Origin of the sequence: uncultured Coprobacter sp., assembly GCF_947855755.1 — a bacterium.
Taxonomy (GTDB): Bacteria; Bacteroidota; Bacteroidia; order Bacteroidales; family Coprobacteraceae; genus Coprobacter.
The window spans coordinates 1-115,343 of record NZ_CANUAR010000007.1; the positions used below are offsets into that span (position 1 = coordinate 1).

The 115,343-nt window shown below is 38.3% G+C and carries 85 protein-coding genes and 1 tRNA gene (1 of these 86 running past the window's edge); 45 read left to right on the forward strand and 41 right to left on the reverse strand.

Annotated elements, in window-relative coordinates; all coding sequences use genetic code 11:
• Positions 1-397 precede the first annotated feature (397 nt).
• Both Q0093_RS05570 and Q0093_RS05575 read right to left on the reverse strand, forming a co-directional pair.
• A tRNA-Arg gene (locus Q0093_RS05570) sits at positions 398-471 on the reverse strand.
• A gap of 88 nt (positions 472-559) precedes the next feature.
• On the reverse strand, positions 560-2,881 hold the full coding sequence (locus Q0093_RS05575; protein ID WP_294179214.1) for a BamA/TamA family outer membrane protein: 2,322 nt from the start codon (positions 2,879-2,881) through the stop codon (positions 560-562).
• 748 nt (positions 2,882-3,629) lie between these two features.
• Here Q0093_RS05575 and ilvD point away from each other — a divergent pair.
• From ilvD to Q0093_RS05605, 6 genes are all read left to right on the forward strand, one after another.
• On the forward strand, positions 3,630-5,459 hold the full coding sequence (gene ilvD / locus Q0093_RS05580) for a dihydroxy-acid dehydratase (protein WP_297928874.1): 1,830 nt from the start codon (positions 3,630-3,632) through the stop codon (positions 5,457-5,459).
• Positions 5,460-5,489: 30 nt separating this feature from the next.
• Complete coding sequence (ilvB, locus tag Q0093_RS05585; RefSeq protein ID WP_297304235.1) at positions 5,490-7,199, forward strand: biosynthetic-type acetolactate synthase large subunit; 1,710 nt, start codon at positions 5,490-5,492, stop codon at positions 7,197-7,199.
• Positions 7,200-7,212: 13 nt separating this feature from the next.
• Complete coding sequence (gene ilvN, locus Q0093_RS05590) at positions 7,213-7,761, forward strand: acetolactate synthase small subunit (RefSeq protein WP_297304234.1); 549 nt, start codon at positions 7,213-7,215, stop codon at positions 7,759-7,761.
• A 4-nt stretch (positions 7,762-7,765) separates the two neighbouring features.
• A complete protein-coding gene (locus Q0093_RS05595; protein ID WP_297928876.1) occupies positions 7,766-8,515 on the forward strand; it encodes an acyl-ACP thioesterase domain-containing protein in 750 nt (249 codons plus the stop codon).
• Positions 8,516-8,590: 75 nt separating this feature from the next.
• Positions 8,591-9,637 carry a ketol-acid reductoisomerase gene (gene ilvC / locus Q0093_RS05600; protein ID WP_294179207.1) on the forward strand — a complete coding sequence of 349 codons (1,047 nt, stop codon included), beginning with the start codon at positions 8,591-8,593 and terminating at the stop codon, positions 9,635-9,637.
• A gap of 485 nt (positions 9,638-10,122) precedes the next feature.
• A complete protein-coding gene (locus tag Q0093_RS05605) occupies positions 10,123-11,703 on the forward strand; it encodes a pectate lyase (RefSeq protein WP_297928878.1) in 1,581 nt (526 codons plus the stop codon).
• 246 nt (positions 11,704-11,949) lie between these two features.
• On the opposite strand, the gene Q0093_RS05610 is transcribed toward Q0093_RS05605, so the two are convergent.
• The gene (locus Q0093_RS05610; protein WP_294179204.1) at positions 11,950-12,408 is read right to left on the reverse strand and encodes a PepSY-like domain-containing protein; all 459 of its coding nucleotides are present in this window, start codon (positions 12,406-12,408) and stop codon (positions 11,950-11,952) included.
• 182 nt (positions 12,409-12,590) lie between these two features.
• On the opposite strand from Q0093_RS05610, the gene Q0093_RS05615 reads away from it, so the two are divergent.
• A complete protein-coding gene (locus Q0093_RS05615) occupies positions 12,591-17,312 on the forward strand; it encodes a translocation/assembly module TamB domain-containing protein (RefSeq protein ID WP_297928880.1) in 4,722 nt (1,573 codons plus the stop codon).
• The gene (locus Q0093_RS05620; protein WP_297928882.1) at positions 17,312-19,624 is read left to right on the forward strand and encodes a BamA/TamA family outer membrane protein; all 2,313 of its coding nucleotides are present in this window, start codon (positions 17,312-17,314) and stop codon (positions 19,622-19,624) included. Before Q0093_RS05615 ends, Q0093_RS05620 begins: the two co-directional genes overlap by 1 nt.
• Positions 19,625-19,683: 59 nt before the next feature.
• Here Q0093_RS05620 and Q0093_RS05625 read toward each other — a convergent pair whose 3' ends face one another.
• The 7 genes from Q0093_RS05625 to Q0093_RS05655 form a co-directional block, all read right to left on the reverse strand.
• On the reverse strand, positions 19,684-20,562 hold the full coding sequence (locus tag Q0093_RS05625) for a phosphate ABC transporter ATP-binding protein (RefSeq protein WP_294179200.1): 879 nt from the start codon (positions 20,560-20,562) through the stop codon (positions 19,684-19,686).
• Positions 20,562-21,410 carry a PstA family ABC transporter permease gene (locus Q0093_RS05630; RefSeq protein ID WP_294179198.1) on the reverse strand — a complete coding sequence of 283 codons (849 nt, stop codon included), beginning with the start codon at positions 21,408-21,410 and terminating at the stop codon, positions 20,562-20,564. The genes Q0093_RS05625 and Q0093_RS05630 overlap by 1 nt, the downstream gene beginning before the upstream one ends.
• A 13-nt stretch (positions 21,411-21,423) precedes the next feature.
• Positions 21,424-22,290 (reverse strand): phosphate ABC transporter permease subunit PstC, encoded by an 867-nt coding sequence (gene pstC, locus Q0093_RS05635; protein ID WP_297928883.1) that lies wholly within the window; start codon positions 22,288-22,290, stop codon positions 21,424-21,426.
• Between the two features lie 46 nt (positions 22,291-22,336).
• Positions 22,337-23,287, reverse strand: a complete 951-nt coding sequence (locus tag Q0093_RS05640) for a substrate-binding domain-containing protein (RefSeq protein ID WP_297928884.1) — start codon at positions 23,285-23,287, stop codon at positions 22,337-22,339.
• A 327-nt stretch (positions 23,288-23,614) separates the two neighbouring features.
• Positions 23,615-24,229, reverse strand: coding sequence for a C40 family peptidase (locus Q0093_RS05645; RefSeq protein WP_297928886.1), 615 nt, complete (start codon positions 24,227-24,229; stop codon positions 23,615-23,617).
• A gap of 145 nt (positions 24,230-24,374) precedes the next feature.
• Positions 24,375-26,081, reverse strand: coding sequence for a phosphoethanolamine transferase (locus Q0093_RS05650; protein ID WP_297928888.1), 1,707 nt, complete (start codon positions 26,079-26,081; stop codon positions 24,375-24,377).
• Positions 26,068-27,312, reverse strand: a complete 1,245-nt coding sequence (locus tag Q0093_RS05655) for a BamA/TamA family outer membrane protein (protein WP_297928890.1) — start codon at positions 27,310-27,312, stop codon at positions 26,068-26,070. The genes Q0093_RS05650 and Q0093_RS05655 overlap by 14 nt, the downstream gene beginning before the upstream one ends.
• A 308-nt stretch (positions 27,313-27,620) precedes the next feature.
• On the opposite strand from Q0093_RS05655, the gene Q0093_RS05660 reads away from it, so the two are divergent.
• Together Q0093_RS05660 and rpiB are read left to right on the forward strand one after the other, a co-directional pair.
• Positions 27,621-29,072 (forward strand): ATP-binding cassette domain-containing protein, encoded by a 1,452-nt coding sequence (locus Q0093_RS05660; protein WP_294179184.1) that lies wholly within the window; start codon positions 27,621-27,623, stop codon positions 29,070-29,072.
• 86 nt (positions 29,073-29,158) lie between these two features.
• Positions 29,159-29,611, forward strand: a complete 453-nt coding sequence (gene rpiB / locus Q0093_RS05665; protein WP_122304328.1) for a ribose 5-phosphate isomerase B — start codon at positions 29,159-29,161, stop codon at positions 29,609-29,611.
• 308 nt (positions 29,612-29,919) lie between these two features.
• Here the strand turns inward: rpiB and Q0093_RS05670 are convergent, their stop codons facing one another.
• The 6 genes from Q0093_RS05670 to Q0093_RS05695 form a co-directional block, all read right to left on the reverse strand.
• Positions 29,920-30,279: a hypothetical protein gene (locus tag Q0093_RS05670; protein WP_297928892.1), complete on the reverse strand. Its 360-nt coding sequence runs from the start codon at positions 30,277-30,279 to the stop codon at positions 29,920-29,922.
• A 134-nt stretch (positions 30,280-30,413) separates the two neighbouring features.
• A complete protein-coding gene (locus tag Q0093_RS05675) occupies positions 30,414-30,749 on the reverse strand; it encodes a DUF4491 family protein (RefSeq protein WP_294179178.1) in 336 nt (111 codons plus the stop codon).
• 60 nt (positions 30,750-30,809) lie between these two features.
• Entirely contained in the window at positions 30,810-32,303 is a 1,494-nt protein-coding gene (locus Q0093_RS05680; protein ID WP_297928894.1) for a catalase, read from the reverse strand.
• A gap of 11 nt (positions 32,304-32,314) precedes the next feature.
• Positions 32,315-32,893, reverse strand: coding sequence for a rubrerythrin (rbr, locus tag Q0093_RS05685; protein WP_294179174.1), 579 nt, complete (start codon positions 32,891-32,893; stop codon positions 32,315-32,317).
• Between the two features lie 19 nt (positions 32,894-32,912).
• Positions 32,913-33,329 carry a Fur family transcriptional regulator gene (locus Q0093_RS05690; RefSeq protein WP_294179170.1) on the reverse strand — a complete coding sequence of 139 codons (417 nt, stop codon included), beginning with the start codon at positions 33,327-33,329 and terminating at the stop codon, positions 32,913-32,915.
• A gap of 295 nt (positions 33,330-33,624) precedes the next feature.
• Complete coding sequence (locus Q0093_RS05695) at positions 33,625-34,086, reverse strand: hypothetical protein (RefSeq protein WP_297928897.1); 462 nt, start codon at positions 34,084-34,086, stop codon at positions 33,625-33,627.
• 525 nt (positions 34,087-34,611) lie between these two features.
• On the opposite strand from Q0093_RS05695, the gene Q0093_RS05700 reads away from it, so the two are divergent.
• The gene (locus Q0093_RS05700) at positions 34,612-36,579 is read left to right on the forward strand and encodes a GDSL-type esterase/lipase family protein (RefSeq protein ID WP_297928899.1); all 1,968 of its coding nucleotides are present in this window, start codon (positions 34,612-34,614) and stop codon (positions 36,577-36,579) included.
• Positions 36,580-36,680: 101 nt separating this feature from the next.
• On the opposite strand, the gene galE is transcribed toward Q0093_RS05700, so the two are convergent.
• Positions 36,681-37,715 carry a UDP-glucose 4-epimerase GalE gene (gene galE, locus Q0093_RS05705; RefSeq protein ID WP_294179165.1) on the reverse strand — a complete coding sequence of 345 codons (1,035 nt, stop codon included), beginning with the start codon at positions 37,713-37,715 and terminating at the stop codon, positions 36,681-36,683.
• 266 nt (positions 37,716-37,981) lie between these two features.
• Here galE and Q0093_RS05710 point away from each other — a divergent pair, with 266 nt between their 5' ends.
• From Q0093_RS05710 to corA, 9 genes are all read left to right on the forward strand, one after another.
• A complete protein-coding gene (locus tag Q0093_RS05710) occupies positions 37,982-38,632 on the forward strand; it encodes a 50S ribosomal protein L25/general stress protein Ctc (RefSeq protein WP_294179164.1) in 651 nt (216 codons plus the stop codon).
• A 12-nt stretch (positions 38,633-38,644) separates the two neighbouring features.
• Positions 38,645-39,208 carry an aminoacyl-tRNA hydrolase gene (pth, locus tag Q0093_RS05715; protein ID WP_297928901.1) on the forward strand — a complete coding sequence of 188 codons (564 nt, stop codon included), beginning with the start codon at positions 38,645-38,647 and terminating at the stop codon, positions 39,206-39,208.
• 7 nt (positions 39,209-39,215) lie between these two features.
• Positions 39,216-39,659 (forward strand): RNA-binding S4 domain-containing protein, encoded by a 444-nt coding sequence (locus Q0093_RS05720; RefSeq protein WP_294179159.1) that lies wholly within the window; start codon positions 39,216-39,218, stop codon positions 39,657-39,659.
• A gap of 112 nt (positions 39,660-39,771) precedes the next feature.
• Positions 39,772-40,614 (forward strand): ion transporter, encoded by an 843-nt coding sequence (locus tag Q0093_RS05725; RefSeq protein WP_294179157.1) that lies wholly within the window; start codon positions 39,772-39,774, stop codon positions 40,612-40,614.
• Complete coding sequence (locus tag Q0093_RS05730; protein WP_297928902.1) at positions 40,553-41,758, forward strand: branched-chain amino acid aminotransferase; 1,206 nt, start codon at positions 40,553-40,555, stop codon at positions 41,756-41,758. Before Q0093_RS05725 ends, Q0093_RS05730 begins: the two co-directional genes overlap by 62 nt.
• 148 nt (positions 41,759-41,906) lie before the next feature.
• Positions 41,907-42,833: a bifunctional methionine sulfoxide reductase B/A protein gene (locus tag Q0093_RS05735; protein ID WP_297928904.1), complete on the forward strand. Its 927-nt coding sequence runs from the start codon at positions 41,907-41,909 to the stop codon at positions 42,831-42,833.
• A gap of 291 nt (positions 42,834-43,124) precedes the next feature.
• Complete coding sequence (locus Q0093_RS05740; RefSeq protein WP_297928906.1) at positions 43,125-43,664, forward strand: HDIG domain-containing metalloprotein; 540 nt, start codon at positions 43,125-43,127, stop codon at positions 43,662-43,664.
• Between the two features lie 81 nt (positions 43,665-43,745).
• Entirely contained in the window at positions 43,746-46,559 is a 2,814-nt protein-coding gene (locus tag Q0093_RS05745) for a putative LPS assembly protein LptD (protein WP_297928908.1), read from the forward strand.
• A gap of 243 nt (positions 46,560-46,802) precedes the next feature.
• The gene (gene corA / locus Q0093_RS05750; RefSeq protein ID WP_297928910.1) at positions 46,803-47,879 is read left to right on the forward strand and encodes a magnesium/cobalt transporter CorA; all 1,077 of its coding nucleotides are present in this window, start codon (positions 46,803-46,805) and stop codon (positions 47,877-47,879) included.
• Between the two features lie 234 nt (positions 47,880-48,113).
• Here corA and Q0093_RS05755 read toward each other — a convergent pair whose 3' ends face one another.
• A complete protein-coding gene (locus Q0093_RS05755; RefSeq protein ID WP_297928912.1) occupies positions 48,114-50,561 on the reverse strand; it encodes a fibronectin type III domain-containing protein in 2,448 nt (815 codons plus the stop codon).
• A 651-nt stretch (positions 50,562-51,212) separates the two neighbouring features.
• Here Q0093_RS05755 and rpsA point away from each other — a divergent pair.
• Positions 51,213-53,012: a 30S ribosomal protein S1 gene (gene rpsA / locus Q0093_RS05760; protein ID WP_294179141.1), complete on the forward strand. Its 1,800-nt coding sequence runs from the start codon at positions 51,213-51,215 to the stop codon at positions 53,010-53,012.
• A 577-nt stretch (positions 53,013-53,589) separates the two neighbouring features.
• Complete coding sequence (locus tag Q0093_RS05765; RefSeq protein WP_297928914.1) at positions 53,590-54,501, forward strand: ribonuclease Z; 912 nt, start codon at positions 53,590-53,592, stop codon at positions 54,499-54,501.
• A gap of 189 nt (positions 54,502-54,690) precedes the next feature.
• On the opposite strand, the gene Q0093_RS05770 is transcribed toward Q0093_RS05765, so the two are convergent.
• The 5 genes from Q0093_RS05770 to Q0093_RS05790 form a co-directional block, all read right to left on the reverse strand.
• On the reverse strand, positions 54,691-56,019 hold the full coding sequence (locus Q0093_RS05770; protein WP_297928916.1) for a glycoside hydrolase family 71/99-like protein: 1,329 nt from the start codon (positions 56,017-56,019) through the stop codon (positions 54,691-54,693).
• A gap of 225 nt (positions 56,020-56,244) precedes the next feature.
• Positions 56,245-56,523 carry a hypothetical protein gene (locus Q0093_RS05775; RefSeq protein ID WP_294179134.1) on the reverse strand — a complete coding sequence of 93 codons (279 nt, stop codon included), beginning with the start codon at positions 56,521-56,523 and terminating at the stop codon, positions 56,245-56,247.
• A 32-nt stretch (positions 56,524-56,555) separates the two neighbouring features.
• Complete coding sequence (locus Q0093_RS05780; protein ID WP_297928918.1) at positions 56,556-57,272, reverse strand: hypothetical protein; 717 nt, start codon at positions 57,270-57,272, stop codon at positions 56,556-56,558.
• 6 nt (positions 57,273-57,278) lie between these two features.
• Positions 57,279-57,719 carry a nucleoside deaminase gene (locus tag Q0093_RS05785; protein WP_294179127.1) on the reverse strand — a complete coding sequence of 147 codons (441 nt, stop codon included), beginning with the start codon at positions 57,717-57,719 and terminating at the stop codon, positions 57,279-57,281.
• A 7-nt stretch (positions 57,720-57,726) separates the two neighbouring features.
• Complete coding sequence (locus Q0093_RS05790) at positions 57,727-58,440, reverse strand: SIMPL domain-containing protein (protein ID WP_297928920.1); 714 nt, start codon at positions 58,438-58,440, stop codon at positions 57,727-57,729.
• Positions 58,441-58,617: 177 nt separating this feature from the next.
• On the opposite strand from Q0093_RS05790, the gene Q0093_RS05795 reads away from it, so the two are divergent.
• The 3 genes from Q0093_RS05795 to Q0093_RS05805 are packed head-to-tail and all read left to right on the forward strand — an operon-like array spanning position 58,618 to position 60,143.
• Complete coding sequence (locus Q0093_RS05795; RefSeq protein WP_294179122.1) at positions 58,618-58,983, forward strand: YraN family protein; 366 nt, start codon at positions 58,618-58,620, stop codon at positions 58,981-58,983.
• A gap of 13 nt (positions 58,984-58,996) precedes the next feature.
• The gene (locus tag Q0093_RS05800; RefSeq protein WP_297928922.1) at positions 58,997-59,368 is read left to right on the forward strand and encodes an MmcQ/YjbR family DNA-binding protein; all 372 of its coding nucleotides are present in this window, start codon (positions 58,997-58,999) and stop codon (positions 59,366-59,368) included.
• Positions 59,369-59,405: 37 nt separating this feature from the next.
• Positions 59,406-60,143, forward strand: a complete 738-nt coding sequence (locus Q0093_RS05805; protein WP_297928924.1) for a biotin--[acetyl-CoA-carboxylase] ligase — start codon at positions 59,406-59,408, stop codon at positions 60,141-60,143.
• Here the strand turns inward: Q0093_RS05805 and Q0093_RS05810 are convergent.
• Positions 60,118-61,002, reverse strand: coding sequence for a hypothetical protein (locus Q0093_RS05810; protein WP_297928926.1), 885 nt, complete (start codon positions 61,000-61,002; stop codon positions 60,118-60,120). The genes Q0093_RS05805 and Q0093_RS05810 overlap by 26 nt on opposite strands.
• A 167-nt stretch (positions 61,003-61,169) precedes the next feature.
• Between Q0093_RS05810 and pyrH the strand changes: the two genes are divergently transcribed.
• The 3 genes from pyrH (at position 61,170) to rsgA (ending at position 63,681) form a co-directional block, all read left to right on the forward strand.
• Positions 61,170-61,880 carry a UMP kinase gene (pyrH, locus tag Q0093_RS05815; RefSeq protein ID WP_297928928.1) on the forward strand — a complete coding sequence of 237 codons (711 nt, stop codon included), beginning with the start codon at positions 61,170-61,172 and terminating at the stop codon, positions 61,878-61,880.
• Between the two features lie 142 nt (positions 61,881-62,022).
• A complete protein-coding gene (frr, locus tag Q0093_RS05820) occupies positions 62,023-62,583 on the forward strand; it encodes a ribosome recycling factor (RefSeq protein WP_294179114.1) in 561 nt (186 codons plus the stop codon).
• A gap of 162 nt (positions 62,584-62,745) precedes the next feature.
• Positions 62,746-63,681 carry a ribosome small subunit-dependent GTPase A gene (rsgA, locus tag Q0093_RS05825; RefSeq protein ID WP_294179112.1) on the forward strand — a complete coding sequence of 312 codons (936 nt, stop codon included), beginning with the start codon at positions 62,746-62,748 and terminating at the stop codon, positions 63,679-63,681.
• A gap of 79 nt (positions 63,682-63,760) precedes the next feature.
• On the opposite strand, the gene Q0093_RS05830 is transcribed toward rsgA, so the two are convergent.
• The 5 genes from Q0093_RS05830 to Q0093_RS05850 are packed head-to-tail and all read right to left on the reverse strand — an operon-like array spanning position 63,761 to position 69,435.
• A complete protein-coding gene (locus tag Q0093_RS05830; protein ID WP_294179110.1) occupies positions 63,761-65,107 on the reverse strand; it encodes a TolC family protein in 1,347 nt (448 codons plus the stop codon).
• Position 65,108: 1 nt separating this feature from the next.
• Positions 65,109-66,212, reverse strand: coding sequence for an efflux RND transporter periplasmic adaptor subunit (locus Q0093_RS05835; RefSeq protein ID WP_297928930.1), 1,104 nt, complete (start codon positions 66,210-66,212; stop codon positions 65,109-65,111).
• 24 nt (positions 66,213-66,236) lie between these two features.
• Positions 66,237-67,493 carry an ABC transporter permease gene (locus Q0093_RS05840; protein WP_294179107.1) on the reverse strand — a complete coding sequence of 419 codons (1,257 nt, stop codon included), beginning with the start codon at positions 67,491-67,493 and terminating at the stop codon, positions 66,237-66,239.
• 15 nt (positions 67,494-67,508) lie between these two features.
• On the reverse strand, positions 67,509-68,753 hold the full coding sequence (locus tag Q0093_RS05845) for an ABC transporter permease (RefSeq protein WP_297928932.1): 1,245 nt from the start codon (positions 68,751-68,753) through the stop codon (positions 67,509-67,511).
• Between the two features lie 7 nt (positions 68,754-68,760).
• Positions 68,761-69,435 (reverse strand): ABC transporter ATP-binding protein, encoded by a 675-nt coding sequence (locus tag Q0093_RS05850; RefSeq protein ID WP_297928933.1) that lies wholly within the window; start codon positions 69,433-69,435, stop codon positions 68,761-68,763.
• A gap of 425 nt (positions 69,436-69,860) precedes the next feature.
• Here Q0093_RS05850 and Q0093_RS05855 point away from each other — a divergent pair, with 425 nt between their 5' ends.
• Both Q0093_RS05855 and Q0093_RS05860 read left to right on the forward strand, forming a co-directional pair.
• Positions 69,861-70,655, forward strand: a complete 795-nt coding sequence (locus Q0093_RS05855; protein ID WP_297928934.1) for a thymidylate synthase — start codon at positions 69,861-69,863, stop codon at positions 70,653-70,655.
• Between the two features lie 45 nt (positions 70,656-70,700).
• Positions 70,701-71,195 (forward strand): dihydrofolate reductase, encoded by a 495-nt coding sequence (locus Q0093_RS05860; protein WP_297928936.1) that lies wholly within the window; start codon positions 70,701-70,703, stop codon positions 71,193-71,195.
• Between the two features lie 59 nt (positions 71,196-71,254).
• Here the strand turns inward: Q0093_RS05860 and Q0093_RS05865 are convergent, their stop codons facing one another.
• Complete coding sequence (locus Q0093_RS05865) at positions 71,255-71,719, reverse strand: PepSY-like domain-containing protein (RefSeq protein WP_294179096.1); 465 nt, start codon at positions 71,717-71,719, stop codon at positions 71,255-71,257.
• Positions 71,720-72,051: 332 nt separating this feature from the next.
• A complete protein-coding gene (locus tag Q0093_RS05870) occupies positions 72,052-74,100 on the reverse strand; it encodes a cytochrome c biogenesis protein CcdA (RefSeq protein ID WP_297928938.1) in 2,049 nt (682 codons plus the stop codon).
• A 372-nt stretch (positions 74,101-74,472) separates the two neighbouring features.
• Between Q0093_RS05870 and Q0093_RS05875 the strand changes: the two genes are divergently transcribed.
• The 4 genes from Q0093_RS05875 to Q0093_RS05890 all read left to right on the forward strand — a co-directional run bounded on the left by Q0093_RS05875 (position 74,473) and on the right by Q0093_RS05890 (position 81,064).
• Complete coding sequence (locus Q0093_RS05875; RefSeq protein ID WP_297928940.1) at positions 74,473-75,726, forward strand: exonuclease SbcCD subunit D; 1,254 nt, start codon at positions 74,473-74,475, stop codon at positions 75,724-75,726.
• A gap of 4 nt (positions 75,727-75,730) precedes the next feature.
• Positions 75,731-78,829, forward strand: a complete 3,099-nt coding sequence (locus tag Q0093_RS05880; protein WP_297928942.1) for an AAA family ATPase — start codon at positions 75,731-75,733, stop codon at positions 78,827-78,829.
• A 68-nt stretch (positions 78,830-78,897) separates the two neighbouring features.
• Entirely contained in the window at positions 78,898-79,149 is a 252-nt protein-coding gene (locus Q0093_RS05885) for a GlsB/YeaQ/YmgE family stress response membrane protein (RefSeq protein WP_009317809.1), read from the forward strand.
• 376 nt (positions 79,150-79,525) lie between these two features.
• Complete coding sequence (locus Q0093_RS05890; protein WP_297928944.1) at positions 79,526-81,064, forward strand: hypothetical protein; 1,539 nt, start codon at positions 79,526-79,528, stop codon at positions 81,062-81,064.
• 123 nt (positions 81,065-81,187) lie between these two features.
• On the opposite strand, the gene Q0093_RS05895 is transcribed toward Q0093_RS05890, so the two are convergent.
• The 5 genes from Q0093_RS05895 to Q0093_RS05915 all read right to left on the reverse strand — a co-directional run bounded on the left by Q0093_RS05895 (position 81,188) and on the right by Q0093_RS05915 (position 85,469).
• Complete coding sequence (locus tag Q0093_RS05895; protein ID WP_297928946.1) at positions 81,188-82,210, reverse strand: alpha/beta hydrolase; 1,023 nt, start codon at positions 82,208-82,210, stop codon at positions 81,188-81,190.
• Between the two features lie 203 nt (positions 82,211-82,413).
• A complete protein-coding gene (locus tag Q0093_RS05900; protein WP_297928948.1) occupies positions 82,414-83,433 on the reverse strand; it encodes an alpha/beta hydrolase in 1,020 nt (339 codons plus the stop codon).
• A gap of 19 nt (positions 83,434-83,452) precedes the next feature.
• A complete protein-coding gene (locus tag Q0093_RS05905; protein WP_294179078.1) occupies positions 83,453-83,989 on the reverse strand; it encodes a flavodoxin family protein in 537 nt (178 codons plus the stop codon).
• Between the two features lie 192 nt (positions 83,990-84,181).
• On the reverse strand, positions 84,182-84,811 hold the full coding sequence (locus Q0093_RS05910) for an outer membrane beta-barrel protein (protein WP_294179076.1): 630 nt from the start codon (positions 84,809-84,811) through the stop codon (positions 84,182-84,184).
• A 13-nt stretch (positions 84,812-84,824) separates the two neighbouring features.
• Entirely contained in the window at positions 84,825-85,469 is a 645-nt protein-coding gene (locus tag Q0093_RS05915) for a DUF4136 domain-containing protein (RefSeq protein ID WP_294179074.1), read from the reverse strand.
• 239 nt (positions 85,470-85,708) lie between these two features.
• Here Q0093_RS05915 and Q0093_RS05920 point away from each other — a divergent pair, with 239 nt between their 5' ends.
• The 4 genes from Q0093_RS05920 (at position 85,709) to carB (ending at position 93,174) form a co-directional block, all read left to right on the forward strand.
• A complete protein-coding gene (locus tag Q0093_RS05920) occupies positions 85,709-86,404 on the forward strand; it encodes a 2-C-methyl-D-erythritol 4-phosphate cytidylyltransferase (protein ID WP_294179072.1) in 696 nt (231 codons plus the stop codon).
• On the forward strand, positions 86,397-88,493 hold the full coding sequence (recG, locus tag Q0093_RS05925) for an ATP-dependent DNA helicase RecG (RefSeq protein ID WP_297928952.1): 2,097 nt from the start codon (positions 86,397-86,399) through the stop codon (positions 88,491-88,493). Before Q0093_RS05920 ends, recG begins: the two co-directional genes overlap by 8 nt.
• A gap of 278 nt (positions 88,494-88,771) precedes the next feature.
• Positions 88,772-89,707 (forward strand): M23 family metallopeptidase, encoded by a 936-nt coding sequence (locus tag Q0093_RS05930; protein WP_294179067.1) that lies wholly within the window; start codon positions 88,772-88,774, stop codon positions 89,705-89,707.
• A 248-nt stretch (positions 89,708-89,955) separates the two neighbouring features.
• Entirely contained in the window at positions 89,956-93,174 is a 3,219-nt protein-coding gene (carB, locus tag Q0093_RS05935) for a carbamoyl-phosphate synthase (glutamine-hydrolyzing) large subunit (protein WP_297928954.1), read from the forward strand.
• Between the two features lie 119 nt (positions 93,175-93,293).
• Here carB and Q0093_RS05940 read toward each other — a convergent pair whose 3' ends face one another.
• A complete protein-coding gene (locus Q0093_RS05940) occupies positions 93,294-94,628 on the reverse strand; it encodes an NADP-specific glutamate dehydrogenase (RefSeq protein ID WP_009317819.1) in 1,335 nt (444 codons plus the stop codon).
• Positions 94,629-95,103: 475 nt separating this feature from the next.
• Here Q0093_RS05940 and Q0093_RS05945 point away from each other — a divergent pair, with 475 nt between their 5' ends.
• Positions 95,104-98,373: an alpha-mannosidase gene (locus Q0093_RS05945; RefSeq protein WP_297928956.1), complete on the forward strand. Its 3,270-nt coding sequence runs from the start codon at positions 95,104-95,106 to the stop codon at positions 98,371-98,373.
• Between the two features lie 605 nt (positions 98,374-98,978).
• Here the strand turns inward: Q0093_RS05945 and Q0093_RS05950 are convergent.
• Complete coding sequence (locus Q0093_RS05950) at positions 98,979-99,155, reverse strand: hypothetical protein (protein WP_294179060.1); 177 nt, start codon at positions 99,153-99,155, stop codon at positions 98,979-98,981.
• Between the two features lie 67 nt (positions 99,156-99,222).
• On the opposite strand from Q0093_RS05950, the gene Q0093_RS05955 reads away from it, so the two are divergent.
• Positions 99,223-100,728, forward strand: coding sequence for an LTA synthase family protein (locus Q0093_RS05955; RefSeq protein ID WP_297928958.1), 1,506 nt, complete (start codon positions 99,223-99,225; stop codon positions 100,726-100,728).
• Positions 100,729-100,990: 262 nt separating this feature from the next.
• Here the strand turns inward: Q0093_RS05955 and nifJ are convergent, their stop codons facing one another.
• Together nifJ and Q0093_RS05965 are read right to left on the reverse strand one after the other, a co-directional pair.
• Positions 100,991-104,539 (reverse strand): pyruvate:ferredoxin (flavodoxin) oxidoreductase, encoded by a 3,549-nt coding sequence (gene nifJ / locus Q0093_RS05960; RefSeq protein WP_297928960.1) that lies wholly within the window; start codon positions 104,537-104,539, stop codon positions 100,991-100,993.
• Between the two features lie 52 nt (positions 104,540-104,591).
• Positions 104,592-105,770, reverse strand: coding sequence for an AAA family ATPase (locus Q0093_RS05965; RefSeq protein WP_294179053.1), 1,179 nt, complete (start codon positions 105,768-105,770; stop codon positions 104,592-104,594).
• 441 nt (positions 105,771-106,211) lie between these two features.
• Between Q0093_RS05965 and Q0093_RS05970 the strand changes: the two genes are divergently transcribed.
• The 4 genes from Q0093_RS05970 to Q0093_RS05985 all read left to right on the forward strand — a co-directional run bounded on the left by Q0093_RS05970 (position 106,212) and on the right by Q0093_RS05985 (position 113,101).
• Positions 106,212-107,669 (forward strand): hypothetical protein, encoded by a 1,458-nt coding sequence (locus tag Q0093_RS05970; protein ID WP_297928962.1) that lies wholly within the window; start codon positions 106,212-106,214, stop codon positions 107,667-107,669.
• Positions 107,670-108,047: 378 nt separating this feature from the next.
• Positions 108,048-109,358 carry an NAD(P)-dependent oxidoreductase gene (locus tag Q0093_RS05975; protein WP_294179049.1) on the forward strand — a complete coding sequence of 437 codons (1,311 nt, stop codon included), beginning with the start codon at positions 108,048-108,050 and terminating at the stop codon, positions 109,356-109,358.
• A gap of 616 nt (positions 109,359-109,974) precedes the next feature.
• On the forward strand, positions 109,975-110,928 hold the full coding sequence (locus tag Q0093_RS05980) for an AraC family transcriptional regulator (RefSeq protein ID WP_297928963.1): 954 nt from the start codon (positions 109,975-109,977) through the stop codon (positions 110,926-110,928).
• A 358-nt stretch (positions 110,929-111,286) separates the two neighbouring features.
• Positions 111,287-113,101 (forward strand): DNA/RNA non-specific endonuclease, encoded by a 1,815-nt coding sequence (locus tag Q0093_RS05985; protein ID WP_297928964.1) that lies wholly within the window; start codon positions 111,287-111,289, stop codon positions 113,099-113,101.
• Positions 113,102-114,249: 1,148 nt separating this feature from the next.
• On the opposite strand, the gene Q0093_RS05990 is transcribed toward Q0093_RS05985, so the two are convergent.
• On the reverse strand, positions 114,250-114,906 hold the full coding sequence (locus Q0093_RS05990) for an HAD family hydrolase (protein WP_297928966.1): 657 nt from the start codon (positions 114,904-114,906) through the stop codon (positions 114,250-114,252).
• Between the two features lie 245 nt (positions 114,907-115,151).
• On the opposite strand from Q0093_RS05990, the gene Q0093_RS05995 reads away from it, so the two are divergent.
• Positions 115,152-115,343, forward strand: partial view of a substrate-binding domain-containing protein gene (locus Q0093_RS05995; RefSeq protein ID WP_297928968.1) — the 5' portion only. It continues 879 nt past the right edge of the window; 192 of the gene's 1,071 nt are visible here — the first part of the coding sequence; it begins with the start codon at positions 115,152-115,154; the stop codon falls past the right edge of the window.

Below are 115,343 nucleotides of genomic sequence, written 5' to 3' on the forward strand. Positions count from 1 at the left end.
TCTTCCGGTCTTTTTTCCCGTTTTCACTCGTCAGATAGCCCGCTATCCTCCTCCTGAAAACAGAAAAACATACTCGGAAGAAATTCTCAAATCTGACCCGAGTAAAATTTAAACAGGCTCTAAGTATTTTTCGAAACAAAAAATACGGCAAAATTTAATGATAACCCTCAAAAAGTTACCCATTTAACCTTTTGAGAGTCATTATTTTTCGTACATTTTTCAATTTTATTTTATTCTGTAACAAACAGTATTCAAAGACTCAGTATCTTTATTTCTTAACTGTCCGTAGAATACGGTAATCGCAGAGTACATATAAAGAATAACTCAAATAAAACAAATCGAAAGAAATCATATAAACAATAAGCAGATAACCATAGATTATCTGCTTACTGTTCGGTGATCGGGCTGGGATTCGAACCCAGGACCCACAGCTTAGAAGGCTGTTGCTCTATCCAGCTGAGCTACCCGACCGGCCTTTACTTTTTGTTCAAAAGCGATGCAAAGGTAATGTTTTTTATCATATTTCCAAAATATGATAACTGTATTTTTTACGTATCCATCAGAACGGATATCCCACGGCAAAATGCAAAGTCGCATCCCGACCGAAGTTTTGATATGTAATCACCCATTTACTTTTATCGACAACAGACGGATCATATAATTTCATACCCAAATCAAGGCGTAAAATAAAATAATTGAAATCTAATCTCATTCCCAGACCATAAGCCATTGCAATCTCTTTATAAAACGACTTCAATTGGAATTTACCTCCGGGTTGTGATGGATAATTCCGTATAGTCCAGATATTTCCTGCGTCTAAAAATGCCGCAAGTTCAAGTTTCCAAATTAACTTACTACGATACTCCGCATTCATATCTAATCGAATATCCCCACACTGATTCATAAAATCAGTCATAGGGTTTGTTCCTTTATAACGTCCCGGACCGAGACCTCTGACCGACCAACCTCTTACACTATTAGCACCACCTGAAAAATAACGTTTTTCAAAAGGCAACATTTCAGAATTTCCGTACGGTACTGCAATCCCCGCTCCTACATGTAAGGCTAACGAATTGCGCTCATTAAACAAAATAGTATAAGCGTAGTCCAAATCCGCTTTTGCATACTGTGCATAACGAATTCCCAATATGCTATATTCACCATATTCGCCCGGCTTATGTCCGGTGAGTTTAGATATACCATATAGCAAGTTTCCCGCTATTTCTCCTGCTGCTCGTAAAGTATAAATATTTCCGGATATTTTTTTTATCCCCGGCCTCAAGTTCGATTGATAAAAAACATAAGAAGATCGCATAATAAAATGGTTTTCATAGCTATACCTCAACAAAGGGTTACTCGAAGCAATACTGTCAAGATTACTGATAAACCGTTCGGTCGTCTTCGGCAAATAAATATAGCTAATATCTACCAAGTCGAGATGATGCCGATACATATTATTATGGCTATACCATTTATAATTCCATCCGCCTCCTGCAATCACTCTAGTGTATTCGGGGCGTTGCTGATAATTGAAATTTAATGTGAATTCGGTTGTCGCACGCATACGCCGACGCACCGCCGGACTGACAAAGGGAAAAAGAAATTTCGGAAATGATATTCCGACCTCCGCACCCAACTCAAGATAATTATCATTTAAAAGTCCGCCCAAATCTCCCGAAAGACTTTCATAAGCCGCTCTTAATTTGGTCGTAAATGTTTCCGATCCATGAAACATGTTCCGGTGCTGATGCGTCAAACCGAGAGCAAAACCCAAATCACCCGCCGAATTAGTGCCTTCAACATCTACAGAAATCGTCTGAGGCTTGCCTTCAGTCAACAAAATATAACAATCCAAAACAGGTTTTCCGTCAATATTCAGAGGATAAAATTGTATATTGACATATTTAACCACCCGAAGACGACCGAATGCGGAAAATGTATTATCCACCGCTCTATTACTATAACGCATTCCGGGACGTATATAACAATTTTCCACCAAAGTAGCCGGTTTCAGATATTTCTTATTCCCGTAAAATATCCTAAAACCTTTATAATCGACCGTATCTTTTACATTAAAACGCAAATCCTGCTCAATATTCATCGGATTATAATCGGTCATAAAATAAACATTCCGGATATGATATACTTCATGTCTGCTAAATACCATATCCGAACGCCCGGTATCTTGTACCAAAGGAGGCATTAAATTAAGTTCCAAATCTACTTCATGATTCCGTAACGTCGTATCGGCCGTATAAGTTATATACTCTTTATTAAAAGCATAATACCCCCTATTCCTTAATAAATTAGAAATACGCTGACGTTCCTGTTCCAATAAGTTCCGATCAAAAACAGCCCCCTTCTTCAATAAAAAAGCCGAAGTATCAGCTAATATAATACGAGCAATACTGTCATTAGGAATATTATAAGTTATATTTTCAATATGGTATGGTTTTCCCGGCTTAACTCGATAACGAACTTTCATCTTTTTTTTCCGGGCAACAGTATCTACCGTCACCACAGCATTTTCATATCCCCGATTGCGTAAAGCTTTCGTAATCTCCAAGCGGGACTTTTCTGTCAAATCCGGATCATAAATCACCGGCGGCGTCCCAACCTTTCTCAACCATCTATTCCAGCGTGTATCTTTATCTCCCGAAAGATTATAGAAAAACAAAGGAAGCCCTACTAAACCGAAAGTTTTATGATTCGGTTCTTGCCTTATATACGATTTCAGTTCCGATGATTTCACATCCTTGTTATCAGAAGTAACATTTACCTTATTCAAAAGATACTGTCCCTCTCCTACATGCCGAGTCGTATTGCAAGACGCAACAAGCAATAATCCGAACAAATAAAACAAAAGGCGGAAATATCTCATATTTTTACTCTATCCGAAAACAGATATAACTCCGAAATTTTCTTACAAACGTACAGAAATATTGTCTTACACACAAAAGTAACAACTCAAAAATATGTCGCCAACGACAAAACACAACCTCTTTAACACGTAGAGTCGATTTAAATTTTCCAATATAAGGATCATTATCCGGACTTTTTGAGGTTCTTCTCGGTCTGTTTTCTCATTTCTGCACGCCACGTAGCCCATTATGTTCCTTATCGAAACAGAAAAACTTCCTCAAAAGCATCATTCAAAACCGTTCGTACAAAATTCAAACAGGCTCTTAAAATACAGATAAAAACCAAGAACCGATTTGAGAACTCAAATCTCCTGAAAACCATTCTTATCCATACCGGATAAAATCCCCAACAAGATTTAAAATTAAGAATGATTCATTTTATAATAATTTATCATCAAAACAGACTTATATATAATATTTTTTCACTATCAATGTTTTTTTTCTACTATTTTATTTGGAATATAAAATGAAACCTATACCTTTGCACCGTAATACAAAATGAAAATGCAATACAGATAACGATTATGATTAGTATTATTCTACATATCATTAACCTTCTTGGTTTATCTCTACTCGATGTCGTCGTGAGGGAGTAAAAGAAGAAAGGTATGTAGTTACTTTATGTGTACAACATAAATTAAGAAATAAAGTAAAAGGCCTTTCTTCATATAACAGAAAGGTCTTTTTGTATATAAAACAATAAGAGAGATGAAGCACCTATTACATAGTGCAACCAGCACACAAGGACGCAGAATGGCCGGAGCAAGAGCTTTGTGGCGAGCCAACGGAATGAAAGAAGATCAGATAGGAAAACCGATCATCGCTATTGTCAACTCGTTTACGCAATTTGTTCCGGGACATGTACACTTGCACGAAATCGGACAAAAAGTCAAAAACGAAATTGAGAAATTGGGATGTTTTGCAGCCGAATTCAATACAATAGCGATCGATGACGGTATTGCAATGGGACATGACGGTATGCTATACTCTCTCCCTTCGAGAGATCTCATTGCCGACAGTGTTGAATATATGGTAAATGCTCATAAAGCGGACGCAATGGTTTGCATCAGCAATTGCGATAAAATTACCCCGGGCATGCTGATGGCAAGCATGCGGCTTAATATCCCGACAATATTCGTATCCGGAGGCCCTATGGAAGCCGGTAACCTAAACGGTCGTTCTCTCGACCTCATCGATGCGATGATAGAATCGGCTGACGAAACCATAAACGATAAACAAGTCGCAGAAGTAGAACGTACAGCTTGCCCGACTTGCGGTTCATGTTCAGGCATGTTCACGGCAAATTCCATGAACAGCCTGAACGAAGCCATAGGTCTGGCACTTCCCGGTAACGGCACTATTGTGGCTACCCATGTCAACAGAGAAAAATTATTTATCAAAGCTGCAGCGCAAATCGTTGAGAACTGTTATAAATATTACCGAGATGGAGACGAATCGGTGCTGCCCCGCAACATAGCCACCCGCAATGCATTCCTTAATGCTATGACTCTCGATATTGCTATGGGAGGATCTACCAATACAGTACTGCATCTATTGGCGATAGCTCAGGAAGCCGGTGTCGATTTTACAATGGACGATATAGATCGTCTATCTCGCAAATCACCCGTACTTTGCAAAGTCGCTCCCAACTCACATTATCATATTCAGGATGTAAATCGTGCCGGCGGCATTTTATCCATTATGAGTTTATTAGCAAAACAGGGATTATTGGACACACATGTACACCGAGTCGATGGTCTGACTTTGGAACAGGCAATAGCCCGATATGCCATCGACGGATCAGAATACACAGAAGAAGCTGCTGAATTGTGGAAAAGTGCACCCGGCAACACATATAATCTCAAAATGGGTTCTCAAAATAATCGGTATGATTCTTTAGATAATGACCGCATCAATGGATGTATTCGGGATTTTGAACACGCATACGTAAAAGATGGCGGACTTGCCGTACTCAAAGGGAATATTGCAATTGACGGATGCGTTGTAAAAACAGCCGGAGTGGATGAAAGTATCTTTCACTTTACCGGTAAAGCCAAAGTATTCGAATCACAGGAAGAAGCTTGCAAAGGAATCTTGAGGGGCGATGTCGAAAAAGGAGACGTTGTCGTCATTATCTACGAAGGTCCGAAAGGAGGTCCCGGCATGCAAGAGATGTTATATCCGACCTCTTATATAAAATCAAGACATTTAGGAAAAGAATGTGCCTTGATCACCGACGGACGTTTTTCTGGAGGGACATCAGGGTTATCAATAGGACACATTTCCCCAGAAGCGGCAGCCGGAGGAAATATCGGACTTGTCAAGGATGGAGATATTATCGAAATCGATATTCCGAAACGTACGATCAATGTCAAACTCAGTGACGAGCAATTAGCCGAACGCCGTTCTGCAGAAGAAGGTCGAGGGAAAAAAGCATTTACTCCGACAAAACGGGAACGGAATATCTCTAAAGCGTTAAAAGCATACGCCGCTATGGTCAGTTCTGCCGATAAAGGAGCGGTACGTATTATAGAATAAAAGCAATATTGTTTTGCAGAAAATATTTATATGGCAACAGATAAAATATCAGGATCAGAAGCTTTGATCCGTTCTTTATTAGAAGAAAATGTAAAATTGATCTACGGCTATCCCGGAGGAGCTATCATGCCGGTTTTTGATTGTATGCACAATTACAAAGACAGGCTAAAACATGTCTTGGTAAGACATGAACAAGGAGCAACTCATGCTGCACAAGGCTTTGCCAGAGTATCCGGTGAAACGGGAGTAGTATTGGTAACTTCAGGTCCGGCAGCTACAAATATCATTACAGGAGTAGCTGACGCCATGGTGGACAGTACTCCTTTGGTTGTTATTACCGGACAAATCAATTCCTCATTATTAGGTACTGACGCTTTTCAGGAAACCGATGTCGTAGGAATTACTCAACCGGTCACCAAATGGAGCTATCAAATACGCCGTACCGAAGATATTACTTGGGCTGTAGCAAGAGCTTTTTACATTGCCCGTTCGGGACGCCCAGGCCCTGTAGTGCTGGACTTCACCAAAGATGCACAAGTAGGGACAGCAGAATTTCATTATCAAAAATGCAATTTCATACGAAGCTACAATCCCTATCCCAAAATTAATGAGGATGAAATAAACCGTGCGGCAACATTAATCAATCAGTCAAAAAAGCCACTGCTTCTGATAGGACAAGGTGTTATTTTGAGCCATGCAGAAAATGAAATATTAAGATTAATGGAAAAAGCAGACATTCCTGCAGGCTGCACATTATTAGGATTATCGGCAATACCGACAGCCCATCGCCTAAATAAAGGGATGTTGGGAATGCATGGAAATATCGGTCCGAATATAAAGACCAATGAATGTGATCTTCTCATTGCAGTAGGTATGCGTTTTGACGACCGAGTAACCGGAGGATTAAACACATACGCCAAACAAGCTAAGGTGATCCATTTCGATATAGATCCGTCAGAATTCAACAAAAATGTTCATGCAGATGTCACTGTCTTAGGAGATGCAAAAGAGTCACTTTCAATACTAATTGACAAAGTCTGTGCAAACAAACACGCTGAATGGTTATCGGAATTTGAAATCTGTGAGAAAACCGAATATGAAAAAGTTATTCGCCCGGAAGTATATCCAGAAAACGGAGCTTTAAAAATGGGGGAAGTAGTCCGGAAAGTTTCTGAAGCAACAGGTAACAATGCTATTTTGGTTACTGATGTCGGACAAAACCAAATGATGGGAGCACGATATTTCAATTATACTCGTACACGAAGCATTGTCACATCCGGAGGTTTAGGAACTATGGGATTCGGTCTACCTGCCGCCATCGGAGCTAAAATGGGAGCACCTGACCGTACCGTTTGTTTCTTTACCGGAGACGGAGGTATTCAAATGACTATTCAGGAGTTAGGAACAGTCATGCAAACAGGCACAGATATAAAGATCATTATCTTAAATAACAATTTCTTAGGCATGGTACGCCAATGGCAAGAGTTATTTTTCGAAAAAAGATATTCCGAAACACACATGCTTAATCCCGATTTTGCGGCAATAGCAGCCGCATACGGTATCAAAGGACGCGATATCACAGACCGTTCTCAATTGGACGAAGCCATTGCCGAAATGATCGCCCACAAAGGAGCATACTTATTAAATGTCGCTGTGGAAGAAGAAGGCATGGTATTCCCCATGATTCCCGCAGGCGGATGTGTTACCGACATTTTATTAAACAGTACTGAAAAATATTAATTGAACGAAGCATATGGAATCTATATTATATACAGTAACGGTGTATACAGAAAATCAAGTCGGTCTCCTAAATCAGATATCGATTATTTTCGGTCGCCGTCGTCTGAATATCGAAAGTCTTTCTGTTTCTGCTTCGGCAATCGAAGGGATACATAAATTTATCATTACGACAAACAGCGACCGGGATACTATTCAAAAAGTCGTACAACAAATAGAAAAACGGGTCGATGTACTTCGGGCATTTTTTTATACAGAAGACGAAATATTCTACCAAGAGGTAGCTCTTTACAAAGTCGCAACAGAAAAACTATTGGACGATAGCGGAATAGAAGAACTTATTCGTCGCCATAACGCCCGAATTCTGGAAGTAAACCGTACTTATACGGTAATAGAAAAGTCTGGTCATACGGAAGAAACTCAACAATTATTTGAAGAATTGAGTAAATTCGGAGTTATGCAATTTGTCCGTTCAGGACGTGTTGCAATCACCAAATCGACCGTAGAACATGTAAGTTTGTTTCTCGAAGCACAAGAGTGTCGACGTCTCTCTACCAAAGAATAACATTATGGAGAATGAACAGAAAAAGATAGCGGCATATATTTATGATTTAGAGCCTGCCGAAGGAAATGCTCAACAAGAAATTCCATTGACCTTATTGGTCAAACGAATACTCGAAACAGCAACATACCATGCAGAAAATTGGGGAGTAGGATATAGTACCCTAATCAAGGAAAACCGGGCATGGGTACTGGCCAGACTGGCAATAGAGATGTCTTCCTATCCGGGTATTTACGATAAATACAAAATAGAAACATGGATAGAAGGCTACAACAAACATTTTTCTGCGCGAAATTTTTGTTTCAGCAGTCCCGACGGAAAACTATACGGATATGCCCGTTCTATCTGGTCAGTTATAGATATACAAAATCGTACTTCGGTAGATATTACTACATTCCGACACATCGAGAACAATGTAGGGGACAAAGATTGTCCGATTGCCCCGCAATCAAAAATAAAACCGGTAAACGACGAAAACCCGATCATCTATCCTATTCGATACAGCGATATAGACATCAATCGTCACATAAACAGCGTAAAATATATCGAACATATACTCGATATGTTCTCGATGGATATGTATGACAAAAATTTTATCCGTAGGTTTGAGATCAATTATATCAATGAAGCCCGTTATGGTGACAAGTTGAGCTTTTATCGTGAACAACTTTCAAAAAATGTCTATACATCGGAAATACGAAACAGCAACGGAGAGACCGTATGTAGAGGAAAAATAGAATTTTCAGAGCGCAATTAAAAAGAGAATATATATACGGACTTTTTTTTGGATTGTATAAATATATTTTTTAACTACTTTATAAATTAAAACATTATGGCAATCATGAATTTTGGCGGTGTTGAAGAAAATGTTGTAACCCGCGAAGAATTTCCTTTGGAAAAAGCGAGAGAAGTTTTAAAAAATGAAACCATAGCTGTTATCGGATACGGCGTTCAAGGTCCGGGACAAAGTCTTAACCTTCGAGACAACGGATTTAACGTAATTGTGGGACAGCGCAAAGATTCCAAAACTTGGGATAAAGCTGTTGCGGACGGATGGGTTCCCGGAGAAACATTGTTCGATATTGAAGAAGCCTGTGAAAAAGCGACCATTATCCAATATTTGCTTTCTGATGCGGCACAAATCGAAGTATGGCCTAAAGTAAAAAAACATCTTACCGCAGGCAAAACACTCTACTTTTCACACGGATTCGCCATCACATACAAAGAACGTACAGGAATCATTCCTCCTGCCGATATAGATGTAATCCTCATTGCTCCGAAAGGCTCTGGAACCAGCTTACGTCGTATGTTCCTTCAAGGACGTGGTCTTAATTCAAGCTATGCCGTATTTCAAGATGCAAGCGGAAAAGCTAAAGAAAAAGTCATTGCATTAGGAATCGGAGTCGGTTCAGGTTACCTATTTGAAACAACTTTCAAACGCGAAGTATATTCCGACTTAACCGGAGAACGCGGTACTCTGATGGGAGCTATTCAAGGTATCTTTGCAGCACAGTATGATGTATTGCGGGCAAACGGGCATACCCCATCAGAAGCTTTCAATGAAACGATAGAAGAACTTACACAGTCTTTGATGCCGTTAATCGCAGAAAACGGAATGGACTGGATGTATGCCAACTGCTCTACCACAGCCCAACGAGGAGCTCTTGATTGGTGGAAAAAATTCCGAGATGCAACTAAACCTGTTTTTGAAGAATTATATAGCGAAGTTGCTAAAGGGAATGAAGCTCAACGCTCTATCGATACCAATAGTAAACCGAACTATCGCGAAGGATTAAATCAAGAATTGAAAGAACTTCGTGAAAGTGAGATGTGGCAAGCCGGTATGGTAGTGCGTAAATTACGTCCCGAAAATAACTAATTCAATATTTCATAATAATACAAGAGGCTGAATTCTCAAAACAGATTTTAGAGTTCAGCTTCTTGTATTTTTTATATAATAATTCCTATTTCCCCTCTCCATATCGAGAAAGGAAGATATCAAATTTGCATATTACTATACCCCACATATTATCTGGCAAGTAGCATGTCCTATATCGTATTTTTCTTTTCCATTCTTCTCTCTCCAGTAATTTCATGAAAAACAAATAATATCCTCAAAAAGAACTCTCAGCACCGTTCCAAGGAAAATTAAGACAAACTACAAAACATACAACCTTTAACTGACTGTCTTATAATTCGTTCAACATAACAACCTTTCTTATATAAAAACAAAAAATCCGCTTATGTGGAAAAAATGGGCACAATTATGTCAATTAATCCTCTCATCACAAAAAACTCCGGACTAAATTTGTAGTGTTTCAAAATATAATATAGCAATAAAAATATTACACCATACAAAAAACTATGAAAACAAGAAAAATGACTTTATCCGGAATTTTGCTGTGTGCATCGATATGTTTCATTTCCTGCGGAAAAGATAACGAAACATTTTCCGCCGGAGGTAATATGGGCACATCGGGGAATGGCAACGGCAATACACAAATACAAGAAACAGCATACGCTTTTCCCGGTGCAGAAGGAGCTGGACGTAACACGACAGGAGGAAGAGGAGGAAAAATATACTATGTCACTTCGCTTAATGATGAACTCAGCGACAACACTACCTTAAGGTATGCTTTGTCTCGAAACGAACCTCGCATTATCATTTTCAAAGTATCGGGAACAATCAAACTTAAAAAAGAACTATCTATCGAAAACGGAGACGTAACCATAGCCGGACAAACAGCTCCGGGTGATGGAATATGCCTTGCCGGATATCCGGTAATGATAAAAGCCGATAATGTAATTATCCGTTACATGAGATTCAGATTAGGTGATGCCCAAATGAAAGAGGATATTGCAGCAGGGAAAATAGACCCTACTTATGCCGACGGGGCGGATGCTTTCGGGGGAACGAAAAGAAAAAACATCATGATAGACCATTGTTCTGTCAGTTGGTGCGTAGATGAATGCGCCTCATTTTATGACAATACCAACTTCACAATGCAATGGTGTTTGATTTCGGAAAGCCTCAGACTTTCACTACACAGCAAGGAAGCTCATGGATACGGAGGAATATGGGGAGGTAAAAACGCATCGTTTCATCATAACTTGTTAGCGCACCATGACAGCCGTAATCCTCGTTTCAACGGTAGCCGGATGTCTGCCCTCCCCGATCTTGAAAAGGTCGATTTCAGAAATAACGTTATTTATAACTGGAGAGGGAACAGCAGTTATGCCGGAGAAGGCGGATCTTATAATCTGGTAAACAATTATTATAAACCAGGACCTGCTACCGAAAAAAGTTCTACGACCGTAAAATACCGAATATTTGCACCGAATGCTGATTTAGGGGAATACAGTAACGGGCAAATGAGCGGTCAATGGGGTACATTTTACATCAACGGGAACTACATGGGAGCAACTACATCGACGGCTCAAGAAGCGAATAACGTATGCAATGACAACTGGATCGGCGTACATCCCGATGAAAGAAACCATCCGCTTCCGGGTGGAACAATTTCCTCTATCAAATCCTCTGTCATGTTTACCGATATGGGAGATGCCACCGAAGTCACTACTCATTCGGCAGAAAATGCATACACCCGTGTATGCGAATATGCCGGATGTTCTTTAGTTCGTGACGCTGTCGACAAAAGAATTGTCAACGAAGTAAAGAATGGAACAGCTACTTATAGCGGAGCTAATTATCCGGGTATAATAGATTCACAAGAAACGGTAGGTGGCTGGCCGACACTAAACAGTACCGAGCCTCCAGTTGATACAGACGGTGACGGTATGCCCGATGAATGGGAAAAGAAAGTAGGCCTGAATCCGAATAGTTACAATAACCCTAATGCTCACACTTTAAGTTCGGGATATACCGATATAGAAGTTTACCTCAATAGCTTAGTAGAAACCATTACAGAAGCTCAGAATAAATAATAAAAAGGAATTGTCGAAAATATTAATTTCGAAAATCCAGATAAATTTTAAAATAAAAAGAACAGCCGATATATAACTTTCCGGCTGTTCTTCTCTTTTTCTAAGGACCTAAATTTTCCGATACAGGAAATTCAACTATATCTTGTGTCCTCTTTCGATCTGTTTTTATTATTGATAACCCGCTATCATACTATAAAAACAAGAAAACATCTTCGAATGAAATCCTTAAATCTTCATATACAAAAATCAATCAACCTTTTTACTCAAAAATCTCCCATCCTTACTAAAATGTATCTCTGTCTCTTCGGGTTGTGTATTAAGGCTTACTTTAAAACCTTTTTTCTGACGTTCAATCTTCTCCACAGAAACACCTGAATAATTCGATTGCAAATAACTGTAAGAACGCTGAGGTAGAATTCCTAATATCGATAAAGAAATACCACCTTTTTCTTTCTGAACTTCAATCCAGTTCCCAGCCCGGTCAAATTCCAGTTCATAACCGTTAGCCATTCGCACATCGAATTGCGTCCAAGGAGATTCAACTTCACATTTAACAACCTTTACCCCTTTAAAATGGGTATGAATAAACTCTTGAGCCATTTTCGGCAACTTTTCAAAAGGAATCGGTTTTTCCGAACCTTTCGTAGCTGAAAAGGTCAACACTGCACTTGCCAGAAAAACCATGAGCATCATCAATTTTTTCATATCTATCGTATTTTATGTTTCAACGTTTATTAAAAACAAAATAAAGGATAGAATGTTTATATCTTATAAACAAAAGAGAGGTGTTTTTTGAATAATCACAGTAAATATAACCGCTTTTTAAGCAATAATATTTATTTTTATAGCATGATTCATTTTAAACGACCTGAATCCGAAAATACGAAATGAAGAAAATTCTTAAATATTGCTTTATATCCATAGGAATATTATTCCTGACTTTACTAATATTGCCTTTTACACTATATATTCCGGCAATACAAAGCTGGGCGAAAGATCTGGCAACAACGTATGCTTCGGAACAACTAAACATGAGTATCGCTGTCGAACGCATACGTCTCAAATTTCCGTTAAATTTGGTTCTGGACAACAGCAAAATTATCACGGCCGAAGGTGATACCATGTTATATTGCGATAATCTGCAACTTGATGTAAATTTCCGGCATTTATTACAAAAAAAAATCCAAATAGAAAGATTTTCATTCCAAAATACTCACTTTCATTATAATGACTCGACTTCACAGCTCGACTTGAAAGGCGATCTCGGATTATTAGCACTCAATGCAAAACCGGTAGATCTTGGAAATGAACGGGTTGAAATTCCGAATATAGAACTTCGAAACGGAACTGTATCATTAGATTTAGGAGAAAGCGAACCCGATACTACAAACAGCGAATCGAATCCTATTCTATGGATACTCGATATAAAACAACTGCAATTAGAAAATATTGCTTTCGGCATGACTACATCGCCTCAAACAAGCGATTTGCAAGTTAAAGTCGCATCAGCTTTACTAAAAAAAGGCATCGTTGATTTAGGAAAACAGTTTGTAGGAGTAGAATCGGTCATAATATCTGAAGCCGGGTTCAGCTATCTGAACGATACGACATCAGTATCTACCCTCCAACCCCAAACGGCAGAAACAGATACAACCACATCGCTCCCGTGGACAATCGATGTGCAATCTTTAAAATTACAAAATAGCTCAGGTATATACGGTCTCATGCATCATATTCCCCAACAAGGATTAGACCCCGACTATATTCAATTATCGGAACTAAACCTTGCTGTAAACTCTTTTTATAATAAGGGAAGTGAAATAAAACTCAAATTACAACAGTTGGCATTTACCGAACGTTCCGGATTATCGGTTTTACGAACGCAGGGAGACTTCGAGATGAATTCTGAACAAATCTCATTAACAGGATTCAATTTGAAAACTCTTCTTTCCCAAATAGATGCCGATATAAAAGTAGGAAGCGATATAATCGAACAAAAAAACGAAAGTCCTATTTCCGCATTGCTTTCTTTACGAGTTGCCATGCAAGATATTTATGCCTTGTATCCCGATTTACAAAAAGAAATAGCTTTATTACCGATAGAAACCTTAAAAGCCAACACCCATATAACAGGATCATTAGGGGAATTAGATATAAAACAATTTATTTTAACATTACCCGATCGATTCCTCTTTTCCGGAAAAGGTACAATGAATGAAATTATAAATTCTGACAAGTTAAATGGAATATTTTCTTGGCAAAGTACTCTTGTACATAGCTCTTTTGTTAAAAACATCTTACCAAAAGAACTGAACGATCAGATAGATATCCCTAACGGAATAACATGCAACGGATCGATACGCATGAATGGGAAACAATATTCTCCATCTATTTTATTGAAAGTCGGAGATGGGAATCTTTCTGCTAACGGGCAAGTCAATCTTGCTTCAGAAGCATACAAAATAGACATGGACGTGTCTCAATTCCCCATAAATTCATTTTTACCGAAAGATTCTTTGGGATGTTTAAGTATGCATTTAAAAGGGGAAGGAAAGGGCTTCGATCCTCTATCTGCTAAAACCTATACAGACATAGCTCTCACGATAGATCGGTTCGATTATAAAAAATATGATTATACCGACCTTACCACGACGTTACATCTAAAAGACGGTATTCTAAAAGGTGTTCTATCCAGTAGCTCCGAAGCTTTAAATCTCCACATGGACATATCTGGGAACTTATCTCCCGAAGAATACAAAGCTTATATCATCGGAGAAATAGAAAACATCAATACATGGCAAATGGGATTTACCGATACTCCTCTCTGCGTCTCGACACAATTAAATATCTCCGGTAGCGGAAATTCCAAAGGTGAATATACTTTAGATACCGAACTTCACAATCTGCAAATAAAGACAGATCAAATAAACGGAGAATTTAAAAGTCTCGCATTACAAGGTGAATTGTTAAATGACAAAATGCAAGTTAATTTCAAAACTCCCGATATTTATATTTCTTTCTCATCTCCTTCTGGTTTAGACGAATTTTTAAAACGGATAGATGAAACAAGCCAGCTTATTTCAAAACAGATCGAAAGACAAAGTATAGATATAGAAACCTTACAAAAAAATCTTCCTCGATTGGAATTAAAGGCCGATATCAAATCTGATAAAATTCTCAATAATTATTTAGAAAGATATGGTATTCAAATGAATTCTGCAAATATGAATATTTCTATTCTCGAAGATAAACCGTTCAGTCTGTCGGCATTCATCGATAAACTAACTACCGGAGGTATCAATTTAGATACGATTTCATTTAAAGCTCGACAGGACAGTGCACGGTTATTGTACGGATTGCATATCGGAAACAAACCGGGAAATCTGGATCAGGTCGCATCTTTGGGATTCAATGGATATATAACCGACAATCATCTGCGTTTAAGATGTTTGCAACGGAACCGACAATCAGAACAAGGATTCCGTTTCGGATGCGATGCCTACATGCAAGATTCTTTAGTGCACATTACATTTACCCCGACCGATCCCATATTGGGATTTTCGACATGGACGCTAAATGAAAATAACTATTTCGATTATTACTTCGATAAACACATGGCTGCCAATATCAACATGGAGAACGGAGAACAACGCATTTCTTTACAATCTGCAACTACCCGTCGTGGCAGACCGGGAGCATTAAATATCAATATGAAAGGACTTGATATAGCGTCATTGCTCAGCTCTTGGCCTTTAGCTCCACCGGTTGCCGGAACTCTATCGACCGACTTGGTTCTCGATTTTCCGAAAGAGCAAGTTAACGTATCCGGAGATATCTCCATTGCAGAATTATTATATGACAAACAGCGAGTCGGCAACATCGATCTGAACATGCGATACAGGCTCAACGACGAAAACAGGCAACAAGTACGATTAGGTCTATTGGTAGATCAAAAAGAAGCGCTTGCCGTCAAAGGATATTACCAACCGGATAGTACAAACGCCATACAACTAAAACTACAGCTATTATCATTACCTCTTGCAATAGCCAATCCTTTTTTACCTGCAGATGTATCAAAGATCGATGGAGCACTTAACGGAGAAGTAGATATCTCTGGAAAAACAGATGCTCCTATAGCATCCGGATATCTGCAATTTGCAAACACATCTATATCTGTTCCGATGATCGGAACTTCATTCGGACTATCCGACAAAAAAATAGAAATTATAGAGAACGATGTCATATTGAATAATTATGCTATAAACGGACCGAATAAACAACCACTTACGATAAACGGAGATTTAAATTTACGGGACTTTTCAAAGATAATGACGGATATTACAATAAAAGGTTCTGATTTTCAAATGATCAATGTTCCCAAGAATAACAAAACAATGTTATACGGTAAGGCAAATGCTGATTTGGATATTTCTGTCAAAGGTGCTATCGATGAGCTGAAATTACGAGGAAACATAGGATTATTAAACGGAACGGAGGTGACTTATGTCATGAGAGATTCTCCATTGGAACTTAAACAACAAGCTAATACCAACATGGTCACATTCGTATCTTTCAATGATAGCACGGCTTTAGCCGACACACTTTCTGTAACTGCTGCTAAAATAAGCGGGATGGACATTCTCATGAATGTAGATATCGCCAACGAAGTAAAAATGGCAGTAAATCTCTCTGCCGACGGAAAGAATCGCATCGATCTCAAAGGCGGAGGAAATCTTACTTATACAATGAATACTCTCGGAGACAGTCGTTTTACAGGAAAATACGAATTGACAGGGGGTACTGTCAGATACAATCCACCGATTATTTCGGAAAAGTTATTCAATATACAGCAAGGCAGCTTCGTCTCATGGAGCGGAGATATAGCCGACCCCAGCATGAATATCACAGCAATAGAGCCTCTGAGGATTTCAGTCACAGAAAACGACAACAATAGTCGTCCGGTTACCTTTAATGTCATTATCAATATCAAAAATACGCTCGAAAATCTCGCTATCACATTCAATGTTTCCGCTCCGGAAGACCTGACTATTCAAAACGAACTCACTGCTATGACTGCAGAACAAAGAGCTACTCAAGCCATGAATCTGCTTATCTACAATACATATAGCGGACCCGGTACATCGACATCATCAAGCCTGACATCGGGTAATCCTCTAAATTCATTCATACAGAAAGAACTGAATCAATGGGCTCAAAACAATCTGAAAAATATCGATGTAAGTTTCGGAATCGATAGCTACGATGATACGATGAACGGAGGACAAGGGACACGAACCGACTATTCGTATAAAGTTTCTAAAACTCTATTCAACGATCGTTTCAAAGTAATTATCGGTGGAAGTTTCAGTCCGGATGCCGCAGCAGACGAAAATCTGAAAGAAAATCTTGTCGATGATATTTCCTTAGAATACAGACTCGACAAAAGAGATAACATGCTTATCAAAATTTTCAGACATACAGGTTATGAAAGCATTTTAGAGGGTGAAGTGACACAAACCGGCGTCGGGTTCGTTGTCAGGAAAAAATTACTCAAACTGTCGGAACTTTTCCGATTAAGCAGCCGTAAAGAGAAAAAAGTGACAAAATAATGAAAAAATATATAGCGAACATAATTATTATATTATCGGGAATAGTCTTCATAACCGGTTGCTCTACGACGAAACGATTGGGAGAAGGAGAGATTCTTTATACCGGAGTAAAAAAAATGAAAATAGAACCGATAGAGGGCGTCAAAGTCGATGGAGATGTAATTTCTGCCGTAAAAGACCCTTTATCCGTACCTCCCAACAATCCGTTATACAGTCCTTATTACCGTACCCCGTTTCCTTTCGGATTATGGGTTTATAACAATTTTGTCCCTAAAAAAAATAAAGGATTCAAGCATTGGTTTTATAATAAATTCGCTAAAGAACCGGTACTCATATCCGGAGTACAGCCCGAATTGCGCGTTAAAGTAGTCGAAGACATCTTAGCAAATTACGGATATTTCGGAGCTGAAGCCAGTTATTCTTTACTTTATAATAAAAAAAACAAGAAAAAAGCGAAAATCAACTATTTTGTAAAAATTCCGCAAGCATGGACCTATGACAGTATTTCATATCCGAAGCCGACAGATGGAATTACACAATTGATTGACAGTACCAAAGCCCAATCTTTACTACGAGTCGGAGCTCAGTATAATGCCGACTCCCTGTCGGCAGAACGAACGAGAATCGCTACTCTCGCACGAAACAACGGATACTACTATTTTCGTCCCGAATACATAGAGTATCTGGCAGATACGACACAAGAACATTTGAAAGTCAACCTTCGAATGATTATAAAAAAGGGTATTCCGGCAATGGCTCTAAAAGCTTATACCGTAGGCAATATAGATATTTCATTACAAAATTCTACCGGGAAAGGCATCTGGGACACCATATATTATAAAGATATGAAAATGGCATATCAGAAACCGTTAAGAGTCAAGCAATCTATCATGCCGTCAAATATAACTTTACGTCCGGGACAGATATATTCTGTAAACGAACAAGACCAATCTCAAACCAACTTGAGCAGGCTGGGTATATTCCGGTATATAAATCTAAATGTTACGCCCATAGATTCCTTACGAGGAGCAGACTCTCTCAATGTACAAATAGACGGAGCTATGGACATACCTCTCGAATCGGAATTCGAAATAGACGTTTCTTCTAAATCGAACAGTTTCATCGGTCCGGGAATGACTTTCGGAGTAAACCATAAAAATATCTTCAGAGGCGGAGAAATTTTAAGTGTAAAATTGAACGGATCATACGAATGGCAAACCGGGAAAAAACAAAGCGGATCTAAATCGTCTCTTTTAAACTCCTATGAAATAGGTCTGAATGCAAACCTATCATTTCCCCGATTATTAGTTCCTAAATTTATTCCTCGTCCCCGTAAATACGGTGCACGTACCAATTTCCTATTAGGTACAGATTTGATGAACAGACCTCATTTTTTCCGAATGATTTCATTCAATGCATCGAGCGGATATGAATTTCAGACGTCTGACGTCAGTTATCATAATCTGACTATTTTAAAACTAACCTATAACAAGTTGCTGAATACTACTAAGAACTTTGATGAAACCATGGACAAAAATCCGGCAATAGCCATGAGTTTCAGAAATCAATTTATCCCGACAATAAGTTATACCTACACATTCAATAAATCGTTCGGAAGAAAAGGCAATAATCGTATCTTATGGCAAACAAGCGGAACACAGGCCGGAAATATACTTGCCGGAGTAATGGGGTTATTAGGAGACAAAGGTGAAAAACATCTGTTCGGCAACCAATTTTCTCAATTCGTAAAAGGAAGTACCGAATTGAAATATTATCGCCGCCTATGGGGAGATAACTGGCTGGCATCCCGTTTCCTTGTAGGAGCAGGACATGCTTATGGGAACTCAAAAGTAATGCCGTACAGCGAACAGTTCTATATCGGCGGAGCAAATAGTATCAGGGCTTTCACAATACGAACATTAGGACCGGGTAGTTATCGACCGCCACAGGATAATCCCAATGCTTATTTCGACCAAACCGGAGATTTTAAGTTAGAAGCCAATATAGAATTTCGGTTTAAGATTATAGGTGATCTGCATGGAGCTATATTCATGGACGCAGGAAATATCTGGTTATTAAAAGAAGATCCGCAACGTCCCGGAGGAAAACTAACATTAAAAAGTTTCGGAAAAGATATTGCTTTAGGTACTGGATTCGGACTCCGTTATGACATCAGTTATATCGTATTACGGGCCGATCTCGGTATAGGATTGCATACTCCTTATCCCAATCCCGATAAAAAAGGATACTACAATTTATCCAGTTTCAAAAACAGCCTGGGATTCCATTTGGCTATCGGATATCCGTTCTGACATCAAATGCAAATAAATATCACAATAACCGATATGGGTAAATAAGGCTATATCGGTTTTTAACTGAACACTCCACTTAAATATTGTTTGGTCAAATCATGTTTTGGATGATTGAACAATTCATCTGCAGTTCCTTGTTCTATCATTTCTCCCATATACATAAATATTACATAATCAGCAATACGCAAAGCTTGACGCAATGTATGCGTTACCATAATAATTCCATAACGCTCACGTAATTTCATAAACAGATCTTCTATATTTTTACTGGAAATAGGATCAAGGGCGGACGTCGATTCATCTGCTAAAATAAATTGTGGTTCGACAGCCAAACCTCTTGCCAGACACAAACGCTGTTGCTGTCCGATAGAAAGAGCAGAAGCAGGAGTATGTAAACGATCTTTTACTTCATCCCACAAGCCGGTAGCACGAAGGTATTTTTCTACGGTCTTATCCAAAGTTTTCTTATTTCTTATGCCATGTATCCGACAACCGAACGTAATATTATCATAAATAGACATAGGCAACGGCGTAGGACGCTGAGAAAGTAAACCTATCTTTTTACGAATATGCGTAATCTCAGCTTTTTTATCATAAATATCCTCTCCATCTACCAGAACACGTCCTTCCACGCGCACATGTTCGGTCGTATCTATCATTCTGTTAATACTTTTCAACAATGTCGTTTTTCCACAACCCGAAGGACCTATAATACAAGTAATCTTTTTATCATGTAGCTGTAAACTTATATCTTTCAGAATATGATTATTCTGGATATAAATATTCAATTTTTCTATATCGATCGTAGCATCTTTTTTCGTATCCGATCCTAAATCCAACTCTTCATCGATTTTTCCAGAAACGGTTTTACTAACATTATTGCGCCACTCTTCAAAACGATTAAAAGCATTTGTAAACTTAGAACTGTCTTTCTCCATTATTTTATTTTATTTTTTGAGAATCTATAAGTAATCATCCGACCTATAATACTTAATATCAATACGATAATAGTTAACAAAAGAGCTGCAGCATAAGCCCGTTCCCGCACTTCCGGAGTAGGGCTGCTCAATTGAAAAAATATAGAAAGCGGAAGAGTTGCTGCCGGTTGATTCAACGAAGTAGGTATGCTATCGGTAAAACCTGCAGTAAACATGACTCCGGCAGCATCACCGATAGCTCGACCGACAGAAAGCAATGTCGCTGTCGCAATTCCCGGAGCAATTTGTCGTATGGCGACTTTAATAGCTTCTAACCGAGTCGCACCAAGCGAATATGTAGCATCAAGCAATTCTTTAGGCAACTGTCTGGCAACTTCATCCATCGACCGGACAAATATAGGGATAATCAACAACGTTATTACAATAATACCTCCTAATAAAGAAGTTCGTAATCCGAAAAAAATCATAATCGTAAATGCAAATGCACCATACACAATGGACGGAATTCCATATAATACATCAAAGGATAAACGTGTCAAATTTGCCAACTTCGAATCTTTCTTCAAATAAATATTGACAAAAAATACTATCGGAATACTGATGCACAAGCCTAATACAGTAGAAGCCCCGACAATATACACAGAACCCGCAATAGCATTCAAGACTCCTCCTTCTTTCCCTATATAAAAACCTCCACCCGGCAATTTCGTCACCATATCCCAAGACATAGCCGGCCATCCGTTCTTAATAATCGTTATCAGAATACTCCCTAAAAATGCAAAAACCAATAATAAAGAGAGCACCATCAAAACATAAAATATCTTCTCTACAACAAATTTCATTTTCATTTTAGTCCTCCCCTTACAACTTAAATTTTTTCTCGACATGCTGCAACATCATTCGTGACGCTAAATTGAATACCAAAATGATAAAAAACAAAATAAATGCAGCGAACATCAATGCCGACTCATACAAAGGCAACGACAACATCTCTCCATAATTATTAGCGATAAGAGCCGGAAGAGGGTAACACGGATCAAAAAGGGAATGCGGAATCTCTGCATAATTCCCACAAACCATCAATACTGCGATCGTCTCACCAAATGCCTTTGAAATAGCCAATACGACAGCTGCAATTATTCCCGGCATCGACTTTCGGAGAATTACTTTAGTCGATATTTGCCACTTTGTCGCACCTAAAGATGCTGCCGCATCCCTATAATCCTGAGGGACAATAGTAAATATCTCGATGAAAAGACTTACCAAAATGGGCAATATCATCACCCCAAGCACTATCCCGCTGGCCAATACGGTATAACCGCTGGTATATTCTACAAAATGAGGTCCTAACTTATCTGCAATCCAAGGTACGATAATCAATGTGCCCCACACACCAAATACCACAGAGGGAATCCCCGCTAAAATATCCAATACAGGAAAAACGACCCGTTTTGTCCAAGAATGAGCATATTCGGAAAGATAAATTGCCGATAGTAAAGAAATAGGCAATGCAATGAGTATAGAAAGTGCCGTCACGGCTAAAGTACCTATAATGAATGGAAGAAAACCGAATTCTCCGCTTAAAGGTTTCCAATCGGCATTGGTTAATAAATCCCATAAAGAATGTTCATTCAATATCATCCGAGACTTCATATAAAGCCCCACTCCCATAAAGACTAATACAAGCAATGACAAAATCGTCAATATAAACATAAACGATTTTGTCATTTTATCTTTAAATAATCTTTTTCTCAATAAAGAAATAGCCATCATTCTATTTTTTCAGTTTAGCGAGCTCCTGATTAATCGTCGTTTTAGACAAGCCTATATATCCAGTAGCATTAGCATACTTCTGACCTTCAGACAATATATATTTTATAAATTCAACAACCTCAGGCTTTTTTGGTACTCCGTTAGAAACCAAAAACAGATTTCGTGCAGGAGGAGAAGGATATTTTCCGCTAACTATAGCTTTAATCAGCGACAAACTGTTATCATAAAAATTTTCTTCCGGATCTATTTTCCCGTTCCCATTGACATCCAACGGAATAATGGCAAGTCCGGCATAAGGTCGCCTCGTTTTCTGGTCGTAAGCATAAGCTATATTATTGAATCCTATTCCAACCTTATCTTTTTGTACGGCCGAAGCCACGCCCGGATCTCCAAACACTGCCGTCCCCTCAAGGTCTTCTTGTCTTTTTCCAAACCAAGCAGCCCAAGTCTCCGCTGCTCCGCAAGCATCAGAACGAGTATAAACATGCACAGGTACTTTGGAAACAGTACCCAACACATTTCCCCATGTCTTATATTTTCCACTCCACAAATTCAAGGCCGCATCACGTTTAAGTCCTTTAGCTTTAATATCCCGAATTAAAGGATTAGCCGCATTGACGGTAGGTACTACCGCATCTTTAACAACAGCAAAAGCTACCGCCCCTTTTTTTAATTCGACATCATGAACATCTCTGGAAACCATTCCGAGATCGACGACTTTAGCTAAAGCATCCGTCATTCCTTTTCCAGCACCACCTCCAGAAATATCAATACGCACATTCGGGTGTATTTTTTTAAATTCTTCTGCCCATTTAACCACCATAGGATATAAAGCAAAAGCTCCGGATAAGGATATTTCACCTTTCAAATTATCTTTTGTCTGAGCTTTTACCGGTTGCACCAAACCTCCTATATATACAGCTAACAATAATCCTACAAAGGTTCTTTTCATACATATATGTTATTTAATTATCATTCTATTTTCCGAAAACGATACAATCGTTCTTTATGGGCATCCGATACTATTTAGAATCAAGAAAATTTATATGCTTCGCTGGATGAACAATTATAAAAAATTGTATCAATTCAACACAAAATCAAGGATATAAATATTAATATATCGATCACAAATGTATATAATTAAATTGAAAACGAAATAATTGTTTATAGTTTTTTAGATAATAACATGAAATAAGAAAAAACTATTTTTAAAACAAACAGGACAAACCTTTCAAACAAGGTCTGTCCTGCTTCTATCTTCATATATATAGTCGTTAGTCTATTCTTTTAATAAAACCGAAGAATGGTCACTTTCAATCACTCTCTTCGCTCCTACATAACGTTTGGCATAATAAAGGGCATCACTCGATTCTTCACAGATTCCTTTCGAACAAGAAGCGTGTATAAATTTAAATTTCCCTCCGGGTAGAACTTCTGATACCAAGCCCACATGTCCTACTCGTGAAGAAGTGCTATTGCGCCCCTTAAAAAACACAAGATCTCCCCGCCGGATATCCTCCTTATCAACAGATGTCCCTTGCAAATACTGGGCTGCCGAAGACGCATTCAATTTTAACGCGATTTTTTTAAACACATAATGCGTAAAACCCGAACAATCAAAACTCGACGGACCTTTACTTCCTCTGCAATAAGGACGTCCCTTAAATTGAAAAGCATACTCAAGTAAATGATCCACAACAGACTGTCCCGAATCTACAGAAAGCGAAGGCAATAACTCCTGCATATCCTTTGAAAGCCAAGTTTGCGTCAGCTTACCTTTTGATATATCAGATACTTCTTTCTGCGACTGGGCATAAACAGGTATTACAGAAAGAGAAAGCACCGTAATGAATAAAATGGCCAGCGTGTTGATCTTCCGACAAAAATAATTCATTCTTTACAGTTTCTTTTGTTTTTCAATGATTCAAATTTAAGATAAAAATTTTAAAAGGACAACTATTTCTAAGCCTAATCACTCTTTTTTAAAGAAACAAAACAGAAAATGCCCTTATTGTTAAACTGCTTTTTATTTAACAAAACTACGGAAAAACCATCCCCCGTTTTTTAAACATTGCTTCATCTTCTTTTTTAAGTCCACAATTATCAAGTGATTCCGGAAGATTATGATCATTCAAATAACTTCTCCTACGAGGAGAGAAACCGTTACTCACAACTGAAAATACCGAATCGAGATAAACAGTAGTAATACCTCCTAAATCGAGCATCGTATGAAATGCGGCTCTTGTAGATATAGGAGCTGAACGATGCAAAGCAGCATTTCTCATTGCTTCGGGATAACGATCGTTATACTCATCCGAAAACCAGATCAATAAAGGAATATGCAATTGATAATATGTCGGACACGGAGAAGCATGAAGAAAGCGATGCCGGTCATCATCCATAATATCTTCACCATGATCGGGAAGATAAAACATACATGTCACAGCTCCGGTATTTCTCAGCTTATCGATAACAGATGCCAAAAAGTCATCGGTACTCAAAATCGAATTATCATAGGAATTAATTAACAAATCACGATGACGATATTCAAGATTTGCACTATTATCAGGAACAAATACTCTGAACTTGCCAGAATAACGATCGCGATAATTAAAATGTGACCCATAAGTATGCAATACGATAAATTGTTTACTGCCACTTTTCGCTATAAAATTATCTAACAAAGGCAGCAAATCATGATCCAAAGGATTATCGCTGATAGCTAAAGGATCACCTCTCAAAAGTTCTACGACATCAGCTTCTCGTGAAAAAAAATCGGTAAATGTATTATTCGGTACTTGATTTGACAAAAATGCCGTTTTAAAACCGGCTTCCTTAAAAGCCGTAATAATACTTTTCTGACTGTATATTATTTCAAAATTATCGGCCGATGCTGCCGACAAGATCAATGGTACACTTTTATGTGTTGCATTACATTGCGTAACTACATCGGTAAAACAAACTAACGATTTTTCTTTCGACAACCGAGGATTGGTTTCTCTTTCATATCCATATAAACTCCAATTATCCGAACGAGAAGTCTCCCCGATTACCAAAACATAAATTTCTTTATCGCTCGAGGGATGCAAAGATTTAGCCTGAAATGAAAATGCCTCTGAAGTTTTTCTATAATTTTTACTTTTATGCCAACTTTCTCTGGCAAATTTCATATTATAAAACACATTAACCGGATATATATTCAATAATACGTTCTCGTCCGGTTCTTGAACTTTTGCCGTCACTCCCCCTATAGAACCGATCAGCAAACTGCAAGCTGCTATAATAATAGATTTTTTCCGGACGTTTGCATTCAAACGGTCTTCTATACGAACAGAATGAAATGCTAAATAAATCGCACCGAAAAATACAAAAAAGACCAATATCAACGCTGGTATAAGATTACCCAATAATTCGGAAGCTTCGCCAGTACTGGTTGTAAACAAATTTAAAAACATATCGGAAGCAATGATAGAGTTTCCGAATAAATAAAGCAACACTTCCTGGAAAGCTCCGAGCAGCAAAAGTAATGAAAGCCATAGCAACACGATTCCCGGCTTCTGCCGCATAGCAAGCAATCCCATATAGACCGACAAAGGCAGAAAAAAGTATGCTACTCGCATTGCTATACTCATTTCTTCTGTATATAAAAGAAGGCAAGTCGGTATCATCAATATGATCGTAAACAGTATATATAAATTTTGCTGTTTACTTAACCAATCCGATATTTTTTTCTTAAAATGCTTCATTTATATTAAACAAAAAACCCGTCTGTCCTTTTCCAAAACCATAATCTAAACGGACATTAACCCGTTTTTTAAATTCCCAACGATATCCAAGACCATAATTCGGTAATGTATGAGACCATCTGAAAGAGTCGAAGTTATGGAATACGTTTCCCGCTCCGACCCAAAAGACGACTCCATTCCGTTTCCAAATATGTTGCCTGAGCTCTACTTGAATTTCTCCGATATTTCTGTCTCGGTACTGACCTTCATAATATCCTCTCATACGGAATGAACCTCCCAGTTTAGGCATCATGGTCCAAGGGGTATCTCCGAATGTGAATTTAGCATGAATATCAATCGCCAAAATCCCTCCTTTCCATACTTTCTGATAAATATCTGCTAATAAATCGGTCGTATAGAAAACATTTTTATTCCCAAGAAAACAGGGAGATAAGCTCTGCTCTAATTTCAAATAAACTCCTTTATACGAATTAGTCTGAAAATCTCTCGTATCATAGGAAACCGAACCACCTACTCCAACCGATAGCGTCGATTTAGCAGCCCCATTCAATGTTTCGGGCTTTTTAAAATTCGACCCTGCAACATAGTCGAAACTTGCCAAAGGTCCTGCATAAAGGTTATTGGCCAAGCGAAAAAGGAAATCTATTTTGACCTGATTCTGAATACGCTTATAACTTCCTTTATTATCATCATTACTTCCGGCTTCATATCCCGTCCCCCAAAAATATCCGGGGAAAGAGAAGAAATACAAATTATATAACAAACGGTACTTATCTTTTGGAAAAAAATGAGTTCCTTTTACTCCTAAAAGATAAAATCCTGTCGTAGATACATCCCCATACAAAGACACCATCGAAGGCTGCATCAAAGAGTCTTTACCCTGATAAAGCCCGGCAGCAACCAATCCGAGTCCGAGTTTAGTATCGCTCGAATAATGAGGACCTCCAATTATACTGAAATCAAACTTTTTACGGGGTTTCGGTTTATTGGCATCATTAAAATAATTCAAAAAACGACGAAAAAAAGAAGGTTTCTTTTTAACCCCAGCCGTATCTGAACTCAAAGACAAAGACGAGCTGATAACAGTATCTGCATTAAAAGGTTCTGCAATGACAACTGATGTCTGTTCCACAGAATCGGTAGCTGACAAGAAAAACGATTCGGAAGCCGAACAAGCAGATGCCGAAACTATAACTCCTTCTGACCATATCAGAATAATACATATAAACATCCGAACCTCTTTCATACATTCGATAAATACCTATTCTTAATAACAAGCAAAGTCTCAATGTGTTTGACAGTAAACCTAAATATATTCGATTCATAAGTCATAAACGGGACAAATTTATAACAAAACGTTTTAACACACGATAGTTTTCTTAAAATTATAATCTTACATTATGCTTTTTTATATAAAGTACAGAAACTTAGCAATATCGTAGATTTTAAGAGCCTGTTTAAATAATTATCTTCAATTCTCATTTGTAAAAACATACCGTTTTTTCATACCTTTGTATTACAATATAACCAGAATTTTAAATGAAAGAAACAAGCATCGTTTTTAACAATCCTATTCCCCGTTTACCGGAAATACGATTAAAAAAAGCACTAAACTGGTGTATAAAACCAAACGAACAATGGGCGATTATAGGTCCTAACGGTGCAGGAAAAAGTATAATAGCCGGACTTTTACAAGGGAAATATGCTCTGAAAGAGGGAGAAATTATCAATAATTATCCCGGCAAAACATCTGACGTAATAAAAACTATTACTTTCAAAGACATTCATTCTATTACAGACAGCCGTACAACCTTCTATCAACAACGGTGGCATTCCTCCGAGAGTGAAGGAATACAGACGATAAGAGAACTATTATCGAACAATTTTGATGAAATATCTATCCGGGAATTATTTACTCAATTCCGAATAGAAGAAATGTTAGATAAGAAAGTTATCTATCTATCAAGTGGAGAATTACGTAAATTTCTAATCATAAGAACATTGCTTACTCATCCACAAATACTGATTCTTGACAATCCTTTCATCGGATTAGATGCGGCTTCCAGAATTTTGTTAACAGAAATGTTAGCACAAATGTCCGAAATGAAAGAACTTCAAGTCATTCTGCTTCTATCCAATCCGGACGACATTCCAGAAATGATCACTCATATTCTTCCTGTCCGAAATCGTATTTGCTATGATCCTATGTCCCGCAATGATTTTTTACAAAATAAAGATTTGAGAAATTACCTCTTTCCTGAAGTTCACAACCAAATACGACTTCCTGATCCTACTCGTAAAAAGTCAGAACACAATGTAACATTTCGAATGGAGAAAATCAATATCTCTTACGGATCACACCCAATACTTAAGGGATTAGACTGGGAAGTAAAAAACGGCGAAAAATGGGTACTACTGGGAGAAAACGGGGCAGGAAAATCTACACTCTTGAGTCTTATTTATGCAGATAATCCTCAATCTTATGCAAATACACTTTTTTTGTTCGATCGGAAACGTGGCTCTGGAGAAAGCATCTGGGAAATAAAAAACAGGATCGGATATGTATCGCCAGAAATGCATTTATACTACACAGAAAATGTTCCTGCTATACAAATCGTAGGTTCTGGATTTTTCGATTCTATCGGACTATATCGAAAATGTTCCCCAGAACAAGAAAATATTGCACTGGCCTGGATGCACACTTTTGGAATCGACGCTTTATATAACAGACCTTTTCTTACTCTATCTTCGGGAGAACAGCGATTGATATTGTTAGCCCGAGCTTTCGTAAAAGACCCGGATCTATTAATTTTAGATGAGCCTTTACACGGTCTGGACATCAGTAACAAATGCCGTGTCAGAAAAATTATAGAAAATTTTTGTGAACGACCGGGAAAAACCTTAGTGTATGTAACGCATTATAGTCACGAAATACCTTCCTGTATCCAATACCGATTTAAACTAATAAAAAATCGGGAAAAGAGCTTGTAACCTCTATAAATATTTTCATTTTAGGCCAACATAAAGCTCATTTTTTTGTTTACATTTGTAACAGAAATATATACTTATTATTCGCTATGAGCATCCTCAAAAAAAATATTCCGGTAGGTCTTGCAAGTGATCATGCAGGTTTTGAAATGAAACAATTTATCAAACAGTTTTTAATCGAAAAAGGAATCGAAATTAAAGATTTCGGTACATTTTCTTGTGAAAGTGTCGATTATCCAGATTTTGCTCATCCTCTTGCTAATGCAGTAGAATCAGGAGAGTGTTACCCGGGATTTGCATTCTGTGGGAGTGGAAACGGCATTAACATGACATTAAATAAACACCAAAAAATCAGAGCTGCCCTTTGCTGGAATGAAGAAATAGGAAAGCTTGCCCGTCTTCATAATGATGCAAATATTTGCGTAATGCCGGGTAGATTTATAAAAAACGAAGAAGCCGAAAAAATCGCTGAAACATTCTTAAATACAGAATTTGAAGGAGGAAGACATCAAAGACGTATAGATAAGATTCCTGTAAAATAAGTAAATAGTAAAGTCTCTCTCTTGTCGATTTGACAAAAGAGAGACTTCTGAATTTTTAAAACCTTCTGAAACTTAAGAACCTGTTTCAATTTTCCGACAAAAATATTATTAGGTCACGTTTATGTTTTTTTCCCCGGTTTCACTTGTCAAATAGTCCGCTATCATCCTTATAAAATCAGAAAAACATTCTCGAAAGAAACTCTCAAATCTAACTCGAATAAAATTTAGACAGCCTCTAAAATTTGCAAAAACTCTATTTTTACTTATTAAGAAGCAAGCAATAAATACTAAAAAAACAGAAGTTAAAATCAGACTGTCACTCTTTGAGTAACACCTCCGGCACTTACCAAATAAAGTCCTCTTGATTTAGGCTGAAGTTCAGACAATCCAGGACCAGCATACGTCTCCATTACCAGACTACCTACAATAGTATAAACTTTGACTTTGACTTTTTTGGAAGAGCGAACATAAATAGAACCATTACTGGCATATATTTGAACAGAATCTTCGGGTAAATCATTTTGCACCATATTGACTTCAGCAGACATAGGCATATAATTTGTCGTCCGGAAAAAATCTTGCCCATAAACAGACTCCTGACGAGCAGATACCTGAACTACAGCCCAAGATACCAACAACGTAAAAACGAGTAGTTTTATAGCTTTCATATTTTCCTCTCCCTGAACAGATTTCTTAATTAACGCCTAAAGATACATCTTTTTTGCCATCTTGAAAAAATTTCTGATGTTAATTATAAAAAAAATAATCGGTTTAGGGATATTCGAATATAATAAAAAGGCAATTACTCCGTTTTATTCGGTTCATTATCCCAAGAATACACTCTATTCGGATTTTTAGGAAACCATCCTTTCCGTACCCGTTCTTCCTGTTCAAATATCTCTTTTATAGTCCAAAATGATGAAAAAGAAAAAACTCCGAGCAAAGCAGCGAACAACACATTATCCGTTATCAAAGAACCTGCCACACCCAAAATTCCTAACAGTAAAAATACCCACCAATAACGAGTTCCCCAATAATATTCAACTTTCACTACTATAGGATGAAACAAACCTATAATTAAAAAAGTAGAAACCCCGATAACCAATCCCAATAAATGATACTCTTCTAAAAACTCCATTTCAAAAAATATTAAAAAAAGAGTGTCCGGATTTAATCGCAAACACTCTTAATTATATCATCAATAACCTAACTCTTTTTGCCGTTTAACTTCATCCAAAACCGAATCAAGACAAATGGCGAGCTGTTCGGCTATACCTTTGCCACAATTTTCATCAGCTTGATAAAAACGAGCTACAGCCCGTATCTGTATCTCTTCTGGAACTCCTTGCATAGCCGCCGCTACATTAGAATGAATCCGTAACTTTTCATCATCAGGCACAAGCCTGTATAATGCTCCGGGCTGAGAATAATAATCCTTATCCGTCCGGTTATCATAATTCCATGCATCTCCATCTAAAGTCAAAGGAGGTTCATTGAATTTTCTGTCATCCGTCGGTCCTCCGAAACTATTCGGTTCATAATTAACCCGAGCACCATTATTTCCATCAACACGCATATAACCGTCACGATGATAATTATGAACAGGACATATAGGTTTATTTACCGGTATCGTATCCGAATTCACTCCTAAACGATAACGTGCTGCATCAGCATAAGCGAACAAACGTCCTTGCAACATTTTATCCGGAGAAAACGAAATTCCCGGAACGACGCTTGCCGGATTGAATGCTGCTTGCTCAACTTCTGCAAAATAGTTTTCCGGATTCCGGTTCAACTCAAGAATTCCGACATCAATCAAAGGATACTCTTTTTGACTCCACACTTTCGTCAAATCAAACGGATTTTCTTTTCGGTTACGAGCCTCATCTTCTGTCATTATCTGAATGCAAAAACGCCATTTTGGGAAATTCCCTTTTGCAATATTTTCAAATAGGTCTCGCTGCGAGTGTTCACGATCCTTTGCAACAATAGAGGCAGCTTCCGAATCGGTGAAATTAGCAATGCCCTGTAAACTTTTAAAATGGAATTTCACCCAAAAACGCTCTCCTTCAGCATTAATAAAACTATAAGTATGGCTTCCGAAACCATGCATGTGACGATAATCTTGAGGAATACCCCGATCGCTCATCAAAATCATCACCTGATGCAAAGTTTCAGGAGAAAGACTCCAAAAATCCCACATGGCAGTATTGCTACGCAGATTAGTTTTCGGATCTCTCTTCTGTGTATGGATAAAATCAGGGAACTTTAACGGGTCTCTGATAAAAAATACAGGAGTATTGTTTCCTACCAAATCCCAATTCCCTTCCTCCGTATAAAACTTAACAGCAAATCCGCGCACATCCCGTTCGGTATCTGCTGCGCCTCGTTCTCCGGCCACAGTAGAAAAGCGAAGGAAAAGATCTGTTTTTTTACCTACCTCAGAAAATAGAGCAGCTTTCGTATATCGGGTTATATCTTCGGTAACGGTCAAATTTCCGTACGCACCTGAACCTTTTGCATGTACTACCCGTTCTGGAATACGTTCTCGGTTAAAATGCCCTAACTTCTCCATATACCAGACATTTTGCAACAAAGCAGGACCTCTTTCTCCAGCAGTCAGAATATTCTGATTATCCGCAACAGGAACACCTGCTTGAGTAGTTAATTGAATCTTTTCCTTTTCTTTCATACTTTACATAATTAATAATTATTTTTTTTCCGCTCGAAATAGGCTTGCGGATGAGTACATGCCGGACATTTTTCCGGAGCTTTCTTGCCTTTATGTACATACCCGCAATTGCGGCATTGCCATTCTATTTCTTCATCTTCTTCAAAGAATTTTCCGGCTTCCACTCTCGCCAACAGTTTACGATAACGAGCTTCATGTTCGGCTTCTACTTTAGCAACCATCTTAAATGTTACCGCAATAGCAGGAAAACCTTCTTCTTCGGCAACCCGAGCGAATTCAGGATACAAGTCTGCCCATTCTTCATTTTCTCCGTCGGCTGCAGCCTTCAGATTTTCAACCGTAGTAGAAATAACGCCGGCCGGATAAGATGCAGTAATCTCGACCATACCTCCTTCAAGATATTTGAAGAATTTTTTTGCATGCTCTTTTTCCTGTTCTGCCGTTTCCATAAATACTCCGGCAATTTGTTCATAACCTTCTTTTTTTGCCACACTTGCAAAGAACGTATATCGGCTTCTTGCCTGAGATTCTCCTGCAAATGACTTTAACAAATTTTGTTCTGTTTTTGTTCCCTTAATACTCTTTTCCATAATCTTGTTTTTAATTTAATTAGTAATTCTCTATATTTCCTATTAATTGTACTTTCACATCCTTCAACTCAAATCCGGGAATTTTTCTATTTTGGATAAACGTTCGAATCAATTCGGACAACTCATTATCATAAAAATCCCGTATCTCATGAGTTTCTTCACTATATAAATGATAATGCCGGCTTAGATTCGTATCGAAGTACATTTTATTGTCAACAGTCAATACTCTTTCTATCACTCCAGCTTTTGCAAAACAATCTAACGTATTATAAACCGTAGCGACAGTTACAGTCGGTAAGATACTTCTTACCCTCTCAAGCACTGCTTCTGCAGAAGGATGCTTAAGAGATAACAAAGCTTCATACACAGATATACGCTGAGGTGTCGCCTTTACCCCTTTTGATTGAAACAATTCTATGATTTCATTTACCCTCATCAACAACACTTATTTTTAAACTGCGGTACAAATATAATTAGAATATTTCTAATATTAGAATAATTCTAAAATTATTTTCAGAAAAAATAACCGATACGAAATTTATCCTTTATATACAACTTAGAGCCTATCTAAATTTTCCAATAAAAAAACACAATCAGGTCATCTTTGCGTTTTCACTCGTCAGACAACTTGCTATCGTCCTCATGAAATCAGACAAACATCCTAGAAAGAAACTCTTAAATCTGACTCGAGCAAAATTCAAACAGACTCTCAGCAAATGAAACTCACACCCTTATTTTTTATCTTCTTGATAAACCGGATTTATTTTTACACAAACTATATAATCCATATCTTCCGGAAGCCCATTGTGTGTACCGGGAGTCCATTTTGGCATGTTTTTAACCAACCAATATGCTTTATCCAAAATTTCTTTAGAAATATGTCCTTTCAACTTAAATATCGGAGTTTTCAATTTTACATCGGAAATTTCTCCGGAAGCAGTCACCACTATCGAATAAAGAATACGATCGACTAACCATTCGGGTGTATTTCCTTCAGGCATCAATACATCGATAACCAAATATTTTTTCATAGCATCCTCTCCTCCCGGAAATTGAGGAAGGACAATAACATCTTCATCTTCGATTATGCCAGACCTATATTCTACCAATTCCGATTCCGGGAAAGGGAATAAAGATAGCGGAACAAAAAGAAAAAAACACACCCAAAACAGATTTCTCAGCAATATGGACATAATACCCTCCTTTCCTTTTAGAGTCTGTTTATTTTTTCATCATTATATATACTCTGACTTTTTGAATTTCTTCTCGGACTATTCTCCCGCTTTAATATATCATGCAGCTCGTACTCCCCTCCTTAAATAGGAATAGAAAAACATCTTTCAAAAATATCTGAACAAAATTTAAACAAACTCTTGGTTTTCAAATTTAATAAAAAGATTAGAGAATAACAATTATTTACAAAATAAATTCAGTGTTCATCTAAAGCCCGTTTAAATTTCCCGATAAATATATACGATCTTTTGAGGCTTTTTTCGGTCTTGTTTCCCCATTTCTGCACATCGTATAAAGGAACAGTAAAAACACTTTTGAAAACAGGTCTCAAAAAAACATCCAGGTAAAATTTAAATTCAAATAGATTACAGACCAAGCCGTATATTATTATAACTATCGGCAATATCTACCAAAAGCGTCAAATATTCCACATTTCAATAAAGAGTCGAAACTTATTTTTGCATATAATTATAATTCTAACATTTATGAAAAACTCAATTTATCTACTATTAAGTTTATTATTTTGTTGCATGTCTGCATTCCCTAAAGAAATTACAATTCATACCATCGGAGATTCTACGATGGAGAGCAAACCTGAGGACACGGAAAGTAATCCGAACGGACAAAGAGGGTGGGCACAAATGTTACAGCAGTTTGTAACAAACGGTGCGACAGTAAATAACAGATCTAAAAGCGGAACTAGTTCCAAATCTTTTTATGAAGCCAAAGACGACAACAATAATTATCGTTTTTGGGCAACTGTGAAACCTCAGATCAAAGAAGGAGATTATGTTATTATTCAATTCGGACATAACGATGAAAAAGATGGCGGAGAAGAAGGTGAAATAGGAACTAATCCCTGGAAAAGTTACACGGAATATCTGACTAAATATGTAACGGAGGTAAGAGAATTAAATGCTACACCTATATTATTCACCCCTATCGTACGTAACTATTTTGAAAGTGACGGAAAAACAATCACAGCACGAGGAGCCCACAATCTCGGTATGGGCTCGGACGGAAAAGAACTCGACTATGTCGCAGCCATGAAAAAAGTTGCAGAAAACACGAATTGCCTTTTGGTCGATCATACAGCTCTTACCAAAAAAGTTTGTGAAGAATACGGAAAAACCAAATCGACAGAGCTCATTTACAATGTAGGAGACGGTACACATTTGGGAGAATACGGAGCTACTTTATATGCTCGTTTAGCAGTACAAGAATTAATAAAACAAAATATTCTAACAGAATATCTGAATGCAGATCCCGAATTAATATTAAGTAGTTCTGAATATAATTTCGGGAAATGTTATGCCAACACTGTCAATATCCATTCCTTTTCGGTAAGTGGAATCGATTTAGATCCGGTAAGCGGAAATGTAACAATAACCGTTCCCTCAGAATTCAGTATATCAAAAGAGCAAGACGGCAACTATACTCAGCAGATAACCATACCCTATGAAAATGGAAACCTCAGCATTACTCCATTTTTTGTAAAATATGCACCTGAAAATATAGGTATTTCAACAGGAAATATTACAGTAAGTAACGGGAAAAACTCTAAATTCATCACCTTAAAAGGTGAATGTGTCTCTTTCGAAGGAGGTATCAAAGCAAAAGCATTTTGGGAATTATCAAAAAACGAAAACAGTATATCTGAAGGTCCTATTACCGTCTTACCCGAAACATTTAAAAATATGTTTACCGATAGGTATGCAAAGCCGGGAAGCACGACAATATGGGAAGATAACCGCATTGATGGAGAAACAAAAACTCAACGCAATATTATCGAAGGAAGAACATGGCCTGCTGGAGAAATAGACATCGTACATGACCGCTACATTCAATTCGGAGTTAAAGCTACCAAAGGAAGTATTTTTAATGTCGATTCTATCGGATTATATGCAGGTGGATCTGGAAGCAATGGTATACGATTCAAAGTATATTATTGTAAAAACGAACTTTTCGGCGATGATGCCGTGATGATTGCAGACAGACAAAATAATACAAGCAATACTATGTACCCGATCTCTCACAAAAACATTATTGAAGTAAAAAGTGAAGAATCTTTATATATCAGAATCTACCCTTGGTTGAACAATGGAGGAGACAGCAAATCTATCTGCCTATACGGAGTCACGATAAGCGGAGTGGTTACAGAGGAAGAAAGTACCGATGGAATAACGACTTCTCTCATCGAGAATAACATATTTTGCTATCCCTCGAAAACTTCAGGTACAACCACACTCAATTATGTTACAACCGAATGTTCAGATGTTTTTATCGATATTTTTTCTGTCGACGGGAAAAAACTCAATAGTTACAGAAAAGATTCTCTACCGGCCGGACAGCATCAACAACAAATTAATCTGGAAGGGTTGAATAATGGTATATATATTTGCTCACTTACCAGCAACACAGACCGAAAAACAATCCGACTGATAAAAGAATAATAAGATCGGTTAAACAAAAGCGAAATGTGACGGAAGTCTTTCTTTAAAGATCCGTCACATTTTTATATATATAATTCTCGGTTTCTATCAAAACCTTATTTTTACATAATTCCTTTTTCACGCAAACGCAATTGCCATTTCCATGCAGAAGCTAATGTATCCTCGATAGACTCTTCCGCTTTCCATCCCAACACGGTATTCGCCTTTTCAGGATTAGCCCACACTTGCTCAATATCTCCTTCCCGACGACCGACAATTTTATAATTCAATTTTTGTCCTGTCACTTTCTCAAAAGTCTTTATCAACTCTAATACAGAAAGTCCCCGACCTGTACCCAAATTGAATGTTTCTACATTTTCAAGAGACTTTCCGGTAAGCATACGATCCACGGCTACGACATGAGCTTTCGCCAAATCGACAACATTTATATAATCACGAATACAAGAACCGTCAGGTGTATTGTAGTCATCACCGAACACACTCAATTGTTCTCGAATTCCCATAGCTGTCTGGGTAACAAAAGGAATAAGATTCTGAGGTACACCATTCGGTAATTCGCCGATCTCTGCAGTAGGATGAGCTCCTATCGGATTAAAATAACGCAATATAATAGCTTTATAAGGGACACCCGAATAGATCGTATCACGGATTATTTCTTCATTTATTTGTTTCGTATTTCCATAAGGAGACATTGCCGGTTTTATAGGAGCATTTTCATCGACCGGAAGCACATCCGGCTGACCGTACACTGTACATGAAGAGGAAAAAACCAATGCATCAACTCCATATCGGGGCATCAGCTCCATGAGCGTAAGCAAAGAATCGATATTATTACGATAATACAACAACGGTTTCTGCACCGATTCGCCGACAGCCTTACTGGCTGCAAAATGAATAATGCCTTTTATATTCTTCTGCTCCTCGAAAAGCTTTTCCATACCGGTCTTATCGTTGCAATCCAATTTCATGAAAACAGGACGCACACCCGAAATTTTCTCAATACCGTCGATTACGCTTTCACTTGAATTAGAAAGATTATCTACGATAACCACTTCATAACCGGCATTCTGCAATTCTACCGTAGTATGCGAACCGATATACCCGGCACCACCTGTAACTAAAATTTTCCCTTTCATGTTTTAAGTTAAGTTTAAGATGAGTTGCAAATATAACGGATTTTTGCCAAAAGGTTTTATCAAAATCTCTAAACCTTACGACCAAACTTTATTTTTTGGAACAAAAAAAATAGATAAACATTAAACAAGATGCATTATTTCAACGCAAACTTTTTGGATAACACAAAAATAAATTTTACCTTTGTCGCGCTTTTTGAGTATTCCGTGCGATGGGAAATTAAGAAGCTGATTATCTTAATTTTGAGTAACACAAAAAAATTAAAACAATGAAAACATTTCAATTAGAAGGAACTCCCAGAACCGATTTGGGAAAGAAAGCTGTAAAAGCTTTACGTAAACAAAATCTTATTCCTGCTGTTTTAAATGGCGGACAACTTGTAACCCTGCCTTATGATAATGCTCTTAAAGCCGGTGAAAAAGTAGTAGAAATTGCCAATAATCAAGCTTTGATCGTAACGGATTTCACCGTATCGGCAGATTCTGTACGTAAATTAGTTTATACTCCTGAAATTTTTGCTATCGATTTGACTATCGGTGACAAAAAAACCAAAGCCGTTATAAAAGATATTCAATTTCATCCGGTAAACGACACAATCCTTCACATGGATTTTCTTGAAGTTAACGAACAAAAACCCATTGTTATGGAAGTTCCTGTTGCTCTTGAAGGACATTCAGAAGGTGTTAAAGCCGGTGGTAAATTAAGCCTCGAAATGAGGAAACTGAAAGTAAAAGCTATCTATTCTCAGATTCCTGAAAAATTGGTTATCAACATCGATAATTTAGGTTTAGGTAAAACTATACAGGTAGGAGAACTTCATTTCGAAGGTCTTGAACTGATGAATGCTAAAAATGCAGTTGTTTGTGCTGTTAAATTAACAAGAGCGGCTCGTGGTTTACAAGCAAAAAGCGGTAAATAAAATATTGCATAAATGAAATATTTGATTGTGGGACTGGGTAATATCGGACCAGAATACGAAAATACCCGGCACAACATAGGATTCAGAGTATTGGACGCTTTAGCTAAAGCGTCCAATCTTGTTTTTACAGACAAAAGATATGGCGAAGTCTGCGAATTAAAAATCAAAGGCCGCACATTAATCTTGTTAAAGCCGTCCACGTATATGAATTTAAGTGGGAATGCCGTACGTTATTGGCTGCAAAAAGAAAATATTCCGGTAGAAAATTTGCTCGTAATAGTGGATGATTTAGCACTACCATTCGGCAGTCTGCGCTTAAAGCCCCGAGGCAGCGATGCCGGTCATAACGGGCTGAAACATATTCAACAAATATTAGGGAGTGATAACTACGCCCGACTTCGATTCGGAATCGGGAACGATTTTTTTAAAGGACAGCAAGTCAACTACGTATTAGGAAGCTTTCCCGAAGAACAAGAAAAAGAATTACCCGCCCATCTCGAACGTGCAGGAGAGATCATAAAAAGTTTCTGTCTGGCAGGCATACAACTGACCATGACACAATTCAACAATAAGTAAAATTGTCATGGAAAAAGAAAATGAAGTTCGAATAGACAAATGGATGTGGGCTACACGCATTTTTAAAACACGTACAATTGCAACCGAAGCTTGCAAAAAAGGACGAGTCTCTATCGGAAATATCCCGGTAAAACCTTCCCGTACAATAAAAGCAGGTGAAATTATCCAAGTACGAAAACCTCCTGTCACTTATTCCTTTAAAGTATTGGCTCTGACCGAAAAGAGGATGGGCGCAAAACTTGTCCCGGAGTATCTTGAAAACGTTACACCGCAAGAACAATATGAAATACTGGAAATGAATCGTATCAGCGGATTCATAAATCGGAGTAAAGGATTGGGAAGACCGACAAAACGAGAAGGACGGGAACTGAAAAAATTTACCGAAGGAGATTTTTTTGATGATGGATTCGACTTCGATTTTGATTTTGACGATTACGAAGAAAACGATTAAACAAAACTTATACGACACTTGATCTGTTATACTGCAGAAATTTGTTCAATCCGCATCAAGACTGTCTTTATAAGCTTCACATAGGAGATAAGTAACTTTTAACCGGAATGACATGATCATAGATCTGCAAAAGCGTAAAGAATTAAAAAAGAAACTATACACCATCATATTCAAAACCGATACGGAAGAAGGAAAAAAATTCGACATTATTTTACTGAATGTAATCCTTCTCAGTGTTATATTGGCAGCAATAGAAAGTGTAGTTGCATTCAACGACCGTTATGCACTCCCATTCCGTATTTGCGAGTGGATTATAACCATACTGTTCACGATCGAATATGCGACCCGTATCTATTGCAGCCCGAATCGAAAGAAATATATTTTTTCGGTCTATGGTATCATCGACCTTTTATCTATTTTGCCTTTTTTTATCGGCATTTTATATAGCAGTACCCATTATCTTATCGTTATCCGCGCCCTGCGTCTTCTACGGGTTTTCAGAATATTAAAACTAACCCATTTTCTAAAAGAAGGCAATCATCTGGTCGATTCTTTACGAAGAAGTGTAAAAAAGATCATGATATTTACCTACTTCATCATGATTCTCGTAACGATATTAGGAGCTTTGATGTATTTGGTTGAAGGAAGTGTAAATCCCTCTTTCTCCAATATACCCAAAAGCATATATTGGGCTGTCGTCACTATTACGACTGTAGGATACGGAGATATAACACCTATCACCTTTTTAGGTCAGACAATTTCAGTAATCGTCATGTTACTCGGATACTCGATACTGGCTGTTCCTACCGGTATTATTTCTTCAGAACTGATCAAACCTTTACGAAAAAAGAACATTACTTGTCCTAATTGCGGAGAGAATAAGCATGAGGCAGATGCTTCTTATTGTAAAAATTGCGGGACATTCTTGCCTCATAACAATAACAACCTGTCATAAATTTTCTTTTTTTTCTTTTAAACCGGAATTATGTTCAATATTTCGGACAAAAAACAGTTACAATATTTATAAAAATTGTAACTTTGTAAATCTTACATGTAAATATCGAAAAACAACTATAAAAATGGAAACTATCGATTGGGCTAATTTATCATTCGGTTACATGCCGACCGATTACAATGTACGGTACAATTACCGGAACGGAAGTTGGGGCGAACTTGAAATAAGTAGCAGCGAATATATCAATATGCACATGGCAGCCACTTGCCTGCATTATGGACAAGAAGCTTTTGAAGGATTAAAAGCTTTTCGCGGAAAAGACGGAAAAATACGAGTATTTCGCCTTGATGAAAATGCGGCACGACTGCAAAGTACTTGCAGAGGAATTTTAATGCCTGAATTATCTACGGAAAAATTCCGTGACGCTATCCTTAAAGTCATAAAACTGAATGAACGGTTCGTTCCGCCTTATGAAAGCGGAGCGTCTCTTTACATCAGACCATTATTAATCGGAACAGGTGCACAAGTAGGTGTACATCCGGCAAGCGAATATATGTTCATTGTATTTGTCACACCGGTAGGGCCATATTTTAAAGGTGGATTTTCAACTAATCCCTACGTCATTATCCGTCAATATGATCGCTCAGCACCATTAGGTACAGGAGTTTATAAAGTCGGAGGAAATTATGCAGCCAGTTTACGAGCCAATAAAATGGCACACGACATGGGATATTCTTGTGAATTTTATTTAGATGCAAAAGAAAAAAAATATATCGACGAGTGTGGTGCTGCCAATTTCTTCGGAATTAAAAACAATACATACATAACTCCGTTATCTACTTCTATCTTACCGTCTATTACCAATAAAAGCTTAATGACATTGGCAGAAGAAATGGGTTTGACCGTCGAACGCCGTCAAATTCCAGAAGAAGAGTTGGATACTTTCGAAGAAGCCGGAGCATGTGGTACAGCAGCCGTTATCAGTCCGATACAACGTATCGACGATCCTGAGAAAAATCGGTCATATATTATTTCTAAAGACGGAAAACCGGGTCCAATATGCACTCAATTATACAATAAACTACGGGCTATACAATACGGAGATGAACCGGACAAATATGGTTGGGTAACTATCGTCGAATAATATTCAGATTAATTAAATAATACAAAAACCCGGAATGTCCTTAATGCTGTTCGTTCCGGGTTTTTATTTTTATATACAAAATGAAATATCGAACAAAAACACATCTTAAAGAGTTATAAATAAGGAACTATTTCCTAAAAATGACATTATGAAAACATTTCTGCTGGCTGGAATCGCTATTATATTGGCTATCGCTATATGGGCACAGCATAAAAAACAAAATAATATGAATCTTAACAAGCTCACTCCGGAAGAAGAATATGTTATGTTGAAAAAAGGGACTGAAGCCCCTTTTAGCGGCGAATATAACAACTTCTACAAAAAAGGGACATACCTATGTAAACAATGTGACGCTCCGTTGTACCGTTCTTCTGATAAATTCGATTCAGGATGCGGCTGGCCGGCTTTTGATGACGAAATTCCTAACGCTGTTATCCGAAAACCGGATAACGACGGAAAACGGACCGAAATCATTTGCGCCAATTGCAAAGGACATCTTGGGCATGTATTTTTAAACGAACATTTGACCCCAAAAGAAACCAGACATTGTGTGAACTCGATTTCTTTAAAATTTAAGCCCGATAAACCAGACGAAGTATCCAAAGCTTACTTTGCATCCGGATGTTTTTGGGGAACAGAATACTATTTCCAAAAACTGAAGGGCGTAAAAGAAACTACCGTCGGTTTTATGGGAGGATCTACAAAACATCCGACATATAAAGAAGTCTGTTCTCAAGAAACAGGACATTTTGAAACTATCGAAATAGAATATGACCCGGAAATAGTCAGTTATGAATCTCTGGTAAAGTTCTTTTTCGAAACTCATGATTTTACCCAAACCGATGGTCAAGGCCCTGATATAGGAACACAATATCTCTCGGTAATTTTCTATGCCGATCAAAAACAAAAAGAAATTGCTGAAGAATATATACATAAACTTACCGTCATGGGATATAAAGTAGCTACACGACTTTTACCGGTTTCGACATTCTGGCCGGCAGAAAATTATCATCAAGATTATTACGAGAACAAAGGAACAACTCCCTATTGCCATAAATACCACAAAATTTTTTGACGCCAAATAATTGACATGCAAATATTTTAATGTTTCTAAAGCTCTGTTCTTTTATCTATATTGAACAGAGCTTTTATTCTAAGCCCGTTTAAATTTTGCTCGGGTTAGGTTTGAAAGTCGCTTTCGAAAATATTTTTCTGATTTTACGAAAAAATAGCAGGTTATCTGACAAGTGAAAACGGAGAAATAGACCGGAAGAAATCGCAAAGATGACCTGATAATATTTTCTTATTGGAAAATTTAGATTGGCTCTAAAATTTTTTTTGTATTATTGCACAAAATACAATAGAAATGAATCCTTTTACAATCATCGATAAATATTATACACAAGGAACCGCACTATATGATATTTTAGTAGATCATAGTCGTCAGGTTACACAAAAGGCTCTCGAAATAGCAAATACTCACCCCGAATTGAACGCAGACACAGAATTTATCTCTGAAGCAGCCATGTTACATGATATCGGAATCTTTCTTACCGATGCTCCTGATATAGAATGCCACGGCACACGGCCATATATCTGTCACGGTACATTAGGCAGCGAACTTCTGAAAAAAGAAGGTTTTCCTCGTCATGCTTTAGTCAGCGAACGCCACACAGGAGCAGGACTTTCATTAGAAGACATTATTAATCAAAACCTTCCGATTCCTCACCGAGATATGCTTCCGATAAGCATAGAAGAACAAATGATCTGTTTTGCTGATAAATTCTATTCTAAATCAAACCCTTTAAAAGAAAAAAGTATAGAACAAATCCGAAAGAGTATGAGTAAATACGGAGAGGCTTCTGTCGCCCGTTTTGAAAGATGGTATCACCTTTTCCTCCTCTAAAATATATTAAATAGGCTTCAATGCCTGATATGTTAGGGTAAATTGTGTATTTTTGCACCTCAATAACCTATTGGTTTGTGAATGTCATCGAGAAATAAGATTCATATAATAGTCCTTACCCTGTTTTGCTCTTTACTGCTGGTCAATCTTAGTGCCCAGCCTAAAAGGAAAAGCCAGATACGGCAAGCGATTTCCGCTTCTGCCGACACTGTCGCACCGGCAGACAGCAACAAAATAAAATCTATTTCCGATACTTTCCCTGTCTTACCCGATTCTATTTTTACCCGTCCTGACTCATTATTAAATACCGACTCTATTCCTGTCGATTCTGTCATGACCGATACAATACAAACTCCTCCTCCAAAAAAATCGCCATTAGAAGATGTAGTAAAATATACGGCAAACGACTCTATCGTATTTTTAAGTAACAACCAAGCTTACATGTATGGACAAGGCGTCGTAACTTATCAAGATATAGAGCTCGATGCAGACGAAATACGAATGAATATGGACAGCAGTACGGTGTTTGCTATCGGACGACCCGATACTACCGGTGAAATCATAGGAAATCCCATATTCAAAGATAAAAGCGGAGAATACGAATCTGCTACAATGAAATACAATTTTAAAAGTCAAAAAGGATATATCACCAATATCATCACTCAACAAGGAGAAGGTTATCTGACAGGTGGCAGTACAAAAAAAAATAAAGAAGGGGATTTTTACTTGAAAGATGGGAAATATACGACATGCGATGACCACGAATGCCCGCACTTTTATCTCCAACTTACCAAGGCAAAAATGCGTCCAAAGAAAAATATCGTTACAGGTCCTGCCTACTTGGTTCTGGCAGGAGTCCCCCTTCCATTAGCGATACCTTTCGGTTTTTTTCCTTTCACAGAAAAATATTCGTCGGGAATTATCATGCCGACATTCGGGGATGAAATGGCTCGCGGATTTTATTTGAGAGACGGCGGTTATTACTTTGCGATCAACGATTATATCGATTTAGCCCTCACAGGAGAAATTTATACAAAAGGGTCATGGGGATTGAATGCCATGTCTAACTACGTGAAAAGATATAAGTTTTCAGGAAATTTCAATATGGGTTATCTGGTAACCATACTTGGAGACAAAGGGATGCCCGATTATCAAAAACAAACAAATTTCCGGTTAATATGGTCTCATTCTCAAGATGCAAAAGCAAATCCTAACATGAGTTTTTCTGCCAGCGTCAACTTTACGACCAGCGGATATGACCGAAATAACTTAAACAGCTATTATAATGCAACCTCTTTTACGGAAAATACCAAAAGTTCGACAGTAAACATGACCTACAATTTTCCGAATACTCCTTTTAGCATATCGACAACAGCCAATATCACACAGCGAAGCAAAGACTCCACTTTGAACGTATCATTTCCGGACTTTACCCTCAATATGAGCCGGGTATATCCGTTCAAACGAAAAAATCCGGTAGGCAAAGAAAAATGGTACGAAAAAATCAGCTTAAATTATACCGGTCTATTCCGAAACTCTATAGAAACAAAACAAAATTTGTTTTTCAAGTCAAGTCTGATCAAAGACTGGCGAAACGGAATGCAACATACGATTCCCGTATCGGCAACATTCAGCTTATTTAAATATCTCAATATATCTCCGTCGTTCAACTTCACCGACCGAATGTACACCAACCGCATCATGCAACAATGGGATCCTCAATCGGCGGCTGTCGTAAAAGATACTACATACGGTTTTTATAACGTTTTTAATTATAGTTTCAGCGTCAGTGCTCAAACTAAGTTATACGGATTCTACCGACCTCTACCTTTTTTCGGAGGGAAAAAAATACAAATGATCCGGCACGTGTTCACACCCAGTGTCAGCTTTAGTGCTGCACCTGATTTCGGTAGTCCTCGATACGGATTTTGGCAAACGTATTCAAAAATTGAGAACGGAAAACGGGTAGATGTAAAATATTCTCCATTCTCTCATGGTATATTCGGAACTGCTCCTCAAGGGAAACAGGGTACGGTATCTTTCAATGTTTCCAATAATTTGGAAATGAAAGTCAACTCAGACCGAGACACGACCGGAGTGCGAAAAATCAGTCTTATCGAAAATCTCACCGCAGGAATCAGTTATAATATGGCTGCCGATTCTATGAATTGGAGCAATATCAATACATCGATATTAATCAAACTAACTAAAAATTTCAATCTGCAAGCTTCTGCCGTTTTCGATACTTATACTTATCAGCTCAATGAATATGGCAATCCTGTACGTGTAAATATTCCACGATGGAAAGCGGGGAAAGGATTAGGTAGATTATCCAGTACGGGAACTTCTTTCTCTTATACATTCAGTAACGACACATTTAAGAAAAAATCGAAAAGCAATACAAAAGAGACAGAGGCTTCGACAAACGAGACTCCAATTGATAATAATACTGAAAATACCGAAAACAGAGAAAACGAAAATCAGGAAAAGACAGAAGATACCGGATTAGAGATGAAAGACGGATATATGGTATGGAATGTTCCTTGGAGCTTATCGGTTAATTATTCGATTAATTACGGATATGGAACTTTCAATAAAAAGAAAATGGAATATAATGGAAAAATTACACAAAATCTTAGTTTTTCAGGACGTATTCAACCCACAAAGAATTGGTCATTCAATTTCTCGGCAAGTTATGACTTCGATGCAAAGAAAATAGCATATATGAACTGTGGTATTACCCGTGACATGCACTGCTGGACTATGAGTGCAAACTTTATTCCGGTAGGTCCGTACAAATCCTATAACTTCCATATCAGCGTGAAATCTTCATTATTAAGCGATTTGAAATGGGACAAAAGCGGAAATTCTTATGACCGCTTAAAATGGTATTAATCTATATTTTTATTTTCCAATAAAACTTTGAGAGCTTATCTAAACTTTTAAGAGAGCTGTACAAGAACATAAAAACAGCCCGAAAAGAGGGTTAAACAGTCCGGATATATAATTTTATCGGAAAATTCAACCCGATCCTCAGACAAATTCCAATACTATTTCTATCACAAAGCGATAAAAAGTTATATCTTTTTATCTTTTTGTTTACTAACTTTGTAAACAAGACTTATAAAAAGAAGAATCATGCACAAACAGACCTCGAACCTTCGGAAAAAACACCGGCACATAAAAAATAACCTGCTAACAGACGAATTTATATACACCGGAGATCGTAAAGGCGAAATGCATATTTATCTTACACAATATGATGCAGACAGTTATACTCAACATTCTTTCACATCTCCGGAAAAACTACCTCCTTTTATCCAAAACAGAAAAAAGAACTGGATACATATTTCCGGATTATCCGATACTCAAACTGTTGCGCTTATAGGTAAAACTTTAGGCCTTCATTCTACCGATATACAGGATATACTTACCAGCCAACATATTGCAAAAATAGAGACTTATGAAGATAAAACATTCCTTATCCTAAATACATTCTATTACTCTGAAAATAAAGAATTGCAGCAAGAACATATTTGTATAATTATGGGTAAAGAGTATGTATTTTCTTTTCAGGAATCAGATCTTCCACTCTTCGATAACGTAGAAAAGGCTATTACCCAAAATACCGCCCGCGTACGTAATCGCCCGGTAGATTATCTATTCTGTTTATTGATAAACAATATTTTCAGCAATTATTTAGATGTCATTGCAACACTCGAAGACGTTTTGGGTATAATGGAGGATGAAATCATCACGGGAAACCCTCATGACGATTTCGGTAACCGGATACAAGCAAATCGAAGAGATTATTTACAATTGAAAAAATCTATACTCCCTTTAAAAGACGATTTTAATAAACTGATGCACAATGAGAACAAACTCGTTTGCGACGATGACATGATATATCTCAACGATCTTGAAGATCGAATGTTGTTTATTATCCAATCCATAGAAATATGCAGAGAAACCTTAGCCTCTTTACTTGATCTATATTTCTCAAACAACGACTTAAAAATGAATGAGATAATGAAACGACTGACCGTAGTCACGACAATATTCATTCCTTTAACCTTTGTTGTAGGAGTTTGGGGTATGAACTTTAAGTCAATGCCGGAACTGGAATGGCAATATGGATACCTAATGGCATGGGGATTAATGGGGATTATCGTTATCGGAGTATGGTGGTATATAAAAAAACAACACTGGTATTAAAGCTTGTCTAAATCTTGCACGGATCGAGTTTAAGAATTTTTTTGAGGATATTTTCAGTTTTTATGGGAAAAATAGCAGGCTATTTAACGAAAGAAAACGAGAAAGTTTGAAAGAAAATATAAAAATGACTTGAGAATTATTTCTTTATCGGGAATCTTAAACCGGCTCTTAAAAAATAAAGCAATGAAACTTAATTCACTGCTTTATTTTTATCCATATAAAATCAATTAAAAATCATTTTTTGATAAATTGCAAGCGAACAACGTCCGTATCTGACTTAATCAAAATCGAATATATTCCTTGAACAAGAGACGAAACATCTATTTTGTTATCTACGGGAGAAACAGACATGAGAAGTCGTCCGTTTACCGAATATATTTTTGCCTCTTTGGCCACTATACCCTTAATAAAGATATTCGAAACAACCGGATTAGGATATATAGTCACGACTTCGGCGGAAGTCGTACTTAATCCGGTCGGAAGAGTCATTACTGCAATTTTTTCCGAAGCAGTAAAATAATTTCCCGAAATGGCAGTGATAACTACAAAATATTGAGTAGAACCGGTCAAGTCCATAAACGTAAAATTCGTTTCGTTCGTCACAATATTATCATATCCGTCCACTGGAGTTTCTCCCTTATACAAAGTTACATGGTACTCAGCAGCGCCGGCAACGGCATTCCAACTTACCGGAATTTTACCTTCACACACATCACCGACAGCAATAACAGGTTTTGCCAGTGAAGATGTTCCGTTTAATGTTACATTCACCGACTGGGCATAATCCGAAGTCAATGAAAGAATCGCTTCATGTTCTCCAGCCTCTTCCGATTCATAAGTTATCGTAATCTGCTTAAGCCCCAACTTATCTAAAATTACCACATCTGTATCGAACTTATCAGCATCCGCACCCATTATAGAAACTGTAATATCGCCATACAGGTCTGTAGCTGAAACTGTTATTTGCTGTTCAGCAACAACAGAAACTTCTGTCGCAAATTTTGAAATAACAGGTGTCTCAATAACCGGAACTACAGATGTCGTTATCGCTTCGGAAACGGCTTCCGGCGAAACAAACTCTCCATATTTGGCTATTATCTTAAAAATATACTCCGTAGCCGGATTCAAACCGGTTATTTGACAAAAAGTAGCGGTATCCACTTCTTTAGCAATATATCCGTCAACAGGTTCTCCCTCTACAGTCACAACAGTAAGTTCATACACGGTAGCTCCCATAACAGCATCCCAATTAGCAGTAAAACCGTCAGGTGTAATTTGCGTTGCAACTAATCCGGTAGGAGCAGACAATACTGCTGTACCATTCAATATCGTTGTTACCGGCTCAGCATACTCTGACACTAAAGTTAACTTAGCCGTATGAATTCCCGGCTTCACCGGTGTATAAGTTATATGTAACTGCTTAGAATCGGCATCCTTACCAATAGTTTCTTCTCCCTCTCCCAAAGTAAATACTGCTGCGTCATCTCCCGATATAGTAACTGAAATATCTCCATACAAATCGGTCACACCAACCGTTAAGGTTTGCAATGACGGCATGCCTGCAACCGATTCAAAGGGTTCTATAACAAAGGGATCGATCACCGGTTTCAATGTCGTTATTTCTTTTACAGAAGAAGACTCGGAAACAAAGTTTTCAATTTTTGTTTTCACCGAATATTTATATAATGTACCAGGTACTAATCCTGTAATGTCGACCGATGTCGCCCCAGCAACAACAAAATCTTTATACTCCCCTACTATATTGCCGTCAGCATCTGTTACCGTCAACAAATATGAAGAAGCATTTATTACCGGTTGCCATGTTGCTCGAAATGAAGTCAAATCGATATTATTATCATCTGCTTCTACAGAAGGAGCTTCAGGAAGAACGGTTACAATATTCAACCCCAATACTTTCGAATACGTATTATTTCCCTCATCTGTCACAGTAATATCTGCATGTTTTGCTCCCGTTACCGAAGGATTGTATATATATGATATTTCTTGACTGTCTTCTTGCCCGGAAGCTCCATTGATTCGAGTGGTCTGAAGAACAATATTCGGATCGGAAGATGTCAATATTAAATCGCCTGAAGGGTTGGAATAATTCACTGTGAATTTTCCGGTAAACGATACGCCTCCAGTAATCGTATCCGTAACCACTGAAGAAGGGAAAGATATAGGCTCTGTAATCGTAATAGTAGGTATCCAGCCATGAGCACAGAAATTTGTTCCCAAAAAACTCGAAGTCACATCATAATAGAAACGTATGTAACGATCATCTTTATTCAACGGCTGGTCAAACTCCACAGTACCACTTTTATGATTAAAACTACCCAACTGCCGATAAAAAGAATTATCGCTTGAGGCATACACTGTTAATGAGTTCGTATGGCTTGTGCAAACAAAACCATCTTTGTTTACAGACATTTTCAAACGTCCGGGAACATCACCGATCCAAATAACAGCCGAAGACTCTCCCGTTTTTGAACCATCCTTTATAAAAGAAATCTGATTCGTTCCCGAAACAGATGCTTTAGCCGTACCACTTTCAGAGCGGGAAAAAAGCTGATCATTACTTGTAATATTCAACGGCAACGACTGTGCCTCCTGTGCCGAAAGTCGTAAATTACCTAAACAAAATAATAAACTTAAAAAAAACGCGAGTCGTAAATCTTTCATATTACTCTTCTTTTATTGATTAATACCTATTTCTCTAAAAAATCGAAGCAAATGTAGATGTTTTGATTACAAGTATTATAATATAAAACATTGTTAACGTTTCCCTAAAAGATTTACTATTTATATAAATTCTAAATAATCAATTCTACTATTCTATTATACGGTAAATTCAAAAGATAGAAACAACGTATTTCAAAGAACTATACTTTCTATTCCAATTTCAAGAATTAAATTTTTATCTTAAAAATAGAACACGATCATTCAATCTTCAGAAATGTTAATAAATATATAAAACACAAACTATAACATCTAAACATTATGATAATATACTTATTACACAAATTTCCGACAATACTAACAAGAAAGAATATATTACCAACTAATTAAAAAAAGAATAGTAAATAAGCATTTTCGCATTAACTCGATCGATATATCCGACAAGAGACAAAAAATACACAATTAAAATCCTGCATAAATTTTCCGACAAAAAATATTATCAAGAAGCGTTTGAATTTTATGAAAATATTTTTTTTACAATCAAAAAAAGGGTTTCAGAACCCTTTGTATATCAAAATAAATCACTACCTTTGCCCCGATTTTGAGACCATATAATGTCTAACTTATTAACAAGAAAATCAATTATTTAAACAAATGGATCAAGAATTAAAAAACTCACCCGTCGAAAATTTCGACTGGGATGCCTATGAAAAAGGCGAAGTGTTAGGTGAAAAAAGCCGTGAGGAATTGGTCAATACCTATGATCAATCTCTTAACACTGTAAAAGACAAAGAAGTAACTGAAGGAACGGTTATCTCGATGAACAAAAGAGAAGTTGTCGTAAATATCGGTTACAAATCGGACGGCGTTATTTCGATGAACGAATTCCGTTACAACCCTGATTTAAAAGTCGGAGACACTGTCGAAGTGTATATTGAAAGTCAGGAAGATAAAAAAGGCCAATTGGTGCTTTCTCACAAAAAAGCTCGCGCTACTCGTTCTTGGGATCGTGTTAACTCGGCTCTTGAAAACGATGAAATCATTAAAGGGTTTATCAAATGCCGTACCAAAGGCGGTATGATCGTTGATGTATTCGGCATCGAAGCTTTCTTGCCGGGTTCTCAAATCGATGTTAAACCCATTCGCGATTACGATGTATTCGTAGGTAAAACTATGGAATTCAAGGTAGTAAAAATCAACCAAGAATTCAAAAATGTCGTTGTTTCTCACAAAGCTCTTATCGAAGCTGAACTAGAACAACAGAAAAAAGATATTATCGCCAAACTTGAAAAAGGACAAGTACTTGAAGGAACTGTTAAGAATATCACTTCTTACGGTGTATTCATCGACTTGGGTGGCGTAGACGGCTTGATTCACATCACAGATCTTAGCTGGGGACGTGTCAGCCATCCCGAAGAGGTCGTTTCACTCGATCAAAAATTGAATGTCGTAATCCTCGATTTCGATGATGAAAAGAAACGCATCGCTCTCGGTCTGAAACAACTTACTCCTCATCCTTGGGATGCTTTGAGTTCTGAACTGAAAGTCGGAGACAAAGTCAAAGGCAAAGTAGTGGTTATGGCAGATTATGGTGCATTTATCGAAATCGCTCCGGGTGTCGAAGGTTTGATTCATGTTTCTGAAATGTCTTGGTCACAACACTTGCGCAGTGCACAAGACTTCATGAAAGTAGGAGATGAAGTAGAAGCCGTTATTTTGACTTTGGATCGTGAAGAACGTAAAATGTCTTTAGGTATCAAACAATTGAAACCAGATCCATGGGAAAATATCGAAGCTAAATATGCTGTAGGTTCTCGCCACATGGCTAAAGTTCGTAACTTCACTAACTTCGGTGTATTTGTTGAAATCGAAGAAGGTGTTGACGGTCTTATCCATATCTCCGATCTGTCTTGGACTAAGAAAATCAAACATCCGTCGGAATTTACTCAAATCGGTGCAGAAATCGAAGTTCAGGTTTTGGAAATCGACAAAGAAAACCGCCGCTTGAGTCTTGGACACAAACAACTCGAAGAAAATCCTTGGGATGTATTCGAAACAGTATTTACTGTCGATTCAGTTCATGAAGGAACAATTATCGAAATGCTCGACAAAGGTGCTGTTATCGCATTACCTTATGGCGTTGAAGGATTTGCAACTCCGAAACATTTGGTAAAAGAAGATGGTACTCAAGCTCAATTGGAAGAAAAATTACCTTTCAAAGTAATTGAGTTCAATAAGGATGCTAAACGTATCATTTTGTCACACAGCCGCATCTTCGAAGATGAAGCTAAAGCAGAAGCTAAAAAAGAATCTGCAGCTAAGAAAGCAGCTAAGAAAGCAGCCAAAGCAGAAAATGAAACTGCAGCTATCAACAACAATGTAGAAAAAACTACTTTGGGTGATATTGAAGAGCTTGCCGCATTGAAAGAAAAGTTGGAATCGGAAAAGAAATAATCTGAAATCAAATTATAAAAAACAGGCTATCTAATTTTGATAGCCTGTTTTTTTATATTCTGAAAACTCATTACAGAACTATTTTTATTTAATTGTTTCAATATTAAAAGTCCTAATCTACAACAAACTGTATTAATTCCACTTCAAAGTATATAATCAACTAAAGGGGGACAACTTTATTATTCTTTCTTTTATGTGTTACTTTTATACTCACCGAATAACATACACAAAGCAAAATCAAAGGGTTATCTAATTTTTATACAGACATTTTCTAAGAACTGTTTTCGAAAACATTTTTCAGTTCCAACAAAGAACATACATAGTCGACTATCTGACGAATGAAAACAACAAGACATCCTCAAAAGAAACTCTCAAATCTAACTTGAGTAAAATTTAGACGACAGGTTCTAATTTTTAGTGGAAAATTTAAAAAGCTTTAAACAAAGCTCTATAAAATCTAAACAAATCCGATATTTTTTCGGTTGAAATCTATATATTTGTTTGCATAAACAGCAAAAAACGACTCCAGAATTTTTCCGAAACGTTTTTTGTCTGGAGTTCAAATCCGGATTACATTATGAAAAATTTCGAGTTAACGATTTTAGGTTGCGGATCAGCGATGCCTACTACCCGTCATTATCCCAGCTCTCAGGTATTGAGTTATGGGGAAAAACTTTTTATGATAGATTGCGGAGAAGGAGCTCAACTACAATTCAGAAGAAACAGACTGAAATTCAGCAGACTACACCATATATTTATCTCACATTTACACGGAGATCACTGTTTCGGACTGATAGGATTAATCTCTACACTGGGCATATTGGGACGTACCGGAGAGCTTGTTATACATATAAACTCCGAAGCCGAAAGGATATTCAGACCTCATCTCGATTTTTTTTGCCGAGAACTCCCGTTTGAAGTGCGATTCGAACCCTTACCAAGAAAATATGAAGTAATCTATGAAGACCGCACTATGCGCGTCTCCTCTCTACCGCTAAAACACCGTATACAGTCTTGCGGTTTTTTATTTGAAGAAAAAGAGAAACAAAGACATCTGATCGGTGATATGGTGAAGTTTTACAATATTCCGATTAAAGAACTTGCCGGAATTAAATCAGGTGCTGATTTTATCACACCGAAGGGAACGATTATCCCGAACGAAAGGCTGACACGCCCGGCCGATCCGATATCACGCTACGCTTATTGTTCAGACACTACCTATCTGGAAAAACTGATTCCCATGATCGAAGGGGTAGACCTGCTATATCACGAAGCGACTTTCGCCGAAGATAATAAAGTCCGGGCTAAAGAAACTTTCCATTCTACAGCTATCCAGGCCGCTACAATAGCTCAGAAAGCCCATGTTAAAAAACTGCTTTTAGGTCATTTCTCTGCACGGTACGAAGAAGATTCGATTTTCCTGAAAGAAGCTGAACAGATTTTTCCCAATACGATCCTCGCCAAAGAAGGTTTGCATATAAATATATGATTTTCAATAAATTATATAAATTTATACGGATCAGTTTCAAGAGTTTTTTAAGGATATCTTTCTATTTTCACGAGGAGAACAACAAGCTATCTAACAAATGAAAACGGGAAAAAGAGCGGAAGAAAACACAAAAATGACCTGATAATATTTTTTTGTCGGAGAATTTAGACCAGCTCTTATATCCTTTATTTATTTACGTACAGGTTGTTCTGCCGAATAACCATTTCCACCTCGTATCCATTTTCCGGCTTCTCCTGTCAGCCAAAGATAATGATCAGATTGTAACTCATCGTCTATTCCGATAAACATACCGCCATCACCTTTATAGTCGTTCAAAGGCACATCATTACGCCGTAGACACTTGAAGATAGCCGTAGCCTCGTCCAACTCGTCGAACATAGCGACATATAAAGCTTTCGCTCCGGCAGCCTGCGCTCCGGCAACCTGAGACCAGAAGAAATCTCCGTGATTGCGAGAAATAAAATCATAAGGTCTATTCCACTGTTTCATATTTTTCCACGAAAAACCGGGAAATACACAGGGAACATACAAGATATTATTCTTTTCACACCACTCGACATCGCCTACCAAAGTCTCTCCGCTCCTTTTTTCATATAATTCCTGATTATAACGTCCCACTGCCCAAGGCATAATAATATCGGCACGACGTATGCAGTCGTGTAGTTCCTGCAACTTAGAGCTACCGGCATCATAACAATCTCCGCCACCCTTACGCCAATCATAAGAAACGCCCAATAAATATGAGAATTCATGACCGGTAAATTCATCGATACGGTCCATCAATGTCACAAATTGTCCCGGAGTGCTTTTTTTGGCTTTAAAACCGACACCCCACAATGCAACCACCGGACGTCCGTTTTCATAAAGATACGACGGGTTTTTCTTAGTATCGGTAATATTGTACTTTTCCACTTTCGCTTTCCAATCGGAAGCAACAGCTGTAATATGATCGTCGTTGGAGAGACCGCTAAGATCATACATAAGAGCAAAAGCTCGTCCATACTTCTCTGCAGCTTTCAAGCACAATCCGAATATCTCATCCCGTTGAGGATTAGGTTTGACCACACTGCTCAAAAAAAGTTGCAGATAACACCCGTCTATACCATAATCTTTCATCCATTTGAAATGGAGGTCTATCGTGCTTTCGTCTGCCGAACTGAAAAGAAACGCCGGTTTCCCGTCTTTAAATATAAACGGAGTCTCATACACCTTTTTATACTCGCTTACATCAGGCCACAGTTCGATATTAGCAGCCCCCGCACCAAATGGCAGACGTTTTCCATTTTCATCTTTTCTTCCGGTATAATAATGTGTCCAAGAACGTTTCGATCCATCCTTATCAGTTGTAAACCAAGCCTGATAACCCACCATTACCAAACCTTTATAAGTAGGATATTGCACTCCCTTTATCTTTTTAGTCGAAGATTTTGCCGAAACACCCGGCAAAAGAAACAATGAAATCAATCCGGCACAAACCAGCCTCCGATATATTTTCATAATAATCGTATGTTTTTTATTTATGGCAAATATACCGGCGGAATATAAAAAAGTTCTTAAATTAATGGGGAAAACAGAATTAAAATAACAATACCTTCCGTTTATACTAATCTTTTTTATCAAATAATAAAAAGCAGAAAATACGTCCTATATTCTCTGCTCTATAAATATCAAATATGTCATCTCAACGCCTGTCTGAATTTCCCAATATAACTGCCTCTGCCTTTATTTTTTCGATTCAGCACTTCGGAGTTCTTTAAAAAAGGCCAATTCTTCCGGATTGAGACGTGCCAACAATTCTTTTTCGTATATGGCCATATCACGCTCCGATTCTACCTGATCTATAATACTCTGACCGATGTCATGAAGATCTTTCAGACTTTTGGGCGTCAATAACTTACTAACCACATTATAACCGTATGTACCCCCATGCAATACCATACCTAATAACAGAGCCATTTCCGGTTTTATCTCCAATTCTACTTTTACTCGAGTGTTTTCCATATTCTATACGTATTTTCAGGTTTTACTACTTACTATAATTTATCTACCAATTTCTCATCTATCAGTCTGAAACAGACATCATCCAAACGCTGTGTCGCCAACAAAAAATTATCATTGAACTGTTCCGGAGTAGAATGTCCCGCATCTACCAAATCGGTAATAGCTTTCACACACAGCAGTGGAATATTATACAACGATGCTACCCAAGCGACAGCCCCCGCCTCCATATCTTTCACTTCACCTCCGGTTTGCTTCATCTGTTCTAAATCATCTCCGGTTATATCCAGCGAACTGCCGGATGTACACACTCCCGATTTAGCATTTATTTCGGATATAATATTCAAAGGATCAACACACGGCAGATAACCCTGTCCCATTTTGTCCCAACCGGGAATCGGGACTCTGCGATCATGAAATACAACATATTTATTACTTAAATAAACATCTCCTATCTCTGCCCCTTTCGAAACAAAACCGCCTGCTGTCCCGGCATTAATAATAAGATCGGGTGAAAAAGACGATACAGCCAAATGCGCCGAAAGCACAGCCGCCTCACAACCGATATAGTCCAATCCCGTTTCCTGCTCTATCCCGTTCGTCACCAAAAATATTTCTTTTCCGGCATAGGATGCCCTATATGCCTGTGGAGGCAACGATCCGAAACAGCCTTCAATATGATGCAATCCGAAATGGCGTATCAACGGTTTTGCTTCGCCTTGCATAGCTACGATAAAACATACCTTTTTCATTATTTCCTATCTTTTATTGCGAAAAAAGCTTTGCATCAATTGTGTACATTCTTCTTGTAAAATCCCTCCCTGAATCTCGGTCTTAGGATGCAAAGCCTTCGGGGCAAATTTTTGAAATCCGCGCTTATCATCGGCTGCTCCGTAAACAATCCGAGAAACTTGCGACCAACCCAATGCTCCGGCACACATGATACAAGGTTCTAAAGTCACATATACAGTACACCCTATCAAATATTTACCACCCAATACACCTGCCGCCGAAGTAATCGCCTGCATCTCGGCATGAGCCGTAACATCGTTCAGAGTTTCCGTCAGATTATGACCTCTGGCTATTATACGATCTTTATAAACAATCACCACACCGACAGGAATTTCATCTCTATCATAAGCTTCTTTCGCCTCAAGCAGAGCCTGACGCATAAAATATTCATCCCGGTTTTCTTCCATTGAGTTTTCAATCTTCAAGATAATAATCGACAGTCGTCACAACACGTACGCTTTTTATATACGGAGTATTTACATCCCTGTCCTCGATAATGAATTGTCCTTGATTGGCACGTTTTATTTTACCTAATTCACTATCAGAATCCTTTGCAAATTTTTCGGCCGAAGAACGAGCATTTTTAGTTGCTTCTTCTATCATTCCCGGCTTTATTTCATTCAATTTGGTAAAGAAAAACTGTGGGTTATATTGATATTCTCCGCCTGTAATAGCAACTCCCAATTTCAATAAATCGGCCTGTTTATCCATTAATTTACGCACCCGATCAATCTGTCCCGAAGTGACGGTTATCACCGATGTAATATTATAACGATAAGGCGACTGAGTATTCGAATATCGTTCTGCTTTCATATCGATAATCTGAGGTGCAGACAAGGATATTTCGTTATCGGTTATTCCGTTATTTTTCAGAAAAGTTACAATGATCTGATTTTTACGGTTCAATTCATCATACATCGAAATCATATCATTACCGATTTCTTTAAATGCCAAAGGCCAGATCACCTTGTCGGCAGGAACTTCCTTTTCCGCCAATCCTTTAACCGTAACAATTCTGTCCCTATCTTTAATTTCCATCAAAGCATGGCTTAATGTCCACCCTAACAAATAAAGACCGATAGCAATCAATAATCCGGCTATCGGCAATTGAAATCGTTTTGAATCCATTATCTTAAGTTTTTAATTAATAAATTCTTCTATTCACAAATATAACATTTAAAAGAGAATAAGAGTCATCTTCCTCCGTTTTTTTAAACAAAAAATAAAAAGCATTGAGATGCATTTTGCGTAATTCATCGGAAAGGCGTATTTTCGTAAATAGATTCATCTTCAAAACTCCCGATTATGGCAAAACATAACCAAACAGGAAAAACCGGAGAAGAAAGGGCTGCCGAATATCTTATTGCCAGAGGTTATGTGATCCGGGATATTAATTGGAAAAACGGAAAACTCGAACTGGATATTGTCGCATATAAGGACCGGACGCTGATCATTGTCGAAGTAAAAACTCGAAGTTCCGATTTATTCGGACATCCGGAAGATGCGGTAAATACTCGAAAAATACGGCATATCATAGATGCGACGGACGCATATATACAAAAATACGATCTCCCGTTCGAAGTCCGGTTCGATATTATTTCCATCATTAAAAAAGGAAATGAGTATGAAATCGAACATATTCCGGATGCTTTTTATCCGCCGTTACTGTAAAATATAAAACAATATGGATATAGAACAAATACGGGAATTTTGCTTATACCTTCCCGAAACGACAGAATGTTTTCCGTTTGACGAAACTACTTTGGTCTTTAAAGTCGCAGGAAAAATGTTTCTTTATACGAGTCTCGAAACCGAACAACACTGGGTAAATGTAAAATGCGACCCTGATCTGGCAATCGAATTACGGGAACAATATGACTATGTAATGCCCGGATATCACGCCAATAAAAAATACTGGAATACGATCGTCTATGATAAAGCGAAAGAGAGACAAATGAAAGAATGGATACTCCACTCATATACTGAAGTCTTAAAAAAATTACCAAAAATCAAAAGAGAAAAGTTATTCGCGCAACTCGAAAACCTGGGAATTTAGAGCCTGTTTAAATAAGTCATTATTATAAAAACAAAACATGAGCAAAACTTTTATACACCTAAACGAAACTCATTCGACCAATTCTTACTTAAGAGAATTGATTATGAGAGAAAAAGAGCAACCCGAAGGTACAGTCGTAATCACCGATTACCAAACTGCCGGACGTGGACAAAAGGGTAATAGTTGGGAATCGGAACGGGGTAAAAATCTAACGTTCAGCATCCTACTTCATCCGAACCATATTCCACCGGGAAAACAGTTCATTCTGTCCCAACTCATTTCCATAGCAATCGTCAAAGTTCTAAAAGAATATGATCGGTATTTCTCCATAAAATGGCCGAACGATATTTACTGGAAAGAAAAAAAAATAGCCGGAATGCTGATCGAGGTCGACCTTACTGGTTTATCCCTCAGTAATGCTATAATAGGAATCGGCATAAACATAAACCAGAAATATTTTAAATCAGATGCCCCGAATCCGGTATCGCTTGCCCAAATTACAGGTAAAGAACACGACCTTCCCGAACTTCTTGAGAAAATTCTCGACAGTATTGCCGATGAATACAATACATATTCACCTGATAACGAAGAAAAAATAAAACAAAAATACATGGAGTTTCTTTTTCGAAACAGAGGGTTACATCCCTACTTATCCGGAAAAGAATTCTTCAACGCCTCTATCGAAGGAATAGAACCTAACGGACAATTGATATTGAAAAAAGAGAACGGCTCTATCCATACTTTTGCATTTAAGGAGATCTCTTTCGTGATTTAGACTCGTTCAAAATCATCTCCGCTTTTTCTATTTCCGCCAAACGTGTATAAATAGAATATAACGTTTTACGCAAATAAGGAGTAGTATATTGTTTATCGGCTTTCTCAAGATAAGATGCAGCTTCTCGGAAATCGGTATCCAGAATTCTGTTTTTTTCCCATTCATAAGAAGCATATTGCATTCGTGTAGGAGATATCAAACTATCATAATGCATTTCCAGCTCTTTTAATTGCTCAGTTCCCCGATTATACATAAAATTGCCCAGAAAGATCAGAGCATCCCGATTGGTCGAATCTTTTTGATATATCTGTTTATAACAGTCAAAAGATTGCAATTCTTCTCCCTGTTCAAGCAAAGCATCTCCTTTGAATTTAAGAAGTCTTTCATCACCCGGAAACATCTCTAAAAGTTCGTCCGAAATCTCTACTATACGAGGCGCATCATTTCTAAAACGATAAAAGCGAATTAAATAAGTATTGATCAATTTTTTCAACCATGGCTGCTCCTTCTTGATCAACAATAACATATTCTCATATATTTCAGATTTTCGATGAGCCATAGTCAAAGCATTCACACCGACGAATAGAGAATCCAAAGACACGCCGTTACGTTCCGAAAGTTCAACATAATGCATTACCGACTGAGGAGCTTCCCGGTAAGATGCCGCTACAACAGAAGAGACGTATAACTTTACTTCTTTCGGATTCTCGACCAACAAAATGTTATACATAGAAAGCGCCTCGCTCCATTCCCGATTCTCAAAATGAGTCTCTGCTTTACGATACAATTTCTCATTAATAATCGCCCCCTGAAGCGAATACACCATACTCAAAAATAATATGATAACAATCTTTCTCATCTACATTTTCCGAAACAAAGCAACAGGCTCTTATGTTGCAAATTTAATAAAAAAGGATCTATATATTTCTCTTTTTTGAATAGTAGTTTATCCCGTTCATTTAAAATGTTTAAATTTGGCAAGGAAACGATAAAACATGGAATTTTCTCAATTATAAAATCAAAAATATGAATATCAAGTACAAACGTATATTACTAAAACTGAGCGGCGAATCGCTTATGGGTGAAAAACAGTACGGTATAGACGAAAAACGACTGAATGAGTACGCTGAACAAATCAAAGAAATTGCAGAGCTGGGCATCGAAATCGGCATTGTAATCGGAGGTGGAAATATCTTTAGAGGATTGAGCGGAGCAGCCAAAGGATTCGATCGTGTTAAAGGCGACCAAATGGGCATGCTCGCTACCGTAATCAACAGTCTCGCCCTCAGTTCGGCATTAGATTCTCTGGGACAAAAAGCTCACGTATTCACTGCGACCAATATGTTTCCCATAGGTGAACATTATAGTAAATGGAAAGCGATAGATGCCATGAAACGAGGTGAAATCGCTATTATTTCGGGTGGTACGGGAAATCCGTATTTCACTACCGATACAGGGTCGGCTTTGAGAGGTATAGAGATAGAAGCCGATGTAATGCTAAAAGGTACTCGTGTCGATGGCATTTATACTGCCGACCCCGAAAAAGATAAAACGGCTGTAAAATTCGATAAGATCAGTTATGATGAAATCTATACCCGAGGACTTAAAGTAATGGACCTGACGGCAACAACGCTTTGCAAGGAAAACCGACTTCCGATCATCGTATTCGATATGGACACCAACGGTAACTTGAAAAAAGTCCTCACCGGTGAGAATATAGGCACATTAGTTTATTAATCCGAGAAACGTTTTGAGATTTGCCGAAACTATTTTATATTTGTTCCATAAAGAAATACATTAACATATCGGTTAAATAAGATCGAAAACATTTATTCTTACTGAGAACCGAATTTTATAAACCATCGTATATAAAACCACTATGACAGACGTAAAAACATATCTGGATGCCGCTGAAGAAAAAATGGCGATGAGTGTTGAGTTTTTAGATGAAGCTCTGGCGACAATTCGTGCAGGAAAAGCCAGCGCTCGCATTCTTGACCCGGTACGGGTAGAATACTACGGCAGTATGGTACCCATCAGTAATGTAGCCACCATCACTACTCCCGATGCCAAAACCATCGCCATACAACCGTGGGAAAAATCGATGTTCAAAGAGATCGAAAAAGCTATTCAAAACTCCGAAGTAGGCATTACCCCTGAAAACAACGGTGAAATTATCCGTTTAGGATTACCTCCGTTGACAGAAGAGAGACGTAAAGCTTTAGTCAAACAAGCAAAGCAAGAAGCTGAAAATGCAAAAGTAAGTGTACGGAATGCACGCCGAGACGCTATCGATGGATTGAAAAAAGCTATTAAAGCCGGAATGCCCGAAGATGTTGAAAAAGACGGAGAAGCCAGTGTTCAGAAAATTCACGATAAATACATTAAAAAGATAGACGATATTTTCACTGCAAAAGAAAAAGAGATTCTAACCGTATAATTCATAACTCCGAATCTCACTCTTATTTTCGTTGTAAAAAGAATTTTTTGAACAACATAAAACATATTGGAAGAACTAAAAGTCAGAACGGTTTGTTTCGCTTTTAGTTTTTCTTTTTTAAAATGTTCCGGATTTCCCGGACACATAGTCTTATCAAATAATATGGAACACGGACTCGTAATAAAAAATACCGGTAGTTGGTATATCGTAAAAACGGATGACGGTAAAGAGATCAAATGCAAAATAAAAGGTAATTTCCGTTTAAAGGGAATCCGCAGTACCAATCCCATTGCAGTCGGAGACCGGGTAGAAATAGAAAATAATAAAGAAGGGACGGCTTTCATTTCGAAAATAGAGCCACGAGAAAATTATATTATACGAAAATCGTCAAACCTTTCTAAAGAGTCTCACATTCTGGCGGCCAATATCGACCAAGCTTTATTAATTATCACGGTCAGTAATCCTTCTACCCATACGATCTTTATAGATCGTTTTCTTGCTACCGCCGAAGCATACCGAATCCCGGTAAAAATCGTCATCAATAAAACAGACAGTTACAACGAGGACGATACAGAATACATGAATGCTTTGATACATCTTTACGACACTATCGGATATGATTGTTTTAAGGTATCGGCATTGACGGGAAAAGGCATCGAGGAGATCAAGTCTCTTCTAAAAGGAAAAATTACCTTGCTGTCCGGTAACTCGGGTGTTGGAAAATCTACTCTGATCAACACTATTCTTCCGGGATTAAATCTGAAAACAGGAAATGTATCGACTTCACATCATAAAGGAATGCACACAACAACATTTTCTGAAATGTTCCCATTACCCGAAGGAGGATATATTATCGATACTCCGGGAGTAAAAGGTTTCGGTACTATCGACTTCGAACCGGAGGAGGTCGCTCATTTTTTCCCCGAAATATTTAAAATTTCCCGCAATTGCCGTTTCAACAACTGCACACATCGCCATGAACCGGGTTGTGCCGTACTGACGGCTGTAGAACAACATGTAATCAGCGAATCCCGATATGCAAGCTATCTAAGCATTATAAATGATAGCACTGAAGGAAAATATAGAGAAGGTTACTGATTTTTATTACCATACAGTCATCGATACGCCATCGCCCCCGAATGCCCGTATTGTACGACATCCGGAAGACAGAAAGCAATTAGAAAACCAAAGGTTTCCCATTATAGAAGTCTAAGACTTTTGAACGAAACAAAAAATCATAACGCGCCTGAACTTGTTCGGACAAGCTTTTCTCATATTTATTTTTTGCATCGCTATATTCAAAAACCGTTGATTTTCCGGCATCATATTTTTTCTGTTCATACTCGAATGAGATACGGGCTGCGTCCACTGATTTTTGAGAAGAAACGAACTTTTTATGTGCAGCTACTGCAGCATAATAAGCTTGCTCAATCTCTTTATAAAGCTGTTGACGGGCATTATCCAGAGCCAGTTCTTGCAAACGGATTTGCAATCGGGCTTGCTTTACCTGATTGCGGGTTACCAAACGATTAAAAAGCGGGACAGATAATGTAAAACCGAGTGTTTCGCTCCCATTATTACGCATCTGTTCGGCAAAAGTCCAGTTATTTTCATCTCCCCCCTTATAAGCATGATAATAGCTCGTCCCGTAAGACGCTCCGAAAGAAAGTGTAGGATAATATCCCGAACGAGCCTGTTTCAAATTATACCGACTGCTTTCTAAAGAATATAAAGCCGATTTTATGCCGGGACGATTTTCCACAGAAAACCTGAACGCATCCGATGGAGATACCAAAGTTGCCGTCTGTTGCAAAGTAACCGCCTTCATATCAGGCTCTTCAATATCAAAACCTTCCGCCTTTTCTAAATTCAGTAGTTGAGAAAGATCAACTAAAGATAAAAGCAGATTATTTTCCGATTGGGTCACATTCATTTCATCTTCAGCAACCAAAGCCCGACTTTCATACAAAGATGCCTCAGAACTTTTACCTTGCTCCACCATCTTTTCTGTTTTCTTCAATTGCAAACGACTAATTTCTAACTGTTTTTGTGCTATACACAATATCTCTTTATTAAAAAGGACCTGTAAATAATAAGATGTTACATTCAAGGCAATATCCTCTTTTGCTTTGTTCAGCTCCTCTACGGCGGCTTTCAAATCGAACCGAGCAGAACCGATCTCACTCTGAATCTTAAATCCCGTAAACACAGGGACTGACGATGATATACGAAATGACGTTGAAGATTGAGATTGATCTTCATAAACTCCTGTACGTGAAGGACTCCGTCCGAAGTAAAAATCTTGTCCGGCACTTCCGGTCAAATCAGGTAAACGGCTCATACGAGCTGTGTTCAACCGTATTTCACTATTTTCTTTTTCCAGCTGTTTCTGTTTTACCTGAATATTATTTTGTACGGCATAATCGATACATTGCGACAGCGACCATTTTTCTTGTGCGACAAGCGAAAAACAACACGATACCATACCAAAGCTTATTCCGATTATTTTACGAATATTCATCATTTCATTTCTTTATAATTCTATTTCCACGAATAAATTCCCCCTCTTTCACTCCTGAAATTATCTCTATCGATATTCCATCAGATAACCCTGTTTTTACCGGCCTTTGCAAAAATATCTGAGGACGACTCACACTATCCTGTACCAGTTGCACAAAAGTTGAATCCCCATGAAATTCCACCGCACTTTCCGGTATAGTAAGCACATTTTCTCTCCGATCCAAAATAATTTCAGCATTCGCACTATATCCGGCACGAACAAATACGGTGTCAGGAATCGAAGCCGCTGCTTTAATTTCGAACAAGACTGTTCCGTTCTCCTCTGTACTTTTCGGCGATATATATTCCAGAACCGCATCAAAACAAGCATCTCTGAGAGCACCGACCGTAAGTTTGATCGGCATACCTTCATGAAGTTGACCGACTTCTGTTTCGTCTATTTTACCTTTGAAAATCATGTCATTCATATTTGCAATAGAAGCTATCGTAGTACCGTCATTAAAATTGTTTGATTGTATTACGGAATTACCGACTTTTACCGGAACATCGAGAATCATACCATCGATAGTGGAACGAATCTGAGTATTGCTGTACTGTGCCGAACGTTTGGAGATTCCATCCCTTACAATCTCCAGATTATCTTGAGCATTCTGCAACTCCTCCTTCGCCCGGTTATTTTCCAATTGACATTTTTCAAATTCTTCCTTTGAAATCACACCGGAACGGAACAAATTTTGAGCCCGGTCGAAGTCCCGCTGAGTCTGACCGAAATTGATCCGAGCGACATTAACCCGAGACTCTGCAGCATTCAACGTTCCCATCTCCGGAATCACCTTTACCAAAGCAATCACATCTCCGGCTTTCACCATCTGCCCTGCTTCTTTATAAACCGCAGACACAATACCCGAAATTTGGGGTTTTATCAAAACTTCATCACGCGGCTCTACTTTTCCGGTAGCTATTGTTTTTTTCTCTATCGTCCCTTTTTGAGGAGCAATTATTTCATATATGACTATCTCCGGGCGAGACTTTCTCCATAAAAATACAAACGTACCGACAAGCATTATCGCAAATACCAGCAACAAAAAAAACTTTACATATTTTTTCATAATCTCTATTATTATTTTTCCTATTTATTCTTCTCGTATCGCATCTATCGCTTTTATCTGTAAAGCCCTCCATGCAGGCAAACATCCCGCCAGCAAACCGGTAACAATCAAGACAAAAGATGCTGAAACTGCTGTTGCAAAAGAAATCTGAGGAGAAGCGAAAAACATCTGTTCCCCGTGCGACAGATTTTGCATAAGTATATCTATCACATATAAAAGTCCCACTCCCATAAACAGACCGGCGAAACCGGCAAGTAATGTCAAAATGAGACTTTCGGACATAATTTGCATTAATATAGAACGGGGATAAGCTCCCAATGCCCGACGGATACCGATCTCTTTAGTCCGTTCCCTTACGGTCACTAACATAATATTACTTACACCTACCGCCCCTGCCAATAATGTTCCTATTCCTACAATCCAAATCAAAATATTTATCCCCCCAAACAAAGAAGAAAACATTTTAAATTCTTTCTCAACATTTATACTGCCGACGGCCTGCAAATCGTCAGGAGAAATTCGATTATGTTTTTTAATGGCTTTTTTCATTTCCTCCTCCAAAACAGAAACCGAAAACTTCTCATTGACAGACAACGCTATACAATCCATCTTATCCCCTCTATTATAACTCTGCTGCATAGTACTAAACGGCAAAATAATAGATGCTTCGGAACGGCCTCCTATCTGTATTTTCGTTACCGGAATATTCACGCCTACCACCCGATAAGCCACTCCATTAATTTGTAACAACTTTCCTAAAGGATTCTCTTCCGGCATAAACATCTCTTGATACACCTGTTCCCCTATTACGCAGACTTTTCGTCTCTCCCGAATATCCACCTCATTTATATAACGCCCATAAAGCATCCGTTGGGGTTCTATAAAAAGATAATCGGGAGAAAGCCCTTTTACCATGTAAGCTCCATATTTATTATTCCGTAATGTGTTTTTTTCATTCCATTCAAACATAATAGCAGATATTCGTTCTATTTCGGGAAAACGCTCCTTCAATATCTCCATATCCGATGTATGTATAGACCAATTACGCCCTTTTGCAAAACCGGCATAAGGTTCAGAGGTCCTCTCAGAAAAAAAATAACAGGAATTTTTCGGAAAATCTTTCACTCCGGAAATTATACCCTCCTCAAGTCCATTTCCCGATCCTGACATGAGTACCAACATAAATATTCCCCAAAACACTCCAAATGCAGTCAAAAGACTACGCATCTTATTCCGCATGATCGTAAGCCATATTTCCTGCCACTTGTCCTTATCAAACATAACTTCAAAACTTAATTATTCACTTCGTAATGCCTCTATCGGTTTTACCCGCACAGCTTTCCGAGCCGGGAAATATCCGGCAAGAACTCCGGACACAACAAGGACCAATGTTGCAGAAACCGCTATCGAAAGATCTACCGTAGGATTCTGAAATATCATATCTTTACCCATTTCTCCACCCACCAACAAAGCATTTACACCTTCCGTTAAACCGATTCCGGCAATCATTCCCAAATAACCGAAAAAAAGCGTTACACAAACCGATTCAATTACGACCAGCCTCAAAATAGAAGCAGGAGTAGCCCCTAATGCTTTTCGGATGCCTAATTCCCGAGTCCGCTCTTTTACTGAGATCAACATAATATTACTAACTCCTACAATGCCGGCGATAAGAGTCCCGATACCGATAATCCAAATAAAAATTTGTATCCCGTTAAATATTCCTTGTGTCTGCAAATAATCGGATATCGTATTTCTGACGTACAACGCATTCCTATCGTCCGGAGAAAAATCCCCGATCTGTCCCAACGTTTCCCGCATCCCTCGTTCAAAAGCAGCATTTTCCTCTAATGAGTTTACACCCTCTACCAACATTTCCAAGCTCTTATATTTTTCGTCAGGAAAATAAATTTTTCCGGCAGTCGATAACGGAATAAATACATCTGGCGAACTCTGCATAAGTTCTTCTGTATAGATACCGACAACCTTATAAACCACATCTCCGGCTCTGATAAGCTGTCCTATAGCCGATTTGGATTTAAATAACGTCTCGGCCGTACGCTCGTGAATTACAGCTACTTTACGAGCCATTTTCATATCAGCTTCATTAATGAAACGCCCTCCTCCCGCTACAATTTCTATATTACGAATAGACGGATATTCGGGAGAAACAGCTTTTATCAAATTAAACATAGATTCTTTTCCTACCGACAAAGTATCTCCCCAGCGATCGAGAACAGCGGTGAAACGGGTAACCTCCGGATGAAGTTTACGAAATTCGGATACATCCTCAGGGCGAAAACTTACTTGTCTGTTTTTGGGCATACCTTTATACGGAAGATACGTCCGCCCCGTCCATAAGGCTACGGCATTTTTTGCACGCCATGAGAATTTACTCTGTACCCCGTTCTTCAACCCATTACCTGCACCCAATAGTAGGATAAGCATAAAAATACCCCATGCAACAGAAAAGCCGGTCAGAAATGTTCGTAATTTATTATTACGCAAAGCACCCCATATTTCCTGAATAATGTTCCACATACTTATCCTATCTTAAAACCTCGACCGAACCGATAATCCCGTCTTTGATATGAACGACCTTATTCGTCTGAATGGCAATATCTCTCTCATGAGTTACGACAACCAAAGTCATTCCTTCTTCATTTACCTCTTTCAATAAATCCATAACCTCCTGACTCGTCTTACTGTCCAATGCTCCGGTCGGCTCATCAGCCAATATAATCTGCGGACGGGCAATCAACGCCCGTGCTATGGCAATCCGCTGTTTTTGTCCTCCAGACAATTCAGAAGGCAAGTGCAGAGCATGTTCTCGAAGTCCCATTTTTTCGAGATACTCCATTGCCTGCATATTTCTTTTTTTACGTGATACATTCTGATAATATAAAGGAAGAGCGACATTCTCCATCGCATTTTTAAAAGATATCAGATTGAATGATTGAAAAACAAATCCGATCATCCGATTACGATACTCAGCAGCCTTAGTCTCCGATAAATTCTTAATAAGCACATCATTCAAATAATAATTACCCGAGTCATAATCATCCAAAATACCCAATATATTCAACAGAGTGGACTTTCCAGATCCGGATGCTCCCATTATCGAAACCAACTCCCCCTTGCCGATCTCCAAATCGACACCTTTTAGCACATGTAATGGAGAACCATTATGGTAAGTTTTGTGAATTTGCTCAAGACGTATCATAGTCAAATATTCTATATAATTTTAATCTTAGACGCGTATTACAGCTCTAAAGGTTGCAAATAATAATTTTCAGTCAAAAAATACCTGTACAAAATTTTAACAGGCTCAAATTTACCTCTTATTCTACTCCTCAAAGATACAAAACATAAAGTACCATGTAATACATAGTACCATTAAATACGAACAAGCCAACATTATTTAACATTCGCAACCAAAAACTATAAAAAGGCTATTGAAATCGGATCGATGAAAATTCGATAACGATCCAACAGGAAAAGATAGTCATGTCGATAAAGGCCGTCCAAACCTGCCCATAAAAACAAACCGACACTACAAATTAAATGTTAACCCTCCCAAATATATTTCTTTTCTATATAATAATTGACATAGAATTACTATTTTTGTGTTCTTATTAACTACCGAACATGAAGCAATATTTAGACCTTTTACAACGTGTATTGCAGGAAGGAATCCATAAGGAAGACCGTACCGGGACAGGTACGATCAGTGTATTCGGACACCAAATGCGATTCAATATGGAAGATGGTTTTCCACTATTGACAACAAAAAAGCTGCATTTAAAATCGATTATATACGAACTTCTATGGTTTCTTAAAGGTGATACAAATGTCAAATATCTTCAAGATAATGGAGTAAGAATATGGAATGAATGGGCCGACGAAAACGGAGATTTGGGACATATATACGGTTATCAGTGGCGATCATGGCCTGATTATAATGGCGGTCATATAGATCAAATAACCGAAGCTGTAGAAACGATCAAACACAATCCCGATTCTCGCAGAATAATCGTAAGTGCATGGAATGTCGCCGACCTTCCCCAGATGAATCTCCCTCCCTGCCATGCATTTTTTCAGTTTTATGTAGCAAACGGACGCTTGAGTTTACAACTCTACCAGCGTAGTGCCGACATCTTTTTAGGAGTTCCGTTCAACATTGCATCATACGCTTTGTTATTACAAATGATGGCACAAGTCACCGGACTAAAAGCCGGAGATTTTGTTCACACATTGGGAGACGCTCATATTTATAGTAATCATATCGAACAGGTAAAATTACAATTAACTCGGACGCCTCGCCCATTACCGCAAATGAAAATAAATTCGAATGTAAAAGATATATTCGGATTCAAATATGAAGATTTTATACTTACCGGATATGATCCGCACCCTCACATAAAAGGTGAGGTTGCTGTATAAATACCGGTAAAAACTATTTAATAATAACCTAATACAGATAATATTATGCCAACAATTTCTTTAATCGCCGCAGTAGCTGAAGATATGGCTATCGGCAAAAATAAAGAGCTTTTGTGTCATATGCCCAACGATCTGAAACGGTTTAAAGATCTGACCGTAAATCATGCCGTTATCATGGGACGCCGTACATTCGAATCCCTACCCGACGGGGCATTACCTAATCGTAAGAATTTGGTTCTTACCTCTATACCCGAATCATTTTATGATAACGCTTTTGCTTGTTCTTCGATAGAAGATGCCCTTAACTTATGCGAATCTCAAGATGAAGTCTTCGTTATCGGAGGAGCTATGATATACAAGCAAACCATCGAAATAGCCGATAAATTGTATATTACGGAAATTCATCATAAATTCGAAAATGCCGATACGTTTTTCCCTGTCATCGACCCCAATAAATGGAAAGAAGTTTTTCGGGAAGACCATTCGGCAGATAAAAAACATCCTTACTCCTATTCTTTCGTAATCTACGAAAAAAAATAATATAAAATAAAGCGGCAATATCGACCGAAAACTTCGATCGATATTGCCGCTTTTAATAATTAATCAACAATTTCAGTGATGATTCCTCCATCACGATTAAATTTTAATTTCACTTCCGGCTGAGTTTCAAGACTTACCTCATAGCCATAACTATGCTGGCTGATTTCAACAATCGAAGCATCCGGATATTCTTGAGCGACATACGTCAAAATAGCTCCCGGTAACAGATCATACAAGACAGGTCCCGGAATTTCAACGCCATTGCCATCCACCTCTTGCCACCCGCCATTCCTGTAAAACCTCAACACAAAACCATTTGCAAGTTCTACTTTATAATGAGGCTCTCCGTCCTCTTTCTCAACTGAAGTCACATCTACCCCAGAGAAATAATTTTCTATAAAATGTCGGCTTTCGACCGGCAAATTATTATAAACAATTTTCTTATCATCATCATCACATGAGAAAAATATTCCCATGACCGAAAACAATAATATTACAACTATCCCAACAGATTTCAAATTCATAGCTCTTTCGATTTATTATTCGTAGTATATTGGATAACAAGGCTATATACAAAAGTTTCACGGGATTAAGATTATTTGACTACATTTAAGAGCCTGTTTGAAATTTTCGATAAAAAAATATTTTCAAGTCATTTCTACATTTTCTTTCGGTTTGCTTTCCCGTTTTCACTCGTCAGATAGCCCGATATCATCCTCGTAAAAAAAGACAAAATATCTTCGAAAGATACTCCCAAACCCGACCCAAGTGAAATATAGACAAACTCCAATTCATAACAAAAAATCCGCATTTTATAAAAAATACGGATTTCCAACAAATATCAATCAAAGTATCCTTACTTCATTTTATTTTCAAAAGTCTCGATTCCCCCTTTTAAGAAATTCAAATAAGCAGGAATATCCTCATTATAAGAGTACGAAGGAGCTATGGGATAACCCTCTGTATCCAACAAAACATAAAACGGCTGTGCATTAGCACCGAATTTCGACCGCTGTAAATAACTCCAGCGATCCCCTACCGTACGAAGCGTGCGTGTCTTTCCATACTCCTCTATTTTCACCGGTTCAGATAACGGAGTCTTGTCATCTACCATTAAAGTAATCAGTACGTAATCATTATCAATCATCGCTTTTACGGCCGGATCAGTCCATACAGCAGCCTCCATTTTCCGACAATTCACACAACCGAATCCGGAGAAATCGATCATAACCGGCTTATTTACTTTCTTGGCATACGCCATACCTTCATCATAATCCGTAAATTTGGCATGTACCTCTTCTTTATAAAGATTAAAATCTTGTGTATTCAACGGAGGAGTAAATGCGCTGATCGCTTTCAAGGGAGCTCCCCATAAGCCAGGAATCATATAAATAGTAAAAGCTAAAGAAACGATTGCCATAAAAAGGCGTGGAACAGAAACATATTTTATATCACTATCATGAGAAAACTTAATTTTACCGAGTAAATAAAATCCCAATAAAGTAAAAATAATAATCCATAAAGTCACAAATACCTCCCGGTCAAGGATATGCCAACCATAAGCCAAGTCGGCAACAGACAGGAATTTTAAAGCCAAAGCCAGTTCTAAGAAGCCTAACACCACTTTTACAGAATTCAACCAACCTCCCGATTTGGGCATCGATTTGAGCATAGAAGGGAATATGGCAAACAAAGAGAAAGGAATGGATAATGCAACCGCAAATCCCAACATTCCGATCGCAGGACCGGCAATCTCTCCCATCGATGCCGCCTGAACCAGAAGCGTGCCGATAATAGGACCGGTACAAGAGAAAGATACCAGAACCAAAGTAAATGCCATAAAAGAGATGCTCAAGATGCCGGTAGTCGCATCGGCTTTACTATCCAGTTTTGTAGTCCAAGAAGCCGGTAAAGTTAATTCGAACGCTCCGAAAAATGATATAGCAAACAGCACCAACAACGCAAAAAATATAATATTGAATATTGCATTCGTCGCCAAATTATTCAAAGCACTTGCCCCGAAAATAGCCGTAATAATCAAACCCAATACTACATAAATAATAATAATGGCAATACCGTACATAACGGCATCCCGTATCGATTTTTTACGATCCTTCGTACGTTTCAGGAAAAAGCTTACAGTCATCGGAATCATAGGCCACACGCAAGGAGTAAGCAAAGCAAGCAAACCTCCTCCGAATCCTAAAAGAAAAATAATCAGAAGCGATCTTTCGGCAGTACCGCCATTTTCTCCAAAAGCATTAAGTTCATCTATTACCGGAGTCCACAAATCGTTTTTCGAGACCTCTGTCCGAACAGCAACAGAATCGGCTGCAACAGACCGAACAGCTATAAGCGTATCAGCTTTTAAAACTTCGTTTTTTTGTTCCGGCTCAAGCGAAGATTTTGAGTCTTCTTTTTTCAAAGATTTCGATTTCACCTTCTCTGCAGATGTCCCTTTTCCCGTAAGAGTAAACTCTTCGGTCGTCGGAGGAAGACAACTTTGGTCATTACAAGACATCGCCCTTACGTTTCCTGTTATAGAAAATGTCGGTGCGGTCAATTTTATTTTCTGAACAAATACAGCTTGCTTTTCATACCAACCGAGTTCCATTTCGAACTGTTTGTCATATTTCTTTATCAGATGAGACGACGAGGTTACTTCCCCATCCAAAACCGCGCCTTGTATCTCATCAAATGAAAATGTCGTTGCCGCAGGTCCTCCATCCGGAATGTTCATCCCGTAAAGATGCCATCCTTCATCAATATTGGCAATAAATACAAGCTCTTTTTCAGAATCGGAAATATCTTTCACCGAAAAGGTCCAATGTACTGCCTCGATAATTTGAGCATAGCTTATAACGCTCAAACATAAAAGAAGCAGCAGCGAAAATAATTTCTTCATTATCATTCAGTTTTTTAACTCATTAGCGGAACTTTACGATTCCGGTAAAAACAGTTTTATATAATCAACAGAAAAGTCGAAAAAAAGATTGTCTCAAAACAACTGTAAAACTCATTTTAAAACAATCCAGTCCTACTTTTTACAAAAGTATTTAATGACTACGGTATTTGATATAATTTCACCTGCTTTATTAACAGTTTTTACAGAATAAGTTCCAGTAATCAGGTTAGATATGTCTATCGTTAGAACCACTTTTTCCAATGTATTACAAATATCGAACCATAAAAACATCTCCATATTCATTAAACTCCCAATAAACCTCGTTCAAATTTTCCGATAAAGTAATTTAGTCAGATTCTAAAAAACGCTCACATGAATCAAATTTGTTTTGTACATTTGTTTTATCAAGATCATAATCGATATATGAAACTAATTCATACGGCAGATTGGCATATAGGACAATCATTTTACGGATATAACCGAGACAACGAACATCAAATGTTTTTTGAATGGTTATGCACTGTGGTACAAAAGGAAAAAGCTGATGTATTACTCATTGCCGGAGATGTTTTCGATTCTCCCAATCCTCCAGCTTCGGCACAACGTTTATTTTACCATTTCCTAAGGAATGTCACCGAAAGAAACCCGCATCTGCAAATCATAATCATATCGGGAAACCACGACTCGGCTGCCCGCTTGGAAGCTCCCATGCCTTTGTTGGAATCGATGAACATCACGATCAAAGGTGTTATAAAAAGAAATGAAGACGGAATCGACTACTCAGATTTGTTAGTTCCCATTTATGATAAAGAGGGAAATATCCTCATTTGGTGTATGGCTGTCCCCTACATAAGACAAGGAGATTATCCTCCTTCAGACAGTTACGCAGAAGGTGTAAAAAATCTGTATAACGCCATATATAACGAGGCTTTGAAGCATGCAGAGCACGACCAAATGATTATCGCTATGGGACATTTGCAGGCCACAGGATCTGAGATTTCAGAAGACGACCAGAGCGAACGTACCGTAATCGGCGGTTTGGAGTGCATTTCTCCCGAAGCCTTTGCTCCCGGCATTTCTTACACGGCTCTCGGCCATTTGCACAAAGGACAGCGTGTTTCGAAACGAGAAAATGTCCGTTATGCCGGAAGTCCGTTGCCGATGTCTTTCGCTGAAAAAAATTATAAGCACGGTATAGAAGTCATTGAATTAGAGAAAGACAAAGCGATAAATATACGCAGAGAAATTTTCGATGCGCCGATTCCTCTGCAATCGATACCGGAAACGGCTCAACCGATAGACAAAGTTTTACAGGCAATAGATCATATAGACCCGTCTTCAAAAAATTATATAGAGGTGCTTGTATCGGTTGGTGGTCCTGAACCGTCTCTTAATTATAAAATAGAACAAGCACTGGAGAATAAGCAAGTACGTCTTACTCGTATTTTGCGAAAATCGGCGGTTGTTTCCGAATCAGGAGAACAGCAGATATTGGATTATAACGAACTTAAGAAAATCAGCCCTATAAAGATGGCAAAAGAAGTTTTTCTAAGGAAATACGGATCAGAAATGCCTACAGACATAGAAAGCTTATTAAACGAAGCAATCGAACAAACTGAGAGTTGAGAATATGAAAATATTAGCCATACGAGGAAAAAACCTCGCCTCGTTAGCCGAGGAATTTACAATAGATTTTACAACCGAACCATTATGTTCTGCCGGAATATTCGCAATTACCGGAGCTACAGGCTCTGGTAAATCGACCTTACTTGATGCGTTATGTCTGGCTCTATTTGATAAAACTCCCCGTACCGAAGGCAGTTCGGACAGTATATCCGTTTCTGATACCGAAGGGCAAAGTATCGGACAAAAAGATCCCCGTAGCATTTTACGCAGAGGTGTGACCCATGGATATGCAGAGGTAGATTTCAAGGCATTAAACGGTCTTTGTTACCGTAGTTCGTGGTCGGTAGCACGCGCCAGAGATAAAATAACCGGAAAATTGAAAAATGCAGAGATACGAGTATTCAGACTTGATAACCAGGAAGAAATACAAGGTACAAAAACCGAGGTTCTGTCTCATATTCAGGAACTGCTCGGCATGAATTTCGAACAATTTACTCGATCGGTACTATTAGCTCAAAATGATTTTTCCACATTTTTAAAAGCTAAACAGAACGAAAAAGCAGAATTGCTGGAAAAACTTACCGGAACTGATATTTATTCCCGTATATCGAAAACTATATACATGCGTGCCAAAGATGCTGAAGAACAATGGCAATTTATGCACAACCGCATTAAAGACATCGAACTTTTGCCGGAAGAAACTGTAAACCAATATCTAACAGAACAAAATTCGATCATCGAATCTCTTTCACTTCTACAAGATCAACAAAAGAGTATCGAAGAAAAACTGAATTGGATTAAAAACCGAGAAACACTTTTCCTTGAAAGGGAAAAAGCACAAAATGATCTGAAACAGATACAACAAGAACTTCTTGATGCTCAGCCCCGTTTCAACTATCTGCAACGTATCGACCGCATACAACCGATAAAAGAATACTATCTGAAACTAAAAACAGCGGAAGAACAACATATTAAAGCCAAAGCTCTCTATCAAACGCTACAAAAGCAACGAAATGAAATTTCAGAAAAATATAAAACAACAGAAAAAAATTATAAGCAAAATGAATCTCAACTGAAAAAGATAGAAGATACCTATATTCTTATAGAACCTCAATTAAGAAGGGCTCGCGAACTGGATATACGAATCGAGAACGGAAAAAAACAGACCGACACTCTAAAGTCCGATATAGACAAGATTACAAAAGAATTGGACGCAGAACAACAAATATATAAAACTCTGCACAAGGATATATTCACAACCGAGACTCAAGTAAAAGAAATTAAAAAATGGTTTACCGAACACGACCACTTTAAAGATATAATCCCTCACATAAGCTTGATCTTGAATTTAATCCGCGAAACGGAGATCGCCCGTGAACAAAAACGATCAAATGAAAATATACTTACATCATTAAACAAAACTCTCAAAGCGCAAGAGAAAAAATTAACGCAAGCAAGAACAGAACGTGAAAATCTGGAAAAACATCTTCCCAAAGAAATCATTCAATGGCGTTTACGGCTTGTCGAAGGCACTCCGTGCCCGGTATGCGGAAGCATACACCATCCGATAAAACAAAATACCGATACCTCGGAAGAGTTTTTACAATCGGAAAAATTGGAAGAACTCAAAGAAAACACCGATAAAATGATCTCTTCTCTTTCGGAAGAGATCGGACAAATCTCGATTTCTATCGAGCGATACCGCACTTTAATACAAAACTACGAAACATCGTATAAAAATGCGTATGCAAAGATTGCCGGATATTTCGATACTTTTCCTGATTGGGAAAAGTTATTGCAGGAGGAAACGCTGGAAAAACTATTAAAAGAAACAGAGTCTTTCTGGCAATTAAAGCAAGAGTCTCTTTCCCATTTATCAGAAAAACAAAATACTTTTAACGAAAAGCTCTCTGCAAAAGCTGATCTTATCAAACGATTGTCAGAAACCCGAAAAGAAAAAGAGCAACAACAACTCTTTGAGTCTTCCCGATTGTCTCAACTGCTCGAAGAAAGAAAAAGTTTATTTGAAGGACGACCGGCAAACGATATACAAACAAATTATGAGAAGCGAAAACAAGAAGTTTCAAAATTACTCGAAGATTCTCGAAAAACATTAAACGATATTGCCGGAAAGCAAGAGCATCTAAACGGCATATCCGCTGCAAATGAGAATGAGCTGAGACAGCGTTCTAACGAAATAGAAACGGAAAAACAAAACATAAAGGAATGGCTCTCCGATTTTAACCGCACCTCGACCTCCCCTCTTTCACCAGAAGATTTGCCGGAGCTTTTATCCCGGTCTCCGGAATGGATTACTCGTGAACGGGAACAATTGACAGACTTTTTCCGACGGGAAAGCATCTGTAAAGCAACACTTATCGAAAGAGAAAACAAACTCAAAGCTCATGAATCGAAAAATCCGGGAGTTATAAGCACAAATCATGATGAATCTCTGATAAAACAAATTGAAGAGATCAATAATAACATAAAATCATGCCAACAAAGAAATATCGACATCTCTGCATTGTTACAATCCCATCAACGTAATTCAGAAAAAGTAAAACAGTTTACAAATGAACTCGATCGGTTAAGTCTTATTTCGGAAAAATGGAATAAACTAAATGAATTATTAGGTTCACAAAGCGGTGATAAATTCAAAAAGATCGCACAAGGATATACTCTCGACATATTATTGTCGTATGCAAACAGACATCTGCAAGAGTTATCAAAACGATATGTATTACAGCGCATTCCGGACACACTCGGACTACAAATTTCCGACCTCGATATGGGAGGAGAAATAAGATCGGTACACTCTCTATCGGGAGGAGAGTCTTTCCTCATCTCTCTGGCTCTTGCCTTAGGCTTGTCTTCCGTATCTTCGAACCGCATGCAAGTCGAATCCTTATTTATCGACGAAGGGTTCGGTTCTCTCGATATAGATACCCTACGCATCGCAATGGATGCTCTTGAACGATTACAGACAGGAGGGAGAAAAATCGGTGTCATATCACATGTACAAGAAATGACCGAACGTATTGCCGTACAAATACGTGTAGAAAAAATAAGCAACGGGAAAAGCCGAATATCGATAGCGGGATAAAATCGGATGATAAAACCAAACGGTCTGTAAAAATGTTTATACCATATAAATTCTAAAAACAGATTGTCATGAGTTTTTTGTGGTATATATTGATCGGTATCCTCGCAGGATGGGTAGCCGGAAAAATTATGAGAGGTGGAGGTTTCGGACTGGTCGTTAATTTAGTAGTCGGCATTATTGGCGGTCTGCTCGGCGGCTGGTTATTCGGGCTTTTCGGTCTTATTCCTGTCGGCTCGATCGGCAGCTTTATCACATCCGTAATCGGAGCTATCGTTCTGTTATGGTTGGTTTCATTCATGCAGCCTAAACAAAAACAATAAAAAGTTCTACTGAACTTTTTTTCACTTAGAATCTGTTTAAAGAACCCCTCAAACCTGACCCGGGTAAAATTTAAACAGGTATTTATAAATACCGAAAATGGTATATCCTCAAAAAATATCCATTTTCGGTATTAATGTTCACAATCCTCTTCGAGACAGAATATATTCTCTACTCTGAATATTAAAAATTATCAAAATATCCTCGTTCTTAAAAATATCGTCACATAATCATCCACTTAATTTTATATTTATTTCCTCTCCACGATTATTAATCTCAAATTAATCGAAATACAATTAATTCAATAATCGCCTTATCTCATATTTGTCATGTTAACTGAAAGTTATTTCAAATTATTATTTCTAAATAAACATACTTATGAAAACATGTACATTCAAACAGGCAGCATCTTTACTATTATGTTGTCTCATTACTACGGCTTCGGCCAAAGAAATTTATCTATCATCCAATGGAAAAGACAAAAATGACGGTACAACTCCTGCTACTGCCGTAAAAACCCTTTCCAAAGCGTTATCCCTCGCCGATAAAGGTGACGAAATCAAAGTATCGGGATTTATCGATATTTCTAAAGAGCCAACTTCCGATCAATACGGAAACGGATGCTACAACCTGAAAGGTAACCAAGGGGTCAAGTTCCCCAACAAGGCGTTGACTATCACGGGAGATGATCGAGAAACTTGCGGATTCGACGGAAAATCAAATTCCGGAAACGGAACAGGCTGCCTTCGCTTAGATGGTGTATATGACGGATTAACTGTCAAGAACCTTACTATAAAAAATGGTGATCCTTGCGGAGATAAAGGAGGCGGTGCTTATATACGAGGAGGTAAAATTACATTCGATAACTGTGCTTTCATTGACAATCGAAACTATAAACAGAATAACGGTACTACTCGAGGAGGCGCTATTTATTACGAAGGAAATCATCCGGACTCTAAGTTGACCCTTAACAAATGTATATTTAAAGGTAACTTGAACAAAGAAGGTAGTGATATCTTTTTCAGTAACGGAGCATTACTTGCCGACGGTTGTTCTTTCGAAGGAACTGACGCCAGTGGATACGCTGGTTCGGAAGGCGGAGTTCTGAAAACGACTACACAGGGAGATTTCAATGATATCGTATTCCGCAATTCAGTTATCAGAAACTATAAAGTAGATACGAACGGTGCTGCATTTAGCCTAAAACATCTCGTAAAAGATAAAAACTTAAATTTACGAGTTGAGAATTGTCTCATTTACAATAATCAATGCTTGAAATATCAAGGTGGAGTATGTATTGTAGATAACAGCCAACCTTCGGGCACAGATAAAGTAACTTTTATCAATACGACCATGTACGGGAATAAAGCCATGTCCGGCGGAGCTATCATGCTCGACCAAGTTCCCGAGACAACAAGCACATTCGACCTTATCAACTGCACTATCGTAGGCAACGACTCCCAATCCGGCGGAGGAATACGTATCAATAACAGAGCTGTAAATATGACTAAACGCATCTATAACTGCATTCTGGAAGGCAATACTGAAAAAGGAGAACACCCTTCAGACCTGTCCATACAATATAATGATGTCAACGGAAACGAACTGGTTATCAAAAATTCATTTATAGGATCAGAATCCAGCAATAAACTAAGCGACGGCTTTGCCGCCAAAAGCCAAATAAATTATACCTCGAACGGCATATCATGCGGTCTTGTGGAAAATCCTGCCGAGTATATACAAAAATTAAGATGTATTCCTTTAAAAGACGATGTTCAAGCGTTAAAAGCCGGGAATGCACAATATTTGAAAGAAGTGGGTGTATATGTCGATCAACTACAAAAAACAAGACCTTATAGCGACAATAAATGTGCCGCAGGAGCAATAGAAAATCCGATCGGTAAAATCGGAAAGTAACTTTATAAATTAAGAGTTTGTTAAAATTTAGACTAAGCTACCATCCGAGAAAATCATTCGAACTCCGGATGGTAGCTTTATTCTACAAATTATTCTTTTAATACTTCATCAAACATCACGTGATTATTTCAGGTTTTCCTTAAAAAATACTTCCAATTTATCAAAAGGAATAAGATTTATACGGTCATACAGATCTACATGCCCGGCACTCGGAACAACATAAAGTTCTTTGGGTTCAAACGCCCGTTTATAAGCATCTTCGCTGAACTCCCGAGAATGGGCATTCTCTCCGGTAATAAAAAGCAACGGACGAGGGGAAATGGTTTCTATATCGTTAAATGGATAGAAATTCATAAATTTCACATTACCGGTAAGAGTCGGATGTGTCGTTGTAAGCGGAGTCGCACCTTTAGGTGTATATTCGCCACGTGAAGTACGGTAAAAATCATAAAATTCTCGCTCAATAGGGGTTGAATTTGCATTCAACTCATGTACTGTTCCACTGGTATATTTCGTTTCACCGCCCGTAAATTCGACATAGCGCTGTTCCGCTGCCTCAGCAAGAATTTGCCGCCGTTGTTCAAGTGTTACGGCATGTTTCAATCCATCACGATTAGCAGCTCCCATATCATACATACTTATCGTGGCAATCGCTTTCAATCTCGGATCTATCTTCGCTGCACTAATAGCAAAGCTACCACTACCGCAAATTCCTATAACCCCGATTTTCTCACGGTCAACAAATTTTCTCGAACCGAGAAAATCAACTGCCGCACTAAAAGTCTCAGAATACATATCAGGAGACACGGCATTGCGAGGCAAACCTTCACTCTCTCCCCAAAACAGAAGATCTATAGATAAGGTTACAAATCCCCGTTCAGCCATTTTTATCGCATAAAGGTTGGCACTCTGTTCTTTAACCGCGCCCATCGGATGCCCGACAATAATGGCAGGATATTTTTTTTCTGTCTCCATTTTTTCGGGGAGAAACAGGTTACCTCCTATTTTCATTTTATATTGATTAAGAAAAGAGACCTTTTCCATTTTCACGTTATCACTTTTGTAAAAGTTATTTGCATCGGTTTGTGCGAAAGAGACATAATGCACTGTCATAACCAATATAGCTATAAAAAATATCCGTTTCATAGTTCTAATAATATACATATTTCTTACTTTTTATTTCTTATATCCTGTCTCAATTTTCCAATAAAGAAATAAAACAGGTCACTTTTGCGCTTTCATTTGTCAAATAGTCCGCTGTCATCTTCGTGAGAACAGAAAAACATCCTCGAAAGAAACTCTCGAAACCGACTCGGGTAAAACTTAGACAGGCTCTTAAACATCAACTCTCATTTCAAACTTTTCTTAAAAAACGTACCCAATTTGTCAAACGGGATCATATCGACACGATCATAGAGGTCGATATGGCGCGCTCCCGGTACGATATAAAGTTCTTTCGGTTCAGCAGCCCGTTCATAAGCATCTTCACTGAAATAACGCGAATGCGCATTCTCTCCTATAATAAAAAGTAAAGGACGAGGAGAAATGGTCTCGATATAGTTCATCAGAGGGAAATTAATAAACGATAAATGACTCGTTTCGGAGAAACCTCCTCGAGCACGAGGATGATGCCCTCGCTTAAGAGCATAGTATTCCCAAAACTCAGTACCTATTGAATCGAGTCCTGCAGGTATCTCTGTCGCAGTCTCGACCGGGAATGACGGATTATACTCAGGTTCTCCGGCCTCAAAATCTTTCCAACGTTGTTCACTGAGACGTTCGAGCATCTGATCATATTCAACTTTCGTCATAGAATCTTTCCATCCATAATGATCTGCACGACTAATATCATACATACTTACTGTAACAACGGCTTTAATACGTTTATCTACCTGAGCTGCCGTAACTGCAAAGCCTCCACCCCCGCAAAGCCCGATCGCACCTATACGATTTCGATCAACAAACGGTCGTGTACCGATAAAATCGACAGCAGCACTAAAATCCTCGACAAAAATATCCGGAGAAGAAATATGGCGAGGTTCACCGCTGCTTTCTCCATTATAAGACTCATCAAAAGCCAATGTTATAAATCCTCGTTCGGCAAGTTTCATAGCATAAATACCTGCACCTTGTTCCTTCACCCCACCATAAGGTGTTCCTATGACAATTGCCGGGTATTTTCCAGATTTGTCAAAGTCTTTCGGCATATACATATCTGCAGCAACCGTAATCCCGAAACGATTTTTATATCGAACATTCTCAACTTCCACGTTATCACCGACAACAAAAGTCTTATCATTTTTTTGAGCACCAAGCGTATTCATAATTAGCGACATAAAAAATATCAAAAAACAAAATTTTCCATTCATCCTATCCTATTTTTAAGAATCACACACTTTTAGCCATTTCGTATGCCTCTTGCATTGCAGAATTACCCTTAATCTCACCCATGCGCCATACGCCTAATCCGAACACAATTCCTTTAATCGAAGGATTTTCCAAGCAATCGAGAAAACCTTGAAAAGTATCGATCGTGCGCAACATTTTTTCCTTATCGTCTTCTGCCGCCGTTACAATAAAAAAGAAATCTTTATTTTTCATCTCTGTATAACGCGCACAACAACGATCGATAAGAGTCTTCATTTGTGCAGACATCGTATAAAAATATACCGGAGTAGCCATAACAATTACATCTGCAGCAAGCATTTTCTCTATAATTTCAGACATATCATCTTTCTGAGGACAAGGCTTGCCATACATACTGCACACGCTACATCCCGTACAATAATTAATATTTTTATCCCGAAGAAAGATCTTTTCTGCCTCATTACCGACTTCTGTAGCTCCTCGTAAAAATTCATCACATAAAATGTCGGAGTTGCCGCCACGACGCGGACTCGACGAAAGAATCAATATTTTTTTCATTTTCTTCCTTAATGTTTTTTATTCGGTACAAAAATAATAGCTCTTCTATTACAGATTTGTAGATAAATCTTCGATTCTATTAACCAAATTACGGATTTTTCTATCGGAATAATTTTTACATGAATATGTCATAACATAAAAAAGGCCATCAGACAATCTGCCCGATGACCTTTTAGGAAATAATATATAGTTTTAGAATGCCAAACCGAGACGGAATCCGAAATTATTTAATCCGTCGAGCGAATAAGTAAGCACATTCCCTTTATTGGTAGCATAACTATAATATAATGCTACATGGAAACCGACCGACTTGTCCTGAGTAGGATACATCGTAATACCTACTTCAGGAGAAATATAGAATCCCCAATCATAATCATGAGATTTATACACATTATAATATGATGACATCTCACTATATTCAGGACCTAATTTCAATGACAAATAAGGAATGAACTGACTTTCGGGAACAAAACGATAACGGAAAGATGCTCCGAAAGGCAATTGGAACAATGAATGCTGCTGATCTGTGGTCATTGCCGCCGTTTCGGAAATATTCAGTGTTCTCTGCCCAAAATATTCATTATTCGTACTGTAAGCCAAGAAAAGACCTACTCCAATATTATCGGTGATAAAATAACCACCTTCAAAATTCATACCCCAACCACTGGCAGTGCTTGCAAATTTATTACTTAGCGGTACGTTGAATTGCCAGTCCACATTGGCATAACCATTTTTCACCTGAGCTTGTCCTACCGCAGGAACAGCCATGAAAGCCGCCATTATAACGGCGAGTTTCAATCCTATATTTTTTATTGTTTTCATCTTGTCTGTAATTTTATTTTTTCAAATAAGGAGATTGGACATAAGCTTGATTTACAGCTGTGATAGCAAGTTGTGTGTTAAAGCGGTTAGAACCGGAAAGCAAACCGGTCATATACGCACTCCACAAAACAGGAAGTTTTTCTTTTTGTCCGGTCGGCGCACTCAAATTTACCAATTCTGCAAGCATAGAACCTACATTATAGCTATAAACTACACTATAAGGATAGTACCAGCCACCACCCCAGTAGCCGCCCCAATAACCGGGATACCAATAACCGGGATAATCCCACCACCAATAGGGGTTGCTATAACCTGTAAAATAGTATGAATCTTCGACATAACTTACTTGAATACCCAAATCGGCATCCTCTTTCTCCTCGACCCTTGTGTAGCCTCTGTCATCCATATTTTTCACATAAGTGTCGATAATATTCAACGCATTTTCATCTTTCCAGTATTTTGCTTCTTTACTGTCTGAGATAAGTAAAATACTGTCTGGGATATAATACGTTGAAAACTCGCTGAAATTTTCTTTTTTATCATAATCGGTATAGACCATGAAATTGTCATCCAATTTAGACATATCGGGGTCTTTTTGACACGATGTTGATAAAAATAATACGAATAGTACCGGTAGTACAGAAATCATTTTTTTCATATTACTTTCCATTTAAATTTATTATTAGAAACGATTATGATTCCATAACAATACTTATAAAAGAAAGTTTGAAAAACAGGTGTTAATAAGCTATAACCGAATATGATTTTAACATTTTATCTTTTAAGAAGCTGTCTGAATTTCCCGATAAAAACTGTATTTCCTACAAAACAGCTCTCTACAACACGTTTTTCGTTATTTTTATGTAAGTTTGCCGGGAAATGCAAAAAACCGGAAAAATGCAAATCGATAATTGTTTTCAACTTCCTAAATACGTTATTATCGTGGCCGGAGGAAAAGGATTGAGAATGGGTGGAGAAATTCCCAAACAATTCCGCCCGATCTCAGGTCATCCGGTACTGATGCACACTCTCGAAGCTTTTTATAGATATGATCCTGAAATAGAAATAATTTTGGTATTACCCGAAGAACACCAAAATTATTGGAACGACTTATGTCTTCAACATCGATTTACTCTTAAACACAGAGTCGTTACAGGAGGACCGACCCGTTTTCATTCAGTAAAAAACGGACTCGATACTTTGCCTGATAACGGGCTGGTAGCCGTGCACGACGGTGTACGCCCATTAGTTTCCGAAGAGGTAATCGACAACGCATTCGAAGAAGCGAAACGATCAGGTGCGGTAATTCCGGTCATTGAAGTAACCGATTCTCTACGAGAGTTGACCCCAAACGGAAAAAGCAAATCTGTCCCGAGAAACTTATATCGGAGTGTACAAACTCCTCAAGTTTTCAAAACCGCGCTTTTGAAAGAAGCGTACCGTCAGCCGTTCTGCAACTTCTTTACCGACGATGCATCAGTCGTTGAGGCCACAGGCAAAGAGGTCAAGTTGATAAAAGGAAACACAGAAAACATAAAAATTACAACCCCAAAAGATTTGTTATTGGCAGAAATGTTATTATCCCATGTCTGACTTATCGACCCGCGACATAAAATTTCTACCGGGAGTAGGTCCGAAAAAAGCGGAACTATTCAATAAAGAACTGAAAATATTCAGCTTCGAAGATCTTTTATACTATTTCCCTTATAAATATATAGACCGCAGCCGTACCTATAAAATCAAGGAAATCGACGGAAATATGCCCTATATCCAACTACGGGGAGAGATATTGAATTTCGAAACACAAGGCGAAGGCAAAGGTCGTCGACTCATCGCCCGTTTTTCTGACGGAACAGGCATCATCGAACTGGTATGGTTTAAAGGGATAAAATTCATTATCGAAAAATACAAACCGGGTACAGAATACACTCTGTTCGGAAAACCGATCCGGTTCGGTAACAAATTCAATATCGCCCATCCCGAGATCGATCCGATCGACGATATTATCGATAAAGCTCCGGGATTACAAGCTTATTATAATACGACAGAGAAAATGAAGAGCCATTTTCTTAATTCGAAGGCTATACAAAAAATCATGTATAATCTTTGGAAAAGTATTAATGGTCCTCTTCCCGAAACATTACCGGCACAGGTTATCGCCCGTTCCCAAGTCATCTATCTGACCGAAGCCATACGAAATATACATTTCCCACAATCTCCCGACCTGCTTAGAAAAGCGCAATTCAGACTTAAATTCGAAGAACTGTTCTACCTGCAACTGAATATACTTCGTTTTACCCGACAAAGACAAAAAAAACTGGGAGGTTTTCGGTTCGACCACATCGGAGACCATTTCAATAATTTTTATCATCAATGTTTACCTTTTGAGCTGACAAACGCTCAAAAAAGAGTATTACGGGAAATTCGTGCAGATGTCGGAAGCGGGAAACAGATGAATCGTTTGTTACAAGGAGACGTCGGAAGCGGAAAAACCCTGGTAGCCCTAATGAGCATGCTAATGGCTGTCGATAACGGATTTCAGGCATGTCTCATGGCTCCCACCGAAATATTGGCATCTCAGCATTACGAATCGATCAGCGAATTAGTAGCCCCAATTGGCATACATGTAGAATTGCTGACCGGATCGACACGGAAAAGAGAAAGAGAACGCATTCATGAAGGATTACTGACGGGAGATGTAAATCTGATTATCGGTACACATGCACTGATCGAAGATACCGTACTCTTTTCAAATCTGGGATTAGTAGTCATCGACGAACAGCACCGCTTCGGAGTAGAACAACGTGCACGACTGTGGAAAAAAAACAATCGGCCTCCCCACATACTGGTAATGACGGCAACACCCATTCCCCGAACATTGGCAATGACCGTTTACGGAGATTTGGACGTTTCGGTAATCGACGAACTCCCTCCGGGAAGGAAGCCGATACAAACCATACACCAATACGATAATAAACGAGGAGCTCTATATGCATCTATTCGTAAACAAATCGAAATAGGCCGACAGATTTACATCGTATATCCGCTTATACAAGAAAGTGAACGTTCGGATCTGAAAAATCTGGAAGACGGATTTAAACATATACAAGAGGTCTTTCCCGAGTTTAAAGTTTGCATGGTACACGGCAAAATGAAACCGGCCGAGAAAGAAGCCGAAATGCAGAAATTTGTTTCAGGAGAAGCCCACATCATGGTGGCGACTACTGTAATCGAAGTAGGTGTAAATGTTCCGAATGCCTCGGTAATGATCATAGAAAATGCCGAACGTTTCGGATTATCGCAATTGCACCAATTACGAGGACGTGTAGGACGGGGAGCAGATCAATCATATTGTATCTTGATGACTTCGCACAAGCTCTCCCAAGAAACACGAAAACGACTCGAAATCATGGTACGCACGAACGACGGCTTCGAAATATCGGAAGCCGATCTGCAATTACGAGGTCCGGGAGATATGGAAGGTACTCAACAAAGCGGCATCGCTTTCGACTTAAAAATCGCAAACATCGCTAAAGACGGACAAATATTGCAATTAGCCCGTGATATTGCTAATGAAATTTTAGATAAAGATCCTGAATTGTCTCTGACAGAAAACTATGTTCTGAACCGCCAATTACAAAAAATATTCAAAAAGAAAATCAATTGGAGTCTGATCAGTTAAAAGTCTGTCCAAATCTTTATTTCTTAAATTGTTCAAACATGTTGCAAAACATATTTTTCAATAAACACCTAAAATACAAGTAATTATCAGCAAACAAAGCATTATTCTCCTCTCCGCTACCATAAAAGATGTTAATCAAAAAATCCTTTTTCCGGACAAAATCATTACCTTTGAAAATGTGAGCCTAAATCTGGGCACATAGCGTATCGATTACGATATCCACATTTACATTATCCATGTTCCGGGAATCCGGAAAAGTAAGATAAAAAATCATCGGAATGAAATTGATTGGATTAAAACAATTTATTATTACAGGCTTATTAACAGTGATCCCCTTTGGTTTAGTTTCAGCGCAAACCACAAAGCCGGCCACTAAAAAACATACCTCCATTCAAGAAGATCTTATCGCCTATAACAAAGTAATTCCCCGCATTATGAACGTGGTGGATTCAACAGCTCTTAAAAAAAGGCTGGAACAGGAATATAACGAATATCCCGCTCTTGATCTTTACGGAGACAACTGGAATACAGAATGGGTAAATCCTTACAAATCGACCGTACAATTTCCCGATTCGTTCTCAATCGACGTCTCTAATTATTGCATGCCAGTTCCGGGATATAAAACCTCTGATTATGGTCCTCGCTGGCGCAGAATGCACAGAGGCGTAGATTTAAAACTTCAGGTAGGCGATACTGTGAGAGCCGCATTTTCCGGGAAAGTAAGAATTACGAAATATGAGGCTAGAGGATACGGTTATTATGTATTATTAAGACATCCGAACGGATTAGAAACAATTTACGGACATCTTTCAAAAATATTGGTTCGACCCAACCAGATCGTTAAAGTAGGTGATCCTATCGCATTAGGAGGTAACACCGGAAGATCAACAGGCCCTCACCTGCATTTTGAAACACGTTTTTTAGGTTTGGATATAAACCCGAACGAAATTTTCGATTTTGTCAATCAAGTTCCTCACACCGATACTTATGTATTCAGAGCAAAGTCGACAGTCAAAAATGCTTATTCGGCACGCACCGCAGCATCGAAAAGCGGAAATAACGGAAGCAAATACGTCACTTACAGAGTGAAAAAAGGAGATACGCTCTCTTCTATTGCCGTCAAATATCGTACAACGGTAAATACATTATGCCGACTGAACGGTATCAGCAAAAATAAGATATTGCGATTGGGACAACCTATTCGAGTAAAATAAAAGAAGTGAAAATTTGACATTCTGATTAAAAGCTGTTATCTTTGCCGAGATTTTGAAAAACAGGAAAGATATGATAATTAATATTTATCTGAATAGTGGCATACCGCATTCAAGCATGTCGAATCCCGACAGCAATTTCCCGTTTTTCGTTGACGATGAACTCAAATTTTTTATTATATAATGCGTTGGCTTTATTGCTAACGCATTTTTTTTGATCGGACAACAAGAATTTAAAATAATATCCATTTATGCAGAAATCTATTAAAAAAGTACTGGTATTAGGATCCGGCGCTTTAAAAATCGGACAAGCGGGAGAATTTGACTATTCCGGATCTCAAGCATTAAAAGCATTAAAAGAAGAAGGAATCAAGACAGTCCTTATCAATCCTAACATAGCGACAATACAAACGTCGGAAGGGATTGCCGATCAAGTATATTTCTTACCTGTAACCCCCTATTTCGTAGAAGAAATTTTCAAAAAGGAGCAACCCGACGGTATTCTTCTCGCATTTGGCGGTCAAACTGCATTGAACTGCGGAACAGAATTATATAATAAAGGTATTCTGGATAAATACAATGTAAAAGTATTGGGTACTTCGGTAGAAGCGATAATGAATACCGAAGACCGGGATTTATTTGTTAAGAAACTAAATGAAATCGGCGTTAAGACCCCGAAAAGCATAGCTGTAGAGTCGATGGAAGATGCCTTTAAAGCTGCCGAAGCAATCGGATATCCTCTGATCATACGCTCGGCATACGCTTTAGGAGGTATGGGTAGCGGTTTTTGTTACAATGAAAAAGAATTAAAAGAGCTTGCCGAGAATGCATTTTCTTATTCTAATCAGATTCTTGTAGAGGAATCTCTAAAAGGGTGGAAAGAAATCGAGTTTGAAGTCATACGGGATAAAAACGATCACTGTTTTACCGTTGCGAGTATGGAAAATTTCGATCCGCTCGGCATACATACCGGTGAAAGTATCGTTGTCGCACCGACTTGTTCTCTTGACGAAAAAGAACTGGCTCTGTTACAAGAACTTTCTAAAAGAACTATCCGCCATCTGGGTATCGTCGGAGAATGCAATATACAATACGCTTTCAATTCCGAAACAGACGATTATCGGGTAATCGAAGTCAATGCTCGGTTAAGCCGTTCTTCAGCTTTAGCTTCAAAAGCGACCGGTTATCCTTTAGCATTCGTCGCTGCAAAACTCGCTTTAGGTTATTCTTTAGATCAAATCGGAGAAATGGGAACTCCCAATTCGGCATACGTAGCACCGAGTCTCGACTACTATATCTGCAAAATTCCCCGCTGGGATTTGAACAAATTCGCCGGAGTATCCCGACTAATCGGATCGAGCATGAAATCGGTAGGAGAAATCATGTCTATCGGTAAAAGTTTTGAAGAAATCATTCAAAAAGGTCTAAGAATGATCGGACAGGGAATGCACGGTTTCGTAGGAAACAGCGACCTGAAATTCGACAATCTGGCAGAAGAACTTTCCCACCCCACCGATATGCGTATCTTCGCTATTGCTGAGGCATTCGACAAAGGTTATACGATCGAGAAGATACATGATCTGACAAAAATAGACTCATGGTTCCTCGGTAAGCTGAAAAATATTCACGACTATAAATTAAAACTTCAAACATACGATCATATAGAAGATATTCCTGCAGACGTAATGCTCGAAGCAAAACGTCTCGGATTCTCTGATTTCCAGATTGCCCGTTTTGTGGAGAATCCACAAGGGAATATGGAAGCTGAAAATATCCGTACCCGCAATCATCGGAAGAAATTAGGAATACTTCCTTCTGTAAAACGAATCAATACCGTAGCTTCGGAACATCCGGAACTGACCAATTATCTGTATTTGACGTATGACGGAAGCGATCATGACATTCCTTATTACAAAAACGACAAATCGGTCGTAGTGCTCGGATCAGGAGCATACCGCATAGGTAGTTCGGTAGAATTCGACTGGTGTTCGGTAAATGCCGTGCAAACAGCCCGTAAATTAGGATATAAATCGATAATGATCAATTACAATCCTGAAACGGTATCGACAGACTACGACATGTGCGACCGGCTTTATTTCGATGAGCTGACCTATGAACGGGTACTTGATGTGATCGACTTGGAATCCCCTAAAGGGGTCATCGTATCGGTAGGCGGACAAATTCCGAATAACCTGGCAATGAAATTACATCGTCAGCAAGTACCTATTCTCGGGACATCTCCGGTCTCCATCGACCGTGCAGAAAACCGTCACAAATTTTCCAGCATGCTCGATCAATTGGGTATAGACCAACCGGCATGGAAAGAACTCACCAGTATGGACGAGATCGATGCGTTTATCGAAAAAGTAGGATTCCCGGTATTGGTACGTCCGTCATATGTACTTTCCGGAGCTGCCATGAATGTTTGCTACGATAAAGAAGGATTGAGAAACTTCCTTGATCTTGCTGCTCACGTATCAAAAGAATATCCCGTTGTAGTTTCTCAATTTTTGCAGAACGCCAAAGAGATAGAATTCGATGCCGTAGCTAAAAACGGAGAAGTTGTGGAGTATGCCATCTCCGAACATGTCGAGTTTGCAGGAGTACATTCAGGAGATGCGACTCTGGTATTCCCGGCTCAGAAAATCTATTTTGAGACTGCCCGCCGCATAAAGAAAATCAGCCGGCAGATCGCAAAAGAATTGAATATCAGCGGACCTTTCAACATTCAGTATCTTGCCAAGAATAATGAAGTGAAAGTTATCGAATGTAACTTGCGGGCATCTCGAAGTTTTCCGTTCGTTTCTAAAGTATTGAAGCGAAACTTTATCGAAACGGCAACCCGCATTATGCTCGACGCCCCATACTCACAGCCTGATAAATCGGCCTTCGATGTTGATTGCATCGGTGTCAAAGCCTCTCAATTCTCCTTTGCCCGGTTACAGAATGCCGATCCTGTGTTAGGTGTGGATATGGCATCTACCGGAGAGGTCGGATGTATCGGAGAAGATTTCAATGAAGCACTTTTGACTTCTATGATTGCAGTAGGATATAACATTCCTAAAAAGAGTGTAATGGTCTCTTCAGGATCGGCAAAATCTAAAGTCGATTTATTGGAAGCTTGCCGACTACTCGATCAAAAAGGATATGACTTATATGCTACGGCCGGGACACAAAAATTCCTAAAAGACAATGGCGTAAAGAATGTGCAAGTCGTTTCATGGCCGGATGAAAATAAAGAAAACAACGTCATGGACATGATCTCGGAACACAAATTCGAATTGGTTATCAATATTCCTAAAAATCATACTAAACGGGAACTGACCAACGGTTACAAGATCCGCCGTGCTTCGATAGATCACAATATTCCGCTATTGACAAATGCCCGTCTGGCAAGTGCATTTATAGAAGCATTCTGCAACATAGGAATGGAAGACATAGAAATCAAGAGTTGGAAAGAATATAAATAAAAGATTATTTTGAAAACCTGTTTAAGTTTTATACTTAGACGGTCTTAAATCATACGATAAAAAGTAAGGCGGATAAAATTATCCGCCTTACTTTTTATCGTATGGTTTAGAAAATTCCACTACAACACGCCTTGTGCCATCATTGCTTTTGCAACTTTCATAAATCCGGCAACATTAGCTCCCTTGACATAGTTAACAGTACCATCCTCTTGTTTACCATAACGTACACATTGAGTATGGATGTCGAACATAATCTGTTTCAAACGAGCATCGACTTCTTCTGCCGTCCAGTTTAATTTGATGGAGTTCTGAGTCATTTCGAGACCACTTACAGAAACTCCTCCCGCATTAGCGGCTTTACCCGGAGCATAAAGAATCTTCGCTTTCAAGAACTCATCGATAGCCTCAGGAGTCGAAGGCATGTTTGCTCCTTCCGACACGGCAAAACATCCATTTGCAAGCAAAGCACGAGCATCATCTCCATCCAATTCGTTCTGAGTAGCACTCGGCATGGCGATGTCGCACTTTTCGCCCCAAGGACGACCACCTTCTACATACTTGCAACCATACTGTTCTGCATATTCCTTTATACGTCCGCGATATAGATTTTTCAATTCAAATATATATTTCAATTTGGCTTCATCAATACCGTCAGGATCATAAATGTAACCGTTACTGTCAGACATGGTAACAACTTTAGCTCCAAGACTGATCAATTTTTCTACTGTATATTGAGCTACATTTCCCGATCCCGATACCGTAACGACTTTACCTTTAATATCTATATTCCGGGTTTTCAGCATTTCAAGAAGGAAATATACATTGCCATAACCGGTAGCCTCCGGACGAATCAAAGACCCCCCGAATTCAAGACCTTTACCGGTAAAAGTTCCAGTATTTTCACGAGCCAGTTTTTTATACATACCATACATATAACCGACCTCGCGTCCTCCTACTCCGATATCACCGGCAGGAACATCAGTTTCCGGCCCGATATGCCGCCATAATTCGGTAACAAAAGCCTGACAAAAACGCATGATTTCCGTATCGGATTTTCCTTTCGGGTTAAAGTCCGAACCTCCTTTACCCCCACCCATCGGCAATGTCGTCAAAGAGTTTTTAAAAGTCTGTTCGAACGCAAGGAATTTAAGGATAGACAAGTTTACGGATGAATGGAAACGAATTCCCCCTTTATACGGTCCGATTGCATTATTATGCTGTACTCGATATCCCATATTGGTTTGCACTTTTCCTTTATCATCCAACCAAGTTACACGAAATGAAAAAATACGATCAGGAATACAAAGTCTTTCAATAAGATTGTAACGGTCAAACTCAGGATGTTCATTGTAGGCATCCTCGATAGTTGACAACACTTCTTCCACAGCCTGATGATATTCAGGTTCATTCGGGAAACGTCTTTTCAGTTCACTCAGTACGTTTTGTGCATTCATTTTTCTTGATAATTTATAGTAATAAATAATTCAGATTCTAATCATATTTCTACATAAAGCAAGCCTTTACCTTCACTCTTACTTCTGACTTTTTACTTTCCAGGCGTTCATTAGTAATAAAAATGCAAGAAATAGAGGCTATATCTTTTATTTTGACGCAAATTTAAAACAAATAATTTGATAATTGCAAGAAATAACAGAAAATAAATAACAAAAAGCGCAATAAAATTATTTTTAATGGCAAAAAGATCTGTTTTTATCTATTTATGAAAAATTTTGACACAAATAAAAATACGGTATATTCAAACATTCTATCTAAGAGCCAGCCTGAATTTTCCGATAATATTTCTTATTAGAAAATTTAGACCGGCTCTTAATCGGTTATTAAATTATATTTCATATCTTTAATGCAGCCAGAATTATTTTATGAAATCATAAATATGCCATCATCTAACTACACATAAATTACACACTTATGAAAAAAAAATTTTCAACACACAAAAAAAGGTTTTCCTTTTCAGCCCCAAAATGGATATTAGCAATCTGCTTAGCGAGTATTGCAGGAAATGTCTCGGCAACACAACCCCAAAAATCAGGTAAGGCATACGTTGTCTCCAATGCACACCTGGATACGCAATGGTTGTGGACGGTACAAACATCGATCATTGACTATATTCCCCGCACCATTCATCAGAACTTAGCGCTTATACGTGATTATCCCGATTATATTTTCAATTTTGAAGGAGCTGTAAAATATAATTGGATGAAAGAATATTATCCTCTTGATTATGAAAAAGTAAAAGAGGCCATAAAAAGCGGAAGATGGCATATATCCGGATCTTCATGGGATGCTAACGACGTGAATGTTCCGTCTCCCGAATCCAGTTTCCGAAATATTCTGCTCGGACAAGAATTTTATAAAAAAGAATTCGGACTGAAATCGACTGACATTTTTTTACCCGATTGTTTCGGTTTTGGCTATACACTCCCTTCTATTGCCAAACATTGCGGTCTTATTGGTTTCTCCACTCAAAAATTAGGATGGCGCAAAAAACCGTTTTACGGAGACTCGAAAATACCGTTTACCATAGGACGCTGGAAAGGAATCGACGGAGCTGAACTGATATGTGCTTTAGACTGCGGCAGTTATGTCTACAACTTCAATGAAGATGATCTTACAAAAGACAGCGATCTGATGCAACGCATAGAAAGAGATCCGATGCATACGGCATACCGCTATTTCGGTGCTGGGGACAGAGGGGGTTCGGCAATGCCTGTTTCTGCCATGGCAATAGAAAAAGCCCAAACTTCAGGAGATGGGCCGATAGAGATTGTCAGTGCATCTTCCGACCAACTATATAAAGACTACCTACACTCCGGGAAAGTAGAAGAGCTCCCCGTATTCGACGGCGAATTGTTAATGGACGTACATGCTTCGGGATGTTATACCTCTCAATCGGCAATGAAACGATTCAATCGTAGAAATGAACAATTAGCAGATGCAGCCGAACGAGCATCTGTAATTGCCGAATGGATCGGTGCTCTGCCTTATCAAAGTAAAACTTTGACCGAAAGCTGGCAGCGTTTCATTTGGCATCAATTCCATGATGATCTTACAGGAACCAGTATTCGAGAAGTATATCCTTTTTCTTGGAATGATGAAATTCTGTCCCAAACTCAGTTTATGCAAGTGATGAACACTGCAAGCGGTGCAGTTATTTCAGGGATGGACACAAAAGTTAAAGGCATCCCGGTTGTAATCTATAATCCGACTGCTTATGCCCGTAAAAATATTGCCGAAGCCTTTATCCCCACAGACAAATCCCCTTCAGGCATAAAAGTTTACACTCCCGACGGAAAGGAAACTCCCGCACAAATACTCGGATATACCGATGGAAAGGTACATATCTTATTCGCGGCAAATGTCGATCCGGTAAGTTATAGTGTATATGATATCCGTCTATCCGGAAAACAAAAAAATACAAAAACACTGACAACTACTGCAAATTCTATCGAAAACAGTATTTATAAAGTCACTCTAAACTCCAATGGCGATATATCTTCGATTATAGACAAAAGAGTCGGCAAAGAACTTGTTAAAAATGGAAAGGCAATACGACTCGCTTTATTCCGAAACAATATGTCAAACGAATGGCCGGCATGGGAAATTATTAAAAGCGTAATGGATGCCGAACCCGAATCCATAAAAGAAGATGTCAAAATCACAATAGAAGAAAATGGAGGTTTACGATCTGTGCTGAAAGTAGAACGTAAAGACGGTGACAGTAAATTTACACAACGCATTTGCCTCACCGAAGGTGCTGCAGATGATCGTATCGACATCGTTACCGATATAGACTGGGCGACGAAAGCATCACTATTAAAAGCGGAGTTTCCTTTGTCTGTATCTAATAAGGAAGCTACTTATGACTTAGGATTAGGGAACATAAAAAGAGGAAACAACACAGAACTCGCTTATGAGGTTTATGCACAACACTGGGCAGACCTTTCTGACGAAGACGGGTCTTATGGCGTTTCAATTCTGAATAACTGTAAATACGGTTGGGATAAACCCGATGACAATACTCTTCGTCTGACCTTATTGCACACACCGGGATCGGAGGAACGGTATGCCCATCAACGGACTATGGATCTCGGACACCATCAGATTATTTATTCCATAGTAGGACATACTCAGTCTCTCGAAAATGCAGGAATCATACAAAAAGCTGAAGAATTGAATCAACCGTTAATCGCATATATCGCACCTAAACATAACGGAATATTAGGGAAAACAATATCTTTCGTAAATTCAAATACGCCTCAGATAGCCATCAAAATGCTGAAAAAAGCCGAAAACGGGAACGGATATGTCGTACGGGTTTATGAGACATCCGGTAAAGAGGTAAAAGATGCCCGAATCAGTTTCCCGACAGAGATAGAATGGGCACGTGAAGTAAATGGAATCGAAGAGAATATCAGGGATGTCCCTGTATCCGGGAATTCGATTTCTATCAGTTGCAGTAAATTTCAACCCAAAACCTTTATTGTGAAATTAAAAGATCCGATAAACAAACTTCAACCGGCAGAAAGCAGAACAATCGCATTAAAATATAATGCAAATGGTATATCTACCGATTATTTTGCCGAAATCGCTGATGTAGACGGACACAAATGTTCCTATGCCGCTGAATTATTACCCTCAGTTTTAGAGGTAAACGGTATTCCTTTCAAAATGGGAAAAGCCGGGATAAACAATATAATCAAATGTAAAGGCGATACAATCGACATACCTCAGGATAAAATATACGACAAAGTGTATATACTTGCTGCTGCCACAGACAAAGATCGTACAGCCACATTCCGTATAGGAGACCGGAGTACCGATCTGAAAGTGCCTTATTATACAGATTTTTATGCACAATGGGGATTACAGAATTTCAGCGAAGGATACGTAAAAGACGGTGTTATCGCTCATGTAGGCACACATCGCCACCATCAGGTGTTGGGACTTGAAGGTTCTAACCAATATGTATTCCGCAACGAACCGTATCAATTTACCTATATCTATCGTCTGGAATTAGACGTACCGAAAGGCGCATCTCAAATTATTCTGCCCGATAATGAAAATATCGTCGTATTTGCTGTAACAGCAAGTATCGATCCAGCCAATGATGCAAAACCGGCAATAGAACCGAGAGCTTTGCCTAAACAGACACAGGTAATCGAATACGCTAAGAATTAAGTAAAAAGAAAATCTCAAACCCGACCCGAGTAAAATTTAAACTGGCTCTCAAACTCAATAAACCCAACAGACACCTTGATAAATAATTCATCAAGGTGTCTTTTTATTATATATTTATAATCAATTCTTATACTGAAAGTTGTGTCTATTCCCATTTTATATTAATTTTGAGGCTCAAAATAATGTTGATTTTTCATCACTTTAGATTAGAATAAATTGTCTATGTATAATATACAGACAATCAAAAGATAAAGCCAACATTCACAGAATAGTTATATCTATTTAGAGCCTGTTTAAATTTTACTCGGGTCAGTTTTGAGAATTTCTTCCGAGTATGTTTTTCTGTTTTTACGAGGATGATAGCGGGCTATCTGACGAACGAAAACGGGAAAACAGAGCGAAAGAAAATACAAAGACGACTTGAGAATATTTCTTGCATCGGAAAATTTAAACAGCCTCTTAGTCCCACTTAAAAAGATAAATTTCGGTGCGTAATTAATACTATATATTATAGTACATCTAATAATATATTTATATTTTATTGATTTATAAACTAATATGAATATAGAATTTTTCAAAAATATCAATTCTAAGCTTTTACTATTTTATTTTCTAAGCGTAATCTGCGCTGCAATATCCATCGAAGCACTACAATACAACATAATGCAAAACGAAACATCTGCATTTACATTAATAGTCAGAAAATTCAGAAGTTTGTTTGATGCGTGCATACTCATGCTTCCTTTCTTTTTCATAAACAAACGAAGATGGATAATTTTCATTTTATTATTTCTCTTGGATATATTTTGTTTATCTCAAATATGGTATTTCAGAACATATCAGACTCTAATGCCCTTTTCATCCTATTTTTTATTCGATAACGTCTCTGAAATACTGATAAAAAGTATTATCGGATCTATTCATCCGGGAGATATATGGGTCATTCTACCCACCATACTGCTATTATTTTCATACTTAGGATTTTATAGAAACAATATCAATACGTACGAACCTCTCCGAAAACGTATCGCTTACAGTGCAATGATATTTATAATTTGTTCTTTCGGATATCTTGCAACACCATTAAAAGCAGCGATAATAAAAGATCCGAACCGACCGTCTCCTTGGATAAGATGGACTGCATCTTTCGGACCGTCATTCTATGTCGAAGCAAACGGGCTCGTTCCTTACTTTATTTATACTTTAACTAAGGCAATCGTAACACCAGATCAAATAACTCCAGAAGAAAAAAACTATATCGACCGGTTCATTTTGTCAAAAGAAAAAAAACAAATACACAATACGGTTCTCGACCATCCCCGAAGAAATTTGATCATCATTATCGTCGAGTCACTCAATTCATGGCTATTAAACAAAACAATAGACGGGATCGAAATAACTCCCAACCTAAACCATTTTATAAAAGAAGATTCTGTTATTTCGGCTTTGCATGTTCTTCCCCAAGTAAAAGACGGCAGATCAAGCGACGGACACCTTATGATCAATACAGGAATTCTACCTCTGCAATCAGGAGCAGCGGCAACAACCTGTAAAACAAAACATTTTCCATCATTAGCCGATGCCCTAAAACCTTATGGCTATTATAGCGCCAATATCATCAGCGATGCTGGAAGTTTTTGGAATCAAAAAGAAATGTCTAAAGCTTTCTCATTCGACACGCTCTATGACAAAAGATGCTTGGAAAAAGACGATATGATACGTGGCAGTATCAGCGACAAATCTCTGATGCAACAAAGTTTTAGGATCATAAAAAATTTTCCTGAACCCTTCTTCTGTCAGATCGTAACCGCCTCGACGCACATGCCTTACGACACTCCCATAAACAAGACCCGGATATCTGAGTCCAAGCAATTCACTCCTACGGTAAGAAACTGCATGGAAGCATTTCATTATACAGACCAGGCAATCGGTTCTTTTATCAATTCTCTGAAAAAGAATAATCTATATAAAAATTCAACGATCGTCATTGTTTCCGATCACGATGAGTTAGGGAAGAATGTTTTAGATGGCAGAAAAAAAAGAAAACTATCTGACAGAGAAATTGCTATGATTATTTTAAATGCCCCTCTTTCCCTAAATCATAAAAACATTATGGGACAAATCGACATATATCCGACTTTACTCGATGTCATGGGCTTGAACGATTATTCATGGAAAGGAGTGGGACACAGCATTTTACAATATCCCGTATCCAGTGCCGTACACTGGGATAAAAAATCGATATACGGAAATAGCGACTCCCCTCTTATACCTGATCAAATAAAAGCTTGGGATATATCAAATCTTATTCTATCCAAAGATTATTTCGGATCTTCTAACCCTCACTCGAAATAAAATGATTTTCAAGATATTTCAAACGACGCATACCGTCTTCTCTTAAGAAGAAAAGCTGATAAACGATTTAGAGTCTGTTTAAATTTTTCGATAAGAAAATATCATCAGGTCATTTCTGCGTTTTCTTCCGGTCTGATTTCTCATTTTCACTCGTCAGATAGCCCGCTATCCTCCTTATAAAAAACTCAGATAAATTTATTACAGAAAAGTAAAAAAGGAGAACCTTTGAGTTCTCCTTTTTCTAATATAACATAGCTGAAGATCAATCTTCTACTTCAACACCCCACTGTTGTTTTGCAAGACGTTTATAGTTATTATATCTCCATTTTGCATTATCCTGAGCAGCTTGGAATAATTCGGCTGCTTCGCTCGGATATTGTTTCATTACAGAAGCGTAACGAACTTCTCCTTTCAGGAAGTCTTGGAATTTATCCCATTGCGGTTCTTTGCTGTCCAGTGTGAACGGATTTTTACCTTCTGCCTCGAGCATAGGATTATAACGCCACAAATGCCAGTATCCGCATTCAACAGCCGCAGCTTCTTCGGCCTGAGCTTTACCCATACCTTTCTTCAAGCCGTGGTTGATACACGGAGCATAAGCGATAATAATAGAAGGTCCGTCGTAAGCTTCAGCTTCGCGAATAGCTTTCAGAGTCTGAGCCTGATCAGCGCCCATAGCGATTTGTGCGCAATATACATAACCGTAAGTAGAAGCGATCAGACCGAGATCTTTCTTACGTACACGTTTACCGGCAGCGGCAAATTTAGCAATAGCTCCCACCGGAGTCGCTTTAGAAGCCTGACCTCCCGTATTCGAATAAACTTCGGTATCCAATACGAGGATATTTACATTCTTACCGGATGCAAGAACATGGTCGAGACCACCGAAACCGATATCATAAGAAGCACCGTCACCACCGATAATCCATTGGGATTTCTTGATAAGGTATTTGCTCAACGAAGCTATCTCCTTACAAATCTCACACTTATCGGCTGCTGCTTTTACCATCGGTGTGATTTTAGCTTCCAGCTCGATAGAACGTTCGGTATTTTCCTTATCGGCGATCCATTCGGTAAACAAAGTCTTCATTTCTTCGGGACAACCGCCTTCGATAGCCTGATTCATCAACTTAACGATACGTTCACGCATTTTGTCAACGGCAAGATACATACCGAAACCGAATTCACAGAAATCCTCGAACAAAGAGTTCGCCCATGCCGGACCGTGACCTTTTTCGTTCGTCGTATAAGGAGTCGAAGGAATAGAACCTGAATAGATCGAAGAACATCCTGTTGCATTAGCAACCATTTCACGATCTCCGAACAATTGAGAAATCAATTTCACATACGGAGTTTCACCGCAACCTGAACATGCACCGGAGAACTCGAAGAGAGGAGTAGCGAACTGCGAGTTCTTCACATTAGCTTTGATATCTACTAGATGCTGTTTGCTCTTCACGTTATTAACGCAATATTCCCAGTTGGCAGCTTGAGGCAATTGAGATTCTAAATCAGTCATAGCCAAAGCCTTGCCATTCTTATTACCCGGACATACGTCAACACAGTTACCGCAACCCAAACAGTCGAGAACATCTACCTGCATACGGAATGTCATGCCGTCGAAAGCTTTTCCCACCGCTTTAAGCATCGGGAAATTCGCACCTGATTGTTCTGCCGCATCAAGAACGAACGGACGGATAGAAGCGTGAGGACAAACATAAGCACATTTGTTACACTGGATACAATTCTCAGCTGTCCATACCGGAACAAAAGCTGCGACACCGCGTTTCTCGTATTTAGCAGTCCCCTGATGCCAAGTACCGTCTTCAAGACCTTTAAATGCAGATACAGGAAGCAGATCTCCGTCTTGTGCGTTGATAGGACGAACAACTTCGTTGATGAACGCCGGATCATTGTTCGGAATCACTTCATCATCCTGCAGATTCGCCCATGCAGGATCTACAGTAAGTTGTTTATATTCACCGCCACGGTCAACGGCAGCATAATTTTTGTTTACGACATCTTCACCTTTTTTACCGTAAGATTTTACGATGAACTTTTTCATCTGCTCGATAGCCAAATCGACAGGAATTACACCGGTAATACGGAAGAATGCAGATTGCAGAATCGTATTGGTACGATTACCCAAACCGATTTCCTGAGCTATCTGAGTCGCATTGATATAATAAACGCTTATGTTTTTCTGTGCGAAATAACGTTTCACTTTATTCGGCAAATGCTTTGCCAATTCTTCCTCATTCCAAATCGTATTCAACAAGAAAGTTCCGTTCTCACGAAGACCGCGAGTCACATCATACATGCGCAAATAGGCCTGCACATGACAAGCGACAAAGTTCGGAGTATTTACCAAATAGGTAGAACGAATGGGGGTATCTCCGAAACGAAGATGAGAACAAGTGAAACCTCCCGACTTCTTAGAGTCATAAGAGAAGTATGCCTGACAATGCTTATCGGTATTGTCGCCGATAATTTTTACGGAGTTTTTGTTAGCACCGACTGTTCCGTCAGCACCCAATCCGTAAAACTTAGCTTCGAACATACCTTCGCCGCCCATGGCGATTTCTTCTTTTTGAGGTAAAGATGTAAAGGTTACATCATCAACGATACCGATAGTAAAGTTATTTTTCGGCATCGGCAAAGCAAGATTCTCAAATACGGCCAGTATCTGAGACGGAGTAGTATCTTTAGAACCCAAACCATAGCGTCCGCCTACGATTTCAGGAGCATTTTCTTGTCCGTAGAACACATCTTTAACATCCAGATATAAAGGTTCTCCGGTAGCGCCCGGTTCTTTTGTACGATCCAGAACGGCAATACGTTTTGCTGTTTTAGGAACAGCTGCCAAGAAATGTTTTGCAGAGAACGGACGATACAAGTGTACCGAAACCAAGCCCACTTTTTCGCCTTTGGCTGTCAAATAATCGATAGCTTCACGGGCAGCTTCCGTTACAGATCCCATAGCAATAATCACACGGTCGGCATCTTCTGCTCCGTAATAATCGAACAGACCGTATTTACGCCCGGTAATCTTCGAAATTTCATTCATGTACTCTTCAACGATAGCCGGGACAGCTTCGTAATAATTATTACATGATTCTCTGTGTTGGAAGAAAGTATCCGGATTTTCCGCCATACCGCGAGCCACCGGATTTTCGGGGTTCAAAGCACGGTTACGGAATTCTTGAAGAGCTTCCTGATCGATTAGCGGAGCTAAATCTTCATTTTCCAACATTTCTATTTTCTGTATCTCATGAGAAGTACGGAATCCGTCAAAGAAATTAACGAAAGGTACACGAGCTTTGATTGTCGACAAATGAGCGACTCCGGCAAGATCCATAACCTCTTGAACAGATCCTTCTGCCAGCATAGCGAATCCGGTCTGACGGGTCGACATTACATCTTGGTGATCTCCGAAGATACAAAGCGCATGAGATGCTAATGTACGAGCAGAAACATGAAATACACAAGGAAGGAATTCCCCTGCAATTTTGTACATATTCGGGATCATCAACAATAATCCCTGAGATGCAGTATAGGTCGTTGTCAAAGCTCCGGCCTGCAAAGAACCGTGTACAGCACCGGCAGCACCGGCCTCCGATTGCATTTCTTGAACTAATACGGTTTCGCCGAAGATATTTTTTCTTCCGGCAGCAGCCCATTCATCCACGTATTCCGCCATGGTTGAAGAGGGTGTGATAGGATAAATAGCAGCTACTTCACTGAACATATAAGAGATATGCGCAGCAGCTTGATTACCATCACAGGTCAACATTTTCTTTTGTTTGGTCATATTCTAAATATATATTTGAGAATTTAAAAATGCAATTACAATATTACTGAAATTAATATAAAAATCCGAACAACCACAGTGGAATTTTATTCTCCCTGCCGATTTCGGTACGATCTATCGTATAATAAATATCGGGATTTATTCTTCCTCGTATATTTTCGCTCTCTATTTTAAAATTATATTTCTGATTAACGAGGAAATGCGTATTCTTTTCTCCTTTATTCAATCGGTTATCCTTATGCAAAGTATTATAAAAGAATGTTTCCCGAACCGCCTGCTCCTCTACTTGTGCCGGACGAATCGGGTACATCAGATTCGTATTGTGCATATATACCATTGCCGGTTTCTTGGGGAATTCCTCATCTACAGGATATAGCATATTGATAAGCCGGGCATCTTTCAGATATTTGATATAGTTCACGACTGTAGCCCTCGATGTCTGTATCTCCTTACTCAACTGACTCACATTCGGAGCAGAAGGAGCATTGACCGCTAACAGATACAAAAGCTTACGCACTTTCGGCAAATAAGTAAGTTCTATCTGTTTGATGAAAAGGATATCTACCTCCATCATCATATTCATCGTTTTAATCAAATTTTCCGAAAAATTGCGCTTTTCCAGAAAAAAAGGATAAAAACCATGATGCAGATAATCTTGAAAATAAGCCAAAGGTTTCACCTTATTACATATTTCCGAAGCAATAACCGTATGATTGCATAGCAACTCATCCAATTTTACCGAAGGGAAATCTGTCCCTGCCATCAGATTTAAATATTCTCTAAAAGAGAATCCCCTCAGATTATAAGAATCCACGACACCCGAAAGCAAAGGATTTTCTTCTTTTAATCGCATCACAGAAGAACCGGAAAAAACGATCTTCAACTCCGGAAAATGATCATAACAATACCTCAATTCCTCTGACCAACCGGGATACTTGAATACCTGATCGATCAACAATGTCTTGCCTCCTTTTACCCTGAATTCGTCGGCAAAATCGACCAATGTCCGTTCCGTAAAATAGAGGTGGTTCAGATTGATATAAAGGCATGAACGATCGATACCGAAATTTTCCTTAGCATATTGGAGCAAAAACGTAGTTTTTCCTACCCCCCGACTACCTTTAATACCGATAAGCCGGTGACTCCAGTCAATCTCTTGCATCAATTCTCTCTTTACCGGAGAATTTACATGCTCTACCAGATATTTATGTGTTCTAAAGAATGCTTCCACGCTATTGTTCTGTAAGACGGGACAAAGATAATGAAAAATTGATTTTTTGCAAAGTAGAGATTACAATTTGTACTATTTTTTCTGAAAGTTTTTCTCCTCTCCTCCCAAAAGAAAAAGAGAAGAAAATATTACATTTTGTTTGTTTTGGTCTATTTTTAATTTCAAATGTTCTTTTATTCATCTTGTTGAGTTTCAATGTTTTATTTACCGGTTCGAATATTAAAAAAATTTGTGATTTCAAACGAATCTTCTTCTTCACGGTAAAAACAGAATTGTTTTTTCGAAACTCCTATAACGACAGATATTTATCTCTACTCATACAATAATAGAGGCCATTCAAAATCACCTGTTTACGAATATTTTATTCAGTTAAAAAATGTATTCAAAACCATGCTCCGTATTTATTGGTCTATCTTTGTGTCAAATTTAATTATATTAATTATGAATAAGTTTACTCGAAAAATGATGCTTGCAATCGCGTGTATAATTGCAGGTTGTATAAATGTTCAAGCGCAATACCAATTGCCGAATCCCGGATTTGAGGGAACATGGAAAGAAACGACTTGGGGAGGCTTTCTCGGCAAATCGACAGAAAACGTTCCTCAATACTGGCATTCTTTCGGAACTGCTGCCGGAAATTATCAAAGCATGACAAAAGCCTCTGTTTCTCAAAGTACCGACACCCGTACAGGATCAGGTAGTTGCGCAAAAATCTCCGCAACAAATCCCATAGGCTCTATAGTAGGAAACGGAACACTTACCACCGGAAGAATGAATGCCGGAAGTTATACTCCGGATGATGAAACCGGAAACTACAATTTTACCGACCCTAATGATGAGGAATATCAACAAAAATTCACCGGTCGCCCCGATGCTATCTCATTTTGGGTAAAGTCGAAAATGGCAAGCTCGACCGAAGAAGCACGGATGGCAGCAATATTGCATGACAATTTTCGCTATCAAGATCCGACAAAGGACGAGACTATTCTCAGCCACAAAATCGGATCTGCAGAATTGAACTACACAACGACCAATGAACAATGGGTACAAAAGACCGTTAATTTTGAATATACTCAAGATGCTACACCCTCATTTTTATTATTAACTTTCACTACAAATAAAACTCCGGGTGGAGGAAATAAAAATGATGTTGTATATATCGATGACATCGAATTTATCTATAACTCAAAATTGGAATCGTTGAAAATCGGAGGTATAGCGGTTGACGGATTCGATAAAGATACCTATAATTATACGATAACAGGTGACGGAGTCGTTCCTACCGAAGACCAAATAGAAGCCGTATCGGACGGTAAAGGGGCATCGATAGAAACTACGATTAACGAAAATGTCGTTACAATCGTTGTAAAGGGAAACGATTACAGCGAAAACAATGATAATACTCATACGTATACGCTGACTTATCAAGATACTCGCTCTCAATTATCTTCGTTAAGTATTAACGGCATAGCATTAGAAGGATTCTCCAAAGACAAATATGATTACACCGTCAGCGGAGAAGTTCCTGCAAAAGATCAAATTATTGCAGAAGCTGACGGAAAAGGCGCTACTGTAGATATAGAAATCAACAAAAAAGTAGTTACGATTACCGTATCGGGCAGCAATATTGCAACCGATCCCGAAAATAAACATGTATATACGCTCACTTTCGATTATGAACAGGGAATCGAAAATAACGGAACAACCGAAAATATGAAAGTATATAGTACAAACGGAAATGTATTTGTTCAAGGTTATACAGGTATTGTCGAGATTTATCTTTTAAATGGAGGTAAAGTCGCTCAAAAAGAGGTATCCGGAAACAGTATGTTCCGGTTAGAACCGAACACTTATATTATCCGCACCGGAACTAAAGCGACAATGGTAATAGTAAAATAAATTTTGTGTTTATTTATAATAGAAAAGGCGTCAAATGACGCCTTTTCTATTATAAATACTTCTCAACTTTTATAACTATCAAGAATCTAATATCTCTTTCTTAAAAGGGAAAACTTCAATACGACAGAATCTGCTATCGAGAACCTGTTTAAATTTTCCAATAAAAAATACTATAAGAACATTCGCTCTGATTTTTTGGGCTTCTTTTTGATCTGTCTTTCTATACCAACACATCATACAGTTCGCTATATTTTTTATCGGAACTGAAAAACACTTTTAAAGAAGCTATTCAAATAAATTGTTAAAAAATAATTTTGCAATGTATATATTACAATTATATACTATTTTTGCAAAGTCAAGATTACAATATTTATTTAAATGGAAACAAAAGATCTCAAATTCGGAGAATTAGACGAAGGTTTTACCATAAAAGAAGCCATAGAAGAAGCTAAACGATGCCTTAATTGCAAAAACCCCTTATGTATTAAAGGTTGTCCTATCGAAAACAACATACCGGGATTTATTCATCAGTTATCTATGGGAAACATCGGTGCAGCGATGCACATCATCAATGAAAAAAGTAATCTTCCGGCAATATGCGGGCGAGTATGTCCACACGAAAAACAATGTGTCGGCCATTGTGTTTTGAATGCCAAAAAGCGTCCGATACAAGTAGGAAAGTTAGAGCGGTTTGCGGCAGACTTCGACGGAAATATGGGTTTAATACGAGACAAAATACCCCAAAAAACGAGAGGAAAAGTTGCCGTTATCGGATCAGGACCGGCCGGTCTGACCGTAGCAGGAGATTTGGCAAGAGAAGGATTCAATGTCATGATTTTTGAAGGAGAACAAGAAGCGGGAGGAGTACTAATGTACGGAATCCCGGAATATCGGCTACCTAAAGATGTTGTGCGTAAGGAAGTAAAAAAAATCGAGGCTTTAGGAGTAACGTTTATTACGCAATGTATGGTAGGACAAACAATTACGGTAGATGACATGTTTGAACAAGGCTTTGATGCCGTGTTTATCGGTTCGGGAACAGCATTGCCCAAATCTCTCGATACGCCGGGATCTACATTAAGGGGAGTCACACAGTCTTCATATTTTCTCCGCATGGCGAGTTTATGCAACACCGGAAGCATAGGAAGGGAAGAAGTTCCCGTAAAACAAGGTGATATAGTCGGTGTCATCGGAGGGGGAAACGTAGCTATGGATGCTGCCCGAACAGCGTTGCGTATGGGCGCCGGAAAAGTATATGTATTGTTCAGAAGAACAATAGACCAGATGAGTGCATTGCAAACAGAATATAACGAGGCTGTCGAAGAGGGTGTCGAATTTTTATGGGAAACGACAGTTACCGAATTTATCGGTTCTAACGGTAAATTGGAAAAGATCAAGATTAAAACACCGGAAAGTGAAAAGTTTATGCCGATAGACCGTATCTTATTGGCAATAGGATCTCGTCCGGCAAATAGGATCGTTTCCACGACTTCCGGTATAGAGGTCGACGATACAGGATACGTTATTACTAAAGAACGTCCTTATGGAATGACCACCCGAAAAGGAGTATTTGCAGGCGGTGATGTCGTACATACTCCACAAACTGTCGTTCTGGCAATGAAAGAGGCGAAACAGGTTGCCAAAGGCATCGCTCAATTTGTAGATGCTAAAAAACTTTTAGAAGAATAATTATTTATAATAGTCAAAAATACGGTCATATTACATTCATTCATAACTAAGAGCCCATTTAAATTTTCCAACAAAAAACATCATCAGGTCATCTTTGTGCTTTTTTCCGTTTTTTTATCCGATAGCCCGCTATCATCCTTATAAAAACAGAAAACAGCCTCAAAAGAAAACCTTAAACCGACTAAACAAGATTTAAATAGGCTCTTAATTATAATACATTAGTAATAAAACGATTATAATATTAATATATGCAACGATCATAAAATTGCAAGTGTTGCATAAATTTTACAATTCTTATATCTTTGTAAACAAAGTTCAGAGCTTGTTCAAATTTTGTACGGACGTTTTTTTGAAAAATTGTTTTCGAGGAAATTTTTGTTTCGATAAGGAATATAGCGCACTACATAACGTACAGAAACAGGAAAAGCAAATCAAAAAAAGACCCCAAAAGTACGGATATGCATCCTTATCGGAAAATTTAAACCGGCTCTTATTATTAAAGATATAAATGATGAACCATTTTTCCGAGAATTTAGCGCATTTTGTACATGGCGCTGCATTTATGTTTTTTATACTTGCAAGTATTCAGCTATATCCTTTAAGATGTCGTAGCAATATGATGAGGTTACTTTTTTATAGCATGATCTTTCTTGCTTTTCTTGAATTCAAGGATATGGGATTTTTGATAAAGGGTGTATGGTACAACCCATATATTACAAGCATAACAATGAGTACCGACATGTTATATGTTCCGTTAATGGCTCTTTTCTTCTTTGAAGTTATCTCTCCCGGATGGGTTACATTACGCAGGATCATAGGAATGTCTATGCCGTCGGTACTTCTTATAATCGCATATATCATATACCCATCGGCTGTTATTTTTAAAACCGCGATGCTATATGCCCTCGTTTTCGGAACAGTTATTACCGTTATCGTTTTCATGGCAAGCTCTCGTCGCGATAATTATATAAAAAACAATTTCTCGGATATCGAAAACCTGAGTATTTCATGGGTACGCAAAGCAATAACGGCATTATATATATGCCTTGTTCTTTGGACTATTCTCCTTTGGAAAGAAAATTGGCTGAGCGATGCTGCTTATTATGCAATATCTATTATCGTTTGGACTTATATTTATCGATTATCTCAAAAACATTCGGTTATTGAGATGCCGAACACATCCGGATTATTTATGCCGAAAACGGAAAAGAATGGGTATCATGAGATACCTAATTTTCCCTTTTGCAAAAGATTGAGAGAATATATGGAAAATGAACGAATGTTCCTGAATCCTAAACTGACTCTCACCGAAGTGGCTACAGCAATAGGAACAAACCGTACCTATTTGTCGGAATACTTAAACAACGATCTCGGCACGACTTTCTATGAGTATGTAAACGGATTCAGAATAAAAGAAGCCTGCTCCCTACTCTCATCGAATGAACGCAAAACTTTAGCGGAAATAGCCGAATTAAGCGGGTTCAATTCTCTATCTACATTCAACCGCGCTTTTATTAAAAGTATCGGAGAAACTCCAGCCCGATATCTGAAAAAATACCAAACGAAATAACATTTTATTCCGTTTTTACAAAATGACTTCTTTTTTTGTTTTAATGACACGATAATTTATTTATTGAATATTCTTTTTACTGATTGATTTTCTGTACACTTAGAGCTATTCCCATATTTGTCAGACTTTAAAGCCTGTCTAAATTTTCCGATAAAAATATTTATTCAGACCTTTTTATTTTTTCGTTCTGTTTTCCTGTTCCCGCATGTCCCATAGTCTGCGCCATGCTCTTTATCGGAACAGAAAAACACCCTCGAAAATAACCGTAAAAAATGTATGTACAAATATTGCGACCGGCACTCAAATCCGAAATACTGTTTATAAATTCATTAATAATAACCCATACCTAAATTATCGCATGAAGAAGTATAGTTACCTACTGCTTATCTTTCTATCCATTTATTTTACCGGATGTGAAAAAGACGAAACAATAGAAGAGCTCGAAGAAGCGACATTGTCCGTTTCTCCCGAAAGTCTGAATTTCGACGAAAACAATCCGTCAAATAATCAAATTACGATTATTTCCAATGTTTCATGGAATATAGATGTCAGTAACAATGCCTTGAAAATAAATAAAACCGAAGGCGATCCCGGAGAAAGCAAAGTCACAGTAACGGATATTCCCGCCGGAGAGACTTACATGCTTACGATCTCCACCGTAAAAAGAAACGAGACGGATAAAACAATCTCGAAAAGCGTTGCCGTAACTCGAAAACTACAAGATTTCACCAGCGAAACCGTTTATTATGACAATCTCGACAAAGCAACTTGGAGCGGAAGCGGAAACCCCTTTATCGATCAATGGGACGGTTATATAAATGCAACGGGAACGGGTGCCGGAAATATCGAATACACCGGACGAACAGTCTCTGTTCGAAACAATTTTCAATCTTCAGGATATACAGGAGCATCTCGTAAAAACGCATTCTATTTCGGAGGAAAGGATGCTTATGTTACGGTCAATAATATAGAGCTTCAACCCGGACAAACAACCTTCCAACTTTCGTTCGGTTGTTGCAAATTCGAAGGAGATTTCGATACATCTTCCAATATCAAAGTATATATCAGCGGTGACGGAAGTTCGATGAAACCTCTCACCTACAATCGATCTGCAACAAACTCGTGGGCTCTGGCAACGGCTTTGTTCAGCATACAGAATACAGTTCCCAAAACATTATCCATTATGTTTGTAGCCGATGAGTACAATATCAGGATGGATGATATCAAGCTGGTGACAAGTAATCAGCCGACAGAACAAATATTCGATTTTTCCGGGATCAATTACCTATGTGCAGAAACACCTAAAACCATTAAGGCAAATGACAATTATAAATACGTTACACATTTCGCAGAAACATTGACAAGCCAAAAGCATGTGCGCAACTATACGGCATGTTACGACACATATCGACACAATCCCATGTGGGTCGCTTATCCTGTACACCAATGTTATCATGAAAAAGGGTTCGGACGTACAAATCCAGATCCTTGGCGTCCCGACCCGAAATTCTCGGCAAGTGAGCAATCTATTATCTATCCGAGCGACTGGAGTAACTGGCCTTGGACAGCGAATGGCAATGAACCGACTGATTCGTATTATTATTGGACACCTTATAATAACAGGAATTTTACCAAAGGACACCTGTTGCGCTCGGCCGACCGGGGAGGAGCTGAAAGTGAAATGAACATACAAACTTTTTATCCTACCAATATTGCCCCCGAAGCGTATCTTTACGAAGAGCATTGGAGCAAAGTCGAAGAATTGTTATCCGATACATGGGAATGCTCCGATACGACATACGTTGTCACAGGATGCTATTATGCAGACAATAGTTACAAAACATACGATGCGAGTAATTGGGGCAATCAATCGGCTTTATCCAAAGAGTGCATAATTCCTACAGCTCGATATAAAGTAATACTTCGTACTAAAAGCGGGAGTTCAGGCAAGTCGATTGCCGAATGTTCATCAGAAGAAGTAATGGCTATAGGTTTCTGGTTTCCGCAAAATCTTAATAACGAAAACCCGAACACGACTCCTCCATTGAGTAACTATATATACTCAGTATCCGAAATAGAACAAATGATCGGCGGTGAATTCGAGTTTTTCCCGACAGTACCTACCGAAGTTAAAGATCGAGTGAATATCAATGACTGGCCGGGACTAAATTAAAGGCTAAATCGAATTTTCTAACAAAGAAAATATTATCAGTTTTTTTACGTTTTCTTCCGACTTGTTTCATTGTTTCTATTCGTCAATAGCTCGCGAAACATAACTGAGCAAAATTGAGACGACAAGCTCCAAAACTCTATCAATGAAAAGGCCTGCCCGACATTTCGGATTCGTCGGGCAGGCCTTCTTTATATATCGATCAACAAGAACCCTAAAAGCCTGTCTAAATTTTCCAACAAAAAAAATATTATCTCCCCCAAAAAGCATATCCATTGTCCGGATAATAACATCTTCTCGATGCTATATCGAATTTTATAAAAAACATATAACCTTTATTATCAAATTTTCTCTATTTGAAAAAGACAAGAACAGACAATCGTTCAGCATGAAGCAGCAGTTTCTAAAAGAAAAATAAAACCTGCACTTCAATAAAATGCAAAAAGTGACATAAAAAAAATGGTTGTCTCCCGACAACCAATCTTCGTTAACCTTAAATCTAATACTATGAAAAACACTGTGCAAATATAAAGAAAATATGTTATACAACATATTAATTGCCAAACAAAATATTTTGTATTAACTTTATTTAAACTTTAAATCATTCGCTATGAATCCGTTTAGATCCTGTCTAAATTTTGCTCGGGTCAGTTTTGAGAGTTTCTTTCGAAGATATTTTCCTGTTTTCAGGAGGAGGATAGCGGGCTATTTGACGAGGGAAAACGGGAAAACAGACCGGAAGAAAGCGCAAAAATGACCTGATAATATTTTTTTGTTGGAAAATTTAGACAGGCTCTTAGACTTTCAAATTCTATGTAACAAAATTTAGACCCTATTTTAATTCTCAAGTAAAAAATTTAAGCAGGCTCTAAATCGAAACAAATAACCATTTATATATAATAAAAATATAGCAAAAGATGATTTTTAACCGATATTTTTCACGATTCAGCGATAACAATTCGGATTTTATCGATTTTTTTTTGCACAACAATTTTTCTATTTTATTTTTGTAACGATCAAAAAAGCATATACTACCTGTACAGAATGATTTTTTGATTAAACTATTCTATATATTTTGGTTACTCGACAGCCATTCCGTGAGGAAAGGCTGTTGTTTTTATATTTCAAAGCAACATCGCAACAACAAAAAATCAAAGACAACCTATCAATCTTAATATTTCAGCAGGAGAATCCACAATATGACAAGCTCCGTTTTCTATCAATTCTTCACGAGAGCGAAATCCCCATGTCACACCTACGGAAATAACTGTCGCCGCTGCAGCCGTTTGCATATCTACCCCCGAATCTCCGACATATAACGTCTCTCTTTCCGATACACCGCTTACTCGAAGTATCTCCTTCACGATGGTCGGATCTGGTTTTACCGGAATTCCCTCACGCTGACCGAATACAGCAGAAAAAACGATGTCTTTAAAATAATGATGTACCAGCTTTTCTGTTCCTTCCTGATACTTATTAGAAGCAACAGCCAAAGCCATTCCTTTATGATCCAATTCTCTCAACAATTCGGGGATACCCGGATAAGGAACTGTCAAACACGTATTATTTTGAGTATAATGTTCTAAAAAGAAAGCTCTCATCCGTCCTATATTTTCCGATGTACGTTCGCCTTCCGGAAGTGCTCGTTCAAAAAGTTTATTTATCCCGTTTCCGACAAAATAATTATAAGCATCCGTTTCGTGTTCAGGAAAACCACATTGCCTTAATGCATAATTGGTACTCCCCGCCAAATCACGAATCGTATTCAACAAAGTACCATCCAGATCAAATATTACCAGCTTTATCATCTTCTTCTGTTTTTTATGGAACGAAAGTAAAAAAAATAGATTTACTATACAAACCGCTTCTTTTTATGTTTTACAGCATAGTCAATTCATATATCTATACAAATAAAACATTAATAATCAACATATTAATATTAGAAAGCTATTAATGTGTACGCACACACAATAAAAAATATTATAAATACCCGATATTTTTCGCTACATTTGCAAATCACAACTGTGTACGCACACACAACATAAAATTGCTCATGACCGATAAAACAAAAAATGTTCGCATTTCAGATATTGCCCGTATGGCAGGAGTATCAGTCGGAACAGTCGACAGGATTCTGCACAACAGAGGAAAAGTATCTAAAGCGGCTCAGGAAAAAGTAAACCAAGTACTACGAGAGGTCGAATATCGCCCTAATCTCATGGCTCGGTCGCTGGCTTTGAAAAAA

Coding starts and splice junctions, on each gene's coding strand:
- Q0093_RS05575 (WP_294179214.1), bottom strand. CDS start 2,881: ATGAGATATTTCCGCCTTTTGTTTTATTTGTTCGGATTATTGCTTGTT.
- ilvD (WP_297928874.1), top strand. CDS start 3,630: ATGAAGCACCTATTACATAGTGCAACCAGCACACAAGGACGCAGAATG.
- ilvB (WP_297304235.1), top strand. CDS start 5,490: ATGGCAACAGATAAAATATCAGGATCAGAAGCTTTGATCCGTTCTTTA.
- ilvN (WP_297304234.1), top strand. CDS start 7,213: ATGGAATCTATATTATATACAGTAACGGTGTATACAGAAAATCAAGTC.
- Q0093_RS05595 (WP_297928876.1), top strand. CDS start 7,766: ATGGAGAATGAACAGAAAAAGATAGCGGCATATATTTATGATTTAGAG.
- ilvC (WP_294179207.1), top strand. CDS start 8,591: ATGGCAATCATGAATTTTGGCGGTGTTGAAGAAAATGTTGTAACCCGC.
- Q0093_RS05605 (WP_297928878.1), top strand. CDS start 10,123: ATGAAAACAAGAAAAATGACTTTATCCGGAATTTTGCTGTGTGCATCG.
- Q0093_RS05610 (WP_294179204.1), bottom strand. CDS start 12,408: ATGAAAAAATTGATGATGCTCATGGTTTTTCTGGCAAGTGCAGTGTTG.
- Q0093_RS05615 (WP_297928880.1), top strand. CDS start 12,591: ATGAAGAAAATTCTTAAATATTGCTTTATATCCATAGGAATATTATTC.
- Q0093_RS05620 (WP_297928882.1), top strand. CDS start 17,312: ATGAAAAAATATATAGCGAACATAATTATTATATTATCGGGAATAGTC.
- Q0093_RS05625 (WP_294179200.1), bottom strand. CDS start 20,562: ATGGAGAAAGACAGTTCTAAGTTTACAAATGCTTTTAATCGTTTTGAA.
- Q0093_RS05630 (WP_294179198.1), bottom strand. CDS start 21,410: ATGAAAATGAAATTTGTTGTAGAGAAGATATTTTATGTTTTGATGGTG.
- pstC (WP_297928883.1), bottom strand. CDS start 22,290: ATGACAAAATCGTTTATGTTTATATTGACGATTTTGTCATTGCTTGTA.
- Q0093_RS05640 (WP_297928884.1), bottom strand. CDS start 23,287: ATGAAAAGAACCTTTGTAGGATTATTGTTAGCTGTATATATAGGAGGT.
- Q0093_RS05645 (WP_297928886.1), bottom strand. CDS start 24,229: ATGAATTATTTTTGTCGGAAGATCAACACGCTGGCCATTTTATTCATT.
- Q0093_RS05650 (WP_297928888.1), bottom strand. CDS start 26,081: ATGAAGCATTTTAAGAAAAAAATATCGGATTGGTTAAGTAAACAGCAA.
- Q0093_RS05655 (WP_297928890.1), bottom strand. CDS start 27,312: ATGTTTATATGTATTATTCTGATATGGTCAGAAGGAGTTATAGTTTCG.
- Q0093_RS05660 (WP_294179184.1), top strand. CDS start 27,621: ATGAAAGAAACAAGCATCGTTTTTAACAATCCTATTCCCCGTTTACCG.
- rpiB (WP_122304328.1), top strand. CDS start 29,159: ATGAGCATCCTCAAAAAAAATATTCCGGTAGGTCTTGCAAGTGATCAT.
- Q0093_RS05670 (WP_297928892.1), bottom strand. CDS start 30,279: ATGAAAGCTATAAAACTACTCGTTTTTACGTTGTTGGTATCTTGGGCT.
- Q0093_RS05675 (WP_294179178.1), bottom strand. CDS start 30,749: ATGGAGTTTTTAGAAGAGTATCATTTATTGGGATTGGTTATCGGGGTT.
- Q0093_RS05680 (WP_297928894.1), bottom strand. CDS start 32,303: ATGAAAGAAAAGGAAAAGATTCAATTAACTACTCAAGCAGGTGTTCCT.
- rbr (WP_294179174.1), bottom strand. CDS start 32,893: ATGGAAAAGAGTATTAAGGGAACAAAAACAGAACAAAATTTGTTAAAG.
- Q0093_RS05690 (WP_294179170.1), bottom strand. CDS start 33,329: ATGAGGGTAAATGAAATCATAGAATTGTTTCAATCAAAAGGGGTAAAG.
- Q0093_RS05695 (WP_297928897.1), bottom strand. CDS start 34,086: ATGTCCATATTGCTGAGAAATCTGTTTTGGGTGTGTTTTTTTCTTTTT.
- Q0093_RS05700 (WP_297928899.1), top strand. CDS start 34,612: ATGAAAAACTCAATTTATCTACTATTAAGTTTATTATTTTGTTGCATG.
- galE (WP_294179165.1), bottom strand. CDS start 37,715: ATGAAAGGGAAAATTTTAGTTACAGGTGGTGCCGGGTATATCGGTTCG.
- Q0093_RS05710 (WP_294179164.1), top strand. CDS start 37,982: ATGAAAACATTTCAATTAGAAGGAACTCCCAGAACCGATTTGGGAAAG.
- pth (WP_297928901.1), top strand. CDS start 38,645: ATGAAATATTTGATTGTGGGACTGGGTAATATCGGACCAGAATACGAA.
- Q0093_RS05720 (WP_294179159.1), top strand. CDS start 39,216: ATGGAAAAAGAAAATGAAGTTCGAATAGACAAATGGATGTGGGCTACA.
- Q0093_RS05725 (WP_294179157.1), top strand. CDS start 39,772: ATGATCATAGATCTGCAAAAGCGTAAAGAATTAAAAAAGAAACTATAC.
- Q0093_RS05730 (WP_297928902.1), top strand. CDS start 40,553: ATGCTTCTTATTGTAAAAATTGCGGGACATTCTTGCCTCATAACAATA.
- Q0093_RS05735 (WP_297928904.1), top strand. CDS start 41,907: ATGAAAACATTTCTGCTGGCTGGAATCGCTATTATATTGGCTATCGCT.
- Q0093_RS05740 (WP_297928906.1), top strand. CDS start 43,125: ATGAATCCTTTTACAATCATCGATAAATATTATACACAAGGAACCGCA.
- Q0093_RS05745 (WP_297928908.1), top strand. CDS start 43,746: ATGTCATCGAGAAATAAGATTCATATAATAGTCCTTACCCTGTTTTGC.
- corA (WP_297928910.1), top strand. CDS start 46,803: ATGCACAAACAGACCTCGAACCTTCGGAAAAAACACCGGCACATAAAA.
- Q0093_RS05755 (WP_297928912.1), bottom strand. CDS start 50,561: ATGAAAGATTTACGACTCGCGTTTTTTTTAAGTTTATTATTTTGTTTA.
- rpsA (WP_294179141.1), top strand. CDS start 51,213: ATGGATCAAGAATTAAAAAACTCACCCGTCGAAAATTTCGACTGGGAT.
- Q0093_RS05765 (WP_297928914.1), top strand. CDS start 53,590: ATGAAAAATTTCGAGTTAACGATTTTAGGTTGCGGATCAGCGATGCCT.
- Q0093_RS05770 (WP_297928916.1), bottom strand. CDS start 56,019: ATGAAAATATATCGGAGGCTGGTTTGTGCCGGATTGATTTCATTGTTT.
- Q0093_RS05775 (WP_294179134.1), bottom strand. CDS start 56,523: ATGGAAAACACTCGAGTAAAAGTAGAATTGGAGATAAAACCGGAAATG.
- Q0093_RS05780 (WP_297928918.1), bottom strand. CDS start 57,272: ATGAAAAAGGTATGTTTTATCGTAGCTATGCAAGGCGAAGCAAAACCG.
- Q0093_RS05785 (WP_294179127.1), bottom strand. CDS start 57,719: ATGGAAGAAAACCGGGATGAATATTTTATGCGTCAGGCTCTGCTTGAG.
- Q0093_RS05790 (WP_297928920.1), bottom strand. CDS start 58,440: ATGGATTCAAAACGATTTCAATTGCCGATAGCCGGATTATTGATTGCT.
- Q0093_RS05795 (WP_294179122.1), top strand. CDS start 58,618: ATGGCAAAACATAACCAAACAGGAAAAACCGGAGAAGAAAGGGCTGCC.
- Q0093_RS05800 (WP_297928922.1), top strand. CDS start 58,997: ATGGATATAGAACAAATACGGGAATTTTGCTTATACCTTCCCGAAACG.
- Q0093_RS05805 (WP_297928924.1), top strand. CDS start 59,406: ATGAGCAAAACTTTTATACACCTAAACGAAACTCATTCGACCAATTCT.
- Q0093_RS05810 (WP_297928926.1), bottom strand. CDS start 61,002: ATGAGAAAGATTGTTATCATATTATTTTTGAGTATGGTGTATTCGCTT.
- pyrH (WP_297928928.1), top strand. CDS start 61,170: ATGAATATCAAGTACAAACGTATATTACTAAAACTGAGCGGCGAATCG.
- frr (WP_294179114.1), top strand. CDS start 62,023: ATGACAGACGTAAAAACATATCTGGATGCCGCTGAAGAAAAAATGGCG.
- rsgA (WP_294179112.1), top strand. CDS start 62,746: ATGGAACACGGACTCGTAATAAAAAATACCGGTAGTTGGTATATCGTA.
- Q0093_RS05830 (WP_294179110.1), bottom strand. CDS start 65,107: ATGATGAATATTCGTAAAATAATCGGAATAAGCTTTGGTATGGTATCG.
- Q0093_RS05835 (WP_297928930.1), bottom strand. CDS start 66,212: ATGAAAAAATATGTAAAGTTTTTTTTGTTGCTGGTATTTGCGATAATG.
- Q0093_RS05840 (WP_294179107.1), bottom strand. CDS start 67,493: ATGTTTGATAAGGACAAGTGGCAGGAAATATGGCTTACGATCATGCGG.
- Q0093_RS05845 (WP_297928932.1), bottom strand. CDS start 68,753: ATGTGGAACATTATTCAGGAAATATGGGGTGCTTTGCGTAATAATAAA.
- Q0093_RS05850 (WP_297928933.1), bottom strand. CDS start 69,435: ATGATACGTCTTGAGCAAATTCACAAAACTTACCATAATGGTTCTCCA.
- Q0093_RS05855 (WP_297928934.1), top strand. CDS start 69,861: ATGAAGCAATATTTAGACCTTTTACAACGTGTATTGCAGGAAGGAATC.
- Q0093_RS05860 (WP_297928936.1), top strand. CDS start 70,701: ATGCCAACAATTTCTTTAATCGCCGCAGTAGCTGAAGATATGGCTATC.
- Q0093_RS05865 (WP_294179096.1), bottom strand. CDS start 71,719: ATGAATTTGAAATCTGTTGGGATAGTTGTAATATTATTGTTTTCGGTC.
- Q0093_RS05870 (WP_297928938.1), bottom strand. CDS start 74,100: ATGAAGAAATTATTTTCGCTGCTGCTTCTTTTATGTTTGAGCGTTATA.
- Q0093_RS05875 (WP_297928940.1), top strand. CDS start 74,473: ATGAATCAAATTTGTTTTGTACATTTGTTTTATCAAGATCATAATCGA.
- Q0093_RS05880 (WP_297928942.1), top strand. CDS start 75,731: ATGAAAATATTAGCCATACGAGGAAAAAACCTCGCCTCGTTAGCCGAG.
- Q0093_RS05885 (WP_009317809.1), top strand. CDS start 78,898: ATGAGTTTTTTGTGGTATATATTGATCGGTATCCTCGCAGGATGGGTA.
- Q0093_RS05890 (WP_297928944.1), top strand. CDS start 79,526: ATGAAAACATGTACATTCAAACAGGCAGCATCTTTACTATTATGTTGT.
- Q0093_RS05895 (WP_297928946.1), bottom strand. CDS start 82,210: ATGAAACGGATATTTTTTATAGCTATATTGGTTATGACAGTGCATTAT.
- Q0093_RS05900 (WP_297928948.1), bottom strand. CDS start 83,433: ATGAATGGAAAATTTTGTTTTTTGATATTTTTTATGTCGCTAATTATG.
- Q0093_RS05905 (WP_294179078.1), bottom strand. CDS start 83,989: ATGAAAAAAATATTGATTCTTTCGTCGAGTCCGCGTCGTGGCGGCAAC.
- Q0093_RS05910 (WP_294179076.1), bottom strand. CDS start 84,811: ATGAAAACAATAAAAAATATAGGATTGAAACTCGCCGTTATAATGGCG.
- Q0093_RS05915 (WP_294179074.1), bottom strand. CDS start 85,469: ATGAAAAAAATGATTTCTGTACTACCGGTACTATTCGTATTATTTTTA.
- Q0093_RS05920 (WP_294179072.1), top strand. CDS start 85,709: ATGCAAATCGATAATTGTTTTCAACTTCCTAAATACGTTATTATCGTG.
- recG (WP_297928952.1), top strand. CDS start 86,397: ATGTCTGACTTATCGACCCGCGACATAAAATTTCTACCGGGAGTAGGT.
- Q0093_RS05930 (WP_294179067.1), top strand. CDS start 88,772: ATGAAATTGATTGGATTAAAACAATTTATTATTACAGGCTTATTAACA.
- carB (WP_297928954.1), top strand. CDS start 89,956: ATGCAGAAATCTATTAAAAAAGTACTGGTATTAGGATCCGGCGCTTTA.
- Q0093_RS05940 (WP_009317819.1), bottom strand. CDS start 94,628: ATGAATGCACAAAACGTACTGAGTGAACTGAAAAGACGTTTCCCGAAT.
- Q0093_RS05945 (WP_297928956.1), top strand. CDS start 95,104: ATGAAAAAAAAATTTTCAACACACAAAAAAAGGTTTTCCTTTTCAGCC.
- Q0093_RS05950 (WP_294179060.1), bottom strand. CDS start 99,155: ATGAAAATTATCCATCTTCGTTTGTTTATGAAAAAGAAAGGAAGCATG.
- Q0093_RS05955 (WP_297928958.1), top strand. CDS start 99,223: ATGCCCTTTTCATCCTATTTTTTATTCGATAACGTCTCTGAAATACTG.
- nifJ (WP_297928960.1), bottom strand. CDS start 104,539: ATGACCAAACAAAAGAAAATGTTGACCTGTGATGGTAATCAAGCTGCT.
- Q0093_RS05970 (WP_297928962.1), top strand. CDS start 106,212: ATGAATAAGTTTACTCGAAAAATGATGCTTGCAATCGCGTGTATAATT.
- Q0093_RS05975 (WP_294179049.1), top strand. CDS start 108,048: ATGGAAACAAAAGATCTCAAATTCGGAGAATTAGACGAAGGTTTTACC.
- Q0093_RS05980 (WP_297928963.1), top strand. CDS start 109,975: ATGATGAGGTTACTTTTTTATAGCATGATCTTTCTTGCTTTTCTTGAA.
- Q0093_RS05985 (WP_297928964.1), top strand. CDS start 111,287: ATGAAGAAGTATAGTTACCTACTGCTTATCTTTCTATCCATTTATTTT.
- Q0093_RS05990 (WP_297928966.1), bottom strand. CDS start 114,906: ATGATAAAGCTGGTAATATTTGATCTGGATGGTACTTTGTTGAATACG.